Here is a 114,014-nt window from a genome sequence, read left to right as displayed (position 1 = left end):
TGCGAGCGGTGCAGGTGTCGAAACCCGGCGGTGCCTTCGAGCTCGTCGAGCGCGAGTTGCCGGAACCGGCGCCGAACCAGATCCGCGTCCAGGTGGAAGCGTGCGGCATCTGTCACAGCGACGCGCTGGTCAAGATGGGGGCCTATCCGGGTCTCAAGTTGCCGCGCGTTCCCGGCCACGAGATCGCCGGACGCGTCGACAAGGTCGGCGCCAACGTGACGCAGTGGAAGAGGGGCGACCGGGCAGGTGTCGGCTGGCACGGCGGCCACTGCTTCGTCTGCAATGCCTGCCGCAAGGGACTCTTCCTCAACTGCGAGCGGGCGCAGGTAACGGGCATCAGTTTCGATGGCGGTTACGCAGAGTACGTCGTCGTCTCGCACGAAGCCGCCGCGCGGATCCCCGAGAAGCTCGACGCCAAGGACGCCGCTCCCCTGCTCTGCGCTGGCATCACCACCTACAACGCGCTCCGCAACAGCGGCGCGCGTCCGGGGGACACCGTGGCCGTCCAGGGCATCGGCGGCCTCGGACACCTCGCCATCCAGTTCGCCGCGCAAATGGGTTTCCGGACTGTCGCGGTCTCGCGTGGCGCCGACAAGAGGGAGCTCGCGCAGCAGCTCGGCGCGCACGAGTACGTCGACACCGCCGACGGTGCCGCCGCCGCAGGACTGCAAGAGCTTGGAGGAGCGGACCTCGTGCTGGCGACCGCGCCGAACAGCGAGGCCATCGCCGGCACCGTCGAAGGCCTCAAGCCCCGCGGGAAACTGCTCATCGTTGCCGCACCGTTCGAGCCGCTGAAGCTCTCGGCCCTCACGCTGCTCAGCGGCAAGAGCATCGCGGGATGGCCAAGCGGCAGCTCGATCGACTCCGAGGAAACGATGGCATTCAGCGTGCTCACCGGAGTCCGTCCCCGCATCGAGGTCTTCAAGCTGGAGCAGGCGGAGCAGGCGTTCGGGAAGATGATGGAAAACCGCGTCCGCTTCCGCGCGGTGCTGACGCCCTGACGAGGCGGGCTCAGTGGTGCACGTGGCCCACGTCGGGTTCCCGCTCCACGGTGACCCGGATGCGGGCCAGGCCTTTGACCATCGCGCAGGCGTCGATGTCGGGCGCCTCGCATTCCACCTTGCCCGTAAGGAGCAGCCGGACCGGTCCGCCTTTGGAAAGGGGCAGCGGCGCATCGCCCTTGCGGTAGACGAGCATCGCCCGCTCGAGCAGAGGCTGTAGCGGGACCGAGATGGCGAACTTGCCGTCGCCGGAGGCCAGGGTCGCGAATCGCCCCGAAGGCCTGAGCCCGGACTGCGCGAGGACGTCGCGCAGCCAGACCGCGGAGCCGTCGCGTCCCGGTACGACCTTCGAGACGTCGTCGATCTGCACCGGCAGCATTCGCAGGTCCGTCGGATCGATCGAGCGCGGCCCGTCCAGCTCGCCTTCGATGATCAGCATCCCGCAGCGCCTCCTGGCGGCCGCGGAGTATAGAACAGCAAGGCGCTCAGTCGTCGCGGCTGCGCCTCGTCGACGCCGTCTTGCGCCGGTGCGTCCCTCGCGCGACGGTCGTATCCCCAGCGCCTGCGCGCGAAGGGCCCGCGGGCGCGATCGAGTCGCTGCCCTTGCCCTCTGACGCGTCGAACGGCAGGCGGCGCCGAACTGCGATCCACGCGTCGGAGCTCTGGCGTCGCATCGTGGCCCAGACGGCCGAAGTGCGGCGTCGGATCGTGCTCCAGACGCCGCTCTTCATGTGCCGCTCGATCTTCGTCCAGGAATCCAAAAGCGGCTGCCGCCGCGTCGCGACGCCCGCACCGAGGCCGGCGACAATCAAGGCGACGACCGCGCCGATCACGATGCGTCGCGAGGCCCCGTTCCTGATCGGGCGCGGGCGCGACGCGTTTTCCTTCTGCGGCTTTTTGGGGGCGGTTCCGGCGCCCGCTGTGTCACCGCGCCAAGGCACGTCGGAGACGAGAAGGCGCCGGCACGCCGCGCAGAGACCCCGGTCGCCCGGAGTCGGCGTATGCAAAGCACCGCAGCTGGAACACCCAACGACGGAGGATGGTGTGTTCATCCTCCGAATGGTACCCGGAAGGCGGCTGACGATTCTCTGCGAGCGCGTGCGATGCCGCCCCACGGCTGCCCACCGTTGCCGCCGTTTACCGCCGGGCAGCCGACGGATCCGCGCCTCGAGGCTTAGCGCGACCGCGCGCGCGTCCGCGCCGCCTTGCGCGCCGCCGCGCGGCGCCCGGCCGGGCCCTTGGTCCGCACCGCCTTCTTCGCCGCCGCCCGCCGCGACTTCGGGCCGCGCCGCATCGCCGCGCCGTGCGCCTGCCTCGCGAGTGCCGACCGCGATGCCGAGGAACGCGGCTCCCGCTTCAGCGCGCGTCGCACCGCCCGAGACCGCCTTGCGGACGGCCGCCTCCGCCGCCTCCCCTTGGCGACGTCGCGCGCGGCCTTGCGTCGGGTTTGCGGCGATGCCTTCCCCGCTCTCGGCGCCTGGAGCTTCACGCCCGCTCGCCGCGCCTTCGACAGGCCGATGGCGATCGCCTGTTTGGGCGATCGCGCGCCGTGCTTGCCTTCACGGACGTGATGCATCTCCTCGCGGACGAACTCGCCGGCCTGTGTCGACGTCGACTTGCCCTGCGCTGCGTCCTTGTGCGCGCGCTCGATGGTTTCCTTCTCTGGCATGGTGCATCGCCTCCGGCCGCAAGGTACGCACTCGGTCGAGGCGCAGCACGCCATCCGCCGCACAGACGTAAAATTACATGTACGACGGATGCCGGATCTTCCATTTCGCTTTGTTTCTCGCCTGACGCGGGGCCACTTGACCGCTCGCCGCGCGCGGGCGTACCGGTCGCGCGATCCGGGGACATCGGGGGAGGGAACTCATGACACGTACGGGACCGATCTTCGGTTGCGGCGCGATGCTCGCGTTCGCGATTTGCTTCATTCCCGCAGCGCCGGCACAGGCTCGCATCACCAGAATCCAGATCACCGCGGTGGAATCGCCGACCTTCGGCCGCTACTCGTGGCCGGGAGTCGGCCAGTACGAGAAGATCGTCGGTAAGGCGTTTGGCGAAGTCGACCCGACCGGGCCGCTGAACTCCGTCATCGTCGACATCGGCCTCGCGCCGCGAAATATGAAGGGCTACGTGGAGTACTCGTTCGACTTCTACATCCTCAAGCCCATCGATCTGACCAAAGGCGCCCACAAGGTGATGTATGAGCCACCCAATCGTGGTGGCAAGACGTGGACTGGGTTGGGCCGCGTCAGCGGGGGCGTGACAAACGATCCCGGTTCGACGATCACCGACTCGACGGTCCTGGCGAATTCATTCCTGATGCCGCGCGGATATACGATGGTCTGGAGCGGGTGGGATTTTGCGGCCGGCACCAGCACGGCAAACTTCAACACGACGATCACGCTGCCGATCGCGAAGTACCCGGATGGCTCTACCATCACCGGACCGGCGTTCGAGTACATCGTCAGCCCGGGAGCCTCGTATCAGCTGAATTATCCGGCAGCGACCCTCGACAAGAGCCAGGCGACCCTGACCCATCACGTTCACCTCGGCGACGCGCCAGCCGTGGTTCCGAGTTCTGGCTGGACCTACAATGCGGCCGGAACCGCCATCAGCCTCGTCGGATCGAGCTTCCTCGCAAACGACATCTACGAATTTTCGTACACGGCCAAAGACCCGACGGTGAACGGGCTCGGCTTTGCCGCCATCCGCGATTGGAATGCCTGGCTCCGCTACGAGCTGTCGGATGATTCCGGCACCGCCAATCCGTTGGCCGGCGACATCACCCGCATCTACACCGAGATCGTCTCGCAACCCGGCCGCCTGCTCAACGACTTCAGGCACCTCGGGTTCAACCAGGCCGAGAACGGCAAAAAGGTGTTCGACGGCATGATGCAGTGGATCGCCGCGGGAGACGGCATCAACATGAACTACCGGTTCTCCCAGCCGGGCCGCACCGAGCGCAACCGCCAGGATCATCTTTTCGTCGAGGGCGTGTTCCCGTTCGCGAACGTGATGACCCACGACCCCATCAGCGGCAAGACCGACAGCCGATATGCGAAGTGCGAAGCGAGCGGCACCTGCCCCTTCGGCGCCGAGATCTACTCCGCGAATGAATACTGGGTGAAAGCGGCGTCGCTGCTCCATACCGACCCGACCGGCACGGTCGATCTGCCCGATTCGCCGTTCACGAGGAACTACTTCATCTCCAGCCACCAGCATGGCACGGGCAACGGCGCAAGCCGAGGAGCCTGCCAGCAGTCCCAAAACCCGCTCAACTCGGCGCCGGTGCAGCGGGCATTGTTCATCGCGCTTGACGACTGGACCAACGGAATCCTGCCGCCGCCGAGTCGCGTCCCCAGGTTGGACAATGGCACCCTGGTGCCGCCGCTGCCGCAATCGGGCATGGGCTTCCCGGATATTCCGGACCCGTTCACGCAGCTCAATCACACTCCGAATGGGCTCGTCACTTATACCGGCCTGAAGACGACGCGCTACCTGTTTGACTATGGGCCGAATTTCTACCAAACGGGCATCGCCACGATCAACCCGCCCGTGATCGATGTTCGGACTCCGGCTCAGTCCACTTACCAGGACAACCCGGCCAACGGCCCCATCTATCCAAGCTTCATTCCTAAAACGGATGGCGACGGTAACGACATCGCCGGCGTGCGCCTGGTGGACGTCACGGTGCCTCTCGCCACGTATACCGGCTGGGCGCTGCGCGCCGGTGCGCAGGCGAACGACGGCTGCGAGGGTTCCGGGCAGATGATTCCGTTTGCGGCGACCGCCGCGGACCGGGCAACCAACGACCCACGTCAGGCCGTTGGGGGGGAGAGGTACCCGTCCTATGGCAACTACTATCACAAGATCTCTGCCGCACTCGATCGGATGGTCGCCGATCGATTGATGCTCCCGGAAGACGTCAACAGCGAGTTCAATCGACTGATCTCGAACGGCCTCGCAAGGGGCGTCCCCGTGAACAACCCACCCATCGCCAATTGCCAGAACGTCACGGTTGCCACACCGCAGTCCACGTGCTCCGCAACGGCGTCCGTGGACAATGGATCATTCGACCCGGACAAGGATCCCTTCGTAGTCACGCAGACGCCGGCAGGTCCCTATCCGCTCGGCGCTACCGCGGTCAGTCTGAAGGCTACCGACGAATTCGACTCAGCCGCATCTTGCGCGGCAACGGTCACGGTCGTCGACAGGACCCCTCCGGGCATCTCGAAGATGACCGCATCCCCCAACGTCCTCTGGCCGCCGAATCACAAGATGGTCGCGGTTTCCCTCGGGGTGTCCGTCGCGGACGCGTGCGACGCGAATGTGGCCAGCTCATGCCGCATCGTCTCCGTCAGCAGCAACGAAGGCAGCGCGGCCGATTCCCAGATCACCGGCAGGATGACGGCCAGCCTGCGCGCAGAGCGCTCCGGCAAGGGCGACCGCGTGTACAACGTGGCCGTGACCTGCACCGACGCTTCGAACAACAGCTCGACGGGCACCGTCGCCGTCACCGTGCCGCACGACCAGGGGAACTGAGGGCGCTCTCGCAGGTCTCGCCGCAGCATGGCTAGAATCCTCCGATGGTGGATCCGGACACGCTGCGGCAGCTGCGCGAGCAGAGCGGCCTTCGCCTCGACAAGGAGGGCCGCTTCTGGCATCGGGACGGCCTCGTCGAGCACGCGCGCACCTATGCCGTGCTGCATCAGGGCATCCACCGCGCAGCGGACGGCCGCTGGGCGACGCGCATCGGCAAGGACTGGGCCTACCTCGATGTAGAGGACGCGGCGCTCTGGATTCGGCGCATCGAACCCTCAGGGGCGACGTTGCGCGGGCAGCTCGCCTCGGGCCAGTGGGTCCAGATCGATCTGTCGACCTTCGCCGCCGGCGTCGAGGACGTGCTCTACGTGCGCGTCGGCGGCGAGCGTGCGCGGCTGACGCGCGACGCGCAGCTCTCGCTCGCGGATTACCTGCGCGAAGACCGCCACGGTTTCCTGCTCGAGCTCGGCGCGCGGAGATTTCGCATCGGGCGCGATCGCGGCCCCGAGCCGATCCGCCCGCCTAGTCCTCGAGATCCTGCTTAGGGTCGGAGTTTCCAGGCAGGTAGAAGACCTCGTCGAGCACGAGCCCATGGGGCGGCGCTGTCGGGCCCGCCAGCGTCCGGTCGCGACCCTCGAGCAGCGCCGTCAGCGACCCCGCCTCGCGGCGCCCGTGTCCGACCTCCACGAGCGTTCCCACGATGTTGCGCACCATGTGCTTGAGGAACGCCGTCGCTTCCACGACCAGCTCCAGGCGCCGCCCGCTCTGCCGGATCTCCAGCTTGCGAATTTCCCTCACGGTCGTGTGCGCCGGGCAGTCCGCGGCCCGGAGAGCGGAGAAGTCGTGCACGCCGAGCAGCGACGGAGCGGCACGGCGCATCGCTTCGACGTCGAGCGGCCGGCGGATCTCCCATGCGCGGCCCCGCTCGAGCGGCGACCGCACCGCGGTCACCAGGATTGCGTACGCGTAGCGCTTGCCCCGCGCCCAGCGGCGCGCGTCGAAGCCTTCGGGAGCGGACTCGGCCCGCACGCAGGCCATGTCGTCGGGAAGCAGCGCATTGAGCCCGGCCGTCCACGCCTTCAGAGGCAGCTCGCGCGGGACACGCAACGACGCCACCTGTCCGCGCGCATGCACCCCGGCGTCGGTCCTGCCTGCGCCCGTGACGCGCACGGGCTCGCCGCAGAGCCGCGCGAGCCCCTTCTCCAGCTCCTCCTGCACGCTGCGGCCGTTGGGCTGCAGCTGCCAGCCCACGAAGTCGGTGCCGTCGTACTCCAGCGTGAGCTTGAGGAACGTCACTTCGCGTCGTCTTGCACCTTCACCGCGGCGGGTTTGGACGAGGTCTCCGCGAACGCGAAGCGGGCGAGAAGATCGTTCAGGTTCATCGTCTGCAGCCCTCCCGCCTTTCCCCCTGAGGGAAGGAAGAAGATCTGCTTGCCCAGCAGCGCGTCGGCGACGCTCAGCTTGACCAGCGTGCGGCCGCCGGCGCCGCTCATCGCCTGGTTCGTCTTCTCCACGCCCTTCGCCCGCGCCTTCTTCTCCGCGAGGATCGCTTCCGCTTCGCGTTGCGCGCGGAAGTAGTCGGCGTCGGCGTGCAGCTTCACCTGATCGAGGGCGCCGCGGGCGGTGGCGATCTTCTGCGACACCTGCCCCTTCGCCGTCTCCAGATTTCGCAGCGCCTCCTGCAGGGCGGCGTGACCTTCGCTCACCATCCGCTCCGCGGTCTGCTCCGCGAGCTTCTTGTCGTGGATCACCTTCTCGTAGTCGGGATGGAAATGGTGCTCGCCGAGGATGACCCGCTCCACGATCACTCCTTCCGGACCGAGCACCGCCGCCAGCTTCTCCCGCGCTTCCTCCGCCTTCACGAACCGTTTCTCGGAAACGTAGAACTCCTCGCTGGTCATCGCGTTGAGCACGTCGCGCACGATGCTGCGGCAGGCGGGCCGCACCAGGTTTTCCTTCACTTCCTCGGTCGAGCCGCCGACGTGCTCGAGAATCCACGGCGACTTCGCCGGATCGATGCGCCATGCGACGGTCACGTCCACCGCGATGTCGTTGCCGTCGTGGGTCTTGAACTCCACGTCGTCCCGCGAGCCGCGGTCACCCTTTTGCAACGTGCGAACCATCGCCAGGTTCTGCAGCGCGACGTTGTAGACGTTCCAGTCGGTGATGAAGGCCGGGAAGGTGTAGGTGGCGCCGGGCAGGTACGTCTCCTGCTGCACGCCGCCCTTGCCGACGATTCCGATCTTGCGGGTGAGCACGCCCACTTCGGTCGAGTCGGTGCTGTGGAAGGTGCAGCCGGCGGCAAGGAGCAGTAGCGGAGTGGTCTTGCGCGTCAGCATGGTCACTCCTTCACGTCGAAGCGCCGCATCAGCGTCTTCAGATCGAGGGGGTTCATGCCGCCTTCGCCGTCGGAGGGCAGGACGATCAGCCGCGTCCCCTTCAGCGCCTCCGCCATCCGCAGGCCGACCATGTTCTCGCTTCCCACGCCGCGCAGCGCCTGGTTCTCCAGCTCGGTCCCTTGCGCCTCCGCCAGCTTCACCAGCAGGTCGCCGTCGGCGGCCTTCTTCCGCCGGTAGAGGTCCGCATCGGCCTCGAGCTTCTTCACTTCGGCCTCGCCGCGCGCCAATTCGACCTGCACAGAGGCGGCGCCCTCGGCGATGATCTTGTTCTTGGCAGCCGCGGCAGCGGCGGACTTTGCCTCCGCCTCGTTCTTGTAGACGGTTTGATCCTGGATCTTTCGCTGCTCGATGGCCTGCTGGTAGCGCTGGTCGTAGGTGTACCGGCGGATGAGGACCTGCAGCACCTCGATCCCCTTGTCCTTCAGCTCCACCTCCAGCGCGTGCTGCGCGGCCCGCGCCTTCTCCACGCGCTTGTCGCCGCGATAGAAGTCTTCCGCGTCCAGCTCACCCAGGGCGCGGCGCAGGTCCTGCTGGGCGCGCGGGATCACGGCGCTGTCCTCGAAGAGCCGACCCGGTCCGATGGTCTGCATCACCTTGAGGGGATCCGCGATCCGGTACAGGACGGTGAGGTCGGCCTGCACGGTGTAGCCTTCGCTCGTCTGGATGTTCACCCCCGGCGCCACCCGGTGCCCTTCCAGGTCGCCGGCCTCGCCGCGCGAGTTGCTCAGCTCGAGTACCTGCAGCCGCAGCGGGAAGCGGTGCATGGTCTCGCCCACTCCCACGTAGTGGAGCCCGGTGCCGTAGACCGTCGGGTCGATGCCCTTCCCGAGACCGAACTTGATCTGCTTGACGCCCGCCTCGCCCGGCTTCACGTAGGTGGTGCAGGAGTTGTAGCCGACCAGCAGGGCGAGCACCGCCGCCCCGGCGATCCAGAGAACGCGCATCCTCGCGCCGCCGGGGACGGTCACGCGCGGGACGTTCAGGTTGAAGTCCACGTCAGCCCCTCTCTCGCGCCGCGACGGGCGGCGCCTCCGCGAGCTCGGAAGGTATTCCCAGCGCGCGCGTCAGCTCGGACATCGGGCGGTAGGTCTCCAGCGTCTCGCTGGCGCGGTGGAGATCGCCGACCAGCGCCTCGAGCCTTCTCCGCCACCGCCGGCGGTGGAGCCACATCACGGCGTCGGGAAACAAGGGCCCGAGCACCAACAGCAGCGCGGGGAACCACTTGGCCTGGATGGGAATGTACGGCACCTCGACGCAGATGATGCCGAGGATGAATCCGGCGAGAGCGAAGGTGGCGCGCGCGACCAGGTCGCCTCCGCGCCAGATGCCGTAGTCGCGCTTCGCCAGCTCGATCTCGCCGGTGGCCAGTGCCGCGTAGCGAGGAAGAAGGATCTCGTCGAGCGCACGGCGGACGCGCTGCCAGTAGGTCGCGTCGTCGATGCCGATCTCGCGGACCTGCTTCTCCATCAGCTGCAGCTCGCTCTCGGCGTCCTGCCGCAGCGAGGCCTCGATCTGCGGCGACCACTCCCGAATGCCAGGACGGCGCAGCTCGAATTGTTCGAGCAGGAAGCGCCCCACTGCGGCGAGGCGATACTTCTCCGGCACCATGTCGGATCTCTAACACGCACCCCGGGGTACGGTCGCGGAGCGCGGCGTATCCCTTCCCTCGGGCGGAACGGGTCCGTCGCGCCGAAGCACGACCAAAGCCAGCTCCGCGAGGCCGGCGAGCTGCTGCACCGCGGGCCGCGCGCGCGGTGGGATTGGGGTGTTTACATCTCCCTACCCGTTTGACTAAAACGTTGGGCTCGTACTCTGGAGGGGGAAATGCATTCCATTCGTATGCACGTTACCTGCGCGATGGCGGCTGGGTCGCTGCTCCACGGCTGCGCCAGCATGACGGTGATCCACACCGTCCCGGAGGGGGCCAAGGTCTACGCGGACGGCGAGTTCAAGGGACAGACTCCCTACTCCTATTCCGACCAGAAGATCGTCGGCTCAACCACGCACTTGAGGCTGGTAAAGGACGGCTATCAGGAAACCAATGCGGCGCTTCAGCGCAACGAGGAATTCTCCGTCGGAGCGTGCATCGGAGGCGCCCTCGTGCTGGTTCCCTTTCTCTGGATCATGAACTACAAGCCCGAGCATCGTTACGAACTGGTTCTGGCCCAGCAGCAGTCTACGCCGGTTCAGCGGCAGAGCACCGAAGCCCCGCCGCCCGCGCCCAGTCGTGCGGCGGATGCGGGACAGTGATCGGTCGTTTGACTTTGTGCATCGTAGCGGCGGCTTGCGCCGGTCCGCGTGCGCCGAGGGCCGCAAGCGTCATCGACGAATTGGCGCGCGGTCATGGAACGCTGGAGACAGCGGCGCCGGCCGGCAGCGCCGTCGCAGCGTATCGGGCTTTGCTGCGGCCGATCCTCGGCAGCAATTGTCCATGGCTACCTTCGGACAGCGAATTCCTGGTGCGAGGAATGCGCGCGTGCGGCGTGGTCCCGTCGACGTACGCCGCGTTCGCACGCCTGCTCGAGGAGCCGGATATCTCTCGATCGCAGCCGTCTCATGCCATCTACCGCGGTCGGCTCCGCTGGTTTGACAGCGAGCTGCGATGCACGAGGTGATCGCGGCATTGTTCGCGGCGTCGCTCGTCGTCGAGGCCACCGACGGCGCCGCCCGCGATCGGATCGAGAGCCTGATCGCACGCCAAAGGTTCTTCGATGCGCACGTCCACTGCATCGTCGGTCAATCCCTCGCATCGACGCCGGGGGCCCGAATCTGGTACGCGATCCGTGACGCCTACAGTCTTTGGATGCTGGGCGATTCCGACGCTGCGTTCCATGAACTGTCCGCCGCGCCTGATCTACGCGATCGAGAGTTGTTGACGTTCACGGCGGCGTGGCTGCGATTGAAAGGAGGCGATGAAACGGCCTTCCGGCGCTGGATCGAAAGCGCCCATGACGAAGATCTTCGCGGGCGAGCGGCTCTCTATCTCAATCTCGTGAAAGAGCGGGACGGTCCGATCCCGCCCTCGCTGCTGGCGCAGGCTCGAGACCTGCGCGAGCGACCCTCGATATCGCCGGCGTTCGTCGGTGTCTTGAGCGCCGCGCTTCCCGGCGCAGGTCATGCAAGCTTGGGGCTTTGGTCGGATTCAGCAGTCGCGTTCACCCTCAACGCCGTCTCCATTGGCTCTACCGTCGAGCTTGCGCGCGCCGGACTAGTGTGGCCAGCGATCGCCGCGGGCCTCGTGGCATCGTTATTCTATGTGGGCGGCATCGTCAGTTCCGTGTCGCTCGCCAGCGAACGGAACGAAGAGGAGCGGGGGCGCCGGATCGTGCCGATCGAAAGGGTCCTGTTTCCGGAGCTGCCGGGCGCAGGCAGGGAATCGAAATGATCGTCGTGTACGACGCAGACTGCGGGGTTTGCCAGGCGTCGGTCGCGTGGCTGCGGAAGCGCGACCGCAAGGGCGTGTTCCAGTTCGTCGGCAACGACCTCGCCCAGCTGCCGTCCGGGGTCTCGCGCGAAGAGACCGAGCATACGATGATCGTCCTGGACGGCGCGCGGAAGCTGGTGCGCGCCGAAGGGGTCGCGCGCGTGCTTCGCGAGCTCCCGGCGTGGGCGCCGATCGCGGCGCTATTGCGCGCGCCGGGCATCCGCAACCTCGCCGGCTGGTGCTACGACAGATTCGCGCGAAACCGCCACCGCATCTCGGCGGCCCTGGGGATGCGGGCCTGCGCCATACCGGATCGGAAGAGGTAGGCGAGGACGGTCATGGTTCGATCCTCGCCAGTGAGCGGATGGCTTCGCTGATCGACGGAAGCTGCGGAACCGACGCCATTTCCAGATTGTCGGCCAGCCCGATGCCCGGAACGTGCGCTCCGGCCAGCAGGCGCGGCGGAGCGATCAGCTCGTAGAAGAGCTCCTCGACGGTGCGCCGGATCAGGTGCTCGCCGAAGTTGGTGATCTCGGTGTCCTCGTTCACGCACAGGAGGCGTCCGGTGCGGCGCACGGACTCGGCGATGCGGGTCCAGTCGTACGGGTGCAGCGACCGGAGATCGATGACTTCCGCCTCGATGCCCTCGGGGGCGAGTGCTTCGGCCGCCTTCACGCACAAGGGCAGCGTGCGCCCATAGCTGACCACGGTGAGATCGCGGCCAGCCCGGACGGTGCGCCCCTCGCCGAAGGGCACGAAGTGATCCGGGGTATCGGGCCACTGCGGCTTCCACGACGTCCGATCGCCCAGCGGAGCATCGATCAATTTCGAGAGCGCGCGGTCGTCGCCGGGCTCGCCCGGGATCTCCTCCCCCGGCAGCGAGCGCACCCGCATCAGCGCCTTGGGCACGAGGAAGAAACAGGGATTCGGGTCCACGATGCACGACAGCAGCAGCCCGTACGCGTCGAGCGGAGTCGAAGGGATCGCGATTTTGAAGCCAGGAATGTGCGTCGCCGTCGTGTCGAAGGAATGCGAGTGGTAGATGCTGCCGCGGATGCCCGACCCGACGGGCGTCATGATGGTGATCGGGCAGTTCCAGGTTCCGTTCGAGGCCCAGTACTGCATGCCCGCAAGCTTGAGCAGATCGATGGTATTGAACGCGTAGTCGCAGAACTGGATCTCCGCGACGTTGCGGCAGCCGGCGAGCCCGAGGCCGATGCTGGTGCCTACCACCCCACGCTCATCGAGCGGCGTGTTCCACGCCGTCTTCAAGCCCTGCGTCGCAGTGAAGGCGCCGCCGAGCGGAGGGCCGACGTCCTCGCCGAAGATGTCGGTGACGCGATGGCGCTCCTCGCCGACGTGCAGGGCCATCCGGATCGCCTGCACCATGTTGCTCATTCCCCGCCCCCCACCAGGTCGCGCTCGGCGAAGACGTGCTCGTAGATGCTCTTCGGATCCGGCTGCGGCTCCTCCTTGACGCGCTTGTGCGCCGCGAGCAGCTCGGCACTGAACTGAGCGCGCAGCTCGTCGATCTGCTGGCGCTTGAGCAGGCCCCGCTCCTCCAGCCGGCGCTCGAATCCGGTGATGCAGTCGGCCTCGTCGTTCACGCGATTGGCACCCGACGCCGAGCTGTGGCCGTAGAGCCGACTCAGCACCGCCTCCAGGAGGAAGGGCTTGCGCTCCGCCCGCACGTACTCCATCGCGGCGGAGAGCTCGCGGTAGCTCACTTCGGGATCGTTGCCGTCGATGGTCTTGCTCTCGATGCCGAAGGCCTTGCCGCGATCGCTGATCCGCTTCTCGCCGTGCTGGCCCTGGTACTGCGTCGAGATCCCCCACTTGTTGTTGGTGACGACGATCAGCACCGGCAGTGGACTGGCGGGCCGCGACGACCAGATCAGGCAGGTGGAGAAATCGCCCTCGGCGGTGCCGGCGTCCCCGCCGGTCACGATGGTGATGCCGCGCCCGCCGGCGCGCTTGTTGGCGATGGCCGTGCCCGGCGCCATCGAGTACTGGACTTCGATGGGGCTGGAGACAGGGACCACGTTCCATTCCCGGATCGAGTAGTGGCCGACGAAGTTCCGCCCGCCCGAATACGGATCGGTGGAGGTGTTCTTCATCTGGCGCATCGCATCGAGTGGATCGGCGCCCATCGCCAGCAGCGTGGCGGAGTTCCGGTAATGGAAGTGGCAGTAGTCGTACTGCGGGCCCTGCCCTTTGTGGATCAGGAGCCCGAGCGGCACGTTGAACGCCTCTTCGCCGGGTCCGCCGATCCAGAAGTAGCCGTCGCCTTGCTTGTACATCTGGATCAGGCGTTCCTCGAGGACGCGGGCCTTCACCATCAGCGAATGCATCTGGAGCAGGAGCTCTGGCGAGAGCTCCGCCGCGGGGGGCGAGCGGACGGGCCGGAGGCTGGTGCTCACGAGCGGTCTCCTTCGCGCGCGCTTCGTTTAGCGCAACGGGCATCAGAACGCCACGTGCGCCCGGGCTGTGAAGATGTGCACTGGACCGCGGTCGCGGTTGAACGCCGGATTGAAGAGCGGCTGGTAGTTGGCGCCGAGGGAGACCTGCTCGCTGAGGGCCACCCGATGGAAGACCTCGGCCAGGACTTCCGTCCCGTAACGAAGGGCGCCGTCGCCGATGAGAAACCCGTAACCGCCGGAAGCGAGGTATGCGCGATGCGCCGCCGAGAGCGCGGAGAAGACCAGCGCCGCGCCCGCCTCGTCCCGCTCCCTTCTCCACGGGCCGCCCGCGTGGACGGCGCCGATGGCGAACGACCGATCGATCTCGGTGAACGCCCAGGTCTCGTTCTGGCCGTCGTTGAAGCTCGCCCGCGCGAAGGCACCGCGGCCGCCTCCGAAGTCGTAGTTGGCGCTCGCGGCCATGCCCGCTTTGGTTCGCCCGTCGGCGCGGGTTTCGGAGACGTCGACGTGCCGCGCCGTCGCCTGCGCGTAGCTTCCCATGTGCGCCGTATTCATGAAACCGAGAACGCGCACTGCGCCGCGCTCCGAGCGCGCTTCCAGTTGCCCCACCAGGCCCCGCGCCTTGGTAAAGTCGCGCTCGAGCGTCGCTCCGTTGGCGACCTGGGGCTCGAGGAACATCCCGGCTCTCGCCGACCACCACAGATGGGTGTAGTCCAGCGCGATTCCCCAGGTGGCTCCGCGCACGTCGGCCGGGTAGTCGTAAGCAGCGGAGGCCCAGAGTCCCCAGCTCATGAAGCGCATGTGGGGATCGTTCGATACCGGGTTGTTGTCGAAGAGATCCGGCGTGCTGAGCTTGCCGAGCGTCACAGTCACAGGGCCCGCCTTTTGTCGCAGCGACAGCTTTGCGAGGGTCAGGGCGGGCTCCGGGTTCCCGATGCGGTAGACCTCGCCGCTCGGATACGCCGCAACGCCCAGCGTCGAGCTGAGTCCGCGGCCGCCAGCGAGCTCGGGCTGCACGACGATCTCCGCTCCGATCCAGGGATGGATTCTGGCGCCCAAATCCATGACGACCGACAGCGCGGATTCTGCCTCGGGATGAAGGCTGTTCATCCCACTGTACGGCGCATGGAACGACGGGTGCGCCTGCGTGGCCACCGTCGCCTGGAAGAAGAGGGGATTCTCGTCGGCCAGCGCGGGTGAGGCGGCCATCGCCACCGCCATTGCGGCGGCGAGCGCGCGCATCAGGCGCGGCCTGGCTCGGGTTCCGCGATGGGCGGTGGCGGCGCGGACCGCTCTTCTTCCGGTTCTCCCGCGGGTCCGGGATCGGAATCCGCCACGATGGCTCCCGGCGAGGCCTCGCTGACCGGCGGGGGATGAGATGCCGCTTCCTTGGGTGCGCTGATCACGTGCTGGCCGGGCTTCCCCGGACGCAGCGTGTTCGTGGACGCGAGCACCGCCAGCTCGACATAGCGGTCGAGCTGGGTCCAGGCGAGGAAGCGATCCAGCTCCGCCGCCGTTTGATCGCCGAGGTCCTTCGGCAGCGGCTGGTCGGCCCAGGCTTCGGCGTAGGCGTCGTGGAGCTTCTGCACGAATTCGACGGCGCGAGAGGCCTCTTCGAGCACTTCGCGGTCGGCGCGCCACGGGCCTGGAGAGCGGCGCGGTAGGGCGGCGCGCCGGAGGGTGGCGACGTTGCGGCGGTAGCTTTGGGCCGCCTTGGCCAGATTTGGGGCGGCGGCGAGGAGCTTGGCGCGGAGCTCCAGGCGGGGGCTCAGGGGTCCGGGACCTTCGGCTTGCTGAACATCGGGGACGGGAACGGGCGGCGGCGCCTCCGCCTGCGAGTCGGCCCCGAGTAACGTTCCGGCGCCTGCCTCCGCAGGCGCCGGTGCATTCTCCGCAGGCGCCGGTGCTGCTGGTTGCGATTTGCTTTTATCAGCCGCAGCCAGCTGGCCCAGCGCCAAAGGGAGATCGCGAAGGAAGCGCTGCAGGTCGAAACCCTGCCCTCCCTCGTACAGCCGCGAGAGCGAAGCGGTCAGCCGCTCCATCGCGCCCGACCGGAGCTGCTCCATGATGCGGGGAAAATCGAGGAACGCGCGCCGCTGCGTATCCATCTTCTGGTGCAGCCGCTCGGCGAAGGCGAGCGCGGCAACGGCCTGCTCGACGTCTCTCCGGATGGCGTCGCGCAGCGGCGCCCAGCCGCCTCCGCCGCCGCTTCCGGCAATGCCTGCGGGCTTCTGCGGTGGCCCGCCTGGTCCCGGTCCTGGCCCTCTGCCCTTCTTGCGTGCCACGCGCTCCTCCGAGCCGAAGGCTCCTTCAAGCGGAAACTGAAGGCGGATGCAAGGCCCACCTTGAATGGCGGCCCACATTTCGCTAACACGCCCGGCCATGCCACGCCTCCGTCCGTACGCTCCCAGGGATTGGGCCCAGTTCACGGCGCTGGAGCTGGAGACGCAGCTCGACTCCCTCGGCGACTCGACGGAAGAGGAGCGCGCGATCTTCCGGGAGCGGTTCCCCGCGCTCCTCGACGTGAAGATGGGCTTCAGCAGGAACGGCTTTCGCCGTCCCGGCGCACAGCTCTGGGTACTCGAAGGAGACGACGGCCGCTACCTCGGGCACCTCTGGCTGACCGAGCGCGACGACGCCCGCCACGGGACGCCAACACTACAAGTAACGACGCTCGGCGTGGTGCGCGAGGGCCGCGGCCAGAACTACGGAAGGCTACTCATGCAGAAGGCCGAGCAGGAGGCGAAGGAGCGGGGCATCGAGGTGATTGCGCTGGAGGTTGCCGGCAACAACCGGCGGGCGCGCGACCTCTTCAAGGACCTGGGGTACGAGACGGTGCGCCGCACGATGCAGAAGCGACTGCGGGGGCACTGACGAGGGCCGCGCGGATCATCACCGTCGGCCATTCGAACCGATCGCTGCACGAGTTCCTCGCGCTCCTTCACGAGCAGCGCGTCGGCATCGTCGCGGACGTCAGGAAGCTGCGCGGATCGCGGGCGATGCCACAGTTTGGCGAACGACGTCTCGGCGCCGCCCTCGGACGCGCGGGAATCAGGTATGTCGCCGTTCCGGAGCTGGCGGGCCGCCGCGGCAAGGGCCCGGACCCGTCGCCGCGACCTTGCTGGCGCAACCGTGGCTTCCGCAATTATGCAGACCACATGCGTACGGCGGAGTTCCGCGCCGGCATCCGGAAGCTGCTCGGCCTGGCGCGGCGGTCGCGCACCGCGGTGATGTGCGCCGAGGCCGTTCCCTGGCGCTGCCACCGGAGCCTGATCGCCGATTACCTCGTCGTGCAGCAGACGCGGCGCGTCGACGAGCTGGTCGGCGATCGCCTTCGTCCGCACCAACTGACCATCTGCGCGCGCATCGAGCGCGGGAAACTGACATATGACCTCGCCTGACGCGATGGAGATCACCCCCCAGGAGCTGGCGGACAGGATCCGCCGGGGCGACCCTCTTTTTCTCCTCGACGTTCGCCACGACTGGGAGCATCAGCTCGCGCGGCTGTCTGACCATGCGGTGATCCCCCTCCACGAGCTGCCGTCGCGGCTCGAGGAGCTGCAAGCCGACGCGCCGATCGTCTGCTACTGCCACCATGGAGTCCGTTCGCTGAGCGCCGCGGCCATCCTGCGGCAGGCAGGGTACGAGAGCGCCGTCTCGCTGGCCGGCGGAATCGACCTGTGGTCGCGGCTGATCGATCCGTCTGTGCCGCGCTACTGAGATCCGAACAGCCGCAGCGCATTGCCGGCGAGGATCTTCTCCTCGTCTCCCGCGGGAAGGCGCAGCGCGCGGATCGCCCGCAGCTCGCGGTCCCATGAATAGGGGATGTTCGGAAAATCGGTCCCGTAGAGGATGCGGTCGGGGTGGCGGCGGAGGATGGCGAGGTCCGGCTGCCGCTCGAAGTATCCGCCGACGACCATCGTCGTATCGAGATACAGGTTCGGGAAATCGGCGAGCATCTCCTCGAACTGCGCCGTGTGATCGAAGCCGAGGTGCGGGACGATGACGACGGCATCCGGATGCCGCTCCAGAGCGCGGCGCAGCCGGTCCGCGCCGGAAACCGCCCGGGGATCGACACCATAGCCAGCCAGTGCGGGCTCGGGACCGCAATGGATGACCACCGGCTTGCGAAACCGCGCCGAAGCGCGCCACACCGGGTCGAGGCGCGGGTCGTCGGGCGCCACCTTCATGACATGCGAGTGGATCTTCGCGCCGCGGAAGGCGCCGGACAGCGCCTCGTCGAGCAATTGCTCTTCGCCCTCCTCGCCGGGAAAGACGGTGCAACAGGGCAGCACTCGAGGGTGGTGCCGGCGCGCCACTTCCAGCGTGAACTCGTTCAGCGCGCGGGCGAGCCCAGGCTTGTGCACGTAAGGCAGGGCCACCATCCGATCGACTCCGCCGTCGCACAGGACCTGGACGGATTCGTCCACGTCTTCGCGGTAGACGATCCCCCAGGCGTGCGTGTCGAACCAGCGCCGGATCGCCTCCGCGAGGCGGTGTGGATGCAAGTGGACGTGCGCGTCGACGATCATCAGGGTGGCCGGGACGGCGGTCGCATGTCCGCCAAGTTTCGCTTTGTGTGCGGGTGGGATGAAGTCGGTGGGGGTCGGTGTTGTACTACGACCATGGGAACTTCGACGCGCGTTCTGGCGGTGGCCTTCCTCGGGGTGGTGACGGCCTTCATCGGATCGACGGTCCTGGTCCAGCACCAGGCGCGGGAGATCGACGCCGACGCTGTCATGATCTCGCGCGACGCCGCGCCTGGCATCCAGGTGATCAGCGATCTGCGCGCGGAGGTGCGCGAGATGCAGGCGCGCGTCTTTCGCACCGTGAACGGCTTCCCGGCCAGCGACATCGTCGACTCGCGCCGCCGCCTCGATGCATTGTTGGAGCGTGCCGTGGCGCTGCCGACCGACGCGCCCGAGGCGCTCCTCCTCGGCAAGCTGCACAGCGCGGTGCGCGCGTTCGACGAAGCGGCCGAGAGAGCGCTGGAGCAGGCCCGGGGCGGACACCGCGACGTGGCGCAGGAGACGGCGCGCAACGAGGTCTTTCGTCTGGCGGACGCTGCGGGCGCGGCGGCGAACGATCTCGTCCAGTACGACGTGGAAGCCGCGGAGAAGGCGGCGCAGCGAATCGAGGCCGCGCGGCGACGCGGCAACCGGACGGCCTGGCAGCTCGATGCGTTCTGCGCCGCGATCGCCGCGTTCGCGGCGTTCGTCACCATCCGCGCGCTGCGCCAGATCCATCGGATGCAGCAGGCGCACCAGAACCTGACCGAACGCAAGGCCGCGGAGCTGGAGCAGTTTGCCGGCCGCGTCGCCCACGACATCCTCAGCCCCCTCTCGGCGGTGAGCATGGCGATGGGCATCGTCGAGAAGAGTCCGGCCCACTCGGCCGAAGCCCTGGAGCGCGCGCAATCCAGCCTCTCGCGTGTGCGGCGCATCGTCGACGGACTGCTCGAGTTTGCGCGAGCCGGGGCCCGGCCCGAGGCCGCGGCCAAGGCAGACGTGCGCCCGGTGACCGCCGGTCTCTTCGACGAGCTTTCCCCGTTCGCCGTGCAACGCGACGCCGTGCTCCGGTTCGAGGACGTTCCCGAGTGCGCCGTCGCGTGCAGCTCCGGCGTCCTCCTCAGCGTGCTCGGCAACCTGCTGCGCAACGGCCTCAAGTACCTGGGCGACGCGGAGTTGCGCGAGGTCGCTCTTCGCGTCCGCCAGCGGCGCGGCCGGGTCTTGTTCGAGGTCGAGGACACCGGCCCGGGGATCCCGGCGTCGCTCGGAATGACGATCTTCGAGCCCTACATTCGCGGGCCGCACACGGGTGCTCCCGGGATCGGTCTCGGTCTGGCGACCGTGAAACGGCTCGTCGAATCGCACGGCGGATCCCTCGGTGTGCGCGCCGGCCCCCGCGGCGGGGCCCTCTTCTGGTTCGAGCTCGACGAGGCGGCGCCGTCGGAACCGGTGTCCCACGAGACCGGAGCTCTGCTCAGCGCCTGACGTGGTACGCTCGCGCAGTGGCGGAAAGCCTGAAGACACCTCCGCCGCCGGCGCCGGCCGACGCGCGGGATGCGCGCGCGCAGCCGCCAGAAACGGCCGTTCCCCTCCAGCGTGAGGCGCCGAAAGAACGGGCAGGAGGGCTGCCCGCGGTGATCGCTTCCATCCGCCACGCCGCCGGGGAGCCCGGGGCGCTGCGCGGCGCGAAGCTCCTGCGGCAGCTCAACCAGTTCGAGGGCTACGACTGTCCTGGCTGCGCCTGGCCGGACCCGGACGACCGCCGCAGCACCTTCGAGTTCTGCGAGAACGGCGTCAAGGCGATCGCCGAGGAGGGTACGACGGCGCGCGCGACGCCGGAGCTCTTTGCGCGCCACAGCGTGGCGGAGCTTTCCCGACAGAGCGATCACTGGCTCGGCAAGCAAGGGCGGCTCACGCATCCGATGGTGCTGCGTCCGGGAGCGACGCACTATGAGCCGATCGCCTGGGACGACGCGTTCACCCTCGTCGCCACGGAGCTCAACGCGCTCGGCAGCCCGGACGAGGCGGTCTTCTACACGAGCGGGCGCACGAGCAACGAGGCGGCGTTCCTCTACCAGCTCTTCGTCCGCGAGCTCGGCACGAACAACCTGCCCGACTGCTCGAATCTCTGCCACGAGTCGAGCGGGAGCGGACTTGGTGAGACCATCGGGATCGGCAAGGGGACCGTACGCCTCGACGACTTCGCCAAGGCGCAGCTGATCGTCGTCGCCGGTCAGAACCCGGGAACCAACCACCCACGGATGCTCTCCGCCCTCGAGCAAGCCAAGATGGCGGGGGCGAAGATCGTCGCCATCAATCCCCTGCGCGAGGCGGGGTTGCTCTCGTTCAAGCATCCCCAGCACCCGCTGCGGCGGGCGACTCCGCTCACCGACGTCTTCCTTCAGGTGAAGATCAACGGCGACGTCGCCCTGTTGCAAGGAATCGCCAAGTCGCTGGTCGAAGCCGCAGCCGTGGACGAGATCTTCGTGCGCGAGCGGACCGAGAACGTCTTGGCCTTCACCGATCATCTGGAGCGCGTGCAGTGGGCGGAGATCTCCGCCGCCTGCGGCATCTCCGAGCGAGACATCCGCGCCGCCGCGCGCCTCTTCGCACACAGCGAGCGGATCATCTTCTGCTGGGCGATGGGGCTGACGCAGCACGCGAACGCCGTCGACAACGTCCGGGAGATCGTCAACCTCTTGCTGCTCCGCGGCAGCATCGGCAAGCCCGGCACGGGAGTGTGTCCGGTCCGCGGACACAGCAACGTGCAGGGCGACCGGACGATGGGCATCTGGGAGAAGCCGCGCCCCGCCTTCCTCGAGGCGCTGGAGAAGGCGACCGGAATCGTCGCGCCGCGCAAGCACGGCTTCGATACGGTCGAGTCGATCCATGCGCTGCGGGACGGGCGGGCAAAGGCGTTCTTCGCCCTTGGCGGCAACTTCCTCTCTGCGGCGCCGGATACTGAGTATACGGCGACTGCCCTGCGCGGGGCCCGGCTGACGGCACATGTCTCGACGAAGCTGAACCGCGCGCACCTCGTCGCGGGAACGACGGCGCTGATCCTTCCCTGCCTCGGTCGCACCGAGGACGACCGCGGCCGATTCGTCACCACCGAGAACTCGATGGGCGTCGTCCAGATGTCGCGCGGCCGGATGAAACCGGCCAGCAAACACCTCCTCGGCGAACCGGAGATCGTTGCGCGCCTCGCCGAGGCGACCTTGCGCGGGCGCACCAGGGTGCGCTGGGGGTGGCTGGCCGAGGACTACGACCGCGTCCGCGACCTGATCGCGCGGGTCGTCCCCGGCAGCGAGGGCTACAACGCCCGCGTCCGCCGGCCCGGAGGGTTCTACCTTCCGAACGGCCCACGCGAGGGAACCTTCACCACGCCCACGGGCAAGGCGAGGTTCACCGTCCATCCCTTGCCTCGCCATACGCTCCGCGACGGCGAGCTCTTGATGATGACCGTCCGCAGCCACGACCAGTACAACACCACCATCTACGGCCTCGAGGACCGCTACCGCGGCGTGAAGGGCGATCGCCGGGTGGTATTGGTGAACGCGGAGGACCTCCGCGCGCTGGGGCTGAAGGACGGCCAGACCGTCGACATCGAGAGCCGCTTCGAGGGCGAGACGCGGGTGGCGCGGCGGTTCGTCGCGCTCGCCTACGACATCCCGCGCGGGTGCGCCTGCACGTACTTTCCTGAGGCGAATGCGCTGGTTCCAGCCCGCCACGTCGCGCACACCAGCAACACGCCGGCCTCGAAGTCCGTGGTCATTACCTTGCAGGGTGTTTCCCTTGACCCGCAGGGTCCAAGCCTGTAGGTTCCCGCGCCCTCCGGGCAATTTCGCCTGGAAATTGGAACGCCTGCTCGCCTTCCCGCCCGGCCGGCGGAAGGTGGGGGAAACAAAAGGAATTCAAGGATGTCCCAAGGCCCGTTGCACTACGAGACCCGCAAGCCAACGGTGGTGGAGAAGTTCCGGACGCACGAACGAGATACCGGCTCGCCGGAGGTCCAGGTCGCGCTGCTCACCGAGCGCATCCACTACCTCACCGAGCACTTCAAGACGCACAAGAAGGACCATCACTCCCGCCGTGGCCTGCTCAAGCTGGTCGGCCAGCGCCGGCGGCTGCTCGACTACCTCAAATCCAAGGACACGAGCCGGTACCGCAAGCTCATCGACGGTCTCGGAATCCGCAAGTAGGAGAATGTGCGAGGGGCATCGAAAGATGCTTCTCGGCTGTTTTAAGACAAAAGGGTTGTACCCGGGAGCCCCGCCGGACCCTCATCGGAGCAGCGAACGCAGTTTCGCTGCTGCGATCAGGATCCCACGGTTCCCCGGATCCAACCCCGGACAAACGACGTAGAGCGCAGCGCGGGCGGGGCCCGCGCGAAAGGACGTTGCACATGGCAGAAGCGATTTCGGTCTCCGCGAAGGTTGGGAACCAGAGCATCAACCTGGAGACCGGCAGGGTGGCGAAGCAGGCCGATGGCTCGGTGGTGGTTCGCAGCGGCGACAGCATGGTGCTGGTGACCGCGGTTTCCGCGAAGGAGCCCAAGCCGGGCTTCGACTTCTTTCCCCTGACGGTCGACTACCAGGAGCGGCTCTCCGCCGCCGGACGCATCCCCGGGAGCTTCTTCCGGCGCGAGGGCCGGCTGACCGAGCGGGAGACGCTGATCTCGCGGCTCATCGATCGCTCGCTGCGCCCCCTCTTTCCCGAGGGGTACCAGAACGACACGCAGGTGATCGCCACCGTCTTCTCCGCCGACCCTGCCTACGACACCGACGTGCTTGCGCTCACCGGCGCCTCGTTCGCGATGGCGGTGAGCGACATTCCCTTCCCGTTCCAGTTCGCCGGCGTGCGGGTGGGTCGCGTGAACGGCCAGTTCGTGGCCAATCCCAGCGAGGAAGAGCGCAACCAGTCGGACATCGACGTGATCATGGCCGCCAACCGCGAGTCGATCTTCATGGTGGAGGGCGGTGGCAAGGAAGTGGGCGAGAGCGACATGATCGAGGCGCTGCTCTTCGGCCAGCGCGCGATCGAGCCGCTGCTCAAGGCGCAGGAACAGATCGCCGGCTCGGTGAAGGCGGAGAAGCGCGGATTCGACAAGGTCCCGCTGGCCGATGGAGTCGCCGCCCGGGTGCGCGACTGGGCGCTGGAAAAGGTGCGCGGCGCGTACACGCAGCACGACAAGCACGACCGTTACGGGCAGCTGGCGCAGATCAAGAAGGACCTGGTCGCCGAGCTCTGCGCCGAGGGTCAGCCGTTCTTCGGCAAGGAGAAGGACGTCAAGACCGCGCTCGAGGACCTCAAGTACGACCACATGCGGCGGATGATCGCGCACGAGGGCCAGCGCATCGGCGGGCGCGATACCAGGACGGTCCGGAAGATCTCCTGCGAGGTGGGCATCCTTCCCCGCGCGCACGGCTCGGCGCTCTTCACCCGGGGCGAGACGCAGGGCCTGGTCACCACCACCCTGGGCACCTCCGAGGACGAGCAGCGGATGGAGAGTCTCAAGGGCCAGTCCTTCCGCAAGTTCATGCTGCACTACAACTTCCCGCCCTACTCGGTGGGCGAGGTGAACGGCGCGAGATCGGCCACGGGGTGCTGGCGGAGCGCGCGCTGCGCGGGGTGCTGCCGGCGGACGACAAGTTCCCCTACACCATCCGGGTGGTCAGCGACATCCTGGAGTCGAACGGATCGTCCTCGATGGCGACGGTCTGCGGCGGCACCCTCTCCCTGATGGACGCGGGCGTGCCCATCTCCGCGCCGGTGGCCGGCATCGCGATGGGGTTGATCAAGGAGCAGGACCGGATCGCCATCCTCTCCGACATTCTCGGCGACGAGGACCATCTGGGCGACATGGACTTCAAGGTGTGCGGCACCGCGAAGGGCATCACCTCCATCCAGATGGACATCAAGATCACCGGCGTGGACAAGCAGATCCTCACCAGCGCGCTCAACCAGGCGCGCGAGGGCCGCCTGCACATCCTCGCCGAGATGGCCAAGGCCATCGAGAAGCCGCGCGCGGACATCTCCAAGTACGCGCCGAAGATCACCACCATCCGCATCCCGGTCAGTCGCATCAAGGACGTGATCGGGCCGGGAGGCAAGGTGATCAAGGACATCATCGCGCGCACCGGAGCCACCATCGACATCCAGGACGACGGCTCGGTAGCCATCGCCTCGCCCAACAGCGAGGGCGTGGAGCAGGCGATCAAGATGATCCGCGCGCTCACCCAGGAGGCGGAGGTGGGAAAGACCTACCTCGGCACCGTGCGGCGAATCATGGAGTTCGGCGCGTTCGTGGAGATCTTCCCCGGGACCGACGGCCTCGTGCACATCTCCGATCTCGCGAACACGCGGGTGAAGAAGGTGGAGGACGTGCTCAAGGAAGGCGACGAGGTGCTGGTCAAGGTCGTCTCCGTCGATCGGTCCGGGAAGATCCGCCTCTCGCGGAAGGAAGCGCTCGCGGAGCAAGGCGGCGGCGACGGCAAGCACCAGGCGGCGGCGTCGGTTCCGAAAGCATAGGCCGCCAGGAGACCAGCGCCTCGCTGCGAGCGACGCTGTTCCGCTGATCGAGCTCAGGCTCGCCTTCGTCTCCAGGATTGGCTTGCCGCCACGCCCGCGACCAGCACAAAGCCGACCAGCTGGACGGCGGTAGCGGGATGGAGGAGCAGGATCCCGCCGGCAATCAGCACGCCTCGTTCCAGCCAGGCGGTGCGCTGTAGCATCCAGCCCTGCACGCCGCACGCGAGCGCCGCGATGCCGAGGCCGGCGGCGGCAGTGGCGTGGACCACGTTTCCGAAGCCGCCCTTCAGCAGCAAGCCCACTTCGTCGGGGTCCAGGACGAAGGCGAACGGCAGCAGGAATGCCGGCAGGGTGTACTTCCAGGACTGCAGCGTAGTGCGGTACGGATCGCCACCGGTGATTGCCGCCGCGGCGAACGGTGAGAGCGCGGTCGGTGGAGAAACTTCTGAGAGCACCGCGTAATAGAAGATGAACATGTGCGCCGCAAAGTCTGGCACGCCGAGCTTCGTCAGCGCCGGCGCTGCGATCACCGCGCAGATGATGTAGCTCGCGGTGACCGGTACGGCGAGCCCCACTACCCAGACGACCAGCGCGGTGCAGGCGGCCGTGGCCAGGACATTCCCGCCCGCGAGATCGATGACGATCGAGCTGAACTTGAGCCCCAGGCCAGTGAGCGTGACCACGCCGACGATGATCCCGGCGGCGGCACAGGTCGCCGCCACTGCGAGTACACCCACCGAACCTGCCCTCAGGGCCTGGACCATGCGCGTCCGATGCAGCGGAGTGCCCGCCTTGGGAATGAAGCTGAGAGCCGTTTCCCTGCGCAGGAACGAGAGCGCGGCGGCGGCGATGGTCGCCCAGAACACCGCGGTGATTGCGCTGAAGCCGAGCACCATGAAGACCACGACCGCTACCAGCGACGTGAAGTGGAACCCGCGCTCCTTGACCATCCGCCACGCATTCCCTCGCGGCCGCAGCTCGACCTTCTGGATGCCGAGCTTGCGCGCGTCGAGCTCGACCATCAGGAAGAGACCCAGGTAGTAGAGCAAGGTCGGGATGGTGGCCATCCAGACCACTTCCATGTACGAGATCTTCAGGTACTCGGCGATCAGAAAGGCCGCCGCGCCGAGCACCGGAGGGGAGATGATCGCGCCCAGGCCGCCCGCGGCCAGCAGACCTCCCGCCGCGTTCTTGCCGTAGCCCGACTTCGCGAGCATCGGGTACGCGACGGATCCGATCGCAACGGTGGTGGCGACCCCGCTTCCGGATGGCGCACCGAGCAGGAACGACGACAGCACGATCGTGCGACCGGCCGCGGAGCGGCTTCCGCCGGTCACCGCCAGCGAAAAGTCGATGAAGAACTCGCCTGCTCCTGAGAACTGCAGGACGGCGCCGTAGATGGTGAAGAGAATGATGAAGGTCGCCGAGACGTCGATGGCGGTCCCGAAGATCCCCTCCAGCGTCATGTACATGTGGCCAACCAGCCGCTCCACGTCATACCCGCGGTGCGTCCAGGGACGTGGCAGCCAGGGGCCGGCGAACGCGTAAGCGATGAACGCGACGACGACGGCGGTGAGGATCCACCCCGAGGTCCGGCGCGTCGCCTCGAGCACCAGCGCGATCAGTGTCACGCCGAAAAAGAGGTCCCAGCCAGTCGGAGTGACGGCGCGTTCGATGAATGCGTCGAAATCGATCAACAGATAGACGATGACCGCGACGCCGAGGACGGACAGCGCCAGGTCGACCCACTGGACGCGGTCGCGGAACCGCTTCGCCGCGGGGAACAACAGGAAGCAGAGGAAGAGCACGAAGGCGACGTGGATCGCCCGCAGGATCTGCGCCGGGATGATCGCCTGGGCCGCATAGAGGTGGAACAAGGACATCGCGACGGCGATCGTCGTGATTGCGCGGTCGGTCCAGCCCGTGAAGTGGCGCGCCGCGCCCTCTTCCTGCTCGATGAATTCTTCCGCCTTGCGCGGGCGTCATGAGTCGGGGCAGAGACCCATCGCCCGCATGACCAGGCGGTCGCCGTGATCGCCGAACTCCAGGAATGATCGTTCCCGCGCGCCGGCATTCAACCGCTGCGGCGTCCCCATGGCGACCCGGAAGACGATCTGCCCCATCGCCCGCTCGACGGCGTGGCGCTCTCCCGGAGACGTGATCCCCAGGTACTCGCGCACTGCTGCGCTGGGACTGGACACCGATTTCAGGACGATGTGGCAGCGGCCGTCGAGCACGAACTCCTCGATGACCGGCTGGTCGTACATCGAATGCCAGGAGGTGACGGAGAACGGCGTCCGTTCGTGGAGCGCGATGAGCTCCGCCTCATCGCGCGTAGAATTTCCGATCTCCAGGAAGGCGATCGGATGGGTCGGCGCCGGAGCCACGAACGACGCCGCTGCACAAGCGAGGACCAGCCGCCGCGCGCTCCGGCCCATCGCGATCACTTGGGCTTCAGCCCTTTCTCCGCGAAGTATTTCATTGCACCGGGGTGGAAGGGGATCGGCGACGCGCTCTCGTACTGCGTCGAGAGCTTCAGGTTGGCCGCCTCGGAGTGCACCGCGACGAGGTCCGCCTGCTTCTCGAACAGGGTCTTCGCGATGTCATAGGCGAGTTTCTCGTCCATCTTCTCGTGCACGAGCAGGACGTTCCAGACGTCCGCGACGTTGGCGTCCTTGTCCTGCCCCGGGTAGGCCTTCGCGGGGATGACTCCTTTCACGTAGAGCGGTCCGTACTTCTTGATCAGGTTCGGGACTGCCTCGGCGTGATCGAGAAGCTTGATCTTCATCCCGGGAGTGGCGGCCAGGTCGGTGACCGCCGCGGTAGGAACCCCGCCCGACCAGAAGAACGCGTCGATCTTCCGGTCCTTCAGAGCATTCACCGATTCCGCGACCGACAACTTCTCCCGCTTCACGTCTTTCTCGGGATCCATGCCGTAGGCTTCGAGGATGCGCAGCGCGATGGTCTCGGTCCCGCTCCCCGGCGCGCCGGTGGAAATGCGCCGGCCCTTGAGGTCCTGCATCTTCCCGATGCCGGTTCCCTCGAGGGTGACCCATTGGCTCTTGTTCGCGTACAGCACGGCGATGGAGCGAACCGGGACCTTTTCCTTGAACTTGCCCGTTCCCTTGAGGCCGTCGCTCGCCGTGTCCGCGAGGCAAAAGGCGAGGTCCGCTTTTCCAGCACCGATCAGCTTGACGTTGTCCACCGAGGCGCTGGTCACCTCGGCAGTCGCGTCCACGCCGGGCAGGTTCTTGCTGAGCACGCTGGCCAATCCGCCGCCGAGCGGATAGTACACGCCACCGGTCCCGCCGGTGGCGATGGAGAGCCTGACCGACCTCTGCTGGGCGGGCAGCGAAGAGGCGGTGAAGACGAGGGCTGCGGCAATGAGCGGCGCCTTCTTCATGTTCATCCTCGGAGCGGCTGCAGTTGGAGCGTTATGGGCTGACGACGCGGCGCACTGCAAGTCTCCCATGCTTCGATTCGCTTTGCTGCTCTCGCTCGCGGCGTCGTGCGGCGGAACGTCGCCGTGTTCGATCCTGCGGCAAACGCCTGGAGCAAGCTTGCTCCCATGCCGACGCCGCGGCATGGAATCTTCGGCTCCGCGATCGGAAACAACGTCTACCTGCCAGGCGGAGCGACGATTCCCGGCTTCGCAGCGACGAACACGCACGAGGTATTCGCGGTCGAGTAGACAAGATACGATCTCACGTTCGATTTCGGCGAACACGTGACCGGCACGTTCGATGCGCCTGTTTGCGCGGGGGTGGACGCCCTGGATCCCGGAACCGGCACGCTGACATGCCAGTGACGGATGGTCCGCCGTCTGTTAGGAGAATCCGCCCGGAGGTCGCGACATGCGCAGCCAGATCATCGGAAGCGGCTTCGTCACCGGCGAGAACCTGGTCACCAACGACCAGCTCGCCCGGATCATGGACACGTCAGACGCATGGATCCGCGAGCGCAGCGGCGTCGAGACGCGCTACTACGTCGAGCAGGGCACCTCGACCAGCGACCTCGGCCTGGGCGCGGCAAGGAAGGCGCTCGCCGATGCCGGCATCGCCAAGGAAGAGGTGGACTACATCGTTTTCGCCACCATGACGCCGGACCACTACTTTCCGGGGTGCGGCGGCATCCTTCAGGACAAGCTCGGCGTAGCGCACGTCCCCGCGCTCGACATCCGACAGCAATGCACCGGGTTCATCTACGGGCTTCAGGTCGCCGACGTCCTGCTCAAGGCGGGAGAAGCGCGCACGGTGCTGCTCGTCGGTGCGGAAGTCCACTCCGGTTTCATGCCCTGGACCGCGTGGGACTTTCTCTTCGGGCGCGGCGGCCAGCCTCCTTCCGAGGAGGAGAAGGCGGTGATCACGGGCTTCCGCGACCGCACCGTCTTGTTCGGCGACGCAGCCGGTGCGGTGGTGCTGCGGGCCGCGGACGGAGAGCGCGGCCTTCTCGGGTTCCAGCTCCATTCCGACGGCGCCAACTACAAGGACCTGTACGTCCCCGGGATGGGCTTTGCGCACCGGCCGTTCGTGGACGAGGAGCAGGTTCGCGCCTGGCGGCATGTCCCGGAGATGAACGGCCGCGCGGTATTCAAGCTGGCGGTGTCCCGCATGCCCCAGGCGGTCCGCGAGCTTTGCGCAAAGCACCACATGGCGGTAGGTGACATCGACCTGCTCATCGCTCACCAGGCGAACCTCCGGATCAACGAGGCAGTGCAGAAGGCGCTCGGCCTGCCGGATGAACGCGTCTACAACAACATTCAAAAATACGGGAACACGACAGCGGCGACGATCCCGATCGCCCTGGACGAATGTCGGAAGAGCGGACGCATCCGCGAAGGCCAGCTGGTCTGTTTCGTGGGGCTCGGCTCCGGCTTCCACTGGGGCGCCGCGCTGATGCGAGCGTAGGCGGACGGACGACCCGTCGTCTCTTGCTTTAGGTGAGCACCGCGCCCACCGGTACCCGGACGCTCACCTGGGAAAGGGACCGCTATGAACAACTCGCGCAGCCGGCGCTGGTATGCCGTGTCGCTGGGAATTCTCGGTATTGCACTCGTGGTCGTGGGGGTCCACGTCGCACCTGGATGGGCGACCTCGCCGGATCAGATCAAGGTCAACCGGGGCACGAACATCGCGGCGACGGTCTCGCCGGATTTCGCGTCGATCGTCTTCGACCTGCAGGGCGTGCTCTGGTCGTTGCCGATCGCCGGTGGTACGGCCACTCCTCTGACACAGCCGCTGCTCGAGCCGGCGCGGCCGGACTATGCGCGGCGCGGGGGCTTCGTCGCCTTCCAGGCCTACTCCGGCGGCACCTTCCACATCTGGAAGATGGATCCGGACGGCCGCAATGTGCGCCAGCTCACGTCAGGCCACCCCGACGACCGCGATCCGCGCGTCTCGCCCGACGGATCGAGAATCGCGTACTCGTCCGACAACGCGGCCTTCGGCAGCAATTACGTCATCCGCGTGGTGGACGTCGCATCGGGCTCCTCGACCACCGTTGCCTCCGACACGACGTTCGACGCGTTCGAGCCGACGTGGTCGCCGGACGGAACGACCATCGCCTTCGTCAACGGGACTGGCGCCACCGGCACCTCGATCCAGGCGGTGCCCGCGGCCGGCGGCGCACGCACGACGTTGGTGACGGCGCCAGCGCCTCCGCCGGATCCCAGGGCGCAGCGCCTCAACTCTCCCGCTTATTCTCCGGGAGGCGGCAAGCTCGCTTACGTGCAGTTCAGCATCAACGACAACGTCAATCAGAGCCAGCTCTGGGTGAAAGATCTCGCGCCCGGCGGCGCGACGACGCGTGTCGGCACCAGCAACGACGTGTTCCCGTTCTACCCGGTGTGGCTCTCGGAAACGGAGCTTCTCTACACGGCGGACGGAAAGATCGAGATCAGCACCATCGGCGGCGGTACCACCGACGTTCCATTCGAGGCCACCTTCCCGATCATGCGCGATTCCTACACGCGCAAGAAGTTCGACTTCGACTCCGCCGACAAGCGCCAGGTGGTGGGAATCGTCGGCCCGGCGCTGTCTCCCGACGCGAAGCAGGTCGCTTTCGAGGCTCTCAACCAGATCTGGCTGATGGAGATCGGCAAGAAGCCGCGCCCGATCACGGCCGACACCTACTACAAGTGCGATCCCGCCTGGTCGGCCGACGGGACGAAGCTCGCCTACTCGACCGACAAGAGCGGGATCATGAAGGTGTACGTCTATGACGTCCGCACCGGCCGCGGAGACGAGACCCCCGTCACCACGTTCGGTGGCGCCCAGGTCTCCGCCGCCTGGTCGCGGGACGGATCGAAGCTCGCCTTCCAGGATCAGAACGGCGCCACCTTCTATTACGACTTCAATACCAAGGCCGTGCACGCCGTCGGCGCGCCTCCAGCCAACTCGACCACGCTGAACCTGTTCGCGCCGAGCAAGCCGAGCTGGTCGTTCGCCGGCAACACCATCGCCATCGGCGCGCTCAAGCCGTACACGCGCAGGTTCCGCGAAGGGACCAGCCAGATCCTCACCGTCGACGTGGCGACCGGCGCCTTGACCTACAACCCGACGGGCAGCGCGACCGGCGAAGGGCAGTACATGTCGCTGGGCACCCGCGGCGAGGACGGCCCCGTGTATTCGCCCGACGGAACGGCGATGGCGCTGGTCATGGAGAGCAACCTCTGGATCCGCCCGGTGGACCGCGACAGCGGGAAGCCGACCGGGACCGCCACACGGATCAACACCGAGGTGACGGACGCGCCCACCTGGAGCGGCGACTCGCAGCAGCTGCTCTATCTCTCGAACGGCAAGCTGCGCCTGATCGCGCGGAGCGGCGGCAATCCCCGCGACGTGGAGCTCGATCTCACCTGGAAGCCGGACCAGCCCTCCTCGGGACGGACCGTGATCCATGCCGGGCGCCTCTGGGACGGCCGTGGACCCGATGAGCTGACCAACGTGGACCTCATCGTCAAAGGCAATCGCATCGACAGCATCCAGCCTCACCGGGACAGCGTGCACGACACTGCGGGCAACGTCATCGACGCCTCGAAGCAGACCGTCATTCCCGGCCTCTGGGAATCGCACACGCACGAGTACATCGAGGGCAAGTTCTACGGCGACCGCCTGGGCCGGCTGTGGATGACCTACGGCGTCACCACCCTCAACTCCGTCGGTGATCCCGCATACCGTGCGGTCGAGACGCGGGAATCGTTCGCGTCGGGCGACCGCGTGGGGCCGCGCTACTTCGCTACCGGCGAGGCGATCGACGGCGAGCGCGTGTTCTACAACTTCATGCGCCCGACCACGAGCGCCGCGCAGCTGGAGCGGGAGCTGTCGCGCGGCAAGGCGCTGGGCTACGACATGCTGAAGACGTACGTGCGCCTGCAGCATGAGTGGCAGCTTCGCGCGATGCAGGTCGCGCACCAGGACATGGGCGTCTGGGTCGCCTCGCACTACATGCTGCCCGGCCTCGCCTTTGGCATGGACGGACAGACGCACGTCTCCGCCACCACGCGGACGGGCTTCGCATACACGCGCTCGACGGGCGGCATCAGCTACTCCGACATGCGCGATCTCTTCCGGCTCTCCGGGATGTTCGACATCTCCACGACCTTCAGCCCTGTCCTGTATTCGGACGAGCCGACCATGGTGAACGACGTCCGGCTGACGACGTTGAACGTTCCCTGGGACCAGACCCTCCTCGTCGCGAAGAGCAAAGCCGCGACCCTGAATCCGCAGGCCGGCCGCGATGCCCTGCAGAAGGAAGAGGACACGGTCGCGTACATCCAGCAGAACGGCGGCACGATGCTGGCGGGCACCGACTCTCCGCTCGACAACGTCGCCACCGCGCTGCACCTGAACCTGCGCGCACAGGTCCTCCTCGGCCACCTTCCGCCGTGGCGGGCGCTCCAGTCGGCCACCAAGCTGCCGGCGGAGACGTTCAGCGTGTCGAAGGACCTGGGGACCATCGAGCCGGGCAAGCTGGCTGACTTTGTCTTCCTGACCGACGATCCACTCGACGACATCCGGAACGCGACCCACGTGGCGAGCGTGATGAAGAACGGCCGCCTCTACACGGTCAAGGACTTGATGGCTCCGTTCGCCACGCCGGCGGCGACGCAGTCGTCTTTCGGCAGGTTCATCTCGGCGCCGCGGCATCGGTCGGCCGAGCAGTGGTGGCACGACCCGGAGCAGATGATCGAGGACGAGCACAAGTAAGTCTACACGGCGCCGGAGACCGCGGATTGCGCGTATCCGGCGTCGATCATCGCTTTTAGATTTCCGGGGTCGAAGTCGAGCGAGTCGAACGGGAGCGGCTGGGTGGGCTGGAAGAGGCGGATCCGCACCTTCCGGTATTCGCGGCGGAGCTCCGAGAGATCGTTCTTCAGGCCCGCGATGCGCAAGTCGGCGCGGCTCACCTCGCCGTTCATGATGTCGATGGAGCGCAAGAGAAGTTGCGGGATCGCATGCGCGTCCTTCACCTCGAAGGGCGACTTTGCGAACGGGTCCGAGGAGAGAACCACGTCGATGTCGTCGGCGCCCGCGCGGATCGCCTCGCCCAGCGGGGTCACCGTGCGCAGGCCGCCGTCCGTCCACAGATCTCCGCCGATCGAGGCGGGGGTCAGCATCACCGGAAACGCAGACGAGGCGATCACCCACTCCGCCAAATCGGCGGTCTGCTCGTTCGCGACGAACGTTTCACCGGTGCCGAACGACACCGAGACGATGCGGAGGCGGCGACCGGACGCGCGCACTGCCGCCGCATCGAGGCCCGAGCGAATCCACCCGTGGAGCGGTGCGGAGTCATACACCGACGTCTTGAAGAATGACGCGATCTTGCCGAAGGGAAACCACGCCCGGTGCACCTTGTCGGTCGTCACCGTGTCCCAGAGCGCGCGCAGCTTCGCCGCCGCCTCTCGAGGCTTCCCCAGCGGCGTCTGCGCGACATAGGCGGCGTTGATCGCGCCGACGGAAGTCCCGCAGAGGAGATCGTAGTCGACCTGCTCGTCTCCTGCTGCCGCCGCCGGAAAGGACCAGCGCCCGGCGCGGCTTCTCGTCAGGCACCAGCCCGCCGGAAGCGCTTCGCCGAACGGGTCCGGGCCTCCGCGGCGACTTCCTCGCGATTGCGCGGCGGCGAGTTGGTGACGAGCGAATCCACCAGCCGCCGGGCGGCGGCGGTCACTTCCTCGACGGCGCGGTCGAACGCGTCAGCGTTGGCCTTCGAAGGATGATGAAATCCGCTCAGCTTGCGGACGAACTGCACCGACGACGCGTGGATCTCCTCGTCGGTGGCGGGCGGCTTGAAGTTGAAGAGCGTCCGGATGTTTCGGCACATGGGGTCCTCGCGGCTGCGAAGGTAACAGCTTAGACGACGACGCGCTTCCATTTGCCGCGACGGAAGATCGCACCCGCTGCCACTGCGAGCGTCGAGAACGAAACGGCAACTGCGACGAAGGCGCCGCGAGGGCCCATTCCGAGGGCGACGGCGAGCGCCCATGCCAGCGGCAGCTCCCAAAGCCAGAAGACGATCAGGTTGAGCAACGTCGGCGTGGCGGTATCGCCCGCTCCGTTGAACGACTGCGAGAGCACCATTCCGTAGGCATAGAAGGCGAATCCCGCGGCGATGATCCGCAGGCATTGGGTGCCGTACGCCAACACTTGCGGGTCGGAGGTGAAGGCGGAGACGATCGGGCGCGCCGCCACGACGAATCCGAGGCCGATGGCCGAGAGGAATACCAGGTTGTAGAGGCATGCGCGCCAGACGGAGCGCTCGGCGCGGTCGGGGTCTCCCGCTCCGAGTGCCTGGCCGACCATCGTCGCCGCGGCATTGCTCATCCCCCAGGACGGAAGCAATGCGAAGACGATGATCCGGATGCCGATGGTGTATCCCGCGAGCGCCTGCGAGCCGAAGGTGGCGACGATCCGGACCAGGCCGATCCAGCTCGCCATGCCCACGATGGACTGGAACGCTCCCGAGCCGGAGAGCCGCGCGACGGTCCGCATCACCGGCACATCGACGCCCAGATGCCGCCGGCCGACCGCGACGCGGGAGCCCGGTCGCAGCAGCCGGCTGATGGCATAGACGGCTCCGCTTGCCCGCCCGATGGTAGTCGCCACCGCGGCGCCGGTGACGCCCAGCTCGGGGAACGGGCCGAGCCCGAAGATGAAGCAGGGGCCGAGGACGATGTTGATCGCATTCGCAAGCCACAGCACGCGCATCGCGATCGCCGCGTCGCCAGCGCCGCGGAAGACGGCGTTGACGACGAAGAGCACGACGATCGTCGCCTCGCCGCCCAGCATGACGCGCGTGTATCCCGACCCGATCTGCAGCACCGCAGGCGATGCGCCCATCAGCGCGAGCAGGTGTGGGGCCAAGGCTACGCCGAGGCCCCCGAGCAGAACGGCGCCGCCGATGCCGAGGAAGACCGACTGCACAGCGGCGTTCGCGGCTCCTTCGCGGTCTTTCTCGCCGATCCGCCGCGCCACCACGGCCGTGGTCCCGATGCCGAGGCCCATCGCGAGCGCGTAGACGAGCGTGAGCATCGACTCGGTGAGGCCGACGGCCGCGACTGCGTCCGGCCCGAGCCGCCCGACGAAGAAGACGTCGGTGACGGCGAAGACGCTCTCCAGCGCCATCTCCAGCACCATGGGGATGGCGAGGAGGAGGATGGCGCGTCCGATGGGGCCCTTGGTGTAGTCCTGTTCGGAGCCGCGGATCGCCTCGCGGACGTCAGACCAAAGCCCGCCGCGTCGCGGAGCCGCTGGCCCCGCGGCGATCTCGGCAGGTTCGGTCATCCGGGCATTCTAACGCGGGGCCTTCCGGTTTCTTGCCGCCCCGCGGCCGCGATGCGACGCTGCGGAGATGAGCCTGGGGAAAATCCTCGTCCTGCTGCTCGGCCTGGCTGCCGTCGCCTTCGCGGTGCGGACCGCGCTGACCGGGACGGCCGGGCGCGACACCGCGGCGCAGAGCGCTCCGAAGCGCCAGCTGGACAACGTCCGTGAGCGCGCTAAGGACCTGGAGCGCGAGCAGCAGAAGGCGGCGGACGATCTCGCGCGCCGCATCTCGGAGCAGTAGCCGCTGCCGCACCGGAGGTGCGGCTTTGCGGCTCTCGCTTGAGACTGTACAGGTTGCGATCTACCGCGCTTTCTTGTCCTTGACCAGGTTGTCCACCACGGTCGGGTCGGCGAGCGTGGAGATGTCGCCGAGCGAATCGAGCTCGTCGGCCGCGATCTTCCGCAGGATGCGCCGCATGATCTTGCCCGACCGGGTCTTGGGCAGGCCCGGCGCCCAGTGGATCACGTCCGGCTGGGCGAGCGGCCCGATGCACTTGCGCACGTGCTGGACGAGATCCGTCCGCAGCTTCTCGGTGGGCTCGACGCCCTGCTTGAGCGTGACGTAGGCGTAGATCCCCTGCCCCTTGATCTCGTGCGGGAAGCCCACCACCGCGGCCTCGGCGACGTCGTGGTGCGAGACCAGCGCGCTCTCGACCTCCGCCGTGCCCAGCCGGTGTCCGCTGACGTTGATCACGTCGTCGACGCGGCCGGTGATCCAGTAGTAACCGTCTTCGTCGCGGCGGCAGCCGTCGCCGGTGAAGTAGCGGCCCGGGAAGGTGGTGAAGTACGTCTTGCGGAACCGATCCGGATCGCCGAAGACGCCGCGCATGATGCCGGGCCACGGACGCGACAGGCAGAGGTTGCCGGTGCAAGGCCCTTCGAGCACCTTGCCTTGATCGTCCACCACCGTCGGCTCGACGCCGAAGAAGGGAAGCGTCGCCGACCCCGGCTTCTGCGCGATGGCGCCCGGCAACGGCGTGATCAGGATCCCGCCCGTCTCCGTCTGCCACCAGGTGTCGACGATGGGGCAACGCGCGTCGCCGACGACCTTGTAGTACCAGAGCCATACCTCGGGATTGATCGGCTCGCCGACCGTGCCCAGCAGGCGCAGGCTCTTCCGGCTGCGCGCCTTCACCGGCGCCTCCCCCTCGCGCGCGATGGCGCGGATGGCGGTCGGCGCCGTGTAGATAATGGTCACCTTGTACTTGTCGACGACGTCCCAGAACCGGCCCCAGTCCGGATACTGCGGGACGCCTTCGAACATCAGGCTGGTGGCCCCGTTCGCGAGCGGTCCGTAGACGACGTAAGTGTGGCCGGTGACCCAGCCGCAGTCGGCGGTGCACCAGAAGATGTCCTCCTCGCGCAGGTCGAACACCAGCTCGTGCGTCAGTGCTGCGTACACCATGTATCCGCCGGTGGTGTGCATCACTCCCTTCGGCTTCCCGGTGGAACCGCTGGTGTAGAGGATGAACAGCGGGTCCTCGGCGTCCATCTGCTCGGGCTCGCATTCTGCGGGCACGTCGCGCACCACGTCGTGCCACCAGCGGTCGCGGCCGCTCGTGAACGGCACTTCCTTGCCGGTGCGCTTGAGGACGACCACGGTCTTCACGCCGGGGCATTCCTTGAGGGACTCGTCGGTTGTTTGCTTCAGGGGAACGATGCGTCCGCCGCGGTAGCCGCCATCGGCGGTGATGACGATCTCGCTGCCGCAGTCCTGGATGCGGTTCTTCAGCGACTCCGCGGAGAATCCGCCGAAAACCACGCTGTGGATGGCGCCGATCCGGGCGCAGGCGAGCATGGCGATGGGCAGCTCGGGCACCATCGGCAGGTAGATGGTGACGCGATCACCCTTCTTGACGCCCAGCTTTTTCAGCGCGTTGGCGAACTTGCAGGTCTCCTTGTAGACGTCCGAATAGCTGAGTGACCGCGATTCGCTGGGCGAGTCGCCTTCCCAGACCAGGGCCGGCTTGTCGCGGCGCGGGCCTTGGATGTGGCGGTCGAGGCAGTTCACGGACGCGTTGAGCTTGCCGCCAATGAACCACTCGATCTTCGCGGTGTGGAAGTCGAACTTCGACGTCGTCTTCCACTTCCGGAACCAGGTGATCCGCTCCGCCTGCTCGTTCCAGAACCCGTCCGGATCCGAGATCGACCGGTCGTAGAGCGCGCGGTACTTCTCGATGCTGCCGATGCGCGCTTTCTTCGCAAACTGCTCCGGGACCTTGATGAGCCGCTCGCCGTTGTCAGCCATGTCGACGCCTCCTGCTGCTCCCCAGGGGGCGTGTACTTTAGCGGGCTCGATGGAAAGGAGCCAGACCGGACGGCGCCGCGTGATAAATCACGCCCCATGGGCCTGCGAATCGACGTCACGCGGACCACGCCGGCGCGGGGAGAACCCCTTCCGCTCCCCTCGTACGCGACCGACGGATCCGCCGGCCTGGACCTGCGCGCCGATGCCGCCATCACGCTCGCGCCCGGGGAGCGCGCCCTGGTTCCGACCGGCCTTGCGATCGCCATCCCGGAGGGATTCGAAGGCCAAATCCGGCCGCGCTCCGGCCTGGCGCTGCGCGAGGGCATCACCTGCCTGAACAGCCCCGGCACCATCGACAGCGACTACCGCGGCGAGCTCGGCGTGATCCTCGCCAATCTCGGACAGAAGCCCGTCACGATCCAGCGCGGCGATCGCATCGCTCAGCTCGCCGTCGCGCGCGTGGAGCGCGCGGAGCTGGTCGAAGGCAAGACACTGCCGCAGAGCCGCCGCGGCGAAGGCGGATTCGGGCACACGGGCCATCGGTGAACCGCGCGCCGGGGCCCCGCGGCCAATTCCTGCTCGGAAACCTCCCGCGGGCGCGGCGCAATCCCATCGCCTTCTTCATGGACTCCTTCCGCGACTACGGCGAGGTGGTGCGCTTCCGCTTCGGTCCGGTGGTCGGCCACCTCGTCAGCTCGTCCGAAGGCGCCAACCACGTCCTGGTCGAGAACAACAAGAACTACGGCAAGCAGACGCGCGGATACCGCAATCTCCGCTACGTGCTCGGCAACGGTCTGCTCACCAGCGAGGGTGAAACCTGGAAACGGCAACGGCGCATCGCGCAGCCAGCGTTCCACCGCCAGCGCATCGCGGGATTCGCGGCCACGATGGTGCGCGCCGCGGACGACGCCACGGCCAAGCTGGAGTCGCGCCGCGGCGAAAACATGGACGTACACCACGAGATGATGCGCCTGACACTGCGCATCGTCGGCGAGACGCTGCTCGCGTACGATCCGACGGACGCGGCCGACGAGGTGGGTGCTGCGCTCGGCTTCCTGCTCAGGCTCGCCAACGAGCGGACCCGTCGCGTGTTCGACCTGCCCCCCGTCGTTCCGACCCGCGAGAACCGGAGGTTCCGCCGCGCCCTGACGACGCTCGACACGGTGGTGGTGCGGATGATCGCCGAGCGGCGGAAGAGCACCACGGACCGCGCCGATCTGCTCTCGATGCTGATCCGGGCGCGCGATGCCGAAACCGGCGAGTCGATGGACGACCGCCAGCTTCGCGACGAGGCGATGACGATCCTTCTCGCCGGCCACGAGACCACCGCCAACGCGTTGACCTTCACCTGGCTGCTGCTCTCCCGCTATCCGGCCGCCCTTCGCGAGCTCCGGGCCGAGCTGGCGCAGGTGCTCGGTGGGCGGAATCCGACCGCGGATGACCTGCCGAAGCTCGCGCAGACGCGGCGGATCCTGCAGGAGGCGATGCGCCTCTATCCCCCGGCGTGGATCATCGGCAGGTCCGCGAAGGGTCCGGACCAGATCGGCGGGTACGAGATCCCGGCACGATCGATCGTCTTCGTCAGTCCGTACGTGGTGCACCGCCATCCGGAGCTCTGGAGCGATCCGGAGGGGTTCGATCCGCAGCGCTTTGCGCGGGAGCCTCCGCGGGGCGCGTACCTTCCGTTCGGCGCCGGCCCTCGCATGTGCATCGGAAACGGATTCGCCAGCATGGAGGCGGAGCTCGTGCTGGCGACGATGGCGCAGCGGGTCCGCTTCGAGCTCGTGCCCGGAGCGGACGTCGAGCTGGACCCGAGCATCACGCTCCGGCCGCGGAACGGCGTGAGAATGAGGATACGATGATTGCGCTAACTGCAACAGGCGCTAAGCCGCCTTCGGCGGCCGCGCCTGAGCCGCCTGCGGGGCCGCGCCTACTTCGCCCGCATCCCGCGGCGCAGGCTCTTCTTGCGGCGCGCGCGCTTGCGCTTCAGTGCCTGCCTCTTCACCTTGCTGCGGTTCTTGATCGACTTTTTCGTGCGCGGCATCCCGGGGTCTGTAGCACAGCTCGCGCCGGTTGAAAGCGGCAGAAGCGCTTCCGTCGCCCTTGCAAGCAGGCGATCGCTCTTGGTACATGCGTTCAGTGCGCCTGTGCGTCCTCGCCAGCGGCAGCGGAGGCAATTCCCTCTGGGTGGACGCTGCCGGAACGCGCATCCTCATCGACGCTGGCCTTCCGCTGCGCGAGACCGCGCGCAGGTGCAAAGGCGCTGGGCTCGACGTTCGCGACCTGACCGACGTGTTCCTCACCCACGAGCACGCCGACCACTCGCACGCGGCGGGGATCCTCGCGCGCCGGCTCGGCGTCCGGGTCCACGCGACGCGGGGCACCATGCGTTCGCTGCGCGACCCGCCTCCGGAGGAGCTGCGCTTCGCCGTCCGGGCCGGCGTCGCGGTCCGGCTCCCCGGCCTGACGGTCACTCCCGTCGCTCTTCCTCACGATGCATGGGAGCCGGTGGCGTACGTCGTCGACGACGGCGCGACGCGCGCAGCCATCGCCACCGATCTCGGCTCGGTCACTGCCCGCATCGTTCGAGCGCTTCGCGACCTCGACGCGTTGGTCCTGGAGATGAACCACGATGTGCAGATGCTCCTCGAGGGTCCGTATCCGTGGTCGCTGAAGCAGCGCATCCGCGGCGACCGCGGTCACCTCTCCAACGAGCAGGGCGCGCATCTGCTCGAGAACATCCTCCATGGCGGCCTCCGCCATCTGGTGCTGGCGCACCTGTCCGAGCACAACAACAGCGAAAAGCACGCGCGCAAGGCCGCCGAGCGGGTCCTCGCGAACTACGGCAGCCATGCCAGGCTCTGCATCGGCTCGCAGGCCCGTGCGCTCGATCCCGTGCTGCTCGAGCCCTCGTGCGCGGTCCCGCTGCGCAAGGCCCGCCAACTGGCGCTGTTCGGGTGAGTGCTGTAGAGAGCGCCCGATGATCCCGCGCTACAGCCGGCCGGAGATGGTCGCGCTCTGGACGCCCGAACGTCGCTACCAGACCTGGCTGCAGGTGGAGCTCGCCGCCGGCCGCGCGATGGCGGACGCCGGCGTGGTCCCACGCGAAGCCATCGAGGAATGCGCCCGCAAAGGCGGCGCCTTCACCGCCGCCGACGCCGCCCGCATCGACGAGATCGAGAAGACCACTCGCCATGACGTGATCGCATTCCTCACCTTCATGGAGGAGCGCATCGGTCCCGCGGCGCGGCACCTGCACTTCGGAATGACCTCTTCGGACGTGCTGGACACGTCGCTCGCGCTGTTGCTCCGGGATGCGGCGGATCTCCTCGTCGCCGGCGTCGAGAAAGCGCGCGAGGCGGTGGTAAAGCGCGCCATCGAGCACAAGCGCACGCCCTGCATCGGCCGGTCGCACGGGATTCACGCCGAACCCACGACCTTCGGTTGGAAGCTGATCGTCTGGGCCGACGAGCTGGCTCGCGCCAAGGCCCGGCTGCACCGCGCGCGGGAGATCATCGCCGTCGGCAAGCTGTCCGGAGCGGTGGGGACCTTCGCGCACCTCTCCCCGGCCATCGAGGAGAAGGCCATGGCGGCGCTCGGGCTGCGCGCTGCGCCGGCATCCACGCAGATCGTCCAGCGCGACCGGCACGCCGAGTACTTCACCGCTCTCGCCCTCGCAGGGGCCTCGATCGAGAAGTTCGCGGTGGAGATCCGCCACCTGCAGCGGACCGAGGTCCGGGAAGCCGAGGAAGTGTTCGGCAAGGGCCAGAAGGGCTCTTCGGCGATGCCGCACAAGCGCAACCCGATCCTCTCGGAGAACCTGACCGGCCTGGCCCGCGTGCTTCGCGGCTACGCCCTCTCCGCCCTGGAAGACGTTCCCCTCTGGCACGAGCGCGACATCAGCCACTCCAGCGTCGAGCGCGTGATCGGTCCGGACGCGACGGTCACGCTCGATTTCATGCTCCACCGGTTCGCCGGGCTGATCGAGGGATTGCGCGTCTTTCCCGAGCGGATGCGCGAAAACCTCGAGCTCACCCGGGGGTTGGTGTTCTCGCAGCCGGTCCTCCTCAAGCTGATCGCCAAGGGCATGGAGCGGCAGGCGGCGTACGTGGTCGTGCAGCGCAACGCGATGAAGGTCTGGGACGAGAACCGCGATTTCCGCTCGCTGCTCGCCGAGGACCCCGAGGTGAAGAAGCTCCTCAAGCCGAAGGAGCTGGCGGAGTGCTTCGATCTCGACCGCGGGCTGCGCCACGTCGACGCGGTGTTCGAGCGCGTGCTCGGGAAGTGATAGTTTCCATCCCATGGAGCGCATCTGCGTCTTCGCCGGGTCGAACGACGGCGCTCGCGAGTCGTACCTGATCGCTGCGCGCGAGCTGGGCGCGGAAATCGCGCGCCGCGGGCACGCGATGGTCTACGGGGGAGCCGCCTGCGGTCTGATGGGCGCGTGCGCCGACGCCGCCCTCGCCGGCGGAGCCGAAGTGGTGGGCGTCCTGCCGCGGGCGCTGACCAGCCGGGAGGTCGCGCATACCGGGCTCACCGAGATGCGCATCGTGGGATCGCTCCACGAGCGCAAGGCGGTGATGTCCGCTCTTTCCGACGCCGTCGTCGCCCTCCCCGGTGGTTGCGGCACCATGGACGAGCTGTTCGAGGCCATCACCTGGGGGCAGCTCGGCCTGCACGAGAAGCCCATCGGTCTCCTCGACGTCGACGGCTACTTCGCGCCGCTCGTCGCCTTCATCGAGCACATGAACTCGGAAGGCTTCGTGCGGCCTCCGTTGCGCCTCGTCCGCGCCCGGACGGCGCGGGAGCTACTCCATCAGCTGCTGGCCGCGCCGCCGGCCACGGTCAGCCCGCCGGGGCCGCATCCGCGGCCATAGCTTTCAGACCGTACCTGTCGTGAGAGGGAGTCGCAGCTCGAGCCGCGCGCCTCCGCCCTCCGCGTTCTGCGCCCGCGCCGCTCCACCGTGTGCTTCCGCCACCCGCCGCGCGAGCGCGAGTCCGAGGCCGAAGCCGGCGGCAAGGCCCGGTGCGCCTTCGCCGCGGAAGAAGGGCTCGAACACGCGCGGCAAGTCGTTCGCAGGAATGCCCGGGCCGTGATCGCGCACGCTGATGATGGCCTCCTGCCCTTCGCGCCTCGCCGTCACGTCCACCGGGCTGCCGTTGGCATACTTCCGCGCGTTGTCGAGCAGGTTGTCGAGCGCCCGCGAGAGCAGCGCTTCGTCCGCTTCGACCACCAGCGCGGGTTCGACGCGCACGTCGATGGGCAGGTTCGGATCCAGCGCCGCCGCGCGCACCCGCGCCTTCTCGACCAGCGTGGCGACGTCGGTGCGCACCTTCCGCAGCGGCAAGGCCGCCAGATCGAGCCGCGACGCCGTCAGGATGTCGGCGACCAACTGGTCGAGCTCGTCCACCTCCTCGCCGATCGCCGATAGCCGCCTGCGGACACCCTCCCCCGGCGCATCGATGAGCTCGAGCGCCACCTTGATCCGCGCCAGCGGCGTGCGCAGCTCGTGTGAGACGTTCGCGAGCAGCTCCTTCTCCGCTCTCCGCGCCGCCTGGATCCGGTCGGCCATCTCGTCGAAGCTGCGCGCCAGGCGGCCCACCTCGTCCTGGAGATCGCCGAGCCCGCTCCTGCGGGAGAGATCGCCGCGGCCATAGGCCTCGACGACGGAGGTGAGCTTTTCCAGCGGCCGCGTGATCGATTTCGAGAGCGGATAGACCAGGGCGAGGGAAACGGCGAGGGCGCCGAGCAAAAGGAGCGCGGCGCGGATCGCCGCCCTCCGCACGGCCCCCTCCGGCAGCGGCAGGCGCACCATCAGCACTGCTCCTCCGCGTGCGGGGGCGGCGACGATGCCGCGCCCCGTCGAGATTGCGCCCTGCCGCGCCCGTTCCAGCACATCGGCGTCGGGCAGCGCGATCGGGTTGCCCGCGGTGGAGATCACCTCGCCGCCCGGACCGAGGACGGTCGCATCCATTCCGAGCTCTTCGTTGATGAGCGCGACTGCCCGCTGCAGGCCGACCGGATCGGCGGGCGGCGGAAGCATCCGTCCGAGATGAGCGGCGAACCTCGGGCCGCCGCGATGCAGCGCCAGAAAGGGCCGCCCGGTCAGAAACCCGATGGCGGCGAACACCAGGCCCACCGCGAGCAGGACGCCCAGAAACGCGAGATAGAGGCGCAGGTACAGGCGCCGCGGGTGCACTCAGGACTCCCGGGCCAGCAGATACCCCGCCCCGCGCACCGTCTTCACGTATCGCGGATGGCGCGGATCCGTCTCGATCTTCTGCCGCAGCCGCGAGACGTGCACATCGATGCTCCGATCGAAGGCGTCGTCGGCGTGATCGCCCTTCATCTCCTCCAGCAGTTGATCGCGGGTGAGCACGCGGCCGGAGTTGCGCGCCAGCGCGCAGAGCAGCTCGTATTCGTGCGCGGTGAGCAACTGTCGCTTGCCGTCGACGCTCACTTCGCGGGCGGAGAAATCGATCACCAGCCCGCCCGAGTGGAACCGCGGCGCATCGCCGGGCTCGGCCCGCCGCAGCACTGCCCGGATGCGCGCCAGCAGCTCCCGCGGGTTGAACGGCTTCGCCAGGTAGTCGTCCGCTCCCAGCTCCAGCCCCACGATCTTGTCCGCATCGTCTCCGCGCGCCGTCACCATGATGATAGGCGTGTTCGAGCGCTCGCGGACCTTCCGCGCCAGCGTGAGCCCATCCATCCCTGGCAGCATCAGGTCGAGCAGCAGGATGTCGAAGCGGCTCGCGCCCAGGTGCTGGAGCGCCTGCCCCGAGTCGCCGGCAATGATCGCCTCGACGCCGTGCTGGCCGAGAAATTCGACCAGCAGGGCGGCGAGCTTGCGATCGTCTTCGATGAGAAGCGCCTTGACCATCACTGTCCGGGGCCGCCGAACCCTCCCTGATTCTGCTGGTGCTTCTGGTGCATCTGCTGCGCCTTCGTCGCCAGCTTGCTCAGCTGATCCGTCGTCAGGACGTCGTGGACCTTCTTGATCTCCGGGATGATCACGTCCGCCAGCTTCTGCATCTGCGCCACGTGGTCGTTGGCCAGCGCGTGGAGCTCGGGTTCGCTCAGCGTGGGGCTCGTCAGGATTGCAACGATGTTCTGATGCGAGCCGCGCCGCGCCTGCGCGTTGGACTGCAACGCGCCGAGGATGACGTCGCGCGACTGCTCGATCACCGTCCGCTGCTGCGGAGTCGCCTGGATGAAGTCCTCCGCTTCGGCGATCCGCTGCGTGATCATCTGCTTCATCATGAACCGGCCGCCTCGGCCGTGCGCCCACGCGGCTCCCGCCGCGATCAAGAGCGCCAATGCTCCCACTCCAATGAGAATCTTTTTCACCATCGTATTCCTCCTTGGAGATGGAGTACGAAGCGCCCTTTGCGGGGCCGTTGCGGCAGTGTTTCGCTCTGTTGCAGAACCCCTTCTTACAGATACTTGCCGGCGCGCAAGGCCTTCTCGATGCGCGCGCGGGTATCGCCGACCACCAGTTTCGGCGGCTCTCCGGTGAGCGTCTTCGCCAGGTCTACGTACCTGCCGGCGAGCTGCACCCGCACCTCGTCGGGAATCTGCGGCAGCGGGCCCTCGCCCTGGTAGTTGCGCTCGCGGATCAGCCACTGCCGGAAGAACTCCTTGTCGAGCATCTTCTGGTCCTCGCCGCGGCGAAAGCGCTCCTCGCTGCCGTCGGCGATCCAGTAGCGGCTCGAGTCCGCGGTGTGGATCTCGTCGATGACCCACAGCTTGCCCTGGGCATCGACGCCGAACTCGTACTTGGTGTCCACCAGGATCAGACCGCGCTGTTTCGCCCACGCCTGGCCCGCCGCGAACAGATCCAGAGCGATGCGGGCCATCTGGTCCCACTGCTTCTGCGAAATCGTTCCACGGCCGACCAGCTCTTTCGGCGAGATCGGCTCGTCGTGTTTGCCCACCTCCTCCTTGGTGCTGGGCGTCAGGATGGCCCGCTCGAACTTCTGGTCCTTGCGCATCTCGCGCGGCAGCTCGATGCCGTATGCCTTCGCGCCCTTTCCCGCCTGGTAGTCGCGCCAGAGCGACCCGGTGAGGTAGCCGCGCACGACCATCTCCGCCGCCAGCGGCTTCAGCCGCCGCACTACGAGCACGCTGGGATCCGGCACGTCGAGGAGGTGGTTGGGCGCGATGTCCTTCGTCTTCTCGAACCAGAACGCGGTCAGGCGGTTGAGGATCTCGCCCTTGAACGGGATGGTGGTGAGGACCCGGTCGAAAGCGCTGAGCCGGTCGGTAGTGATCATCACGATCCGATCGCCCTTCGAATAGTTGTCGCGCACCTTGCCCCGGTAGAGCTCGCCCAGCAGCGGGAAATCGGCCTCGCGCAGCGTGTAAGGAAGCTGGGCGCTCAGGGTCTCGTCCATTGCGGGTCCTCCGGAACGGCGCAAGATAGCGCATGTGCACTTGCGATTCGTCCTCAACCGGCCGCGCAGCTCGCAGAACATCGGCGCCGCGGCGCGGGCGCTGGCCAATACCGGCGCCGGAGCGCTTTGGGTCGTCGAACCGCTCGGCTTCGACCGCGGGCAAGCGGCGAAGCTCGCAGCGGGAGCGGACGCGGTCCTCGAGCGGATGCGGGTCGTCCGTACGCTCGACGAGGCGCTGGCCGACTGCCTGGACGTCGTGATGACGACGGGCCGCACCGTGCCGGGCGCTCTGGCTCCGGATCAGACTGCGGCCCGGCTGCTGTCGTGTCCGGGGACCTGCGCGCTGGTATTCGGCGACGAGGTGCGCGGCCTGACGAATCGCGACCTGCAGCGAGCTGCCGCCGTCGCAACCATCCCCACGGCACAGAAGTCGTCGCTGAATCTGGCGCAGGCGGTGCTGGTGTTCGGTTGGGAGATTCTGAGAGCGCGCGGCACTGCCTCGCCGCCGATTCCACCGGAGGAGCCGCTGGCTCCAGAGCGCCTTCTCTCCCTCCTGCGCGAGAGGGCGCGCGCGCTTTTGCTGGCGTCGGACTTTCTCAACCCGCAGCAGCCCGATCTCGTGCTCGACGAGCTGCTCTCCCTGGCGCGGCGCGCGCGACCGACGCAGCGCGAGGTGGAGCTGCTGCTCGCGGCGGTCGCGCAGCTGCAGCGGACGCGGCGGGACTAGGCCGGCGCCGCGGGCGGAGCCGGCGGTGCCACAGGCGCAGCGGCGGCGGCGGCCTCGCCGGTCTTGTTCTTCTGGTGCTCCGCGCAGAGCCCATGGGCGACCACTTTCTTGTGGCAACCCTCCTTGCTGCACGTCTTGTAGCGCGCCTTTGGAAGCTCGCCGTTCTTCCACTTGTCGTAGTGGAAGAAACAGTAGCCCTTCGCCTGGTACGCGCGCTTGCATCCCTCGATGCCGCACTTCAGGCCTTCCTTGCCCTTCGCCTGCGGGGCCTTGGCCTTCGCCTCCGGGGCCTTGCTCTTGCGGCGGTCGGTCTTCGTCTCTGCCATCTGGCGAATGCTCCTGAACGAAAGGGTGCGGGGTTCTACCCGGTCTGCCGCGCGTTGACAATGGCACGGACGCTGCACACCCCGCCGGGAGGCGCAGAAAGCGCCTGCCCGATTGGTGGAGGCGGCAATGGAAACGGCGGGTCCGGTCGGGTTGGTGGTCGTCGGCCTCGGCGGAGTGGGAACGTCTCTTCTCACCGGAATCCTCGCCGCGCGTGCCCACCTGGTACATCCGTTCGGCAGCCTCGTGGAGGCAGGCGGCACCGGACGGTCTCCTGGCAGCGGCCTCGTGCCGCTGCGCGACCGGGCACCCTTCGCCGAGCTTGGCGACCTGGTGCTCGGCGCGTTCGAGATCCGCGAGGACGATGCGTACCGCGCCGCGTTGCGCGCGGGGCTCGTCAACCGTTCGCTGGTCGACGAGCTGCGCCCGGAGCTGCGGAAGATCCAGGGCATGCTCGGCGGCCGCGAAACGCCCACGCGGCGTCATCTCGCCGATGCCCTCGCGGAAGATCTGCGCGGCTTCCTCGCGCATCATCGCTGCTCGCGCGGCGTCGTCATCTGCACCGTTCCCGGCTTGGGCGTTCCGCCGGCGAAGCCTGCCTTCACCGCCGCCGAGGTGCGCCTCGCGCTGGAGGAGAGCGCTGATTCGGTGACACCGGGGGTCGTCTATGCCGCAGCCGCCGCGGAGGCAGGCTGCTCCTTCGTCGCGGCAGGTCGTGACGCCGCGCTCTGCGCGCCGGGGATCTCCGCCCTCTTCGAGGAGCGGTCGCTGCCCCTCGCCGGTGCCGGAATCGTCGGTCCGGAAGACGTGCTCCGCGAAACCCTCGCCGAGGTGCTCGCGCTGGAAGGCATCCAGCTCACCGGCAGCGCCTCGTTGTCCACCCGCGCGGAGGAGCGCGGCGCGCGGCTCTGGGGCGGACCCGATCGCACTTCGGAAATGGGCCTCGGATGCGCCTGGGCAGGAGGCGCCTTCGAGCTTTCGCTGGAGCTGCGAGGACAGCTCGCGCTGTATCTGGCCGCGCGGGCGTTGGACGCGGCGCTGCTCGTCGATCTCGCGGCGCGGGCGCGCAGGGCAGGCGCGCAGGAATGGATGGGAGCGCTGTTCGTAGCGCCCTTGGGAACGGCCTCGCCGCACGAGGCGCCGCCTCTCTCGCTGTCGAAGCGCCGCGAGCGCCTTCTCGCCGAGCTTCCAGCGCTGGCGCGCAGCGCCGGCCGTGAGGCAGCATAGCGAGCTTGCTCTGGATTTTCCCTGCCGGAAGAACGCGAATTCCCATCCGGGACCGCTTTTTTCTGCCCCTGTCCGCGAACGCACGGCGGCGCGGGCCTTCCGTGCAGGCATGCTGCTTGCTCCACGTCCGGATGTCGGCGGCGAGGGGACCAACCCGCTTTCGCGCGGGGGTGCGAAAGCGCTCGAGGGGGTCGGCGTCGCGGGGGGCGTGGCGCTGACGTCTGTGGGGCGCGGGCGGCTGGGGGGCAGCCCGCGCCTCACTCTTTCCCAGACGGTACTGTCTAAAAGCTACAGCCGCAGAGCCGCGCCTTCGGCACGGCAGCGGCTGGCCGCGCCTTTCGCCGGGCAGCGGCTGGCGGCTTGACTCAACCGATCCACTCAAGATACGCTACTCGCGATCCATCCCGGAGGCGCCTTGGCGGACGGTGAGCACGACGCAACGGGCCAACCGGCGGCAGCGGATTTGCTGCGCGCCGCGTTGGAAAAGATCGTCTTCTTCGAGTGGCGGATCTCCGAGCTGGCGGGCGATCTCGCCGCGGCGCATAGCCGCTGTGCCAACGCCGAAAAGGGCCGCGCGGAGGCCGAAGAAGAAGCGCGCGCGGCGGGAGGCGTCGCCAAAGCCGCGCGGCTGCAGAGCGCGGAGCTCGAGGCCGAACGCGCCCGTCTCTCCGCGTTGCTCGCACGCCCCGCACACCATGCCGTCGACGCGGGCGCGATCGAGATCGAGCGGCGGCGCGCGGTCACGCTCGCGGCCGAGCTGGAGCAGGCGCGCGCGGAGCTTTCGCGATCGCGGGCCGAGCGGGAACGCTGGGTCGCAGAGATGATCGCGCAGGCGCGCTCGAGCGACGACGATCCGGCGCTGGCGCAGTTCATCAGTGAGCTGCGCGGTGAAGTGATCGCGCTGCGCGACTACCAGAAGAAGTGCGAGGCGCTGCTCGCTGAGGCCGGCATCGCTCCGCCGGCATTGGAGGGCGCGCGACCCTCACCGCTGCCGGAGCCGAGGCGCACGGCAGAGCCGGTGCGGGAAGCGCGGCGGATGTGGGCGGAGGGACGGCTCGCCACCCCTCCTCCTCTGCCGCCGCCTCTTCCGGCGCCCACCACGCATTTCGCCACGCCAAAGCCGACGAGCGTCTCCGCCGCCGCGCAGGCGCTCGCCGATCAGTGCCTGCGAAGCCTCGCCAGCCCCGATCCCGGACGACGCGAACAGGCAGCGCGTCATCTCGTCGCCGCCCCGATCGCCGCGGCCGCGCCGGCCATCGCCTCCGCGCTGGCGGTGGAGACGGACGCGAAGACGCGTGCGCACCTGGCGAAGGCGCTCGCCGCCTGCGGCGGAGAAGGCGCTGCCGAGATGGTCGCGCAACTGCAGGCTGCATCCGAGCCTGCCCTCGTGCGACTTGCCGCGCTGGACGCGCTGGCGGCCATCCCGGCGCGAGCCCGGGTAGCGCTCGAAAACGCGGCAAGCGACGCGACGCCCGCCGTGCGCCGCCGCGCCGCGGCGCTGGCGGTCGCGCTGGGCGTCGAGGATCTGGCGGGCAGGCTCGCGGCGGACGAAGATGCCACCGTCCGCGGAGCCGCCGCGGCAGCCCGGACGGAAGCGCCTTCGCCTCCGCCGGAGCAGGCGCCCGCGCCGGAGGCGGGGACGCCGGCGCAGCCGCGCGATCCGGTGCGGGCGGCGCTGAGGCGGCTCGTGCTGGAAGGAGGGTCTCGTTGATGGAGCAGATCCGCTACTCGGGCCGCCGGCTGGCCGAAGTATTGGGGCTCTCCGTGCGCGAGCTGGCCGAGGCCGAGGACCGTGGCGCCGTCCATTCCACCGTCCCACCGGGCGGGCCCACCCAGAAGGTGTCCTACTCGATGCAGGATCTGGCCGCCGCTCGCGCGGCGCTCAACCGCGTCCCGCCGCGAAGGACCTTGCGCCGCCAGCTCTTCCTCAATTTCAAGGGAGGCACCGGCAAGACTTCCGTCTCCACCAGCTACGCGTTCCGGCTGGCGGAGATGGGCCACCGCGTCCTGGTGATCGATCTCGACTCGCAGGGCCACGCCAGCAAGTGCCTGGGGATCTGCGGCGAGGAGGCGGACAGGACGCTGTTCGACGCCATCATCAAGAAGGAGCCGGTGGAGACCGTGATCCTGAAAACCGGCATGCCAGGCCTCGACCTCGTGCCCTCGAATCTCACGATGAGCACCATCGACCTCTCGCTGATGCCGCTGGCGGCGCGCGAGTTCCGGCTGCGCAACGTCCTCAAGGAAGTGGAAGGAAGGTACGACTACGCGGTCCTCGACGCCCCACCGTCGTTCGGGCTGCTCAACCTGAACGCGCTGATGGCTGCGCACGACCTGTTCGTGCCCGTGCTCCCCGACTTCCTCTCCTTCCACGGCCTCAAGCTCCTCTTCGAGACGGTGCAGGGGCTGGAAGAGGACCTCCAGCACGTGCTCGACCACATCTTCATCGTGATCAACGCGTACAACGCGACGTACAAGATCGCCAAGGAAGCTCGGGAGGCGCTGGAGAAGCACTATCCGGAGTTCCTGCTCAAGCAGGTGATCCGGCAGTGCACCAAGTTCGCGCAGGCCTCGAGCGAAGGCATTCCCATCTTCGCCTACGACGCGGAGAGCAAGGGCGCCCAGGACATCCAGGCGGTCCTCGACGAGGTGCAGGCGCGCGTCGGCGCGCCGGTGCGCCTCAAGGCGGTGGAGAGCGCATGAAGCGCAGCTTCGAGGAGAACGTCCCCAAGGTCCGCCCCAGGGTCCGCCTCGGGCACGCCTTCGATGAACAGATGGCGGAAGCCGAGCAAATGGCGGAAGCCCAGCAGGTGGCAGCGGCCGAAGTTGCGGAATCCGGCATCGCTCCCGATCCGGCGGGCCAGCTCCCGCTCGCGCCAATCGCTGCGGTCACGGAACCGCTCGCGCAGCCGGTCCAGACCGTCAAGGTCGAGTCGGCACCCGCGAAGCGCGCCGCGCGCCGGACGATCGCGCCCACCATCGCCGAGGTCACCGGGCTCGCTCACGCGCTCACCACGGACCTGGCCAAGGCGGCCGAATTCAACGCGCGCCTGAAGTCCGATCTCGATGCCGCCCTCACCGCCCTGCGGACGGCGGCCGACGAATCCCGCGATCAGCGCGCCGATTGCCTTCGTCTCGTCGCCGATCTGGAATCGCGCGCCGCCGAGATTCGCGCGCTGCGTGGCGACCTCGATCTCCTCGAGGCGGAGCGCGACGGCGCCCTTGCCCAGGTCGCGCGCCTCACCCGCGAGCTGCGCGAGGAGAAATCCCGCTCCGCCGCGTCCGCCGAAGAGGCGCAGAAGTCGCGCGCGGAGACCGCGCAGGTTCGCGAGGCACTGCAGCGGCTCGCGGCGGAACTGCGCGACCGCGTCCTGGAGCGCGACGAGACCCGGAAGGAGCTGCTCGGCGCGCGAGCCGACCGCGACCGCCTCGCCGAGGAATTGTTCGCCGCGCACGCCGATGCCGAAGCGGCTGCGCAAAGCCGCAATGCGCTCGAGGAGATCCACCGGGCGCTCGCCGAAGCCCGCGCGCGCATGACTGGAATTCGTTAGCGAATTCCTGACGATGGGTTCGATTTCGTCGCGACCGCCGATTCCAGTGTGGGTGTAGGGGCTTGTCTCCCCGCTGGCGACCGTGTTAATTCGCGCAGCGATCCGGTTCCCGACACCTCGTTCGTGCACCGGTCCGGCATCTAAGCTCGCACATCGGACGGGAACACTGGCGGGCGCTTCGCGGCGCCCGCTTATTTTTTAGCTTGAGACGCACAGGTCAGGGAAGGGCTCCCCAGATGAGAATCCGCGGATTCGTATAGAAGTACGGCCGCTCGTCCTCGAGCTGCGGGATCAGCATCTGCCGGTAGCGCGCGAGGAAGCGTTCCCAGTCCGCCGGCGCGAGCCGCTTCTGGTATTCGGTCAACAGCGCCCCCCGGACCCACTCCACGACTTCGTCGCGGGACTCGAGCAGGTGCACGTAGACCGCCACCCGGACGTGCTGCCGCACGTAGCCCAGCCGGTGCAGCCAGCCCGCGTAGCGAACCGGCTCCATCAGGGGAGCGCGACGCTCGTATCCGTCCAGCAGCCGCCGGAACTCCGGAGCACGGGCCATCTCGTACGCCGTCACGTGCGTGATCTGGTCGTCCGTCATCGGCATCTGCACGGCGAGCTGACCGCCCGGGGCCAGCGCAAGGGTGAGCCGCCGCAAAAGGCCGGGATGATCCGGTACCCAGTGCAGCGCGGCGTTGCTGAAGATCAGATCGACCTTGGGCTGCGCCTCGAACCCGGCGATGTCGCGCAGCTCGAACCGGATGCCGGACAGCTGCGGCGCCTTTGCCAGCATGGCCGCCGAGGAGTCGATGCCGATGGTCTCCCGCGCCTGAAGCTTCTGGTGCAGTTGCGCCGTCAGCTCACCCGTGCCGCAACCCAGATCCGCGACGCGCATTCCCGGGCGGGCCTCGACGAGCGCGGCGAGGTCCCAGAACGGCTGCGTGCGCTCGGCGCGGAAACGCTCGTACTGGACCGGACTCCAGGCGTCGGCCACCGGGGCAGCCTACTCCAGCCGCGCGCGAATCGCAGGAGCGGCGATCTCCCCGGTTTCCTCCAGCACCGTCGCGCCGTCCCGCAATCGCTCGTGGAGCAGTTGCAGCTCCGCCGCGCTCCCGGGGGCGTCCAGGAGCGTGAGCGCGAATCCGGCGCGCTCGAGATTGGCGACCTCCTCGTGCAGCCGCGCCAGCGCGCGCTCCCGCACGCGGCGGACGCGCTGGAGGTGCTCGAGCTGCGAGGAGAGCGCGTCGGCGGCGCGCAGGTAGCTCTGCTTCGCCGGGCCATCGCCCGAAGATTCCGCCCGCTGCGCCAGATCGGAGATGCGCTGGCGCAGATGTTCCTCTGTCTCCGGGGCCGACGCGCGCGAAACCTCGGCAGCCCGCGCGGCCAGATCGAGCGCCGCGGCGGTGAGCGAGTCGATGGGAGCCCGGACCTCCGCGCCCGCTCCCTCCGGAACGGCGCGAGATGCATTCCGGCGCGCGATCACGGCGCGCTCGGCGAGCGCCCGCAACTCAGGGGCCAGCGAGAGCCGGAGCGCCGCGAATCGTTCCTCGATGGCGTCGCCGCCGAGGCGGACGTGGAGAGGCGCGGCGGCGAGGGCCGTCCACAGGCCAAGCGCGCCACCGCACAGGGCTCCCGCGACCCAGGTGGGACCGATCGTCGCCAGGGCGGCCGACAGATGCGGCAGCGTCGCGGCGCCCGTCACGACGGCGCAAGCGGAGAGGCCCGCGGCAAGCGCGACGGCGAAGGGTGAAAGGGGTGCCGCCCCGCGCTCCGCGGCAACGTCGCGGCGGACAATCGTGAGCAGGAGGCCGAGCATCGCGCCACAAGCGGCCGGCGACCCCGCGAGCGGAGCGACCTGCCAGCAGATGGCCACCGCCGCACAGCAGCCCGCCGCCGCCGCCCAGCGGCCCAGGCAGGCCTTTTCCGGCCGCAGCAGCAGGAGTATCGCCAAGGCGCTTCCTGTCGCGGCCATCGCGAGCGATCCCGCAACTCCGCCCGCGGCGCCGCCGATGGCGAACGAAGCTGCGGCGCGCTCGAACAGCCGTGAATCCTCGAAGCGGACATCCATGACGCTCACCAGCCCGCCACCGGCGCGCGAACGACGTCGAAGAGATTTTCCTTGATTCTCTTGCTGGCGGCGTCGCCGGGCGCGTCGATGTTGGAGACGCCGATCTGGTACTCGCTGGAGAGCTGCCTGAATGCCGGCGCGCTTGCGGGCACGGTCTGCGCGGTGTCCTTCGCGATCCGGCTCATGGCCTCGATGCGCGCCCTCGCTTCCGCGCGCCGGCCGTCTTCCTGCAAGCGGGCGGCCTGACCGGCAAGCTCCGCCATTTCCGCGCGCGCGCCCGAGACCGCGGCGGCGGTCGGCGCCAGCGCCAGCAGCGACGCGTCGGAAGTGAACGTCGCCTGCGCCATCGTCCGTGCCCCCCGCTGGACACCGCGGACGTCCTCGAAGGCCAGCTCGATGGCGGCGATGTCCGCGAGGCCCCGGCCCGCCGGGATGGCGAGCTTGATCAGCACCCGGCGCTCTTCGCCGGCGGCGAAGTCGGGCAGGCGCACCCAGCCGTCAGCTTCCGGCTCGTACCCGAATACGCGCTCGAGCGACGCGCCATGCAGCCCGGCGATGCGCACGCGCACGCCGCGCGCCACCAGGGAAGCCGCACGGCTCAGCTCGTCGCGAAAGGCGCCGGCCAGCATCTGCGGCGAGTCGATGTAGCGGGCGCGCCCGCCGGCCTGCGCTGCCAGGGCGGACATGAGATCCTCGTCGTAATCGTCGCCGATGCCGAAGGTGGAGAGCGTCGCGGGGGCGAAGTCGCGCCGCGCGAGCGCGAGCAGGCCGGCGCGATCGGCGATACCTGCGTTGGCCTGTCCGTCGGAAGCGAGGAATACCTTGTCGGCGCGTCCCTGGGCGCGACCCCGCGCGAGCTGGGGCGCCGCGGCGTCGAAGGCCATTGACATGTTGGTCCCGCCGACGGCCTCGACCCCCTCGATCGCCGCGAGGGCCCTGGCGCGCGCCTCGGCGGAGACCGGAGTCGAGGCGACGAGCACCGTGGGGTCGCTCGAGAACTCCACGATGGCGAGGCGGTCCTCGGGACCGAGGGCCTGTACCAGCGATCGCGCGGCATCGCGGGCGCGCTCGATCTTGACGCCCCGCATCGATCCGGACCGATCGAGGATCAACACGGCGTTGACGGGCATCCGCCGGCGGGCCGAGGGATCGGCGGCCGAGGACAGATCGACCTGGAGATATGCGGTGGTGCTTCGATTCTCGGGGAGATAGAGCCGCTCGAGCGCTGCCTGCATCCGCAGCGCTCCGTCGGAAGCGACCGACGCAGGCGGCGGCGAGGGCTTCTGCTCGACGGGTCGACCCGGTCGGACGAGCGCCGCCACCGTAGCGGCGGCAAGGGATGCAAAGGCGAGGGCGAAGAGTACGAACGTGCGGCGCATGGGGCACCTCCGCCTGGTGGGAACGCGCCAGCCCGCCGCCGGATCTGAACCTAGGAAGGCCGGGATTCCACGTGCTCTTCGAGGAATGCAATGGCCCGCCGCTCCGCGTAGAACCCCGGTTTCCAGATCGGCCCTTCGACGAACCCCAGATGGCCGCCCCGAGCGGACAGCTCCACCTCGACGGAGCGGGTCGTCGTCCGAGGCACGCATCGGGCCGGAATGAACGGATCGTCCTCGGCGGAGATGAGCAGGAGCGGGACTCGCACGCGCTCGACGTAATTGGCGCTGGAGCTCTGCGCGTAATAGTCCTCGGCGCCGGCAAAGCCGTGGAGCCGCGCCGTCAGCGCGTCGTCGAACTCGAACAGCGTCCGTGCGCGGCGGACGCGCTCCTCGTCCGCGGCACCCGGAAACTTGCGGAGCTTTTGCAGCGACTTGCGCTTCAGCGAGTGAAGGAATCGCGTCCGGTAGAGCCAGGTCCAGAACCCGGGACCGTCGAGGGTCCGCGCGCAGAGCGCGAGATCGAACGGTACGCTGAGCGCCACCGCCGCTCTGATCTCGCGCGGCGCGGAATCGCCGAGTTCACCCAGCCACTTCACGAGGACGTTGCCGCCCAGGGAAAAGCCGGCGAGCACGATGCGGTCGGACTCGTCCTGCGCGCGGCGGACCAGCTCCGACAGGTCGCCCGTCTCTCCGGAGTGATACGAGCGGACGAGCCGGTTCATGTCGCCGGAGCAGCCGCGAAAGTTGAGCGCGAGCGCGCGCCAGCCGCGCATGCGCGCCTGCGCCAGGAGACCGCGGACGTAATGCGCCGAGCTGGAGCCTTCGAGCCCGTGCAGCGCGACCAGCAACGGCGCGTCGCGCGGCCCCGCCATCCGGTCCACGTCGACGAAGTCGCCGTCCGAGAGCTCCCAGCGCTCGCGGCTCACCGGAACGTGCGGGCCAGGCCGGAAGAGCGGTCCGAAGATCGTCATCAGATTGGGGCCGAAGAGCCACCGCGCCGGCTCGTACATCAGAGCTCCGCGAGGAAGCGCGCAATTCGGGCCGCGACGAACCGGCTGCTCTCCACCATCGGAAGGTGGCCGCAATGCGGGATCGTCTCCACCGTCCCGTTCCGGAGGTGCGTCCGGAAGTATTCGACGCTGGAGGCGGGCAGGATGCGGTCCCCTTCGCCCCAGAGGATGAGGACGGGGCTTTGGACGTCGCCGAGCACGTCGAGGCCGATCCCGGGAATGTCCGCGCCCATCTCGGAGACGAACTGCTGCACCGGCGGAGAGGCCCAATGTCGGCCGAGGTCGCGGGCAAAGAGCCAGCCGAGCCGCGAGGGCCGCTGATAGAGGCGACGGTTCATCTCCAGGGCGGCGGCGACGCTGCCGCCGCGAAACGCCGTCACGACGGCTTCGCGATCGGGGCCCGCCAGAGGCGCGCCCGCCGGGTTCAAGCCCACGACGCCCGCCGTTCGATCCGGGAGGATCGCGGCAGCGAACAGGCTCAAGGCACCTCCCAGGGAGCTCCCGACGAGCACCGCCGGCTCTTCCAACTCGAGGAGCGCGGCTCCGACGCCCTGGGCGCACTCGAGTATCGTCGCCGGCGCCTGGCCCCGGCCGAGGGGCGAGCGTCCGTGGCCGGGCAGATCGAGGACGACGACCCGGCGCGACGCGCGGGCAACCGCGCGCACGATGGGCAGAAAGCCGGCCGCGTTGCCGCCCATGCCGTGCACCAACAGGACCGGCGGAGCGCGACCCGCTCCGCGCCGGTCGTAAAGGTGGAGGTTGCGCTCCCCCGCGCGGATCAGGCGAGAGCGAAAGCCCCAGGCGCGGTAGGCGCCGTGGGCGGCGAGCCAGAGCGCGCCAAGGGGAAGAAGCATCGACGGATGATAAGCTCGACGGATGCTGCGCGTCCTGATCTCGATAGCGATCGCGCTGCCGCTCTACGAGCTCCTGCGCTACCGCATCCTGCGGCGGGTGCGTGAATCCCAGCGGCGCAAGGCGCGCAGCTACGCGGAGGAGCACGGGGTCCGCGTGGACCTCTTCAAGTTCGGCGGCAAGCAGCTGGTGCGCGAGGAGCTGCTCAACGACCGCGCGATCCTGAGGGCGATGGAAGCGGCGGCCGACGCCGGCGAGCGGCCGACGGAGGTGCGGCAGCGCGTCGAGGAGTACATCGACGAGATTGTCCCGGCGTTCTCGCTCGCAGCCTACTTCCAGCTCGGCATGCGGCTCGCGCGCGCCGCCATCGGCGCCGTCTACCGGCCGGTAATCGTGAGACCGCCCCCGCCGCTGCCGCACGACGCCACTGCCGTGTTCCTCATCAACCACCGCAGCAACTTCGACTACGTCGTCGTCGGCTGGGCGCTCGCGCGCCGGGTGGCCATCAGCTACGCGGTGGGCGAGTGGGCCCGGGTGTTTCCGCTCGACGCGCTGTTCAGGGCGTTCGGGGGCTTCTTCGTTCGCCGCGGATTTCCCGACCCGCTCTACCACACGGTGTTGCGCAGGTACCTGCAGCTGATCACCCGGCGTGGGGTCACGCAGGGGATCTTTCCGGAAGGAGGACTGACGCGCGACGGCGCGCTGCGCGCGCCCAAAGTGGGCCTCCTCGACGCGCTGATCCAGCTCACCGACGAGTCGGAGCTGTACTTCGTTCCGGTGGGCATCAACTACGACCGCGTCCTCGAGGACGAAGCGCTGCTTGCCGAGCTGCGCGGTCGGGAGCATCCGCCGACGCGCGCCGAAAAGGTGGCGGGCGCGCTGCGACTCCTGTGGATCGTTCCCTGGCGCGTCGCCGTGAACGCCGTCCGTGTCGCCGCGGGAAGGCTGCAGCGGCACGGGTACGTCGCGCTCGCGTTCGGCGATCCCATCCGGTTCCGCGACCTGCCCCAATCGCGCGGGGTGTCGCGGCTGACGGACGAGCAGCGGCGTGCGAGAGCGAAGGAGATCGCCGCGGTGGTCATGGATCGGATCGCCCGACTCATCCCGGCGACGCCGGTGTCGCTCGTTGCCCGTGCCGCCCTGGACCTCGGCTGCGACGCGGCCGCAGGCGATCTCGTCGACCGCGTGCGCGAGGTGCGCTCCCGCCTCGAAGAGGGCGGCGTCCCGCTCGCCTTGGGGCGCGAGTTCGACCCGCAACGGGCGGCGCGCGCGGCGTTACGCGAGGATCTTCCGCGCACCCGGGAGCTGGCGCGGTTCGAAGGCGACCTGCTCGCGGCCGAGGAAGTCGAGGAGATCGTCCGGTTGGGGCTCGAGCGGCTCGTCCAGCGTCGCGTACTCGAGCAGGCGGGCGGCCGCGTGTGTTGCGGGGCGCATCGACAGGCGCGCGATCTGCTCGCGTACTACGCCCGCTCGCTCGCCGCGCTGGAGCAGCCCTCCGTCCGGCCGGTGGAGGCACGGCTCGGTATGCCGACCTAGGTTTGTGTCATGGGCGACATGGTCGCCAGCGACGAGCCGCGACGCCTCGCCGACTTCCTCCGCGAGCACCGCGACGAGATCCTGGCGCACTGGGAGCAGGAGGTGCGCAAGGTGGGCGCAGCGCGCCATCTGGACCGCCCGATGCTCGTCGATCACCTCCCTGAATTCATCGAGGAGCTCGCGGACTATGTCGGCGAGCTTCGAACCGGCCACGAGGTCACTCCGCCCGAGGACCAGCCGCAGATCCACGCCCTGGAGCGGCTCGAAGTCGGGTACGACCTGGCCGAGGTCGTCAACGAGTACGCGATCCTGCGGCGTTGCATCACCGAGCTGGCGTCCCGGACGCACACCCCGGCACTGCGCTCTGCAGAACTGCCCCGCCTCCACGAGGCGATCGATCAGGCCATCGCCACCTCGGTCGTCCGGTATACGGTGGCGCGCGAACGGACGCTTCGCGCACTCGATCGCATCTCCAGCGCGGCGCTGGTCCACCACGACGTCGAATCGCTGCTGCCGAGACTGCTCGACGCCTTCCTGGAAACGACCGCGTCGGCGGACACCATCGCACTGACGCTCCGCGAAGACAGCACCATACGCGTCCGGGCTGCATTGGGATATCCCGAGCCGGGTCCTGTCGGTCGCGAGACGCCACCCGACGGTTTTACGATGCGCGTGGTGCGAGAGGCCGCTCCGGTAATGCTCCGCGATGCCTGTTCGGATCCTGCGATCGCCAGGTCGCCGGTCTGCGCGCCGGGGACGTTGGCGCTCTACGGCGTGCCGCTGACGATGGGTGCGGATGTCCTCGGCGTGGCGGTGATGGGCTCGCGCTCCTCGCACGAATTCTCCCAGGAGGACCAGTCGCTGTTCCGCACCATGGCGAACCGGGTGGCTGCGCTCATCGCGCAGGCCCGCCTCGACGCGGAGGTGACCAGGCGCGCCGCCGAGCTGGAAGCGGTGCTCGCGGCCATTCCGGAAGCCATCTACGTCGGCGACGCCACCAGGATCAAACACGCCAACGCGGCCGCGCTGGAGATGTTCGGGTACCGGCGCCTGGAGGATCTCAACAAGGACGTCGCCACGCTGGTGGAACAAATCCCGACCCGCTACCTCGACGGCACACCGGTCCCCGCCGACGAGCTCGTCTACATCAAGGCGCTGCAAGGCGAGCGCGCCGTCCGCGAGGTGCTGGTGCGGCATCCCGCCACCGGCGAGGACGTCGCGCTTCGCTCGAGCGCGGCCCCGGTCCGCCTGGGCGACCGGGTCGTCGGCGCGGTCGCGGTGAACATCGACATCACCGCGCGGCTGGCGGAAGAGGCGGAGCTGCGGGCGGCGCTGGACTTCCGCGATCGGATCCTCGGTGTCCTCAGCCACGACGTGCGCAACCCCCTCGGCGTGGTGCTCACCTCCGCGGGACTCCTCGAGCGGCAGCTCGCCGCCGCCGGAAGCGACAAGCAGCTCACCGTGGTCAAGCGCATGATCGACAACGCGCGCGCCATCGAGCGGATGGTCCGGGACCTCGTCGACTACACCCGCACGCGGCATGGCCGCGGGCTCCCCATCTTCGCCGTCGAGGCCGATCTGCTCCAGCTCTGCCAGCAGGTGATCGACGGCATGCAGGTGCTCCATCCCGATCGCGCGCTCCAGCTTTCCTCGGACGGGGACACGGTGACCACCGTCGATCCCGATCGGGCCACGCAGGTGATCGCCAACCTCGTCGGAAACGCCATCCTCTACAGCCCGGCCGGCTCGCCGGTGCGCGTGACCTTGCGGAACGAGGAGGATGCGGTGGTCCTCGAGGTCAACAACCAGGGCGCGCCCCTTCCGCCGGAAACGCTGCCGGGGATCTTCGAGGCCTTCCACCGCGGCGCCGCCGACGGGGGCGGTCGCAACGCCGGCCTCGGGCTCGGACTCTACATCGCCAGCCAGATCGCGGAGGCGCACGGCGGATCGATCGCCGTCCGCTCCACCGCGGAGGAAGGAACGACGTTCATCGTCCGCTGGCCTCGCGCGGGCCGCTGACCTAGCTTCGTCGGACCGTGTATGCCGCGCTGGCAATCTTCGGGGCGGTCCTCTCCACGCTGATCGTGCCGCTGCCGGAGGAGCTGGCGTTGCTCGGCGCCGGCTGGTGGGCGCATGCCGGGGCGCTGCCGCTGTGGGGCGCCTGGCTCGCCGCGTGGCTCGCGATCGTCGCCGGCGACACCGCCTCGTACATGATCGGGCGATCGTTCTTGCCGCGTCTGTTGCGAACGCGATTCGGGAGACGGATCGTCGCGCCGGATCTGCGCAAATGGGGCGAGGACCTGGTTCGCCGGCACGGGTTTCGCGCCATCCTCCTCGGGCGCTTCCTGGTGGCACTGCGAGGGCCTGTCTACCTGGCCATCGGCGGCAGCAAATATCCGATGCTGCGCTTCGAGCTGATCAACGGTTGCGTGGGCCTGATCGAGGTCGCGGCGCTGGTCGGGCTCGGATACGAGTTTGGCCGTTCGGCGAAGCTCGCCCACGAGGTCCGCTTCCTGGAGATTGCGGTGGCGGCGATCATGGCCGCGATCCTGATCGTGCCGCCGATCGTCAAGTGGAGGCTGGTGCGCAGGCACCGGCGCGCAGCGAACGCTTGAGCGTCGCCCCGGTTGCGCGCGGCGGCCCCGATTCAGAGTGTACAGAGATGCGCATCTGGCCTGGCAGGTCATATCCCCTGGGCGCCTCGTACGACGGCGCGGGCACCAATTTCGCGCTGTTCTCGGAGGTGGCCTCCAAAGTCGAGCTCTGCCTCTTCGACGAGAACGGCAACGAGCAGCGGTTCGCGCTCCCCGAGCGCACCGGTTACGTCTGGCACGGGTATCTCGTCGGGGTCGAGCCCGGCCACCGTTATGGGTATCGCGTCCACGGTCCCTGGGAGCCGGAGAAGGGGCTACGCTGCAATGCAGCCAAGCTCCTGCTCGATCCCTATGCCCGCGCCATCGAGGGCCACCCGAAGTGGGACGAGGCCATCTATCCGTACAAGCTGAACGAGGACGACCTGGCGGCGAGTGGCGCGGACAGCGCCCCGTTCATGCCGCGCTGCGTAGTCACGAACCCGTACTTCGACTGGAGCGACGACCGGGCTCCCCGCCATCCCTGGCACGACACGGTGGTCTACGAGGTCCACGTCAAGGGATTCACCCAGCGGCACCCGGAGATCTCCGAGGATCAGCGGGGCAAATATGCCGGGATGTCCTCTCCGGCGGCCATCGAGCATCTGCAGATGCTCGGGGTCACCGCCGTCGAGCTCTTGCCCATCCACCAGTTCGTCCATTCCCAGCATCTGCTCGACAAGGGGCTCCGCAACTACTGGGGGTACGATTCCATCGGGTTCTTCGCCCCGCACAACGAGTACTCCAGCCGCGGCCAGCGCGGCGGGCAGGTCCAGGAGTTCAAGGCGATGGTCAAGGCGCTGCATCGCGCCGGCATCGAGGTGTTCCTCGACGTCGTCTACAACCACACCTCCGAAGGCAACCAGATGGGGCCGATGCTTTCGTTCAAGGGCATCGACAACTCCGCGTACTACCGCACGACGGCGGACAATCCCCGGTACTACATGGACTACACGGGCACCGGGAACTCGCTGAACATGCGGCAGCCATACACGCTGCAGCTGCTGATGGACTCGCTGCGGTACTGGATCCAGGAGATGCACGTGGACGGCTTCCGCTTCGACCTCGCGTCCGCGCTCGCGCGCGAGCTGCACGAGGTCGATCGGCTGAGCGCGTTCTTCGATCTCATCCAGCAGGATCCGGTGGTCTCGCGCGTGAAGCTGATCGCGGAACCCTGGGACGTCGGCGAAGGCGGCTACCAGGTGGGCAACTTCCCGGCGCAGTGGTCGGAATGGAACGGGAAGTTCCGCGACACGGTGCGCGACTACTGGCGCGGCCAGGACTCGCTCCTGGGCGAGTTCGCGCAGCGGTTCACCGGATCGTCCGATCTCTACGCCTCGACCGGCCGCAGGCCCTACGCCTCGATCAACTTCGTCACCGCCCACGACGGCTTCACGATGCGCGACCTGGTCTCCTACAACGAGAAGCACAACGAGGCGAACAAGGAGGACAACAAGGACGGAGCGAACGACAACCGCTCCTGGAACTGCGGCGCAGAGGGCGATACCCAGGACGAGGGCGTCCTGCAGCTGCGCGCCCGCCAGCAGCGCAACCTGCTCAGCAGCGTCCTCTTGTCCCAGGGCGTCCCGATGATCGTCGCCGGCGACGAAATGGGCCGCACGCAGCGGGGCAACAACAACGGCTACTGCCAGGACACCGAGCTGTCCTGGATCGACTGGGAGCACGTCGACGAGGATCTGCTCGACTTCGTCAGCGGCCTGATCAAGCTGCGCATGCAGCACCCCATCTTCCGCCGGCGCGGCTGGTTCCAGGGCCGCGAGCTCAGGGGAACCGACGTCAAGGACCTGGCCTGGTTCACGCCCGATGCGAAAGAGATGTCCGACGAGGACTGGCAAGCGGGCTTCGCCAAATCGCTGGGCGTCTTCCTCAACGGCGCCGCGATCGCCCGGCCCGGAGAGCACGGCGAGCGGGTGAAGGACGACAGCTTCTACGTGATCTTCAACGCGCACTACGAGCCGCTGCAGTTCGCCGTGCCGCCGGAGCAGTTCGCGGCAAGGTGGATCCGGGTGCTCGACACCTCTACCGAGAACGCCCCCGAGCTGCGTCGGCTGCGGCGGGCGGAGAAGCTCGAGCCCGGGGCGAAGATCGACGTGCAGGCGCGGAGCCTGGTCGTGCTGAGGAGCGCGAAGTAGGCGCAGGGTAGAGCGCATCTCATAACCCCTCCCGTCGCCGCGGACGCGTTTGCATGAGCGAACGCTCAGCCGATCCGCGGCGCCGAGCTGGGTCCGGGGTTATGAGATGCGCTCTAGCCGAGCAGGACTACTGGCCTTCGCGGTCCGATGCAGCGGCAGGTGGGCGGGTGGATGGCGGTCCTCGCGTCCTCCCACTCATGCTGCGCGCCGCGGAGGAGGCGGCGGACGGCCGTGTGCGTCGCGAGATCTCCCCCGTTCCATTCCACGCCCGCCTCGCCCTGACTCGCCCAGGCCACCCGGCCGTACGCCTCCAGTTGCACGCCGCCGGGACCCGCTTCGGGCAACGCCACGCGGATCCGCTGACCTGCCGATCCTGCGTCGGCCGGCATCGCGGCAAGCCTCGTTCCCCGCTCGCTCACGTCGCGGAGGCGGCAGAGCAAAGCGGGCAGGCCGTCGGGCTCGGCGAGCACGAGCTGGTCGCTGGCGATGCGTGGCTCGGATCGCGACGGCTGCTGGTTCAGCTTCTCCAGACAGCGCTGCGCCCCCGAGAGCTCCAGCCAGAGCCCACCGCCGGTGGAACGCGCCCAGACCCAGCCCCTGAGCAGGGCGACCTGGCTGGTGGAAGCGAAATCGATCTCGAGGGCCGCAAGCGTGCCCTTGGGCGCGACGGCGCCAGGGAAGAAGAAGTACCCAGCCCCATCCACGAGGTGGACGTGTTCCCGCAAACGGCGCGGGCTGTCGATCCGGTAACGCAGCCGCAACGCCATCCCTCCACCTCCCCACGCAGCGCGTGAGCAAGCATCCCGCCAATCCAGAATGTCGAAAATCGCGTGGCGCCGGAAGGAATTGCCGTCCGCCAGGAGACGGACGGAGAAGGCGGATGGCCCACCTGCGCGCGCGATTTCTCCGTTTCGCACCCGCGTTTCCGCGCCGGGGACACCGCGTTCCCCAGTTCGCCGTAGAATGGAGCGATGGCAGACCTGGCAGAGCTCCAGAAGAAGCAGGCGGATGCCGCGAGCTTCGCCATGCGCATGGTGGAGGAGAAGGATCCTGAGCTGCTGAAGCAGATGGCGGAGCGCCTTCGGGAAAGCTGCGTCGAGCTGGCGAACATGGCCAAGGCGCTGGAGGCAGCGATGACGCCGGCGGGCGCGTCGGGACCGGAGACGCGCGTCGCCCTCACGCCCGAGCAGCGCAAGCGGGTGGCGGAACAGACCGGCGTGGGCGTCGAAGTGGTGACGCTGCGCGATACCGTGGCCCGTCCCTGGTCGAAGCAGATGGCATCCGTCGAGCCGCGCGAGATCGAAGCGATGGCCGCCCGGCAGGCCGCGGCGTCGCGGCTGAAATCGGAGACGCGCGAGCGGGTGGAAAAGATCGTGCGGGAGCTGGAGAAGCTCGACGTGCCCGAGCTGGCGGAGACCATCGCCGCGCTGCGCCGCGACCCGACGCTCGGGCCGTGATAATCTTTGTGCGGGGGAAGTAATGCCCGGTCTGAGCCCGATCAAGATCCTCGGGAACGTCAAGTTCATGTCGAACAACCTGAAGCTGCCCACGCAGAAGGCGTCGGGCGGGGCCAAGGGCTGGGCGGAGAAGTTCTTCAAAGATCGCGATCAGGAGCCCGGCGAGATGACCGCCGTGCCGCAGACCATCCCGCCGTGGTTCCAGCCGCAGAAGCCCGGCTACAAGTATTACCAGCAGACCTGCGACAAGATCGGCCAGGACTTCAAGGATTTCCACGACGCGATGATCGACGCCGTGCAGTTCGCCCACCAGATGTGGAAGCTGCAGGCGAAGTTCCAGAACCTCCAGATCATGGCAGTCTGCGCCATCGGATCCCCGGGCTGTCTGGACGGGCCGGAGCTGGAGAGCCAGATCAAGAACGCGCCGTCGTGCGCGTCGTTCACCGGCAACAAGGCGAAGCACCGCGACGCGGTGGCGAAGGGCATCTCGAAAGCGTTCAAGAACTGGCAGGACCAGGTCACGGTGCCGGGCCTTCCCTGGTACCCGGCGTTCGCCGCGTTTCCGGGCCCGATGGCGCCGCCGATGCCCAACGTCCCCATGCCGCTGATCTGCTGCATCTCCTCCAAGATGACCGACATCATCCTGCCGGACACCATGACGAAGGAGATGGACGACGCGCTCGACGGCGGGCTCAAGGAAAAGGATCCGGAGAAGCACTACCACGCGCTGCACGACGCCATCGCCACCGTGCTCTCGATCGCTTTCCTCATGTGGCTGCCGTCGCAGCAAGTGATGCTGGTCCTGGGCAAGGGGCCGATCCCCACGTTCGCGCCGCCGTTCGTGCCGGTGGGACCGGTGATGGGCGGGGACAACATCGCGATCCCCGGACATCTGATGGCCTGAGAGGCGCCGGTCGTGCGGATCGCGGTGATCGGCGGCGGAATCGCGGGTCTTGCCGCGGCGCACGAGCTGCTCCGCCGGGGAGCCGATCCGGTCGTCTTCGAGGCCGATGCGCGCCCGGGCGGCAAAGTCGGAAGTTTTTCGGAGCGCGGATACCTCACCGAGGACGGACCGAACTTCCTCGGGCGTCCGCTCGACGCGTTGCTCGAGGCGAGCGGGTTGCGCGCCGAAGTGGTCGAGCCGCGGCCTCCGACCACCCGCTGGATCCACCTGGACGGCCGAGTCCTTCGGGCGCCGAGCCTCGCGCTCCTCGCGCAGATTGGCGTGGGGCGCGTGCTGCTCGAGCCGCTGTTCGCAAGGCCGCTGCGGGAGGACGTTCCGCTCTCGGTCTTCCTCGAGCGCCGGTTGGGGAAGCGAGCCGGCGGCATCGCCGCTTCGGTCCTGAGTGCGGGCGTCTACGCTGGGGATCCCGCCCGCCTCTCGGCCCGCGACGCGTTTCCTTCGCTCGGCGCGATGGCCGAGAAGGGATCCCTCTTGCTGCACGCGATCCGCCGGCCCAAGGGACCGCGCGCTGGAATCTGGACGCTTCGCGGTGGCCTGGGAACGCTGCCCGAGGCGCTTGCGAAGTCGCTGGGCTTGCGCATCCGGCTCGGAACGCGCGCCCGTCAGCTCGCGCCGTCCGAGGACGGCTGGTCGGTCCAGGGCGAGCGATTCGACGGCGTGGTCCTCGCCGTCCCCGCTGCCGCGGCCGCGGAGCTGACGAGAGGATTCGCTCCCCGCTTCGCGGACCTGGCCGGGCAGTTCCAGAGTGCCCCTGTCGCCGTCGTCCACGTCGGATTGCGGCAGGAAACGCTGCCCCGCGGATTCGGATTGATCGATAGCGAGGGAACCTTGCACAGCGTCGGCATGCTGCTGCCGGGCAGCATGCTCCCCGGCCGCGCCCCGGAAGGTCGCGCGCTCGTCACCGCCATCTGCGGCGGCGCCAGGCATCCCGAGCGCGCCGCGCTCGACGATCGCGAGCTCGTCGCCGGCGTGGTGCGCGATCTGCGCTCGACCTGGGGAGTCAGTGACGCGCCGGACTACGTGCGGATCGTCCGCTGGCCCGAAGCGATCCCGCAATATGCGCCGGGTCACCGCGACCGAGTGCGAGAGGCGCGCGATCTGCTCGTTCGATGCCGCCGCCTCGAGCTGGCCGGCGCCGCCTGGGATGGCGTGGGCGTCCCTGACGTGGCGCGATCGGGCGCGGCCGCCGCGGCGCGCCTGATTCCCTGAGTCAAATACCGAGCAGCACGACGGCCACGCCGACGGCCGCGATCACGCCCCCGGCGGCGCCGTCTCCATAGTGCTCCAGCCAGTGCCAGCTCAGCGTCGCGGCGCCTGCGCGCGAGAAGAGCACCAGCGGAAGCATGGCTGCGAGCGTCGCCAGCTCGTACGTCAGGACGACGGCGATCGCCGGCCAGACGCCGAGCGGCGCCGCGGCGAAGAGGATGGGCATCACGGCGACGCAAGGGTCGGCGGAGAAGAGCAGAAAGAGGGTCCAGGCGGTCAGCCGCGACGGATCGTCCACGGCGACGTGCGAGTGGGCATGCAGCTTCTCGCGCATCGCCTTGCGCAACCCCCAGATCCCGTACGCGAGCCCGAAGCCGATCAGGAGCAGGCCCGCCACCGACTCCAGCCGCTGGCCCCAGATCTGGAGCGCGCCGAGCCCGAGAACGACGGCGAGCGCGCCCAGCGCGGCGGACACGGTCACGTGGCCCAGGCCACAAGCGAGCGTGATGCGCGCCGTCTTTCCCGCAGACCAGCGCCGCGCCCGGGCCAACGCCGCAAAAGGGACCCAGTGGTCAGGGGCAAGCGAATGCAGCGCTCCCACCGAAGCCGCGGCCAATGCCAGCGCCCAGAATTCCAGCTTCACCGTTCCGCCTCCGCCGCTCACTCTACAGGATCTGCGTCGCGCGGTTCGGTCGTCCTTCGGCGAAGCGCGAAGGCCGCAGCGCCTCCACGTCGAGCGAACGCGACTGGCCGTGCACGATGATCTCGGCCAGCAGCTGCCCGAGCGCCGGCGAGTGCATGACGCCGTGCCCGGAGGAGCCGTTGCAGAGGTACAGGTTGTCGCATTCCGGCGCGCGGCCGAGCAGCGCGTGCTGGTCGGGCGACATCTCGTACAGACCCGCCCAGGACCGGGTAGGGTCCACGGGGATTCCGGCAAGCGGTGGCACCCGCTCCGCGGCCTTTTCCCGCACCTGCTCGAGCCAGTCTTGCTCGACGGCGGTCGATTCCGGGTCGCGCGGGTCGCCCGGCGTCGGCCACACCAAGAGGACGCGGCCGTCGCGCGCGCGGACGTGGAATGCATCCTCCACCCACACCGTCATCGGCATCGCAGCGGGCAGGACTTCGGTATCGACTGTCGATCCAACCTGCCGGCGCAGCGGCGCTACCGGAACGTCGACACCCGCCAGCCGCGCGACCGGCCCCGCCCAGGGTCCAGCGGCGTCGACGACGGCGCCGGCGGGGATCTCCGACCCGTCGGCGAGCTGGACCGCCTCGATTCGCGAGCCCCGCCGGCGCAGTCCGGTGACGCGGGCGCTCGTTCGCACCTGCGCTCCGCGCAAGTAGCCGCGGAGGATGTCGAGGGGCCGGATGTATCCATCGGTCGGGCAAAACGCCGCGCCGGCGAGACCGTCGAGGCGGATGTATGGGTTCACCTCGCGGATCTGGCGGAGATCCAGCATGGAGGCTTCCACGAGCCCGGCCGCGAGCTGCACATCCTGCGCGCCGCGGAGGATGTCGAGCTGGGCTTCGGTGCGCGCGAGCCAGAGATATCCCCGCGGGTCATAGCCCGGATCGACGCCCGTGTCGTCGATGAACCGGCGCAGCTTCTCGCGCGAGAGCAACGACAGTCGCACGTTGATGTCGGTGCCGTACTGCGCGCGAAAGCCGCCCGTCGCGCGCCCGGTGCTGCCCTTCCCTGGCTCGGGCTCGCGCTCCAGCAGCAGCGTGCGGACGCCGAGCCGCGACAGGTGCCATGCGACGCTGGCGCCGATCACGCCCGCGCCCACGACCACGACGTCCGGCATGCGCGAACTCTATACCCGATGCTCGTACTTGCGCAGCGACGGCACCAGCGACGCGGCCGCCAGAGCGGCGAGGATGCAGAGCGCCCCTCCCGACCACACCGAAAAGCGGACCCCGGCGAGCTTCGCCACGACGCCGGCTTCGACCTCTCCGAGCTGCGGACCTCCAATGAAGAACATCATGTTGACGGAAGTCATCCGGCCCCGCAGCTCGTCGGGTGTGAGCATTTGACGGAGCGTTTGCCGCATCACCATGCTGATCGTATCCGCGGCGCCGGAGACCGCGAGGGCGAAGAGGGAGAGCGGAAACCAGGCTGAAACGCCGAACACGGCGATGGCCGCCCCGTAGATGGCGACGGCGAGGAGCAGCGCGCGGCCCTGCCGGCGGACGGTGGGAATCACCGAGAGAAGGAGACCGGCCACGGCAGCGCCGACGGGTTGCGCCGCGAAGAGCAGCCCGAGGCCGCGCGGGCCGACGCGCAGGAGCTGATCGGCGAAGATCGGCAGCAGGAGCAGCGACCCGGCGAGGAACGTGGCCGCGAAGTCGAGCAGCATCGTGGCCAGGATCAGCGGCGTCCGCCGCAGGAATCGCAGCCCTTCCAGCACCGCGCCCGCGCGAAGGCCGGCGATGCCGGTCGACGGCGCGCGGTGCTCCATCGCGAGCAGCGCGACGATCACGGCGACGAAGGAGACGACGTCGAGCGCGTAGATCGGCAGCACCCCCTTCCAGGCGAGCATCGCGCCACCCAGCGCCGGCCCGGCAATGGCGGCAATCTCGTAGACCGTCGTGTAAAGGCTGAGCGCGTTGGGAAGCTCCTGCGCCCCCACCAGCCGCGGCAGGAGCGACTGCCGCGCGGGCGCGTCGAATGCCGAAGCCACGCCGCCCAGCGCAGCCAGGCCGTAGATGATCGCCGGCGTCACCGCGTGTGCGGCTGTGGCGGCGAAGAGTCCGACGGAGGCCAGCATCATCCCGACCTGGCTGGCGAGCATCAGCTTGCGGCGATCGAGGGCATCCGCCGCCACGCCGCCGCCGAGAGCGAGCAAGAGGATCGGGGTGACGCGGAAGGCCCCAAGCAGGCCGAGCGAGAGCGGTGAATTGGTGAGCAGGTAGAGCTGCCAGACCATTGCCACCTGCTGCATCTGCGAGCCCGTCAGGGAGACCGCCTGGCCGGCGAGGAGGAGACGGAAATCGCGCGAGCGGAGAGCCGAGAAACGCACCCCTCCTTCCTACCAGACGACCGGACGCCCGTTTGCGACTGCGGTCCGCGCGCCGCACATTTCGGTGTGGCCCTGCATGGCAAGGTGAAGAACGCCTTGGACGAGGCCCGCATCCTGGTCCTGGGAGCGCAGGTGCTGCTCGGCTTCCAGTATCGGGCGTTCTTCGAGAAGGGCTACGAGAAGCTCGGCCCCGCCGAGCGAGCGCTGGAGCTGGGCGCCTTGCTCGCACTGCTCTTCACGCTCGGGGCGCTCTTCCTGCCGCCGGCGCGGCACCGGATCGTGGAGCGCGGACGCGATACCGCGCGCTTCCATCACTTCACCATGACGGTGATGCGCGTCGTGCTCCTGCCGTTCGCGGTCGGTCTGAGCTTCGATCTGGCCATCGCCGGAAACCGCATTGCCGGGCCGTGGGCCGGAGCCGCGTCCGGCGCCATCGCATTCGTCGCTGCCCTCGCGCTCTGGTACGGCCATTTCTTCCGGACCGATCGCCAGGAGGAAGAGGAACCGGAGGACGCCGTGGAAGACACGCCGCTCGAGCACCGGATTGTCGAGGTGCTCACAGAAACCCGCATTCTCTTGCCGGGCGTGCAGGCGCTGCTCGGATTCCAGCTCGCGATGGTGCTGATGGAGACATTCCCGCAGCTCTCGCGGGGAGTGCAGCTGGTCCATCTCGGGAGCCTCGGATTCGTGGCGCTCGCGACGATCGTGCTGATGTCGCCGCCCGCCTATCACCGCATCGTCGAGCGCGGGCGGGACACGGAGCGGTTCCACGCCTTCGCCTCGAGGATGCTGCTGCTCGCCCTTGCGCTGCTCGGGCCCGGCTTCGCGGGAGATCTGTACGTCGTGTTGCGCCGGGCGAAGTACGACGGCGCGGCGCTGCCGGTCTCCTTGCTGACTCTACTCACCTTCTATTCGGCGTGGTTCGGCGCGATGCTGATCTTGCGGCGGCGCCGGAGCGGAGCGCTGCGCAGCCGGTCTGCCTGAACGCGCTTTCGCGAGCGCTGCACTACAATGACGCGCGATGGAGGTCGCCCTCTTCGTCCCTTGCTACGTCGACCAGCTCTACCCGCGCGTCGGCCTTGCCACGGCGGAGCTGCTCGAGCGGTATGGCGTCACGGTGAGGTTCCCCGAGGGGCAGACGTGCTGCGGCCAGCCGATGGCGAATTCCGGGTTCTTCGACGACGCGCGCCCGCTCGCCCGGAAGATGCTGGACGTGTTCGCCCCGTACGAGCACGTGGTGTGCCCATCCGGAAGCTGCACCAGCATGGTGCGGAACCACTTCGAAACGCTGCTGCCCGGAGATCCCGGCGTCGCCCGGTTGCGCGCGAAGACGCGCGAGCTGTGCGAGTTCCTCCACGACGTTCTCCAGGTCAAGCCACGCGGCCGCTTCCCACACAAGGTGGGGCTGCACGAGAGCTGCCATGGTCTGCGCGAGCTGCGTCTGGGCAGCGGCAGCGAGCGCCTCGTTCCGCCGTTCTCCAAGACCGTCGCGCTGCTCGAGGGAATCGAGGGCCTGCGGCTCACCGAGCTGGCCCGCGCCGACGAGTGCTGCGGATTCGGCGGGACGTTCGCCGTGACCGAGGAGGCGGTTTCCTGCGCGATGGGACGCGACCGCATCGCCGATCACGAGCGCGCCGGATCCGAGGTGATCGCCGGCGGCGATGTCTCCTGCCTGATGCACCTGGACGGGCTCATCCGCCGGGACGGCAAGAAGTTGCGCGTCCTCCACCTCGCGGAGTTGCTCGAGGAGGCAACGCGATGACCGAGCACGCCGCGCGCGCAGCCGAGTTCGTCAAGGACGACGCCCGCCTGCACTGGCACGATCAGGCCGTCTGGTTCGTGCGCAACAAGCGCGACATTGCCCGCAGCTTCGTCCCGGAGTGGGAAGAGCTGCGCAGCCTGGGGTCGCAGATCAAGGCGCACACCCTCTCGAAGCTGCCCGAATACCTGGAACAGTTCGAGCGGAATGCCGTCGCCGCGGGGGCGACGGTCCACTGGGCGCGCGATGCCGACGAGCACAACCGGATCGTGCACGGGATCCTGCGCGAGAGCGGCGTCACGCGCCTGGTGAAGAGCAAGTCCATGCTCACCGAGGAATGCCATCTCAACGAGTATCTCGAGGAGCACGGCGTCGAGGTGGTGGACACCGACCTGGGCGAGCGCATCGTCCAGTTCCGCCGCGAACCGCCTTCGCACATCGTGATGCCGGCCATCCATCTCAAGAAGGAAGAGATCGGCGAGCTCTTTCACGAGAAGATCGGAACCCCGCAAGGCCTCGCCGATCCCAAGCAGCTGACGGAAGCAGCGCGCGGCCATCTGCGCGGGAAGTTCCTCGCCGCGCAGGCGGGCCTCACCGGCGTGAACTTTGCCATCGCCTCGACGGGCGGCGTAGTGGTCTGCACCAACGAGGGGAACGCGGATCTCGGGACTTCGCTGCCCCCCATCCACATCGCCTGCATGGGACTCGAGAAGATCGTCCCTTCGCCGCGAGAGCTGGCCGTTTTCCTGCGGCTGCTCGCCCGCAGCGCCACGGGTCAGCCGATCACCACGTACACGTCGCACTTCCACGGCCCGCGGCCCGGCGCCCGCATGCACATCGTGATCGTCGACCACGGGCGCAGCCGGATCCTGGCGCGCGACGAGTATCGCAACGCGCTCAAGTGCATCCGCTGCGCCGCCTGCATGAACACCTGCCCGGTCTATCGCCGCAGCGGTGGCCACAGCTATGGCGTGACGGTCGCCGGTCCGATCGGGTCCATCCTCGCGCCTCATGTCGATGCCAAGAAGCACGCCGCGCTGCCGTTCGCGTCCTCCCTGTGCGGGTCGTGCAGCGACGTCTGCCCGGTGCGCATCGACCTGCATCACCAGCTGCTGGCCTGGCGCGGCGAGCTGGCAGCGCAAGGCCTCGTCCCCCTTCACAAGCGCGTCGTCTCGAAGATCGGCGGCTGGGTCCTGGCGCGCACCTGGGCATATCGGGTGTTCGGGAAGCTCCTGCGTCTCTTCGCGCCGTACGTCCCGAATCCCTGGACGAGGCAGCGCGAGCTGCCACCGATGCCGCGCGAGAGTTTCCGCGCGCAATGGAGCAAGCGTGTCCGCGCGAGATGAGATACTGCAGGCGGTGCGCGCCGCAGCGCCCGCGGAGACTCCGCTGCCGGATGTCGGCCGGATCGCTGCCATCCGCTATCCCGACCTGCGCGAACGGTTCGCGAAGAGCGTCGTGGAAGTGGGCGGACGCTGCGTGTTCGTCGGCGGCCCGCTCGAGGCCGCTTTGATGGAAGTGCCCGAGTATGCTTCTGCGCGCAAGGTCGTCTCGTTGATCCCGGGCGTGGCGAAGGCGAACGTCGATCTCGCGTCCGTGTCGGATCCACATGACCTGCACGACGTCGACTTCTGCGTGATCCCGGCGGCACTGGGCGTCGCCGAAAACGGCGCCTGCTGGATCGTCGATCACGGCGGAGCCAACCGCGCGGCGGCCTTCCTCACGCAGCACCTGGCCGTGGTCGTCCGCGCTGACACGCTCGTGCACAACCTTCACGAGGCGTACCAGCAGATCACGATCCCGTCGCCGGGCTTCTCGATGTGGCTCTCCGGTCCTTCGAAGACCGCCGACATCGAGCAGGCGCTTGTGATCGGCGCGCACGGTGCTCGGTCCTGCACGGTCCTCGTCACGACGTAGTGCCGGCAATCATCCGGCCGGAGGCTCGCTCCCTTTACCTTCTCACCGCGCCATGGTTGGCTTGCACCCCGTTCCGGAGGTCAGACATGATCGAGGTGACCGCGCAAGGGTCGGACGTCGTCTTCTCCAAGCCCGCGCTCGCCTTCGTCGAGGAGTTACACCGCGCGTTCGAGTCCCGCCGGCAGGAGCTGTTGCAGAAACGCGCCGAGCGGTACCGCAAGCTCTCCTCCGGCGCATCGTTCGAGTTCCTCCCGGAGACGGCCAAGGTGCGCAGCGGCGACTGGAAGGTCGCTTCAACGCCCAAGGATCTGCAGAAGCGCCACGTCGAGATCACCGGTCCGGTCGAGCGCAAGATGATGATCAATGCGTTCAACTCCGGAGCGGACGTGTTCATGGCCGACTTCGAGGACGCGCTCTCGCCCACCTGGAGCAACATCGTCCAGGGTCACCTGAATCTGATGGACGCCGTCCGCCGGAAGCTCGCCTTCACCTCGCCCGAAGGCAAGGCCTACAAGCTCAACGAGAAGATCGCGACCTTGCTCGTGCGGCCGCGTGGCTGGCACCTCCCGGAAAAGCATCTGCGGGTGGACGGCAAGGCCATCGCCGGCGCCTTCGCCGACTTCGGCTTCTTCTTCTTTCACAATGCGCGGGAAACGCTCGACCGCGGGACCGGGCCGTACTTCTACCTGCCGAAGATGGAATCGCACCTGGAGGCGCGACTCTGGAACGACGTGTTCGTGCTGGCGCAGGAGAAGCTGGGCATTCCGCGCGGCAGCGTGCGGGCGACCGTCCTGGTCGAGACGCTGCCCGCTGCGTTCGAGATGGACGAGGTCCTCTACGAGCTGCGCGACCATTCGTCGGGGCTCAACGCCGGACGGTGGGACTACATCTTCTCGCTGATCAAGAAGCTGCGGACGCGCACGGATCTGATCCTCCCCGATCGGCAGCAGGTGACGATGACGGTACCGTTCATGCGCGCATATACGGAGCTGCTGGTGAAGACCTGCCACCGCCGCGGCGCGCACGCGATGGGCGGGATGGCGCCGTTCATCCCCAGCCGGAAGAATCCCGAGATCAACGAGAAGGCGCTGGCCCAGACGCGCGCGGACAAGGAGCGCGAGATCGCCGACGGCTTCGACGGAACGTGGGTGGCCCATCCGGACCTGGTGCCCGTTGCGAAGGAAGTGTTCGACCGCAAGTTGGGCAAGCCCAACCAGAAGGAGCGCCTGCGCGAGGAAGTGCACGTCGAGGCGCGCGAGCTGCAGGACACGCGCGTTCCCGGCGGGACCATCACCGAGAACGGCGTCCGCAACAACATCTCCGTGGGGGTGCAGTACCTCGCGTCCTGGCTCTCCGGCAACGGCGCGGCGGCCATCTTCAACCTGATGGAGGATGCCGCCACGGCGGAGATCTCTCGCGCCCAGCTCTGGCAGTGGGTGCAGAACGGGGCCAAGCTCGCCGACGGGCGAAAGATCGATCGGTCCTTGTACGAGAAGTTCCGCGACGAGGAGATCGGGAAGCTGCAGGGCGTCTCGCAGGTGCAGCCGGCGCGGAAGATCCTCGACCAGCTGGTGCTGGGCGAGTTCGTCGAGTTCCTCACCCTGCCGGCCTACGAGCTGCTCGAATGAAACAGGAGACTCCCGGCGCGACCCAGGCGGAACACAAGCAGCAAGCGCCGCCGCTGCCGGCCGATCTCGTCCGCCGCTTTGCGGCGGTGGTGGGTGAAGGCTACGCGATCTGCAAGCCCGAGCAGCTTCACACCTACGAGTCCGACGGGCTCGCGAGCTTCCGCGTCACGCCCGGGATCGTGGTGCTGCCGGAGAGCACGGAAGAGGTGGTCGGGTGCGTGAAGATCGCGCACGAGGCCGGTCTGCCCATCGTCGCGCGCGGTTCGGGGACGGGGCTCTCGGGAGGAGCGCTGCCGGTTCCGGGGTGCGTGCTGATGGGCCTCTCGCGGATGCGGAAGATCCTCGAGGTCGACTACGACAACGCGTTCATGCGGGTGCAGCCCGGCGTGATCAACCTCGACGTCTCCAGGCACATCGGACCGCAGGGCTGGTACTACGCGCCCGATCCCTCGTCGCAGAGCGTCTGCAGCATCGGCGGGAACGTGGCGGAGAATTCTGGCGGCGCGCACTGCCTGAAGTACGGGTTCACCGTCAACCACGTCCTCGGGCTGCGGATGGTGCTGCAGGACGGAAGCGTCGTCGACCTCGGCGGAGCGGTGCTCGACCGGCCGGAATACGACCTCACCGGCGTGGTGGTGGGCAGCGAAGGCCTGCTCGGCATCGTCACCGAGGTCGTGCTGCGGATCCTGCGCAAGCCGGAGGCGACGCGGACGTTCTTTGCCACCTTCCCCTCCACCACCGAGGCGGGGAACGCGGTGAGCGCGATCATCGCCTCCGGCATCGTGCCTGCGGCCATCGAGATGATGGATACGCTGGCCATCGTCGCCGCCAAGGCGGCCACCGGAGTGGACTGGCCCGAGGTGGCCGCGGCGCTCCTGATGGACGTGGACGGGGTGGCCGACGAATGCGAGCACACCTCCGCGAACGCCATCGAGCTGGCACGGAAGGCCGGAGCGCTGGAGATCCGGGTTCCCAAGGATACTGCGGAGCGCGAGCTGATGTGGAAGGGCCGCAAGAGCGCGTTCGCGGCGGTGGGCAGGATCGCGCGAAACTACCTGGTCCAGGACGGGGTGATTCCGCGCAGCGAGATCGCCGTGGTGCTCCAGGAAATCGCCGCTCTGGGCCAGCGGTACGGGCTGCAGGTGGCGAACGTATTTCACGCCGGCGACGGTAACCTGCACCCCCTGGTGCTCTTCGACGGACGGGATCCGGAGGAGGAGAGGAAGGCGGAGGAGATGTCGGGCGAGATCCTCCGCACCTGCCTGCGCCACGGCGGATCGATCACCGGGGAGCACGGCGTCGGCGCGGACAAGGCGCCGTACATGGCGGAGATGTTCACGGCGCAGGACCTGGAGACCATGCAGCTCGTCCGCTGCGCCTTCGATCCCGCTCAGCGCTTCAATCCCGGCAAGATGTTCCCCTCGCCGCGGCTGTGCGGCGACAGGCCGGGGCTGTACCGGCCGCACCCTAGCGAGCTGTCGGGAGAAGCGTGGCGCGCGTGACGCCAGGGTCGATCGACGAGGTCGAGGCGCTGCTCGCGCAGGGCGCCGGCAGCGTGTTGTTCGTCGGCGGGGGGACGGCAATGCCGCCGGGACCGCCTGTGGAGACGGAGATCTCGACGGCGCGGCTCGACCGGGTGGTGGAGTACACGCCCGCGGACCAGGTGGTCACCGTCGAGTGCGGCGTCACGCTGGCGCAGTTGCAGGGCGAGCTGGCGAAGAACGGCCAGCGGCTTGCGCTCGATCCGCCGCAGCCGGAGAAGGCCACGCTCGGGGGGATCGTCGCCGCCAATTCCTTCGGTCCGCTGCGGACGCGGTACGGATCGGTGCGGGATCTGATCATCGGCGTCTCGGTGGTGCGGGCGGACGGGACGCGCGCGAAGGGCGGCGGCAAGGTGGTGAAGACGGTGGCGGGCTTCGACCTGCCGAAGCTCATGTGCGGGTCGTACGGGACGCTGGCGTTCATCGCCACCGCGACTTTCCGCGTCCACCCGGTGCCGGAGAGCACGGTGACGCTGCGGGCGCGCGGCGGCAATCCGGTGGAGGTCGTCCGCCGGGTGCGGGCGCTGCAGCTCGAGCCGACGGCGATGATCGCTCTGGGCGAAGGCACCGGCTGGGACGTCTACCTCCGGTTCGAGGGATTCGCGGCCGGGGTGCGCGCGCAGCGGGGGAAGCTGCCCGAGCTCGAGGAGGTCGACTGGCCGGGAACGGCGGAAGGCGCCGTCCGGATCCGCTTCGGGGCGCTGCCAACGCATGCGGCGCAGGTGGCGCGAGCGCTCGGGCCGCTGCGGGCCCGGATCGAGTGGCTGCCGATGGCGGGGCTGGGGTTTGCCACCTGCGCGGCCGTCGATCGGGGCGCGCTGGAGGCGGCGCGACGCGAGCTGACGGCAATTGGGGGGTGGCTCACCGTGCCCGGGGACTGGGGACCGGCACCCGCGTCGATCGCGCTGCAGCGGTCGGTGAAGAAGCAGTTCGATCCTCGTGGCGTGCTGGCGCCGGAAAGGTTCGTCGTATGACCGCCGTGACCGCGCCGCAGCGGGAGCTGATCGACGACTGCGTCCATTGCGGGTTCTGCTTGCCCCACTGCCCGACGTACCAGAACTGGGGCGAGGAGATGGATTCGCCGCGCGGCCGCATCGACTTGATGCGGGGGCTGCGCACGGGCCAGATGCAGATGACGCCGACGGTGGCGGCGCACTTCGACCGCTGCCTCGGGTGCATGGCGTGCGTGACCGCCTGCCCATCGGGCGTGCGGTACGACGTGCTGATCGAGGAGACGCGGGCGTACGTCGAGCGGAAGTATCGGCGGGGATTCTGGGACCGGCTGCACCGGTCGATGATCTTCCAGATCTTTCCCTATCCTGGCCGGCTGCGGGCGATGGCGGCGTTCCTGCTGCTCTACGTCTGGACGGGGATCCGCTGGCTGGTGCGCCACAGCGGGTTGCTGAAGCTGTTTCCGCCACGGATGCGGCAGCTCGAGGCGCTGCAGCCGGCGGTGACGCTGCGCAACGTGTTCGTGCGCTTGCCGGAGCGGGTGCCGGCGGTCGGGGAGAAGCGGTTCACGGTCGCCATGGTCGCGGGATGCGTGCAGCGGATCTTCAATCCGGGGGTGAACGATGCGACTCTCCGGGTGCTCTCGGCCGAGGGATGCGAGGTGGTCGTGCCTCGTGGGCAGGGGTGCTGCGGGGCGCTTTCCATGCATGCGGGGCGGGAGGAGGAATCGCTGCGCTTCGCGCGCGACCTCATCGACCGGTTCTCGCGCGAGCCCGCCGACGTGATCCTGATCAATGCGGCCGGCTGCGGATCGCATCTGAAGGATTACGCACGGCTGTTTCCGCGCGATGAGCGGGCGAAGGAATTTGCGGCGAAGGTGCGCGACGTCAACGAGTTCCTGGCGGCACTGTCGCCGCGGGCGCCGCGCCGGCCGCTGCCGTTGCGCATCGCGATGCACGACGCCTGCCACCTCGCGCACGCGCAGCGGATCAAGGCGCAGCCCCGGGCGCTGCTCGGCGCCATCCCCGGGGTCACGCTGGTGGAGGTGCCGGACAGCGAGCAGTGCTGCGGGAGCGCCGGCGTGTACAACCTCGTCCAGCCGGAGAGCGCCGACCAGATCGGCGAGCGCAAGGTGGACAACGTGGTTTCGACGAAGGCCGACCTGCTGGCCAGCGCGAATCCGGGCTGTACGCTGCAGATCCAGAAGATCCTCCGGCAGCGCGGCAAGCACCTGCCGGCGGCTCACCCGGTGGAGATTCTGGACGCCTCGATCAGCGGAACGCCACTTCCGTCGTGACCGCGATCTGCGGGTGGATGGAGCGGTAGATCGGACAGCTCTGGGCGTAGAAACCGTGCACCCGCTGGGCGGTGTCGCGCTGATCCGGCGGGCACTCCAGCGAGAACTTCACGTGGATGCGCCGGATGACCAGCGTGCTGCCCTCCAGCTCCACCTCTCCTTCGGCTTCCGCGATCAGCTTCCCGGCGGACGCGGGGATCTGGCGCGCTTCCAGCGCGCCTCCGTAGGTCCCCGTGAGTCAACCCGCCGCCGCGGCAACCAGATAGTCCAGGGTGGTGGCATGCGGCTCGTAGGTACCCGGCTTCGCGCCGTAGTGGGCCGCCACCGCGCCATGCGTGCTGAACTTCACCGGCGCGGACTCCTCCGGCAGCCACGCCTGCCGCAATGATCCCTTGATCCGCTCGACCCGCACCTTCGATCGGTACGCGACTTCACCCATGCGACCTCCCGCGGACTGTGCCATACTCCCTCCGATGCGTGAGGTCGAGCCAAAGGACGCCGTCCAGGTCGAGTCCCGCGAGCGGGTGCACATCCGCACCCGCGAAAGCCCCGCGACCCTCGCCGCCTGGCGGGTCTCGTTGCGGTCGCCGGCCGGCGCCATCGTGCTCGCGGAGTCCGGCGGCAAATCCTGGTTCCGCGGCGAGGGGGATCTGCTGGGCGTCCCGCAAGAGAGGCTCGCCGAGCTGTGGAAGGCCGCACTCTCCAGCGAGTCCGAGCCCGAGCTTCCGCAGTATGGCTGACCGGCCCGACTCCCGACCAGCCGTCGCCCACTCCTGACGCTCCGTCGTCGACTCTGGACGATCCCCGATGACGCTGTCGCTTGACATTCAACCTACCGGTTGAATAATGTCGCCCGGCATGCCTGGCCTGGACCATGTGTTCGCCGCTCTCTCCGATCCCACCCGGCGGGCCATCGTGGCCAGGCTCGCCCGGGGGCCTTCCCGGGTGACCGACATGGCGGGACGGTTCCCCATGTCGCTGAACGCAGTGTCGAAGCATCTGAAGGTCCTGGAGCGAGCCGGCCTCTTGCGGCGCCGCCGCGACGGCCGCGAGCACCATCTGGAGCTGCGGGCGGCACCTCTGCGCGAGATCGCGCGCTGGACCTCCCGGTACGAACGGTTCTGGAACGAGAAGCTGGATGCCCTCGAGGCATTCCTGAAAGAGGAGGACGACTGAGATGCCAAAGACCGTCACCACCACCCGCCAGCTGAAGGCCCCTCCCGACCGCGTCTACCGGGCCTGGACCGACCCCGCCGACGTCAAGCGCTGGTTCAAGCCTACACGCCTGATCATGAATCCACAGGTGGACGGCCTCTGGCACTCCGAAGTCGAATGGGAAGGCAAGCGGTGGCCTCACTACGGCCGATTCACCCGCCTGGAGCGCCCGCGGCTGTTCGAGCAGACCTGGATGTCCGAGGCAACCCACGGCATCGAGACCGTCGTTCGCCTCGAGCTCGATCCGAAGGACGGCGGCACCCAGGTCACGCTGACCCACTCCGGCCTTCCGGATGACGAGGCGGAAAACCACCGCAAGGGATGGGAAGAAATCCTCACCACGCTGGACGATCTGCGCTGATCAGATCCAGGCCTCTTCAACTCGCCCCGGGGCGAGTTCGGCGATGACGTGCCTCAACTCGCCCCGGGGCGAGTTGGGGGCGGCTCCTTCCCATTGCGCGCCTGTTCCATGAACTCGCGCCCGTACATCTGGTCAGCAGCGTGCTGGTTGTGTGCCCAGCAGAGCAGGCGGATTCCGGCGATTGTGTGCACCGGCATCCGCGCAAACCCCTCGACGTGATCGAAGGTCAGCGCGGCAGTCGCCGAGCACCTGCGACCATTCTCTTCCACGAACGCGCAACGACCTCCGTCGCGTTCATAGACGGCGCGCTTGATGGCATCCGGAATATGGCGCGAGGCAGCCTCTGGGATCACCGACGCCTCCGCCGTTTGCGTTGCGCCGCCCGTCTGTGTTGTGTCGTCCGTCTGCGGAGTCTCCTCCGTTTGCGTCTTCACCGGTTTCGTCGTCTCCGCTTCTTCGGTCGACTCCGACCGAGCCTTGCGGCCCACCGCGAAACGTTCCTTCTTCACCTCCGCGACGAGCAGGTTGAGCGCCCTTTCGAGGATGGTCGACACGTCTCCATCAGGCACGCGATGGCGGAGGAGATCCTGCGCTTCCTGCAGCCGGTCGCGAAGCTCGCGAGTGCCCGTGAACTGAAACCTGAATGTTTCGCCACTGAGCGGCGCAATGAGCGGTCGGTGCCGGTCCCGCGCGGGCGCAGTTGGCCCGGTGTTCTGATCGGGTGAGTGCGACGCGGGTCTTGGTTCGTCCGGAAGCGGCGGTGGGTCGGCGTTGCCCCAGAACGCGCGAGACATTGGCATCGGAGGCGATTTGACCACTGGATTCTCCGGCAGCCTGTGGATCGACGTCGGGACCGGCGGCAGCGGCCACAGGCGCGCCACCATTTCCTCGATCTCCCGCTTCGACTTGCCGGCCGCCTGCGCCAGGAGCACCTCGTGGTTCTCGGTAGTGAGGTGCGGCGCGAGCAGCCGCAGCCCGGCGAGATGCACCCGTCCCGATCTGACCGCTTTGATCACTGCGGGCAGCCGCCGTCCGATCCGGGCGACGGTAATCCGATTGTACGCGGCGCATTCGGAGAAACCGAGCTCGTCGAGGCAGAAGGCGAACATGGAGGGATGAGCGCAGTCCAGATACAGCTTCCGGTCGTCGATTTCTCCGAGGTGCGCCAGGAGATCGGCCTCGACGCCATGTGATTTGCGGACAAGCTCCCGCGTCGCGGAGAGGAGATCGGAGCTGTCCAGAGACTCGAGCGACTCGAGAGAAGGCTTCGTGTCTGTCATGCGCGTATTGGTAACAAAGCCCCCTGACATGCCCTGCGCAAGGATGACGTCGTTACTCGACGGTGCCGATCACGCCACACGGCTGCGGATCTCCATCGCGATACGATGAGGTGATGAGGTGATGAGTTGATGAGGTGGATGAGGTGTCGAATGGGAGGTCGTGCGACAGATCGCCCATGCTGTGGAACGGTTGTCGAATAGTCAACTCGCCCCGGGGCGAGTTCCGCCCCAGTGGGCTAGAGGCCGACCGCTACAGTCCGGCCAATCCCGGTTCCATCCGTGCGTACCCCTGCTCTGTCGCCCAGAGGTCCATCGACAGCGACACCAGCTCGTCGATCTCCGGAACCCGGCGGGCGTCGAGGCTCAGGTCGATTGATTTGACGTACGTCTTGCAGCTCTCGCACGCCTCGACCCGCACGCCGGTATGCGGCGGAGCGGTGAAGGACGGGAGCTTGTCGGGGTCCTCCTCGCCGCACGACGGGCAGCGGATGCGGCCTACCTGCCAGGTAAAGGCGCACAGCGCGCAGTGGAGCATCCGCAGCGACCCCTCACCGGTCCCGGGCCCCGGCGGAATGCGCCGCGAAGCAATCCAGGCCTCGCTCCCGCAGAACACACAGGTGCCCAGCACCCTCCGGTCGGGAGACTGTCCAGTCTCGCGCAGCATCCGCGCGTAGGGCTGGAGCGCTGCGCGGGCGAGGTAATCGAACTCCCCTGTCTCCCAGTACGCCCGGATGCGGCCGTCGAACGTGCCGCCGTCCGCAAGCATCTTCCGCGCATCCGCCCCCAGCTCGGGCGGCCCGCTGCGCGCGCAGTATTCGAGCACCGGCCGCGCCGCCGCTGCGACGGTGCCCAACTCCGGCGCCCGCAGCGATCCCTGCGCCTTCAGAAGGCCGGCGGCGAATCGCAGCAGCTCGGCCGAGCCCGGATGCTCCTGCGCGAGCTGCAGCGCCCGCTGCTCAGGGTCGCTCACCCGTCACGTCCCGGTACCATCGCGGGTGATGCAGCCTCGCCCACGGCCGGCTGACGGTTCCCCGGGTCATCGACCGGAACGTCCCCGGCTCCGCCGCCGTGCCGAGATAGATGTGCCCGACGATGGCCGCGAAGAACCCGATGAAGCAGACGTCGTGCAGCAGGATGGAGATCGAGCGCAGCGTCTGGTTGAAGTAGGTCGGCCACCAGAGCACGATGCCCGTCAGCAAGATCACCAACCCCGTCACGGCGACCATCCAGAAGAAGAACTTCTGTCCGGCATTGTATTTGCCGACGTCGGGATCCTCCGCCTGAGAGAACCGGAGGTACTGGATCACGTTGAATTTGCGGTCGTGCTTGTCGAACACCATGTCCCGCATCCAGAGGACGAACATCACAGCCGTGGCGGCCGCGAACGCCACTCCCAGCCAGGCGTGCAGCCAGCGGCAGACGGAAAGCCCGCCGAACAGGTGGGCCATCCAGCCGAAGACCGGGGACCAGATCGGCATCCCGCTGAGCAGCGCGCCGAAGAAGAACACCGCGACCACCCAGTGGATCACCCGGGAAGAGAGACGATGACGGACGATCTCGTCTCCGACGAGCACGTCCTCCCGCGCCCGGGCGACGTCCATCACCGTCGGTCCGGTCACATGCGACGCCCCGGGAATGCGCAGCTCGCTCATACCTGGTCTCCCTCGGTCTCCCGCGCCGTGTCCTGGGGCTTCTTCGGACCGAAGGCCATGAAATGGCCGATGGCGCCGAACACCGCCGCCGCCATGGCGATGAACCCGATGGGATGCAGCACGCGCTTCCAGACGCTGACGGTGGTCGGCACCGTCGGGTCCTTCGGAAGCCCGTACCACTCCGGGTGGTCGCCGTGCTTCAGGACGGTGATGACGCCGGTGCCGCCGACGCCCTGCGGATCGTAGTACGACGCCGTCGCGTACCCGTTCGACTTCAGCTGGTCCACGCGGTGCTTCGCCACTTCCACCAGCGAAGCCTTGTCGCCGAACTGCAGGCATCCGGTGGGGCACGCCTTGATGCACGCCGGCTCCAACCCGACCGATACGCGATCCACGCAGAGCGTGCACTTCGCCATCTTGTTGGTGCCCTGCGCGTAGCGAGGCACATCGAACGGACACCCGGTCTCGCAGAGCCCGCAGCCGATGCAGCGCTCCGGATCCACGTCGACGATTCCGTTGACGTACTGGATGATGGCGCCGGGCGCTGGACAGGCCTCGAGGCAGCCCGGCTCGTCGCAGTGCATGCACTGGTCCTTGCGCATCAGCCAGGACAGGCCGTCCGCCTTCGTTTCGATCTCCCGGAACTGGATCAGGTTCCAGTAGTTGGCCGCCAGCGTCGGCAGCGTCTGGTACGTCCCGGTCTGCTCCGTGCGCGCCAGCGGCAGGTCGTTCCATTCCTGGCACGCGACCTCGCACGCCTTGCAGCCGATGCAGATGGTCGTGTCGATGTACTTGGCCACCGTCGGCATCTTGCGCAGCCCGGTGCCTCCGCCCCGGAGGGTGGCGGAGGAGCGACGAATCTCGAGTCCCTGGAGAGCCATTAGGCCACCCCCTCCACCTTCTCGAGCTTGACGAGGAAGGTCTTGTACTCAGGCGTCCAGGTGTTCGGGTCCATCGCCGATGGCGTGAGGAAGTTCGCCAGCGGCCCGATGTGGTTGGGATCGCCCGCGTATCCCCAATGCAGCGGGAAGCCGATGTGCCAGACGCGCTTGCCGTCGACGTTGAGCTGGTGGATGCGGCGCGTGACCATCGCCACACCCTCGATGGAGCCGCGCGCCGAGGTTACGCGTGCCAGCGAGCCGTTCTTGATCCCCTTCTCCTTCGCCAGCTCCTCCGGGATCTCGATGAAAAACCCCGGCTGCAGCTGGTTGAGGATGTTCGTGTGGTGCGTCCAATAGTGGTAATGCTCGGTGAGCCGGTACGTGGTGCAGACGACCGGGAACTCGTCGCGCCCGCCGTAGACGTCCTTGTTCGAGCTGAATTTCTTCGTCGCCGGGTTGGACGTCACCTTCGGGTGCAGCGGGTTGTCGATGGGCGCCTCGACCGCCTCGTAGTGCTCGGCGAAAGGCCCGTCGTTGAGCACCGGCGAGTACAGCCGCCCGACACCCTCCGGATTCATGATGAAGGCGCCGAACTGGCCCGGCGGCGAATCCGGCTTGATGTCCGGAACGTCGCCCACCCACTTCTCGCCGTTCCAAACGATGCCCGGCCGCGAAGGATCCCACGGCTTCCCGTTCGCGTCCGCCGAGGCGCGGTTGTACATGATGCGCCGGTTCGCCGGCCAACTGAAGCCCCACTCGTGGAACATGCCGAGCCCCATCGGGTCGGCATTGTTGCGCCGCTGCGCCAGATTGCCCGCGCTGGTGTAGACGCCAGCGTGCAGCCAGTTCCCACCCATGGTGCTGCCGTCGTCCATGTACTGGGCGAACCCGTCGAGCTGATCGCCCTTCTTCTTGACGATCTTCGTCGGATCCTTCGGGTCCTTGATGTCCTCGACGGCCTTGCCGTTGATCTCCTTGAGCGCTTCGGCCAGGTCCGGCGCGTACGGATTTGTGTAGCTCCAGTCGAGGTTGAGCACCGGTTCCGGATTCGCTCCGCCCTCCTTCTGATACAGGGCGCGGACCGCGAGGAGGATGCGCCCGAGCACTTCCTGGTCGGTCTTCGCCTGTCCGGGCGGATCGATCGCCTTCCACTTCCACTGCATCCAGCGGGCCGAGTTGGTGAACGTGCCGTCCTTCTCCGCGAAACCCGAGCAGGGCAGCTGGAAGACCTCGGTCTGGATCTGCGACGTTTCCGGACCGCCGTACTTCTTCGGCGCCTTCCAGAACGTGGCGGTCTCGATCTCGTAGTTCTCGCCGACGACCATCCACTTCAGCTTGGCGAGCGCATTGATCATCTTCGAGCTGTTGGGCCCGATCCCGACCGGATTCATGCCGAACGTGATGAATCCTTCAGGCCCTGGCTCCGTGCCGCCGGCGCGCTGGGAGTTGCCGCGGTACATGTCGTCGAAGATGTACATCCACGAGTAGTTGCCATCGACCTTCGGCAGCCACTCGAAGCCCCAGTCGTTGTCCTTGGTCGCCTTGGCCCCATAGGTGGCCTTGAGCAGCGAGACCATGAACTTGGGATAGTTCTGCCAGTAGTTCATCGACGGCCACGCTTGCTTGTTCAGCGTGGTGGGGGGACCCTTCTCGAGATACTCCGCGAGCGTCTGCGTGGCCCCCGTCGGCGTTTTTAGATAACCCGGCAGGATCTCGAAGGTGCCCGCCATGTCCGTCGCGCCCTGGATGTTGGAATGCCCGCGCAGCGCGTTCACTCCGCCTCCCGGACGCCCGACGTTGCCGAGGACGAGCTGCAGCGTGGCGGCGGCCCGGATGATCTGCACGCCGGTGGAGTGCTGCGTCCATCCCAGCGCGTACATGATGGTGCCCGCGCGCGCCGCGTTGCCCGTCGAGGTGACCACGTCCGCCACCTTGAGGAACTGATCCTTCGGCGTACCGCAGATCCTCTCTACCATCTCGGGCGTGTACCGCTCGACGTGCTTCTTCAAAAGCTGGAAGACGCACCGGGGGTTCTTCATCTCCTTGTCGACCATGTATGCGCTGGTCTTCGGATCCGGCTCGTACTGCCAGGCGTTCTTGTCGTACTCGCCTTTCGACCCGTCGAAGCCGCTGAAAAGGCCGTCCTTGAAGTCGTACTTCTCGTTGATGACGTACGGACCGTTGGTGTGGATCCGGACGTACTCCTCGTGGAAGCGGCCGGTGTTCAGCGCGTGCCGGATGAGGCCGTTGAGGAACGCAATGTCGGTGCCCGGCCGGATCGGCGCGTAGATATCCGATACCGCCGACGTGCGCGTGTACCGCGGATCCACCGAGACCAGCTTCGCATTGCGGTTCTTCTTGGCCTCGATCGCCCACTTGAACCCGCACGGGTGATTCTCCGCGGCGTTCGACCCCATGATCAGGATGACATCGGCGTTCTTGATGTCGACCCAGCCATTGGTCATCGCCCCGCGGCCAAACGTGGCGGCCAAACTGGCCACCGTGGGACCGTGTCAAACTCTTGCTTGGGAGTCCCGGTAGGGAATCCCGATGGCGGTGATGAACTTCCACTGCAGCCAGTTGAACTCGTTGGTATCCGTGCAGCCGCCGATCATCCCGATGCCGGGCGTCCGGTTCACCACCTGGCCCTTCGCGTTCTTGGCCACGAATGTGCGGTCGCGCGTCGCCTTGATGTGGCGGGCGATCTGCGCGATCGCGTCGTCCCAGGAGATCTCCTCCCACTTGTCGGAGCCGGGACGGCGCACCTTGGGGACGGTCAGCCGATTCGGATTGTTGATGTCGTCGCGCAGCGTCGCGCCTTTGGGACAGAGGGTGCCGCGATTGATCGGGTGGTCCGGGTCGCCCTCGACGTGCACCACCGCCGGCTTCACGTTCTTCGCCTTGTCCCCCAGCGTGTGGATGATCACGCCGCAGGAAACCGCGCAGTACGGGCAGGTGCTTCTCGTCTCCGTAGTCCGGGCGATCTTCAACTCGCGCATCTCCGCGCGCGCATTCCTGAGATCGAACCCGAGTGCGACCGCTCCGCCAACCGTTGCTGCCGAACCCTTCAAAAAGGTCCTGCGCCTCACGGGGAGCTCCTTGTTGTAAGAAAGCGGCGAAAGCCTGCCGTCGTACCGGACCGGTTGTCAATATGCCGCCGAGCAAAATACCGGCTGGAGCGTAGTCGCTAAGCCGCCTTCGGCGGCCGCGACTAGGGTCTTATCGAAAGGTTGGGTCTTCAACCTTTCACCCTTTCACCGCCCCGACCGTGAAGCCGGCGATGAAGCGGTCGACGAACAGGTTGTAGAGGAAGGCGATGGGCACGCTGGCGATGAAGCAGGCGCCCATCAGGGAGCCCCAGAAGTAGACGTCCCCACGGACGAGGAATGAGGGGACGCCGACGCTGACGGTGAAGTTGCGGCCGCTATTGATGAAGGTGAGCCCGTAGACGAACTCTTGCATGACCAGCGTGAAGCTGAAGATCACCACGGTCAGCAGGCCGGCCACCGACATCGGCAGAATCACGCGCACGAAAGCGCCGAGGCGGCTCATTCCGTCGACCATCGCCGCTTCCTCGATGTCCTTGGGAATTGCCTTGAAGAACCCCATCATCAGCCATGTGCAGAAGGGGATGGTGAAGCTCGGGTAGGTCAGCACCAGCGCCCAGAGGTTGTCCTGCAGGTGCAGCGTGCTGACCACTTTCGCCAGCGGAATGAAGAGGATGGTCGGCGGCACCAGGTAGGTGAGGAAGATCCCGATCCCGAGCTGCTCCCCGAAGGTCCCGCTGAGCCGGGCCAGGGCGTATCCGGCGGGCACTGCCAAGAGCAGCGTGATGATCACGACCAGCACGCCGACGAACGCCGTGTTCCCGATCCAGCGGACGAACAGCGTCTCCTCGAAGAGGACCTTCAGGTTCTCGAGCGTCGGCCCCTGCGGATACCCGAATGGGAAGCTGTTCGGGTTCAAGAGATCGTTGGTCTTCTTGAAGGTGGTGATCAGCATCCAGGCGAAAGGAAACGCCGCGAACATGCTGAACAGGACGAGCAGCCCCCGGTGGGCGACCTTCGCGCCCTTGTCCCGCGCGCTCATATGACCTCCGCCCGGCGCGCGAGTCGCAGGAGCAGGATGGCGGCCGCGGCGAGCACGGGAAAGAGGAAGAGCGCGATCGCAGACGCTCCGGCGAGGTCGCCTCCGTCGATGCCCTTGAAGAACGCCAGCGACGCGAGCACCTGCGTCATGTCGTAAGGACCGCCGCGGGTGAGCACCCAGACGACGATCATGTCGGTGAAGGCGAAGACGAATCCGAAGAGCACCGCCACCAGCAGGATCGGGAGGACCAGCGGAATCGTGATCTGGAACATCGTGCGGAAGAACCCCGCGCCGTCGATGCTCGCCGCATCGTGGATGTCTTGCGGGATCGAGCTGAGGCCGCCCAGGTTGATGACGGTGGCGAGCGGCAGCGTCCGCCAGACCTGGACGCCAATGATGGAAGCCATTGCGAGCGACGGTTGCCCCAGCCAGACCGGGCAGGAGGTCATCCCCGGCTCCGGGCCGCAGACGTGGACCCAGTGGTACAGGCCGTAATTGATGACGCTGTAGATGGAGTCGAGGATCCACAACCAGCCGATGCTGCCGAGCGAGACCGGCGCCACCCAGGGCAGGAGTATCAGCAGGCGGACGACCCACTTTCCCTTGAAGTCCTTCTGCAGCGCGACCGCCAGAGTGGTGGCGAGGATCACCACGATCACCTGCGAGACCACCGCGAAGAGGAACGTGTTCCGGAGCGCCCGCCGGAACGACGGGTCGTCGAGCGCAGAGCGGAAGTTCTCCAGCCCGACGAAGTTCCCGGCGGCGGAACTGACGGTCACGTCGCTGACGGCGAACCAGAGCGAGAGGATGAAGGGAACGCCGATGACCGCGCCGATGTAGATCAGCGCCGGGGCAATGAGGATGCGCGCCAGCGCATTCGGGCTGTCGGCGGTCCTCACAGCGGCCTCGGCGCGATCCGCAGCCCGCTTTCCTTGTCGAAGAACTTCAAATCACGTTCCTTGACCGAGAACTCGTACGCCTGTCCTTCGGTGATGGGGAGGTGGACGGTGAAGGGAAGATTGATGATCATCTTCACTTCGGGCGCGAGGTCGCGCAAAGACCCGTACAGCAGCCGGTCCGCGCCCAGGTTTTCCACGCGGTCCACTCGAAACCAGACGTGCACCAGGGGCTCCTGCGTCGAGTACGCGGCCTTGGGCAGCATCTGCTCGGGGCGGAACCCGACCAACGCCCCGTTGCGCTCGAAGAAGTTCATCGGCGGCGAGCCGAGGAACCCCGCGACGAAGGTGTCGGCGGGGTCGTTGTACACCTCCTGCGGCGGCCCCAGCTGGCGCACCTTGCCCTTGTTCATCACCGCGATGCGGTGCCCGAGGCCCATCGCCTCGACCTGATCATGGGTGACGTAGATGGTCGTGGTTCCCAGGCGACGCTGGAAGTGCTGCAGCTCGTCGCGGGCGCTGGTGCGCAGCTTCGCGTCCAGGTTGGAGAGCGGCTCGTCGAGCAGGAACACCGACGGCTCGCGCACCATCGCCCGCGCGAGCGCCACCCGCTGCCGCTCGCCGCCGGAGAGCTGACGCGGCTTCCGGTGGAGAAGGCGCTCGATCCCGAACATCGACGCCGCCTTCTGCACCCGGCCCTCGATCTGCTCCTTGGGCGTATCGGCGGCCTTGAGCGGAAAGGCGATGTTCTTCGCCACCGTGAGGTGCGGATAGAGCGCGTAGCTCTGGAAGACCATGGCGATCTTCCGCTCGCGCGGGGGAAGGTCGTTGACCACCGTGCCGCCGATGACGATGTCGCCGCTGGTCTGCTGCTCCAGCCCGGCGATCATCCGCAACAGCGTGGTCTTGCCGCAGCCGCTCGGACCGAGGAGGACGAGGAACTCGCCCTCCCGGGTGATCAGATCGACGCCATCGACGGCGGTGGTGTGATCGGCGAAGACCTTCTTGATCTGCTTCGTCTCGACGATTGCCATGAAGGACGGCTTTTATAGAAGCTTCCGCTCCTTCCACTTCTGCCAGATCTTGCGGCACTTCGCGTCCGCTTCCTTGACCGCGTCCTCCGGAGACATCGCGCCGGTGGAGGCCTGGCCGAACATCGTGTTGAGCACCCAGGTCGAGTAGATCTCGTCGATGGCGGCGTTCGCGTAGCCGGGGAACCCGACGTTGGTGGCCCATTGCTGCGCGTCGGCGAGGACGCTGTACTTTCCCGCCGGCTTGCCCTTCTTGTCGTTGGCCAGCGTCTCCTTGAGATCTGGCACCTGCTTGGGGAAGCAGGGGAAGTTGTAGTACTCGCTCGCGTCGTAGGCCCTGTGGAAATTCCCGATCAGGTCGACGAGGAACTTCTTCGCCCCCTCGATGTTCTCGGCGAATTTCCAGACGACGAAGTTCGACATCACGTGCTCGAGGCCCATGCGCCGCGCCGGACCCTGCGCCGCTTTCGCCAGTCCGATGCGATCGGCGATCGGCGAACCATCCACCATCATGTTCTTGTTCTCGCCCTCGCGGGTGACGGAGATGGCGTTGAGCACCACCGACGACTTGCCGGCGAGCATGGCGCGGTTGTTCGAGGAAGCGTCCCAGGAGAGCACTTCCGGCGTCATCGTCTCCTGATAGAGCGCCTTGACGAACTTCACCGCCTCCACCGTCTGCTTGGAGTTGAGGACGATGTTGCCCTGCTCGTCCTGCTCGCCGCCGCCGAAGGCGTAGAGAACGGCGCGCATCGCCATGGCGGTGTCGATCTCGGCCGCCTGGCCGATGCCGACCGGGACGCCGGTCTTGTCCTTGATCATCTTTCCGTACTTGCGGATGTTGTCCCAGCTGTCGACGTTGCCGCCGACTTGCTGGAACAGATCGATGCGGTAGTTGATCGGGTCGGGAACGAACATGTCCGAGAACCCGAAGTACTTCTTCGTCTTCGGGTTGTACGTGCTCTTGATCGCCAGGTCGATCGGCTTTCCGTACTTCTTCTCGCACTCCTGGTAGATCTCCCCGTGGTCGATCACGTCCTCTTCGTAGGCCGGCCGCGGCCAGAGGAACATGAAGAGGTCGTGGCCCTTCTTGGCCGACACCTCGGCGGCCGCGGTGGGGTTGATGGCGGGGATGCCGACGTTGTCGACGATCACCTCGGTGTCGTTCTTCTCGCCCCACTCCTTCACGTACTGGCCGTTGAACCACTTGTCGTAGCCGGGGACGAAGTGGTTCCACTGCAGGATGCGCAGTGTCTTCTTCGCCGCGAAAGTCTTCTTCGGCAAGGCGAGCGCGGCCGCGCCTGCGCCTGCCACCTGGATCAGTTTACGCCGGGAGATGGTCATCGACGTCCGCTCCTTCAGCTTGGGGGAAGCGAACCAGTCCGAACGCGCTGCGGGGGCGGACCAAAGCACACGCGCACCGAGATGGCAACAGCCCCGGCCCGCAGGGCGGGTCCGGGGCGGTTTCGCCTGACGATCTGTTGTCTACCTGCTAACCGGATTCTCCGGCGTCCTCCCCTGCGCCGTCGGCCCACGGAGCTGATCCGCCATCTGCGCGTGCTGCTGCAGCTTCGGCATCAAGGTGTCGATCAGGTTGCAGACGTCCTGGTCGGTGCAGTTCTGCCGCCAGTTCTGCGCCATCGAGATCACCCGCTTGTGCTCCATCGACATCCGGTTGGTGAAGGCGCGATCGAATTCCTGCCCCTTCATGCTGGAGAAGCGCTGATTCGCCTGCTCCATCTTCTGCTGCATCTCGGGGTTCTTCGCCGTGTCGGTGAGGGTGAAGTTCTTCTTCTGCGCCAGGTCCTTCACCTTCTTGTCGGCGTCCTGGTGATCCGTCTGCAGCGTCTTCGCGTAGGACTTGATCTTGTCTGAGCCGTTCTGCTCCGCCATCTTCGCCATCTCGATCTCGTGCAGGTTCGACATGTGCAGCTTCTGCAGGATCTGCTGCGGCGTCGCGTTCTTCATCATGTCGTGGTCCATGCCGGACATCTGGTCCTTGTCCGTCATGGCGGTGGTCTGGCCGGCCGCGACGTCCTTGTTCTGCGGACTGCGCGGGCTGCCCTGCTCCGCCTGATTGACCTGCGGGTTGGTGGTGGAGCTCGGGACGTCGGAGGTTTGCTTGTCCTTCGCCTTCGTCGAGTGCGGGTTGTCGGGATTGTCGACCGGCTGCTGCTGCGCCCAGGCGGCGCCGGCCGCGAGCAGCGCGGAAAGACAGAGGGAACGGATGAAAGCGGTCATATGCATTTTCTCCCCTTGGGTAAGTCAGCCGGAAAGCTGGCGACGCAGCGCCCGGATCGCACCTTTCCAGCGCTCCCGTACTTGCACGGCGGGCAGCCTTTCGACTAAGTAGCCGCGTGCCCGAACCTGAGGTCATCCTCGAGACCCGCGGGCTGTCCAAGGAGTTTCGCGGGTTCATCGCCGTCAAGCGCGTCGACCTGCGGGTAGTTCGCGGAACCATCCACGCGCTGATCGGCCCCAACGGCGCGGGCAAGACGACCTGCTTCAACCTGCTGACCCGGTTCCTGCCTGCGACGAACGGCACCATCAACTACAAGGGACGCGACATCACGGCCGCTGCTCCCGCGGACGTCGCGCGCATGGGACTGGTGCGCTCCTTCCAGATCAGCGCGGTGTTTCCCTATCTCACGGCCCTGGAGAACGTCCGCATCGCGCTGCAGCGCAAGCGCGGCGGGTCCTTCGATTTCTGGCAGAGCGACCGCGTGCTCCGCCAGTTCGACGCCCGCGCCGAGGAGCTGTTGTCGGCCGGAGCTGCCCTACGGGCGCAAGCGGGCGCTGGAGATCGCCACCACATTGGCGCTCGATCCCGAAATGCTGCTGCTCGACGAGCCGACCGCCGGCATGGGCCACGAGGACGTGGATCGCATCGCGGCGCTCATCCAGCGGGTCGCCAAGGACCGTACGGTCCTGATGGTGGAGCACAACCTGGGCGTGGTCGCGAGTCTCTCCCAGCGCATCACCGTTCTCGCCCGCGGCGAGGTGCTCGCCGAAGGCGACTACGAGTCCGTCTCCAAGAATCCGGCCGTTGTCGCCGCATATCTGGGCACCGAGCATGCCTGACGCGCTGCTCTCCGTCACCAAGCTGCAGGCGTGGTACGGCGAGTCCCACGTGCTGCACGGCGTCGACCTCGAGGTGCGCAAGGGCGAGCTGGTGACTCTGGTCGGGCGCAACGGAGCGGGCAAAACGACGACCATGAAGTCGATCATGGGGATCGTCCCCCGCCGGACCGGCTCGGTGAAGATCGAGGGAGCGGAGACCATCGACCTGCCGCCCTACCGGATCGCGCGGCATGGGATCGCCTTCTGCCCGGAGGAGCGCGGCATCTTCGCCAGCCTCGACGTCGAGGAAAATCTCATGCTGCCGCCGAAGATCCGCGACGGCGGCCTGACCCGCGACCAGGTCTTCGAGCTGTTCCCCAACCTTCGCGAAAGGCTCCGCAGCCAGGGGACGCGGCTCTCGGGGGGCGAGCAGCAGATGCTCGCCATCGGCCGCATCCTCCGCACCGGCGCGAGGCTCCTCCTCCTCGACGAGCCGACCGAGGGCCTGGCGCCTGTGATTGTCCAGCAGATCGGTAACGTGATCCGGAAGCTGAAGGCGGACGGATTCACCATCCTGCTCGTCGAGCAGAACCTTCGCTTCGCCGGTACGGTCGCCGATCGTCACTACGTCATGGAGCGCGGGAAGATCGTCGACGAGATTCCGAACGCCGCGCTGCGGGACAGCATGGACCGGGTACAGCAGTATCTCGGAGTTTGACCCTCAAGGAGCTCCAACCATGAACGCACGCATCGCAATGCTGTTGGTCCTCGCGCTGCCCCTGGCCGCGCGCGCCGAGTTCACCGGGAAGGTGATCAAGATCGGCGTCCTCAACGATCAGTCGGGCCTGTACGCCGATCTCGCCGGACAGGGCTCGGTGACCGCGGCGAAGATGGCGGCGGAAGAGATGGGCGGAAAGATCGGCGACGCCAACATCGAAGTGATCTTCGCCGACCACCAGAACAAGCCGGACGTCGGCTCGAACATCGCGCGCCAGTGGATCGACGTGGACGGCGTGGACGTGATCGTCGACGTCCCCACCTCGTCCGTCGCGCTAGCCGTCGCGCAGGTGGTGAAGGACAAGAACAAGGTCTTCCTCGCCTCCGGGCCCGCCACCAGCGACCTGACGGGCAAGGCGTGCACGCCGAACACCGTGCACTGGACCTACGACACGTATGCCCTCGCCCACACCACCGGGACCGCGGAGGTGCAGTCCGGCGGGGATACCTGGTTCTTCCTCACCGCCGACTACGCCTTCGGCCAGGCGCTGGAGCGGGACACGACCGCCGTAGTCACGGCGGCGGGCGGCAAGGTGGTCGGCGGCGTCAAGCACCCGCTCAACACCACCGACTTCTCCTCGTTCCTGCTGCAGGCGCAGTCGTCGAAGGCCAAGGTGATCGGCCTCGCCAACGCCGGCGGCGATACCATCAACTCCATCAAGGCGGCGTCCGAATTCGGCATCGTGAAAGGCGGCCAGCGACTCGCGGGCCTGCTGGTCTTCGTCACTGACGTGCACGCGCTCGGGCTGCAGACCGCGCAGGGGCTCTTGCTTTCGGAGAGCTTCTACTGGGACCGCGACGACAAGACGCGCGCCTGGTCGAAGAAGTGGGCAGACCGGATGGGCGGGAAGATGCCGTCGATGGTGCAGGCGGGAGTGTATGCGTCGGTGCTTCATTACCTGAAGGCACTGAAGGCGTTGAAGAGCGATGCGGATGGGAAGAAAGTGGTCGAGCAGATGAAGAAGTTGCCGACGGACGATCCGGCGTTCGGCAAGGGCACGATTCGCGCCGACGGGCGGAAGATGCACCCCATGTACCTGTACGAGGTGAAGAAGCCGTCGGAGTCGAAGGGCGCTTGGGATTACTACAAGCTGAAGAAGGAAGTGCCGGCGGAGCAGGCGTTCCGGCCGCTGAATGCGGGGGAGTGCTCGCTGGTCAGCGCCAGCGGCAAGGCCAGCGCCGCGGCCGCCGGTGCAGCCAGCGGCGCAGTCGATGCCGGCGCAGTCGATGCCGGCGCAGTCGATGCCGGCGCAGCCGATGCCGGCGCAGCCAGCCGCGCAGTCGATGCCGGCGTGAAGTGATCGATGGTCGCGGTCCCCGTCCAGGCCCTGTTCGGGCAGCTGCTGATCGGGCTGATCAACGGCTCGTTCTACGCGCTGCTCTCGCTGGGCCTGGCGATCATCTTCGGCCTTCTGAACGTGATCAATTTCTGCCACGGCGCCCTCTACATGCTGGGGGCGTTCGTGGCCTGGGGACTTCTGGAAAAGGCCGGTATCGGGTACTGGCCGGCGCTGATCCTCGCGCCGCTCGCGGTGGGAATGCTCGGCGTCGTCATCGAACGGACGATGCTCCGGCGGATCGCCAGGCTCGATCCGCTTTACGGGCTTCTCCTTACCTTTGGGATTGCGCTGATCCTCCAGGGCGTCTTCAGCAACTGGTTCGGTTCCAGCGGGATGCCGTACGAGATGCCGCGGCAGCTCCAGGGAGGGCAGGCCCTCGGGTTCATGTTCCTGCCGAACTACCGCGTCTGGGTGATCGGCGTCTCGCTGATTCTCTGCGTCGGGACCTGGGCGATCACCGAGGGGACGAGGCTCGGCTCCTGGCTCCGCGCGGCGACCGAGAACGCGGCGCTGGTCAGTGCCTTCGGCATCAACGTTCCGCGGATGATCACCATCACGTACGCCCTCGGCGTGGCGCTTGCCGCGTTCGCCGGCGTACTGGCCGCGCCGATCTACCGGGTGAGCCCGCTGATGGGGTCCGACCTGATCATCGTCGTGTTCGCGGTGGTGGTGATCGGCGGAATGGGCTCCATCCTCGGCTCAATCGTCACCGGCTTCACCCTCGGCATCCTCGAGGGCCTGACCAAGGTCTTCTATCCGGAGGCGTCGAACACCGTCATCTTCGTGGTCATGGCCGTCGTGCTGCTGGTGCGGCCGGCGGGCCTGTTCGGGAAGCAGGCATGACGGAAGCGGTCGTCCAGCGCATCGAGACCCGCGCCGTCTCCCAGCGGATCCCCATCGCCATCCTGGTGGCGGCGGTGATCGCGGCGCCGTGGGTCGTCTATCCGTTCTTCGCGATGAAGGTCCTCTGCTTTGCGCTCTTCGCCTGCGCCTTCAACCTGCTCATCGGATACGTCGGCCTGCTTTCCTTCGGCCACGCGCTGTTCTTCGGCGGCGCGAGCTACGCCAGCGCCCACGCGGCGCTGGCCTGGGGATGGCCTCCCGAGCTGGCCATCCTCTTCTCGGTGGTGGTGGGCGCCGCGCTGGGGCTCGTCGTCGGCCTCATCGCCATCCGGCGGCAGGGGATCTACTTCTCCATGATCACGCTCGCGCTGGCGCAGATGTTCTACTTCTACTGCCTGCGAGCGGAGTTCACCGGCGGCGAGAACGGCATCCAGGGCGTCCCGCGCGGCCACCTCGAGAACAAGTACTTCATGTACTACTTCGTGGCGGCGATCTTCGTCGCCGGCTTTGCGCTGATCTACCGGATCATCCATTCGCCCTTCGGGCAGGTGCTGAAGGCCGTCCGCGAGAACGAGCCGCGGGCGATCTCCCTCGGCTACAAGACCGACCAGTACAAGGTGATCGCCTTCGTGCTCTCCGCGGCCCTGGCAGCGCTGGCCGGAGGGACCAAGGCCATCGTCTTCCAGCTCGCCTCGCTCACCGACGTGCATTGGGGGATGAGCGGCGAAGTGATCCTGATGACGCTGATCGGCGGGATGGGGACCATCTTCGGCCCCATAGCCGGGGCAGTGATCTTCATGGCGCTGGAGAACTATCTGGCGCAGCTCGGGTCCTGGGTGACGGTGACCGAGGGCGCGATCTTCGTCATTTGCGTGCTGGCGTTCCGGCGCGGCATCTTCGGAGAGCTGTCGCGCGTGCTCAAGAGGCCCTTATGAGACTGGAAGGCAAGGTCGCCATCGTCACCGGCGCGGCGAGCGGGTTGGGCCGCGCCATCGCCGAACGGTTCCTCAAGGAGGGCGCCCGCGTCGCCATCGCCGACGTGAAGGGCGCGGAGCAGACGGCGGAAGCGCTGGGTGCCAACGCCATGGGCGTCTCCATGGACGTCACCAACGAAAAACAGGTCGACGAGGGCATCGCGCAGGTCGCCGCAAGGTTCTCCGGAGTCGACGTGCTCGTCTCCAACGCCGGCGTGCAGCACATTTCCGCGCTCGTAGACCTGCAGCTTTCCGACTGGCGTCGGATGCTGGCCATCCATCTCGACGGGGCGTTCCTCACCACACGCGCCTGCATGCGCCGGATGCGCGATCAGCGCCGCGGCGGCGCGATCATCTATATGGGGTCCGTCCACTCCAAAGAGGCATCCCCGCTGAAGGCGCCCTACATCGCGGCGAAGCACGGAATCATCGGGCTGTGCAAGTCCGTCGCCAAGGAGGGCGCCGCGTTCGGGATCCGCGCGAACACGATCTGCCCGGGCTTCGTTCGCACCCCGCTGGTTGAAAAGCAAATCCCTGAACAAGCAAAGGAATTAGGCATCACCGAACAGGAAGTGATCAAAAACGTGATGCTCAAGACGACGGTCGACGGCGAGTTCACGACGTTGGCGGACGTCGCCGAGGTGGCGCTCTTCTTCGCCGCCTTCCCCTCGAACGCCCTGACGGGCCAGTCCGTGATCGTCAGCCACGGCTGGCACATGGAGTAGCCGCTCGCGTCAGAGGACTGTGCGCGCCGGGTATTTGCAAAAACGCGGTCGTTTTTCGTAGAGTGGCGCCGCAGCTCGCAGCTTTCCTCACGTAGCGCCCGCCTCACGTAGCGCCCCGCCTCTTCGTTGAGCAGCCGAAACCGACGGAAAGGATCGCCGATGAAGGCCACCCTGAAAGCTGTTCTTGCAACTTCTCTCCTGCTCGCGCCGGCCGCGTTCGCGACCAAAGTTCCGATTCCGATCGAAGGCGCGACCCTCAACATCAGCGTGCAGGTCCAGACCCAGGCGCTCATCAATGAAAACGGCGCTCCGAGCGGGAAAGATCCTAGCTACGACATCTACGTGCGCCGCACTCGCCTTCTGGCGAACGGCGATATCAATCAGAACTTCAGCTATTTGATTCAGGTCGACAACGCGAACTTCGGCAAGTTCGGCAACTTCACTGGCCGCGCCATCGTCCAGGATGCGTGGATCGGCTGGGCACCGACAGGGATCACCGGCGGCAACGTCCTCTACATCGACGCCGGCTTGCTGCTGATCCCCATCTCGCATCACCTGCTCGAGAGCACGACGAACTTCATCACCGCCGACGTGCACACCGACGAATTCCGCTTCCCGGGCAACGGCTTCCCCGCTTTGCGCGACACCGGCGTGCAGGTGCGCGGATGGTGGCTGGACAAGAAGATCGGGTTCCGGGGCGGGGTCTACGAGGGATATGCACCGGTCCTGCAGGCGGCGCCTCCTCTTGGCGCCGGCGCAGCGGGTCAGTGCTCGGCGACAGGAGCCGGATGCATCACTCCGAAGCGGTATCCGCAGTTCGCGGGTTTCATCAACTTCGACATCATCGGTTCGGAAGAAGGCGGCTGGTTGTACGGCGCGTACAAGTGGGCGAAAGACCCCGTTCTCAGTGTCGGTTTTTCGGGCATCTATCAGGCGCAGGCCATCCGGAACACGGGAATCAGCGCAACTGGCGACATCGTCAACCAGCGTCTGGCTTCGGCCGACGTGTACCTGAACTTCCCGCAGAGCGAGGCGGCGGAGCTCGTCGTCGAGGCCGTGGGCTACCTGAACGGGAACGGGAGCGGCAATACGAATACGGGCACCGGCTTCTTCGTCGACGCCGGATACCGTTTCGGCTTCATCGCGCCATACGCGTCGTTCAGCTACTTCCAGACATCGACCGACTGCAACGGGATGACACTCACCACCGCGCAGCGAAATACCTGCAACGCGAGCGTGGACCTCGGTAACAGCCGCAACTTCAAGGCGGGCCTGAACTTCTTCTTCAACAAGAACCTGAATCACCTGAACCTCGAGTTCCAGTCGAACCACGGCGTGTCCGGCTATGGCCCGCAAAGCATCACCGCAGGGAACGCGGGTTACGTCCCAAGCGGGATCACCAACAGCCTGCGGGTGTCCGCGCAGAAGTCGTTCCTGGCGCACTGGGCGGTGCTCTTCTAGGCGCTGCCGCGCGAAGGCGCGGCTTTGCGCCTACGCTTTGGACTCTGCCGATTGAACGGGCCGCGGGCACATCGCTCGCGGCCCTTTTTTCGTGCGAAGCTGACGGGCAATGCGCCGCGGCATCTTTCGCCGTTCGAGGCCTGGTTGGTGGATCGCGCTCGGCGCCGCCATGGTGGCCGCGGTTTGCGCCCCTCGGGTCTGGCGATCCCGATTCGTGACGCAGCGCCGGGCAGCGCGCGAGCTCGGTCAGGCGCGCCTGTCCGTGGCGTCGCGCGATTTCGACCGCGCGCGCGTCCGGTTCCGCGCCGCGCTGCGGCTGGAACCGTTTCAGGCCACCGCCCGGCACGAGCTTGCGGACATGGAGCTCGGCCTCGGCAACTGGGAGCTTGCGTTCCTCGAGCTGGAATCGCAGACGGCGGCGCACCCCGAAGACGCCCGCGCCTTCACCCGCCTCGCGGAGCTGATGCTCAGGGCCGGAATGCTCGAGGCGCCGGAAGCGGCGCTGGACCGCGCGGTCAGTCTCGCGCCGAATCGCGCCGACGCGCGGTCGCTCCGTGCGGACATCCGCTTCCGTCTCGGAAGATATTCGGGGGCCCTCGCCGATGCGCAGGCCGCGGTGGCCACCGCGCCCAAGGATTCCACCTCCTGGCGGCTGCTCATCCGCACCACCGCCCGATCCCGCGGAATGGACGCAGCCACCGAAGCTGCCCGACGGGCCACGGAGAGCATCGGAAACGATGCGGGGTTTCTGCAGGCGGTGACCGACCGCGGGCCGGAACCCGCGCCGCCGCGGCGGCTCCGCGCTGACGCGCAGATCGATTTCGGGACGGTCGGCGCGTGGATGCGAGAGCACTGGCCGGGCCGGCTGGCGCAGCAGCGGGAGGCGTTGGAACAGCAGCTCGCGCAGCGAAACTGGGCCGAGGCGGAACGCGTCGTGGAATCTGCCCGTCGTGCATGGCCGGACACGGAGTTTCCTCCCTTCCTGGCGGGGATTCTCGCCCTGGCGCGCGACGACGACGTCGGGGCCGAGAAGCAGCTCTCGGAAGCTCTCGCGATGGCGCCGCGGTTCCCCACCTTCCTCGCCGCTCTCGCCAGGACGTGGGCTCGCAAGAGCGGCGCGTCAGGAGCGGGTGAACGCCTCATGCAGCTGGCGGAAGCCGATGCAGGGCTGGCGTCCGCGCGGTACATGGCGGCGCGCGCGTACATCGAAGCGCGCGACCCCGTCCGCGCGGAGGCCGCCCTGACCAGAGGGCTCGAGCTCCAGCGGGATTCGCCCGTGCCCTACCAGCACCTGGCCGACTACTACTTCGGCGTCGATCGGGCTGCGGACGCGTTGGCCATCTGTCAACGAGGAATAGAGAAGTTTCCGGAGGCCGTAGATCTGGAATTGATGCTTGCGCAGATCAGCGCTGCCGTCCGCAGGCCCGATGAAGCGATCGGAGCGTACGACGCTGCCCTTTCCGGGAGGCCGGACCTGGATCTAGCCCGGTACAAACTCGGCGTGTTGCTTGCGTCGGGGGAGAGCACCGGCAATTGGCGACCGAAATTGCTCGAGGTCGCTCGCGAGCTCGCCGGCGACAGGCCGTCGGATCCCCTGCTGCTGGATGCCCTCGGCTGGATCCTCTTTCGCGCCAACAACCAGCTCCCGCGCGGACGCGAGCTCCTCGAAGCGGCGGTCAAAGGCGCCCCGGAAGAGCCGAGCCCGCATTTCCATCTCGCGGTCGTCTACACGCAGCAGCGCAAGACGGATGCGGCGGAGCGGGAGCTGAAGGCGGCGCTCGGCTCCGAGCGTCCGTTTCCGGAGCGGCTGGACGCCCTGCGTCTGATGCGGGAGAACAGTACTTTGGCCACCCCGAAGCGCTGAGCGCCGATGCAGAGCCCGAAGGACAATCCGTCGTGAAGACCCGCTCGCTCATCGCGATCGCGGCGGCGGCGGTCGCGGCGATCGGCGCCGTCGTAGCGCTCAAGCGGCCTCGCCCGCGGTTCGACATGCCGGCAACGCTCGCCGCCCTCGCCGACCGCGAAGGCGTCTGGGACAACCAGTGGAACCGGCACGACGAGAAGATCGCGGATCTCGCGACAGCGCTCAAGACCGAGGGCGATCCTCCCAAGCGCTTCGAGCTCAAGCGCGAGATGGCCCGGCAATACCTCTACGCGGACAAACCGGAAGGGGCCCTGACCGTCCTCGAGCAGTTGCGGAACGAGATCGAACCGTCATGGCCGGCGGCCGCCGTGGAAGCGGTGAAAGCCGACCTCGCGTTCGCATACTTCCGGCTGGGCGAAGTGCAGAATTGCTCTTCGGATCACAACCCCGACTCGTGTCTCTTTCCCATCCGCGACAGGGGCGTCCACCGGTACCGGCTCGGCGCATCGGAAGCGGCGAGGCTCTACACCGAGCTGCTTTCGGACGCGCACACGGATCCCGAGAACGCCCTCTCCTATCGCTGGCTGCTGAACATCAGCTACATGACCCTGGGTCAATACCCGGAAAAGGTCCCCGCGAAGTGGCTGATTCCGCCCGGGACGTTCAACTCCGACGCAGACGTCGGTCGCTTCCGCGACGTCGCCGCCGAGAAAGGCGTGAAGGAGTTCGGGCAAGCCGGAGGCGTGATCCTCGAAGACTTCGACAACGACGGCCACCTCGATCTGATGATCTCGCACATGGGAGTGCGCGATCAGATGCAGTACTTCCACAACAACGGCGACGGTACGTTCACGCGGATGACCGAGCAGGCCGGCCTCAAGGGCATCGTCGGCGGCCTGAACATGCTGCAGGCCGACTACGACAACGACGGATGCATCGACGTCCTGGTGCTGCGCGGCGCATGGCTGCACGACCATGGCCGGTTCCCCAATTCGCTGCTGCACAACAACTGCGACGGCACCTTCACCGACGTCACCGCAAAGGCCGGCGTGCTCAGCGCGATGCCGACGCAGGCGGCGGCGTGGGCGGACGTCAACAATGACGGCTATCTCGATCTCTTCATCGGGAACGAAGTGGACCGGCAGAAGGTGCAATGGCCCGCGGAAACGAAGAACTTCGAGCTGTTCCTCAACAACCGCGACGGGACCTTCACCGACGTCGGGCCGGCGTCGGGGATCGAGCTCGAAGGCATGGTCAAGGCGGCGGCGTTCGGCGACTACGACAACGATGGATGGCCGGATCTCTACGTCTCCATACTGGGGCGACCGAATCGCCTCTTCCGCAATCTGGGAGGGAGTCGCGGAGGAGTGCCGAAGTTCGCCGACGTGACCGCAAAGGCGGGCGTCGCCGAGCCGATCACCAGCTTCACCTGCTGGTTCTTCGATTATGACAACGACGGTTGGCCGGACATCTTCGTTTCCGGATACCTGGCCACGCTGCCGAACATCGTCCGGGAGGTGCTCGGCGACAAAGCGCACGCTCAGGGAGAGCGCCCGCGGCTCTACCACAACAACCATGACGGGACGTTCACCGACGTTTCGCGCGAGGCGCGGCTCGACCAGCTGCTGTTGACCATGGGCGCGAACTACGGCGACCTCGACAACGACGGCTACCTGGATCTCTACCTGGGCACGGGGGCGCCGCCGCTGATCACGCTGGTGCCGAACCGGATGTTCCGCAATGCCTCTGGCCGCTACTTCGAGGACGTCACCACTTCGGGCGGTTTCGGCAGCCTGCAGAAGGGGCATGGAGTCGCGTTCGGGGACATCGACCACAGCGGCAACCAGGACGTGGTCGAGGAGATGGGCGGGGCCTTCACGTCCGACAAGTTCTGGACTGCCATCTACAAGAATCCAGGACACGGCAACCACTGGGTGAAGCTGCGGCTGACCGGCGTCCAGGCGAATCGGTTCGCGGTGGGAGCGCGGATCCGGGCCGTCGTCGAAGACGCCGGCAAGCGGCGTGAGATCTTCTACACGGTCGGCAGCGGCGGCAGCTTCGGCGCGCAGAGCCTGCGTCCCCATATCGGGCTGGGGCGCGCGACGGTCATCGAGCTGCTGGAGATCCGCTGGCCCGGCAGCGGCCTCGTGCAGCAATTCCAGGGACTCGCCGTGGACTCGACGTACGACATCCGCGAAGGCCAGCAGCCGGTGAAGGTGCCCGAGCCGCCGCTCAGGGCTTCGCGATAGCCGCCGTGGCGTTCGCGTCAGGCAACCGGACCAGCGTGTAGCGCGCGGAACCGAAGCTGCCTTCCGCGGCGGAAGAGTCGCCGTCCGGCCAGGTCACCTTGATCGACGCCACTGCGGGCCAGTCGCCGAGGCCGAAGAAGGCGACGGGGGCGTCGTACGACGCATAGCCGCCGCTTCCCTTCACCTCGCGCACCTGCCGGCGGCCGTCGGGCGAGCGGATCTCGACGCGGGCGCCGATGGCGTACCGGTTCTGCGAGCGGCGGTCGTCGAGGGCGACCTGGAATCCCGGCCGTTTGGCGCCGTTGTTGCGCCAGACCACCGGCGTGAGCTGGAAGGGATGCGTGATGATGTCGAGCGCCCCGTTCACGTTCAGATCCACGTAGACCGAAGACCCGGTGGGAACGTGGTCCTCGAGGCCGAAGGCCTTCGTCTCGTCCTTGAAGGTCTTTCCCTGCTGGTTCCTGTAGAACGTCGCCGAAGCGCTTCCGGGCCGCAGGCGCGAGCCTTGGACGACGTAGAGATCCTGCCAGGTGTCGTTGTCGAGATCCGCGAACCGCGCGTTCCAGCTCCAGCCTCCGAATTCCGCGTGCCATTCGCCGGTGACGTCGCGGAACCCGTTTCCTGAGGGCGCGTAGAGCAGATTGGTGTGCTTCACCGAGGGCAGCTCGTCCGCATAGATCACGTCCGACTGCTCGTGATCCATCTCGCTGCGCGCGATGGTGCCGCAGACGTCGTGCAGCGTGGTGAAGTCCGCGGGGATCTTCTCGCACTGCTCCAGCACCTTCGCCTTGTCGCCGCCGAGGGCCGGCAGCCGCACGAGCACATTGAACCAGTGGTGCGCGGTGACCACGCAGTCGCGCTGCTGCAGCGGGTCGGCCAGCTGCAGGCAGGGCTCGATGTCGTTGTGGTTGCGGGCATCGATGGAGGCGAGCTGGAAGCGCGCGGAGGCATCGCACCGCGAGCGCTCCGCGATATCGGGATAGACGTCGCAGCTGCCCACCGGAGCCGCCAGCGCCTTCGCCATCTGGCTGACCGTCCCCATGGCGATCTGCGCGATGTACAGCTCGTCGCGGCCGTCGTTGTCCAGGTCGGCGGTATCCGCGGACATGGTGGTGGTCGTCGAGCGCGGGATCGGGCTCTGGGCCGCCTTGATGGGACGGAGCGTCCCGCGATCGTTCAAATAGATGCGGTCGGGCTCGTCGAAGTCGTTGCCGACGAACAGGTCCGGCCACCCGTCGCCGTTCAGATCGGTGAAGAGAAGCGTGAGCGTATCGCCTTCCGGACCGGCGAGCGCCTCCGGCTCGAAGCGGCCCTCGCCGCGGTTGTGCCAGAGGCGGTTCACCGCCGGCGCGGGATAGAAGAAGCGCGGCTGCGAGGTGCTGGCGCCGGTGACGATGTCCAGACGGCCCTTGCGGTCGACGTCGGCGAAGGCCACCGCGGTGACGGCCGTCTCGTCGAATCGCGGAAGCTCGACGTGCGCCGCGCCGGAGAACGACCCGCCGCGGTTGTAGAGGATGTGGCAGCCGTGCTTCCAGGTGCAGAAGAAGAGATCCAGGGCGCGGTCGCCGTCGAGATCGACGAGGGCGACGACGGAGACGATCCATTCCTTCATCGGCGGAAAATCGATCTGCTGCAGGGCGAACCGGCCGCCGACATTGGCGTAGAGCTGGACGCCGAAGTGGGTGCCGACCACCACGTCGGGCCACCCGTCGCCGTTCACGTCGCCCGCGGCCAGGCCGCCGAGGTGCATCGGGCCGGGCTCCATCAGCTGATAGGGGCGCGGCAGCGGAAGGCGCTCGAATCCCAGATCCGCCCCTTCGATGCGCGTGAAGGGCTTGCCGCCCGCTTTCGCTCCGCGCGGCAAGAACGGCGCGCTCCAGAGCTCGACGGAGCGGTCGCCGCCCACACGCCTCGGTTGCGGCAGCGCCGGCGCCAGCCCGCGCAGCTCCGCGCTCGTCCGGCCCGTGGGCAGGATCAGCGGCGCGGGCTTCGGCGCGGGAACGCGGTCGAGAAATGCGGCGGCGGCAGCGATGGTGCGCAGGTCGTGCCAGCGGTTGAAGAGGGCGGCGCCAGATCCGGCCGCGATGCCGAGGACGAGGACCGCCACGCCCGCGAGCGCGGCGATCCTCCAGGAGAGCGTCGTCCCGATCAGGCTCGCCGGGTAGACGCTGTAGATCCCCAGCGTGACGAGCAGCGTGGCGACCACGTACATGGGGACGCCGGCGTTCCAGAGCACCGCGCAGACGACGACGTCGAAGGCGATGGGGATGGGCAGCAACGTCCCGAACGCGGCGACGATGAGAATGACCGTCGCGTTCGCGAAGAGGCCGTCCACCTGCGCGATCTCGGCGACTCGCGTCCAAGGCAAAAGCTCGACGAGAGCGGCGCCGAAGAGCCCCGCGAGGATCATGAGGGGTAGCGAGATGAGGATGACGGTGAGGAGGTTTTTTGCGTACCGGATCACCACCCAGGGAACGGCGTGGAACACGGTCCTGGGCGCGTCGCCGGCGGGAGTCAGCAGCGACTGCGACAGGCGGGCGAACCCCGATTGGAACCACTGGAAGACGCGGAGGCCGGGAACGCGCGCGGGCTCCTCGACGGGCTTGCGCCATCCCGGCAGGTCCGCCTTGCGCGACAGATACGGAACGACCACCAGCACCATCACCAGCGCGGTGGCGACCTTGAGCGCCGCCAAGTACCAGGGAAAGAGCGTCAGCAGCATCCCCAGCACGATCACGTTGAAGCTGGGTGACGCGAACATGGCCGCGAGCGCCACCTCGACGCGGCTGCCGCCTTTGAGCATCGCCTGGCCGATGGGCGCGGCGCAGTTGACGCAGACGCCGAGCGGCGCGCCAACCAGCATTCCCTGCACCGCGCCAGCCAGCTTGCCGCCCCGCGGTCGCGGCAGGAGCGGGATCAATGTCAACAGGCCGGCGGCCAGCAGCAGGCCGAACGTCATCCCCTGCTTGTTGGTGACGCCCCACTCGGCCGCGACCCAGAGGATGCGCTTGAACTTCTCGTCCGCGCGGGGCTCGGGAAAGTGGCCCTCGAACCCGAGCGGGGTGGAGAGCGCTTCATCCGGATCCGCGCCGGCCTTGCTCTGCAGGGATGGATAGCGCGACCCGAGCCAGAAGATGGCGCACATCGTCGCGATGATCGCGAAGGTGAGAACGATGCGCGCATCGAGGCGGCGGACGCGAGAAGCTGCGGGCGCGACGGTCATCGATGAGCCCCCGGCGGTGCGCGCGGAACGGATCCCGATGAGGTACCGCCGGGTTCAGAGGAGAGTCAACTCCGTGAGGCCCGCGCCCTGCGTCGTCGCAGGATCTCCATCACGGCAAGGACCAGCATGCCGCCGAGCGAGCCGTCCGCGCTCGCGCATCCGCTGCCGCTCGTGGCCCTCGCGTTGGCATCGAGCTTGACCACCATGAACCCGTTGTCCTGGCTCGTCGTCCAGAGGTCGCCAGTGGTCATCCCCCGGTCCTTGGGGAAGCTCGGCTTCGAGGAGGCCCAGTCGATCGGCCGGTCGAAGTTCGCCGCCTGGCCACTTGCGTACTGCGATCCCGGCAGCACTTTGGTGCCCTGGGCTGGTGGCTTGTAGTAGCCGATCTCGCGGATGGCCTTCACGTTGCTGATGTCGAAGATCCGCAGGCCCGCGGCGAAGCAGTTGCACGCCAGCGTCTTCGCGTCGTCGGGGTCGTCTACGGCGCAGTAATGGCATGAGTAACCGAACGTCTGCGTCGGTCCGCTGGTCATCTTCAGGGCGAGGCTCTGCTGACAGGACGCCACGTCCGCCACGTCCATCTGGACGCTGGCAGCGAGCTTCGGGTTCTTCGGGTCGCTGATGTCGAGGATATGCGGATAGCCCTGCCCAGCCTTGCCGGCCACACAGGATCCGCCGATGGACGCCACTCCGGCCTCGTCGGTGAAGACGACGTACGGCTTTCCCGCGATCGTCACCGGCAGCGCGTTCTGCGCGACGATGCTGCCGTCGTCCCAGTAAAACTGGCCGATGACCCGGATCTCCGGATTGGTCTTACGCGACTGGACGTCGCTGACGTCGAAGATGATCAGCCCGTTCTTCCCCGGTCCGAATCCGCCAATGGCGGTGACGTACGCGGTATTGCCGTCCTTGCTGAATTCGAGGTCGTGGTAGACGGGATTGAGCCCAGCAGGAGGCGTATAGGCGAGAAGCTGCTGCGGTTTGGTGGCGTCCGTCACGTCGACGGCAACGAGCGCCGCCTGGGTCTGCGCGATCGTCGTGATGTAGTAGGTCTTGCCGTCCGGGGCCCACTGGCCGGTATGGCCGAGGCTCGCCGGGATGTTCACGGACGCTTTCAGCACCGGGTGGCGGCAGTCTCCCGACACGTCGTAGACGTCGAAGCCTGGACCTGGGGAGCCGTACGTCCCCTGATCGCCAGCGAGCAGCTGGCGGGTTGCGTTGATTTTCAAGGATTCCCAGGGATCGAGCATCGCGGGTTTGTCCAGCCAGTCGGTCGCTACTGGATGGGCTGGGTCGGTCACGTCGACGACGACCGTTCCCGGGTGCGCCAGGTTGGAGCCTTTGCGCTGATCGAAGTAGGCGCAGTTCTTCCACGCGGTGAGCTGCCAGCTCGCGCCTTCGCCCTGGTACTGCCCGACCAGATCGACGTTGCAGTTGAACCCGACCTTGTTCTTGCCGCTGGTCACCTCCGCGACCGTCGTTTCACCCTGCAGACCGCTCTCCGCCTTGTCGGTCTTCCGGCAATGTGCAAGTGGGACCCCGGCGTTGGCCGCGAGGAGCGGGAACAGCAGGGCGGTACAGAAACGGGCGACGTTTGCGTTGTTCATGGAGGATGCCCTCGATGCGAGACGCTGCGGGGGACCAGTTGCGACGACGCTACCGATTCGCAAACGACGATCGCCAACCGGCCGGCCCCGCCGTGTTACCGACTCGACACCTTGGTGCGACGTTCGGCCCGCCGCCACAAAATTACAGCAAAGGCCAGTAGCGCTGGCAGATCCGCGCCCGCACTCGCGCAGTGCGAACCTCCGCCACTTCCTGATCCACCGCCGGGATTCTGACCTGCGTCTGCTCCCGATCCGATCCCAAGCACTCCCTGGATCCGCTCCCAATGCGCCTCGCAGTTTGTCTGTACCGGCGCGCAGGTGAGCGGGCCGAGAAGCTGCGTGAAGCTCATCATGGGATGGAACGTGATGCCGTTGTCGTCGCTCGTCGCAAGGCTATAGCCGTCGACGATCATGTCCGCGCAGGCGTAGATCCGGGTGGCCCCACGGCGCTGTCCGAGACATCGGAAATGCGGCCCGTCGCGCGTGGCGAAGCCGCTCGTGCCCGCCGCCTGGACGTAAAGCTTGCCGTCCCTCGTCCCGGCGTAGAGCGCGCCATCTCCGGCACGGAGGAACGCGGAGAACTGCCCATTGATCGTCAGAATCGGCGACTGGGTAAAGCTCTGCCCGCCGTTCGTGGTCACCGAGATCGAGTCCGATGGCCCGCTGAGGAGCCGCAGGTAGACGGTCTTCTCGTCGGCGGGATCGATCGCAAGGATTCGCGGCTGGGTCTGCCGCGAGACCTCGAGCGGCGTGGGTGTCCAGCTCCCGGCGGCGCCCGAGTTGGTGCTGGCGAGGAACGTCGCCGCACCTGAGGTCGAGACGGAAGTTGCGTAGACGACGCCTCTCTTCGAGCGCGCAATCTCGATGCCCGTCAGGAGATCCGCGGTGTCGTACAGATGGGGCGCATCGAACGTAATCCCGCCGTCGTGCGAGGCCACGATGTAGCTGCCGGTGCCGCTCGACAGCGTCACGATCGCGAGCACGAACGTGGCGTCGTTCGGATCGGGAAAGAAGTCCGTGACGATCTGGCCGCCTACCGACCCCGTCGAGATCGGCCAGGTGCAGGCGACGTCGCTCGAACGCGTCAGGTTGACGGAGTTCGCGAGGATCGCGCCCGCGGCAGTGACCTGGTAGAACCCGACGTTGGCTGAGGCGAGGGCCGCGTTCGATCCGGCAACGACCCACGGCTCGCAGCTATACCGCCAGGTCGCGCCGTCATCCTCCGAGACGAGCAGGCCGAAGTTAGCGCCCAACAGGATGCGATGCTGAGCGTCAGGCGGGAAGTGGATGCTGAACTCGTCGGGGAACGCTCCGTTCGCGCGCGCCGCACCTGCAGCGAGGATCGCGACGGCGGCGAGGACCCGCAGATCGAGCCGCTCAGTCAGGGGACACACTTCGAGCGCGTGGGAGCCGGGAACCTGTCCGCGGCGACGTTGATGTTGGTGTTGGTCGCGCACTTCACCGTCTGCCCCGTATTGCGATCCAGATACGTCGCCGTAGCCGTCGCAGGCGTCCACTCCAGAGCAGCGCCCACGGTAAGGTTCTTGAGCGTGTTCCGCACCGAAGGATCGAGGTCGCCGCTCCTGATCAGATCGTCGACCACCTCGAGCCCCACCGGCTCGAAGTGCACCTGCAGGGTGACCCGGTCGGGCAGCGGGATCGGAGTGCCGTCCTTGGGGAAGTAGCGGTACTTGTGCGTCTGGTAGAAGTCCGGCGAAGTGATGTCGAACGTAGGCTTTGCGGGAAGCCCGTTCGTCTCGAAGCTCGCCGCCTCCCAGAACATGTGCACTTCCTTGCCGCTGTCGTCGAACATGCAGTCGCGCAGCAGCCAGCGGTCAGGATCGCTCGCCGCCGAGGTCGACGGCGTTCCCGCCGGCACCACGCCCGTCTGGTAGATCTCCGTCGAGGCCTGATACGCGTGCAACTCGACCCAGGCGCGACGGTCCTGCTCCGATCCGCTCGGGAACGAGTGGCCCGCGGCGACGTTGTCGATGATCAGGCTGACCTGGCCGGTGTTCCCGAACTGCTGCACGCAGATGGCTGTCTGCAGTGACGTATCGAGAAGCCCCTGCACCTGCGCGTGTTGCCTTTCGGTATCAGGGAATGGCGTGAGAGCGACGTCGATCGCAGGCATCGTGTGCGCGTGCGAGCGGCGCAGCGGCGCCCCCGGTACCTGCGCCACCGGCTTCTCCACAACGCTCTGCGGCATATGACACTGGCCGCACGTCGATCCCGCGGTCGGCTGGACGAAGGCGGAGGCCTTCCATTCGCTGAAGGTGCGCTCGATGGCGGCGCCGTGGCCATTGACGATGTCGTGGCACGCGCCGCACATAGTCCCCGATTCCGCCCGGTTGCGATCAAGGTGGGGGGAGTACGCTGCACCGTGCGGGCGCCCGCTCGCGACCGGATCGCCGAATGACCCGCGCATCACGCCGTCGCTGGCGAGCTGGAGTGGGTTGTCGTGCGTGCCGGTCACGTTCTCCACGGAGTGGCAGAAGAAGCAGGTGATGCCCTTCAGGTGCGCCGGCAACTGATCGAGGTTGAGCCCGTCTTTGGTGGCGCCTTCGCGGACGGCCATGGGAGCGTGGCAGTTGACGCAGAACGTGCCGAGCTGACCGTTGGTCTCGCGCTGGCCGCGCGCGTTCATCGCCCGCATCACCGGATCATTGGAGGAGTAGGCGTGCATGCTCCCCGCCCAGTCCGTGAACTGCTCCTGGTGGCAGCCGGCGCACGCCTGCGGATCGAGCAGCTGCGCGCGAGTGAGCGTGCCTTCCTGCGAGCCACTGTGGCACGCGGAGAAGCCGGCGGCGGTCCCGATCGCGAGCGCGAGTGTGGATGCGCGACGCATGCTTCCCTCTGCTATCCCGGAACGCAGAACGTGAAGACGGCGCTATCGGTCGACGCTTGGGAAGTGAACGTGATCTGCCAGACGCCGGGCATGAAGAAGTACAAGTTGGTGACCGTGTAGTCCCCGCCACCGTTGTTGGCGACGGATGGAATGACCGCGGGCCCGTGACCGTGGTCGGGCATGAATGGCTTCGCGGCCAGCGTCAGGCTCGGGAGTGCGGTCCCATTCGCGTCGGTGACGTGGATGTTCCAGGTGTCCGTACCTCGCGCGGGGGGCGCCGGCGAAGATTGCGCGAGCGTGAACTTCATCGTCTTCGCCTGCGACTGGACCGAGACGTTCGGGGCGTAGACGAGCACGCGCGGATCATTCTGACAGTTGACCACGTCGCCAGCGTCGCCGCTGCCCGAACTCGAGCCGCCGCATGCCGCGACGCAAAGAGCGAGAGCGATGGGCCCGGGTACCGAGCGGATTGGAGCGTCAAGCTGCATGGTTCGCTCCTTTCAATTGTTCGGCGCGCCGCAGACGAGCCAGCCGACCAGTACGCTGCGCTCCTGCGCGGCCGGCTGCGGCGCGCCTGACGGAGGCATCCTGCACGAATAGACCTGCGTCAAGACCGCCTGGCGTTGCGAGAACACGCCCGAATACGTCGTCAGGTCGCGGACAGCCTCCTTGCCGCCGGGGGGGCGAGGGGCAGGTCGTGCTGAGGTTCGGACAGTCCACTAACTCCGACCCGCCACAGGCCGCAAGCAGCACCGCCGCCGATAAGATCGCTCTCCATCTCACGCATCCGCCATTCGTCATGGAACGCCGATGAAGAAGGCAGCGTGCCCGTGAGGCGAGTCCGCGGGCTCGTCGGAACAATTGTCGTGCAGGTGGAACCGTACGGTCCACTGCCCTGGGGCATCGAACTGCACCGGACCCACGACATACGTCCCACCACTTTGCTCCGTCGTCTTCTGGTTCGTGTTCGGCGCCGGATGCGTATTGTTCAGATAAACCTCGGCGAGGACGTTTGCACCCGTCGCTGCTGCGCCCGTCTCCTTGACCGTCGGCGTCACGGTGAAGTTCACGTTGGTGTTCCGCCGCACGGGCGTAGCCGTGAACTTGAGGTGGTATTTGCAGTCGTCGTCGTCGGCCTCGGCGTTGTACATCGTCTCCCCGTAATTGAGCGGTCCGGCATCGGCGCCGGCCGTCTGGCACGAAGACGCGATGTGCTGCACGCGGACGCCGCCGTCGGACTCTCTGCAGTGCACGTCCGCCGCCCCGGAAACCGGTCCTCCGGTCGGACCTTCGCTGCCGCTGCACGCGATGACGGCCGCTGCCGCGCATAGAAAGACCAGCTTCATGTTCTGTCCTCCGAATGAGAAATGCCAACCCTGCGATGCAGAGCAAGTACCCGCCCGCACTGCCCGCAGTGCGACCTGCGCGCAGGTGGAATCGAGCATCAAGTCGCGCCGCGTCACTGCAACACCATCGCAACATCGCGCGTACTGAATCAGGAGTCGTGTAGTCGACGGATCTTGCGGCCGGGCCCGGAAGGTCCTCGACCTCCGTCGGAAGCGGACGGACACGATCGCACTGCCGCTGCATCGGATGCGTTGTCGGTTGACTGATCGCCCGGCGCACTGCATGTGGATGAACCGTGCAAGGACGCGCCGCGTGGGTGACCGCTCTGCTGCTCGCCGCGGCAGAGCCGAAGATCAGCGATGCCGAAGTGCTTTTCATCGCTCATGGAAGTCTGGGCATGCGCATCGAAGGGAAGACGGCCGACCTTTCGACGGCCCGCACCGGCGACACTCTCGAGTTCATCGTCCACCTCGAGACGCTGCAGACGGGCATCGAGCTGCGCGACCGCCACATGCGGGACGACGTGTTCGAAGTGCAGCGCTTTCCAGTCGCGCGGTTACGCGTGTCGCACCCGCCGCTTCCCGGGGCGACGACATCGGGGACCGCGCTCGGCGAGCTGACGGTGCACGGGCAAACACGTCCGGTCAACGTCGCGTTCAAACTGAAACCGCGCAGCGGATACGATGTGACCGCATCGTTCCAAATGAACCTGCGCGACTACGGCATGACGGCTCCCACGTACCTGGGCATTTCGGTGAAGCCCGAGATCGATGTCTCGGCCGATTTCCATCTGGATGCGCCGTGAGGTGCGCG

At 67.7% G+C, this 114,014-nt stretch carries 104 protein-coding genes and 3 pseudogenes (1 of these 107 only partly in view); 56 read left to right on the top strand and 51 right to left on the bottom strand.

Features of this window, described 5'->3' with window-relative positions; all coding sequences use genetic code 11:
- Positions 1–1,001 carry the 3' portion of a zinc-binding dehydrogenase gene (locus E6J58_09315; protein TMB38427.1) on the top strand. 13 nt of this gene lie to the left of the window's left edge, so the window shows 1,001 of its 1,014 coding nt (coding positions 14–1,014); the start codon falls outside the window, past its left edge; its stop codon occupies positions 999–1,001.
- 10 nt (positions 1,002–1,011) lie between these two features.
- Here E6J58_09315 and E6J58_09310 read toward each other — a convergent pair whose 3' ends face one another.
- The 3 genes from E6J58_09310 to E6J58_09300 form a co-directional block, all read right to left on the bottom strand.
- On the bottom strand, positions 1,012–1,440 hold the full coding sequence (locus E6J58_09310; protein TMB38426.1) for a hypothetical protein: 429 nt from the start codon (positions 1,438–1,440) through the stop codon (positions 1,012–1,014).
- Between the two features lie 46 nt (positions 1,441–1,486).
- Positions 1,487–1,834 carry a hypothetical protein gene (locus E6J58_09305; GenBank protein TMB38425.1) on the bottom strand — a complete coding sequence of 116 codons (348 nt, stop codon included), beginning with the start codon at positions 1,832–1,834 and terminating at the stop codon, positions 1,487–1,489.
- A gap of 341 nt (positions 1,835–2,175) precedes the next feature.
- Positions 2,176–2,670, bottom strand: coding sequence for a DNA-binding protein (locus E6J58_09300; GenBank protein TMB38424.1), 495 nt, complete (start codon positions 2,668–2,670; stop codon positions 2,176–2,178).
- A gap of 200 nt (positions 2,671–2,870) precedes the next feature.
- Between E6J58_09300 and E6J58_09295 the strand changes: the two are divergent.
- Positions 2,871–4,928 (top strand): annotated as a pseudogene (locus E6J58_09295) (hypothetical protein).
- A 662-nt stretch (positions 4,929–5,590) separates the two neighbouring features.
- The gene (locus tag E6J58_09290; GenBank protein TMB38423.1) at positions 5,591–6,091 is read left to right on the top strand and encodes a hypothetical protein; all 501 of its coding nucleotides are present in this window, start codon (positions 5,591–5,593) and stop codon (positions 6,089–6,091) included.
- Here the strand turns inward: E6J58_09290 and truA are convergent.
- The 4 genes from truA to E6J58_09270 are packed head-to-tail and all read right to left on the bottom strand — an operon-like array spanning position 6,069 to position 9,553.
- On the bottom strand, positions 6,069–6,842 hold the full coding sequence (gene truA / locus E6J58_09285; GenBank protein TMB38422.1) for a tRNA pseudouridine(38-40) synthase TruA: 774 nt from the start codon (positions 6,840–6,842) through the stop codon (positions 6,069–6,071). The two genes, E6J58_09290 and truA, sit on opposite strands and share 23 nt — an antisense overlap.
- A complete protein-coding gene (locus E6J58_09280; GenBank protein ID TMB38421.1) occupies positions 6,839–7,885 on the bottom strand; it encodes a prohibitin family protein in 1,047 nt (348 codons plus the stop codon). Before E6J58_09280 ends, truA begins: the two co-directional genes overlap by 4 nt.
- A gap of 2 nt (positions 7,886–7,887) precedes the next feature.
- Complete coding sequence (locus E6J58_09275; GenBank protein TMB38420.1) at positions 7,888–8,940, bottom strand: SPFH domain-containing protein; 1,053 nt, start codon at positions 8,938–8,940, stop codon at positions 7,888–7,890.
- Between the two features lies 1 nt (position 8,941).
- Entirely contained in the window at positions 8,942–9,553 is a 612-nt protein-coding gene (locus E6J58_09270) for a hypothetical protein (protein TMB38419.1), read from the bottom strand.
- A gap of 216 nt (positions 9,554–9,769) precedes the next feature.
- On the opposite strand from E6J58_09270, the gene E6J58_09265 reads away from it, so the two are divergent.
- The 3 genes from E6J58_09265 (at position 9,770) to E6J58_09255 (ending at position 11,695) form a co-directional block, all read left to right on the top strand.
- Complete coding sequence (locus E6J58_09265; protein TMB38418.1) at positions 9,770–10,195, top strand: PEGA domain-containing protein; 426 nt, start codon at positions 9,770–9,772, stop codon at positions 10,193–10,195.
- Positions 10,196–10,547: 352 nt separating this feature from the next.
- Complete coding sequence (locus E6J58_09260) at positions 10,548–11,330, top strand: hypothetical protein (protein ID TMB38417.1); 783 nt, start codon at positions 10,548–10,550, stop codon at positions 11,328–11,330.
- Positions 11,327–11,695 carry a DUF393 domain-containing protein gene (locus E6J58_09255; protein ID TMB38416.1) on the top strand — a complete coding sequence of 123 codons (369 nt, stop codon included), beginning with the start codon at positions 11,327–11,329 and terminating at the stop codon, positions 11,693–11,695. The genes E6J58_09260 and E6J58_09255 overlap by 4 nt, the downstream gene beginning before the upstream one ends.
- Positions 11,696–11,705: 10 nt before the next feature.
- On the opposite strand, the gene E6J58_09250 is transcribed toward E6J58_09255, so the two are convergent.
- The 4 genes from E6J58_09250 to E6J58_09235 all read right to left on the bottom strand — a co-directional run bounded on the left by E6J58_09250 (position 11,706) and on the right by E6J58_09235 (position 16,074).
- A complete protein-coding gene (locus E6J58_09250) occupies positions 11,706–12,767 on the bottom strand; it encodes an alpha-ketoacid dehydrogenase subunit beta (GenBank protein TMB38415.1) in 1,062 nt (353 codons plus the stop codon).
- A complete protein-coding gene (locus tag E6J58_09245) occupies positions 12,764–13,720 on the bottom strand; it encodes a thiamine pyrophosphate-dependent dehydrogenase E1 component subunit alpha (protein TMB38482.1) in 957 nt (318 codons plus the stop codon). The genes E6J58_09250 and E6J58_09245 overlap by 4 nt, the downstream gene beginning before the upstream one ends.
- A 111-nt stretch (positions 13,721–13,831) precedes the next feature.
- Positions 13,832–15,031 (bottom strand): carbohydrate porin, encoded by a 1,200-nt coding sequence (locus E6J58_09240; GenBank protein ID TMB38414.1) that lies wholly within the window; start codon positions 15,029–15,031, stop codon positions 13,832–13,834.
- Entirely contained in the window at positions 15,031–16,074 is a 1,044-nt protein-coding gene (locus tag E6J58_09235; protein ID TMB38413.1) for a hypothetical protein, read from the bottom strand. Before E6J58_09235 ends, E6J58_09240 begins: the two co-directional genes overlap by 1 nt.
- Before the next feature lie 64 nt (positions 16,075–16,138).
- Here E6J58_09235 and E6J58_09230 point away from each other — a divergent pair, with 64 nt between their 5' ends.
- Genes E6J58_09230 through E6J58_09220 form a run of 3 tightly spaced genes read left to right on the top strand, consistent with a single transcriptional unit; the run spans position 16,139 to position 17,509 of the window.
- Positions 16,139–16,663, top strand: a complete 525-nt coding sequence (locus tag E6J58_09230; protein ID TMB38412.1) for a GNAT family N-acetyltransferase — start codon at positions 16,139–16,141, stop codon at positions 16,661–16,663.
- Positions 16,660–17,190 (top strand): DUF488 domain-containing protein, encoded by a 531-nt coding sequence (locus E6J58_09225; GenBank protein TMB38481.1) that lies wholly within the window; start codon positions 16,660–16,662, stop codon positions 17,188–17,190. Before E6J58_09230 ends, E6J58_09225 begins: the two co-directional genes overlap by 4 nt.
- Before the next feature lie 4 nt (positions 17,191–17,194).
- Positions 17,195–17,509 (top strand): hypothetical protein, encoded by a 315-nt coding sequence (locus E6J58_09220; protein ID TMB38480.1) that lies wholly within the window; start codon positions 17,195–17,197, stop codon positions 17,507–17,509.
- On the opposite strand, the gene E6J58_09215 is transcribed toward E6J58_09220, so the two are convergent.
- Positions 17,503–18,321 (bottom strand): amidohydrolase, encoded by an 819-nt coding sequence (locus E6J58_09215; protein TMB38411.1) that lies wholly within the window; start codon positions 18,319–18,321, stop codon positions 17,503–17,505. The two genes, E6J58_09220 and E6J58_09215, sit on opposite strands and share 7 nt — an antisense overlap.
- On the opposite strand from E6J58_09215, the gene E6J58_09210 reads away from it, so the two are divergent.
- The 4 genes and pseudogenes from E6J58_09210 to pnp all read left to right on the top strand — a co-directional run bounded on the left by E6J58_09210 (position 18,292) and on the right by pnp (position 24,828).
- Entirely contained in the window at positions 18,292–19,782 is a 1,491-nt protein-coding gene (locus tag E6J58_09210; protein ID TMB38410.1) for a hypothetical protein, read from the top strand. The two genes, E6J58_09215 and E6J58_09210, sit on opposite strands and share 30 nt — an antisense overlap.
- A 17-nt stretch (positions 19,783–19,799) precedes the next feature.
- Entirely contained in the window at positions 19,800–22,118 is a 2,319-nt protein-coding gene (locus tag E6J58_09205) for an FdhF/YdeP family oxidoreductase (protein TMB38409.1), read from the top strand.
- A gap of 99 nt (positions 22,119–22,217) precedes the next feature.
- A complete protein-coding gene (rpsO, locus tag E6J58_09200; protein TMB38408.1) occupies positions 22,218–22,499 on the top strand; it encodes a 30S ribosomal protein S15 in 282 nt (93 codons plus the stop codon).
- Between the two features lie 203 nt (positions 22,500–22,702).
- Positions 22,703–24,828: pseudogene (pnp, locus tag E6J58_09195) on the top strand (polyribonucleotide nucleotidyltransferase).
- A 53-nt stretch (positions 24,829–24,881) separates the two neighbouring features.
- On the opposite strand, the gene E6J58_09190 reads toward pnp, so the two are convergent.
- From E6J58_09190 to E6J58_09180, 3 genes are read right to left on the bottom strand one after another with little or no spacing between them, the layout of a single operon-like run.
- The gene (locus tag E6J58_09190; protein ID TMB38407.1) at positions 24,882–26,786 is read right to left on the bottom strand and encodes a TRAP transporter fused permease subunit; all 1,905 of its coding nucleotides are present in this window, start codon (positions 26,784–26,786) and stop codon (positions 24,882–24,884) included.
- 24 nt (positions 26,787–26,810) lie between these two features.
- On the bottom strand, positions 26,811–27,275 hold the full coding sequence (locus E6J58_09185; protein TMB38406.1) for a hypothetical protein: 465 nt from the start codon (positions 27,273–27,275) through the stop codon (positions 26,811–26,813).
- Positions 27,272–28,231, bottom strand: a complete 960-nt coding sequence (locus tag E6J58_09180; GenBank protein TMB38405.1) for a TAXI family TRAP transporter solute-binding subunit — start codon at positions 28,229–28,231, stop codon at positions 27,272–27,274. The genes E6J58_09185 and E6J58_09180 overlap by 4 nt, the downstream gene beginning before the upstream one ends.
- A 105-nt stretch (positions 28,232–28,336) precedes the next feature.
- Between E6J58_09180 and E6J58_09175 the strand changes: the two genes are divergently transcribed.
- The 3 genes from E6J58_09175 (at position 28,337) to E6J58_09165 (ending at position 33,035) form a co-directional block, all read left to right on the top strand.
- Positions 28,337–28,519, top strand: coding sequence for a hypothetical protein (locus E6J58_09175; GenBank protein TMB38404.1), 183 nt, complete (start codon positions 28,337–28,339; stop codon positions 28,517–28,519).
- A 163-nt stretch (positions 28,520–28,682) separates the two neighbouring features.
- Positions 28,683–29,735 (top strand): ketoacyl-ACP synthase III, encoded by a 1,053-nt coding sequence (locus E6J58_09170; GenBank protein ID TMB38403.1) that lies wholly within the window; start codon positions 28,683–28,685, stop codon positions 29,733–29,735.
- 84 nt (positions 29,736–29,819) lie between these two features.
- Positions 29,820–33,035 carry an amidohydrolase gene (locus tag E6J58_09165; GenBank protein TMB38402.1) on the top strand — a complete coding sequence of 1,072 codons (3,216 nt, stop codon included), beginning with the start codon at positions 29,820–29,822 and terminating at the stop codon, positions 33,033–33,035.
- Between the two features lie 2 nt (positions 33,036–33,037).
- Here E6J58_09165 and E6J58_09160 read toward each other — a convergent pair whose 3' ends face one another.
- The 3 genes from E6J58_09160 to E6J58_09150 are packed head-to-tail and all read right to left on the bottom strand — an operon-like array spanning position 33,038 to position 35,612.
- Positions 33,038–33,877 (bottom strand): hypothetical protein, encoded by an 840-nt coding sequence (locus tag E6J58_09160; GenBank protein TMB38401.1) that lies wholly within the window; start codon positions 33,875–33,877, stop codon positions 33,038–33,040.
- Positions 33,874–34,152 carry a DUF2277 domain-containing protein gene (locus tag E6J58_09155; protein TMB38400.1) on the bottom strand — a complete coding sequence of 93 codons (279 nt, stop codon included), beginning with the start codon at positions 34,150–34,152 and terminating at the stop codon, positions 33,874–33,876. Before E6J58_09155 ends, E6J58_09160 begins: the two co-directional genes overlap by 4 nt.
- 29 nt (positions 34,153–34,181) lie before the next feature.
- Positions 34,182–35,612 carry an MATE family efflux transporter gene (locus E6J58_09150; protein ID TMB38399.1) on the bottom strand — a complete coding sequence of 477 codons (1,431 nt, stop codon included), beginning with the start codon at positions 35,610–35,612 and terminating at the stop codon, positions 34,182–34,184.
- Positions 35,613–35,679: 67 nt separating this feature from the next.
- Between E6J58_09150 and E6J58_09145 the strand changes: the two genes are divergently transcribed.
- Positions 35,680–35,892: a hypothetical protein gene (locus E6J58_09145; GenBank protein TMB38398.1), complete on the top strand. Its 213-nt coding sequence runs from the start codon at positions 35,680–35,682 to the stop codon at positions 35,890–35,892.
- Positions 35,893–35,952: 60 nt separating this feature from the next.
- Here the strand turns inward: E6J58_09145 and acs are convergent, their stop codons facing one another.
- Positions 35,953–37,899, bottom strand: a complete 1,947-nt coding sequence (gene acs / locus E6J58_09140) for an acetate--CoA ligase (protein TMB38397.1) — start codon at positions 37,897–37,899, stop codon at positions 35,953–35,955.
- A gap of 96 nt (positions 37,900–37,995) precedes the next feature.
- Between acs and E6J58_09135 the strand changes: the two genes are divergently transcribed.
- The 5 genes from E6J58_09135 to E6J58_09115 all read left to right on the top strand — a co-directional run bounded on the left by E6J58_09135 (position 37,996) and on the right by E6J58_09115 (position 42,776).
- On the top strand, positions 37,996–38,445 hold the full coding sequence (locus E6J58_09135) for a dUTP diphosphatase (GenBank protein TMB38396.1): 450 nt from the start codon (positions 37,996–37,998) through the stop codon (positions 38,443–38,445).
- Positions 38,442–39,761 carry a cytochrome P450 gene (locus E6J58_09130; protein TMB38395.1) on the top strand — a complete coding sequence of 440 codons (1,320 nt, stop codon included), beginning with the start codon at positions 38,442–38,444 and terminating at the stop codon, positions 39,759–39,761. Before E6J58_09135 ends, E6J58_09130 begins: the two co-directional genes overlap by 4 nt.
- A gap of 268 nt (positions 39,762–40,029) precedes the next feature.
- Positions 40,030–40,860 (top strand): MBL fold metallo-hydrolase, encoded by an 831-nt coding sequence (locus E6J58_09125; protein ID TMB38394.1) that lies wholly within the window; start codon positions 40,030–40,032, stop codon positions 40,858–40,860.
- 19 nt (positions 40,861–40,879) lie between these two features.
- Positions 40,880–42,187, top strand: a complete 1,308-nt coding sequence (locus tag E6J58_09120; protein ID TMB38393.1) for an adenylosuccinate lyase — start codon at positions 40,880–40,882, stop codon at positions 42,185–42,187.
- A gap of 13 nt (positions 42,188–42,200) precedes the next feature.
- Positions 42,201–42,776 (top strand): TIGR00730 family Rossman fold protein, encoded by a 576-nt coding sequence (locus tag E6J58_09115; protein TMB38392.1) that lies wholly within the window; start codon positions 42,201–42,203, stop codon positions 42,774–42,776.
- 3 nt (positions 42,777–42,779) lie between these two features.
- Here E6J58_09115 and E6J58_09110 read toward each other — a convergent pair whose 3' ends face one another.
- From E6J58_09110 to E6J58_09095, 4 genes are all read right to left on the bottom strand, one after another.
- On the bottom strand, positions 42,780–44,099 hold the full coding sequence (locus tag E6J58_09110) for a HAMP domain-containing histidine kinase (GenBank protein TMB38391.1): 1,320 nt from the start codon (positions 44,097–44,099) through the stop codon (positions 42,780–42,782).
- On the bottom strand, positions 44,100–44,780 hold the full coding sequence (locus tag E6J58_09105; GenBank protein TMB38390.1) for a response regulator transcription factor: 681 nt from the start codon (positions 44,778–44,780) through the stop codon (positions 44,100–44,102). It abuts the gene before it with no gap.
- Positions 44,780–45,250 (bottom strand): hypothetical protein, encoded by a 471-nt coding sequence (locus E6J58_09100; GenBank protein TMB38389.1) that lies wholly within the window; start codon positions 45,248–45,250, stop codon positions 44,780–44,782. The genes E6J58_09105 and E6J58_09100 overlap by 1 nt, the downstream gene beginning before the upstream one ends.
- 83 nt (positions 45,251–45,333) lie before the next feature.
- Positions 45,334–46,293 carry a phosphoribosylaminoimidazolesuccinocarboxamide synthase gene (locus E6J58_09095; protein TMB38388.1) on the bottom strand — a complete coding sequence of 320 codons (960 nt, stop codon included), beginning with the start codon at positions 46,291–46,293 and terminating at the stop codon, positions 45,334–45,336.
- Here E6J58_09095 and E6J58_09090 point away from each other — a divergent pair.
- Positions 46,292–47,020 carry an RNA methyltransferase gene (locus tag E6J58_09090; GenBank protein TMB38387.1) on the top strand — a complete coding sequence of 243 codons (729 nt, stop codon included), beginning with the start codon at positions 46,292–46,294 and terminating at the stop codon, positions 47,018–47,020. The two genes, E6J58_09095 and E6J58_09090, sit on opposite strands and share 2 nt — an antisense overlap.
- Here the strand turns inward: E6J58_09090 and E6J58_09085 are convergent.
- Positions 47,017–47,346 (bottom strand): hypothetical protein, encoded by a 330-nt coding sequence (locus tag E6J58_09085; GenBank protein TMB38386.1) that lies wholly within the window; start codon positions 47,344–47,346, stop codon positions 47,017–47,019. The genes E6J58_09090 and E6J58_09085 overlap by 4 nt on opposite strands.
- Positions 47,347–47,473: 127 nt before the next feature.
- On the opposite strand from E6J58_09085, the gene E6J58_09080 reads away from it, so the two are divergent.
- From E6J58_09080 to E6J58_09065, 4 genes are all read left to right on the top strand, one after another.
- On the top strand, positions 47,474–48,571 hold the full coding sequence (locus E6J58_09080) for a hypothetical protein (GenBank protein ID TMB38385.1): 1,098 nt from the start codon (positions 47,474–47,476) through the stop codon (positions 48,569–48,571).
- A gap of 415 nt (positions 48,572–48,986) precedes the next feature.
- A complete protein-coding gene (locus E6J58_09075) occupies positions 48,987–50,282 on the top strand; it encodes a hypothetical protein (GenBank protein TMB38384.1) in 1,296 nt (431 codons plus the stop codon).
- Positions 50,282–51,274 carry a ParA family protein gene (locus E6J58_09070; protein ID TMB38383.1) on the top strand — a complete coding sequence of 331 codons (993 nt, stop codon included), beginning with the start codon at positions 50,282–50,284 and terminating at the stop codon, positions 51,272–51,274. The genes E6J58_09075 and E6J58_09070 overlap by 1 nt, the downstream gene beginning before the upstream one ends.
- Positions 51,271–52,122, top strand: a complete 852-nt coding sequence (locus E6J58_09065; GenBank protein TMB38382.1) for a hypothetical protein — start codon at positions 51,271–51,273, stop codon at positions 52,120–52,122. Before E6J58_09070 ends, E6J58_09065 begins: the two co-directional genes overlap by 4 nt.
- A gap of 217 nt (positions 52,123–52,339) precedes the next feature.
- On the opposite strand, the gene E6J58_09060 is transcribed toward E6J58_09065, so the two are convergent.
- The 5 genes from E6J58_09060 to E6J58_09040 are packed head-to-tail and all read right to left on the bottom strand — an operon-like array spanning position 52,340 to position 57,424.
- Positions 52,340–53,107: a methyltransferase domain-containing protein gene (locus E6J58_09060; GenBank protein TMB38381.1), complete on the bottom strand. Its 768-nt coding sequence runs from the start codon at positions 53,105–53,107 to the stop codon at positions 52,340–52,342.
- Positions 53,108–53,116: 9 nt separating this feature from the next.
- Positions 53,117–54,190, bottom strand: coding sequence for a hypothetical protein (locus E6J58_09055; protein ID TMB38380.1), 1,074 nt, complete (start codon positions 54,188–54,190; stop codon positions 53,117–53,119).
- On the bottom strand, positions 54,187–55,560 hold the full coding sequence (locus E6J58_09050; protein TMB38379.1) for a VWA domain-containing protein: 1,374 nt from the start codon (positions 55,558–55,560) through the stop codon (positions 54,187–54,189). The genes E6J58_09055 and E6J58_09050 overlap by 4 nt, the downstream gene beginning before the upstream one ends.
- 50 nt (positions 55,561–55,610) lie before the next feature.
- The gene (locus E6J58_09045) at positions 55,611–56,570 is read right to left on the bottom strand and encodes an alpha/beta fold hydrolase (protein TMB38378.1); all 960 of its coding nucleotides are present in this window, start codon (positions 56,568–56,570) and stop codon (positions 55,611–55,613) included.
- Positions 56,570–57,424: an alpha/beta fold hydrolase gene (locus E6J58_09040; protein ID TMB38377.1), complete on the bottom strand. Its 855-nt coding sequence runs from the start codon at positions 57,422–57,424 to the stop codon at positions 56,570–56,572. Before E6J58_09040 ends, E6J58_09045 begins: the two co-directional genes overlap by 1 nt.
- Before the next feature lie 22 nt (positions 57,425–57,446).
- Here E6J58_09040 and E6J58_09035 point away from each other — a divergent pair, with 22 nt between their 5' ends.
- From E6J58_09035 to glgX, 4 genes are read left to right on the top strand one after another with little or no spacing between them, the layout of a single operon-like run.
- Positions 57,447–58,958, top strand: coding sequence for a hypothetical protein (locus E6J58_09035; protein ID TMB38376.1), 1,512 nt, complete (start codon positions 57,447–57,449; stop codon positions 58,956–58,958).
- A gap of 9 nt (positions 58,959–58,967) precedes the next feature.
- Positions 58,968–60,977: a PAS domain-containing protein gene (locus E6J58_09030; protein TMB38375.1), complete on the top strand. Its 2,010-nt coding sequence runs from the start codon at positions 58,968–58,970 to the stop codon at positions 60,975–60,977.
- Between the two features lie 17 nt (positions 60,978–60,994).
- Positions 60,995–61,573: a DedA family protein gene (locus E6J58_09025; protein ID TMB38374.1), complete on the top strand. Its 579-nt coding sequence runs from the start codon at positions 60,995–60,997 to the stop codon at positions 61,571–61,573.
- A 47-nt stretch (positions 61,574–61,620) separates the two neighbouring features.
- Positions 61,621–63,741, top strand: coding sequence for a glycogen debranching protein GlgX (glgX, locus tag E6J58_09020; GenBank protein TMB38373.1), 2,121 nt, complete (start codon positions 61,621–61,623; stop codon positions 63,739–63,741).
- A gap of 113 nt (positions 63,742–63,854) precedes the next feature.
- Here glgX and E6J58_09015 read toward each other — a convergent pair whose 3' ends face one another.
- Complete coding sequence (locus E6J58_09015) at positions 63,855–64,508, bottom strand: PilZ domain-containing protein (GenBank protein TMB38372.1); 654 nt, start codon at positions 64,506–64,508, stop codon at positions 63,855–63,857.
- 204 nt (positions 64,509–64,712) lie between these two features.
- Here E6J58_09015 and E6J58_09010 point away from each other — a divergent pair, with 204 nt between their 5' ends.
- Genes E6J58_09010 through hemG form a run of 3 tightly spaced genes read left to right on the top strand, consistent with a single transcriptional unit; the run spans position 64,713 to position 67,371 of the window.
- Positions 64,713–65,198 (top strand): hypothetical protein, encoded by a 486-nt coding sequence (locus E6J58_09010; GenBank protein ID TMB38371.1) that lies wholly within the window; start codon positions 64,713–64,715, stop codon positions 65,196–65,198.
- Between the two features lie 22 nt (positions 65,199–65,220).
- Entirely contained in the window at positions 65,221–66,102 is an 882-nt protein-coding gene (locus tag E6J58_09005) for a hypothetical protein (GenBank protein TMB38370.1), read from the top strand.
- A 12-nt stretch (positions 66,103–66,114) separates the two neighbouring features.
- On the top strand, positions 66,115–67,371 hold the full coding sequence (gene hemG, locus E6J58_09000) for a protoporphyrinogen oxidase (protein ID TMB38369.1): 1,257 nt from the start codon (positions 66,115–66,117) through the stop codon (positions 67,369–67,371).
- 1 nt (position 67,372) lies between these two features.
- Here the strand turns inward: hemG and E6J58_08995 are convergent, their stop codons facing one another.
- Genes E6J58_08995 through E6J58_08985 form a run of 3 tightly spaced genes read right to left on the bottom strand, consistent with a single transcriptional unit; the run spans position 67,373 to position 70,388 of the window.
- Positions 67,373–68,011, bottom strand: a complete 639-nt coding sequence (locus tag E6J58_08995; GenBank protein ID TMB38368.1) for a hypothetical protein — start codon at positions 68,009–68,011, stop codon at positions 67,373–67,375.
- Between the two features lie 22 nt (positions 68,012–68,033).
- Positions 68,034–69,173: an FAD-binding oxidoreductase gene (locus E6J58_08990; GenBank protein ID TMB38367.1), complete on the bottom strand. Its 1,140-nt coding sequence runs from the start codon at positions 69,171–69,173 to the stop codon at positions 68,034–68,036.
- A 9-nt stretch (positions 69,174–69,182) separates the two neighbouring features.
- Complete coding sequence (locus tag E6J58_08985; GenBank protein ID TMB38366.1) at positions 69,183–70,388, bottom strand: MFS transporter; 1,206 nt, start codon at positions 70,386–70,388, stop codon at positions 69,183–69,185.
- 84 nt (positions 70,389–70,472) lie between these two features.
- On the opposite strand from E6J58_08985, the gene E6J58_08980 reads away from it, so the two are divergent.
- The 8 genes from E6J58_08980 to E6J58_08945 all read left to right on the top strand — a co-directional run bounded on the left by E6J58_08980 (position 70,473) and on the right by E6J58_08945 (position 79,481).
- Positions 70,473–71,372 (top strand): hypothetical protein, encoded by a 900-nt coding sequence (locus E6J58_08980; GenBank protein ID TMB38365.1) that lies wholly within the window; start codon positions 70,473–70,475, stop codon positions 71,370–71,372.
- Positions 71,373–71,409: 37 nt separating this feature from the next.
- On the top strand, positions 71,410–72,150 hold the full coding sequence (locus E6J58_08975) for a (Fe-S)-binding protein (GenBank protein ID TMB38364.1): 741 nt from the start codon (positions 71,410–71,412) through the stop codon (positions 72,148–72,150).
- Positions 72,147–73,493, top strand: a complete 1,347-nt coding sequence (locus tag E6J58_08970; protein ID TMB38363.1) for a lactate utilization protein — start codon at positions 72,147–72,149, stop codon at positions 73,491–73,493. The genes E6J58_08975 and E6J58_08970 overlap by 4 nt, the downstream gene beginning before the upstream one ends.
- Positions 73,477–74,064: a hypothetical protein gene (locus E6J58_08965; GenBank protein ID TMB38362.1), complete on the top strand. Its 588-nt coding sequence runs from the start codon at positions 73,477–73,479 to the stop codon at positions 74,062–74,064. Before E6J58_08970 ends, E6J58_08965 begins: the two co-directional genes overlap by 17 nt.
- 86 nt (positions 74,065–74,150) lie before the next feature.
- Complete coding sequence (locus tag E6J58_08960; GenBank protein ID TMB38361.1) at positions 74,151–75,692, top strand: malate synthase A; 1,542 nt, start codon at positions 74,151–74,153, stop codon at positions 75,690–75,692.
- On the top strand, positions 75,689–77,194 hold the full coding sequence (locus E6J58_08955; protein TMB38360.1) for an FAD-binding protein: 1,506 nt from the start codon (positions 75,689–75,691) through the stop codon (positions 77,192–77,194). Before E6J58_08960 ends, E6J58_08955 begins: the two co-directional genes overlap by 4 nt.
- Complete coding sequence (locus E6J58_08950; protein TMB38359.1) at positions 77,182–78,207, top strand: FAD-binding oxidoreductase; 1,026 nt, start codon at positions 77,182–77,184, stop codon at positions 78,205–78,207. Before E6J58_08955 ends, E6J58_08950 begins: the two co-directional genes overlap by 13 nt.
- Positions 78,204–79,481, top strand: a complete 1,278-nt coding sequence (locus E6J58_08945) for a 4Fe-4S dicluster domain-containing protein (protein ID TMB38358.1) — start codon at positions 78,204–78,206, stop codon at positions 79,479–79,481. Before E6J58_08950 ends, E6J58_08945 begins: the two co-directional genes overlap by 4 nt.
- Here the strand turns inward: E6J58_08945 and E6J58_08940 are convergent.
- Both E6J58_08940 and E6J58_08935 read right to left on the bottom strand, forming a co-directional pair.
- Positions 79,456–79,695 (bottom strand): OsmC family protein, encoded by a 240-nt coding sequence (locus tag E6J58_08940; GenBank protein ID TMB38357.1) that lies wholly within the window; start codon positions 79,693–79,695, stop codon positions 79,456–79,458. The two genes, E6J58_08945 and E6J58_08940, sit on opposite strands and share 26 nt — an antisense overlap.
- Before the next feature lie 24 nt (positions 79,696–79,719).
- On the bottom strand, positions 79,720–79,920 hold the full coding sequence (locus E6J58_08935) for a hypothetical protein (protein ID TMB38356.1): 201 nt from the start codon (positions 79,918–79,920) through the stop codon (positions 79,720–79,722).
- A gap of 34 nt (positions 79,921–79,954) precedes the next feature.
- On the opposite strand from E6J58_08935, the gene E6J58_08930 reads away from it, so the two are divergent.
- The 3 genes from E6J58_08930 (at position 79,955) to E6J58_08920 (ending at position 81,057) form a co-directional block, all read left to right on the top strand.
- Positions 79,955–80,221: a hypothetical protein gene (locus E6J58_08930; protein TMB38355.1), complete on the top strand. Its 267-nt coding sequence runs from the start codon at positions 79,955–79,957 to the stop codon at positions 80,219–80,221.
- A 103-nt stretch (positions 80,222–80,324) separates the two neighbouring features.
- On the top strand, positions 80,325–80,657 hold the full coding sequence (locus E6J58_08925; protein ID TMB38354.1) for a winged helix-turn-helix transcriptional regulator: 333 nt from the start codon (positions 80,325–80,327) through the stop codon (positions 80,655–80,657).
- A gap of 1 nt (position 80,658) precedes the next feature.
- Positions 80,659–81,057: an SRPBCC domain-containing protein gene (locus E6J58_08920; protein ID TMB38353.1), complete on the top strand. Its 399-nt coding sequence runs from the start codon at positions 80,659–80,661 to the stop codon at positions 81,055–81,057.
- A 53-nt stretch (positions 81,058–81,110) separates the two neighbouring features.
- Here E6J58_08920 and E6J58_08915 read toward each other — a convergent pair whose 3' ends face one another.
- The 10 genes from E6J58_08915 to E6J58_08870 form a co-directional block, all read right to left on the bottom strand.
- Positions 81,111–82,337 carry a hypothetical protein gene (locus tag E6J58_08915; protein TMB38352.1) on the bottom strand — a complete coding sequence of 409 codons (1,227 nt, stop codon included), beginning with the start codon at positions 82,335–82,337 and terminating at the stop codon, positions 81,111–81,113.
- Positions 82,338–82,587: 250 nt separating this feature from the next.
- The gene (gene fdhE, locus E6J58_08910) at positions 82,588–83,307 is read right to left on the bottom strand and encodes a formate dehydrogenase accessory protein FdhE (protein TMB38351.1); all 720 of its coding nucleotides are present in this window, start codon (positions 83,305–83,307) and stop codon (positions 82,588–82,590) included.
- On the bottom strand, positions 83,294–83,989 hold the full coding sequence (locus tag E6J58_08905) for a formate dehydrogenase subunit gamma (GenBank protein ID TMB38350.1): 696 nt from the start codon (positions 83,987–83,989) through the stop codon (positions 83,294–83,296). Before E6J58_08905 ends, fdhE begins: the two co-directional genes overlap by 14 nt.
- On the bottom strand, positions 83,986–84,870 hold the full coding sequence (gene fdxH / locus E6J58_08900; GenBank protein TMB38349.1) for a formate dehydrogenase subunit beta: 885 nt from the start codon (positions 84,868–84,870) through the stop codon (positions 83,986–83,988). Before fdxH ends, E6J58_08905 begins: the two co-directional genes overlap by 4 nt.
- A complete protein-coding gene (fdnG, locus tag E6J58_08895; protein TMB38348.1) occupies positions 84,870–87,959 on the bottom strand; it encodes a formate dehydrogenase-N subunit alpha in 3,090 nt (1,029 codons plus the stop codon). The genes fdxH and fdnG overlap by 1 nt, the downstream gene beginning before the upstream one ends.
- Before the next feature lie 157 nt (positions 87,960–88,116).
- Positions 88,117–88,959 (bottom strand): carbohydrate ABC transporter permease, encoded by an 843-nt coding sequence (locus E6J58_08890; protein TMB38347.1) that lies wholly within the window; start codon positions 88,957–88,959, stop codon positions 88,117–88,119.
- Positions 88,956–89,858, bottom strand: a complete 903-nt coding sequence (locus E6J58_08885) for a sugar ABC transporter permease (GenBank protein ID TMB38346.1) — start codon at positions 89,856–89,858, stop codon at positions 88,956–88,958. Before E6J58_08885 ends, E6J58_08890 begins: the two co-directional genes overlap by 4 nt.
- The gene (locus E6J58_08880) at positions 89,855–90,889 is read right to left on the bottom strand and encodes an ATP-binding cassette domain-containing protein (GenBank protein TMB38345.1); all 1,035 of its coding nucleotides are present in this window, start codon (positions 90,887–90,889) and stop codon (positions 89,855–89,857) included. Before E6J58_08880 ends, E6J58_08885 begins: the two co-directional genes overlap by 4 nt.
- A 12-nt stretch (positions 90,890–90,901) precedes the next feature.
- Positions 90,902–92,227, bottom strand: coding sequence for an extracellular solute-binding protein (locus tag E6J58_08875; protein TMB38344.1), 1,326 nt, complete (start codon positions 92,225–92,227; stop codon positions 90,902–90,904).
- A 141-nt stretch (positions 92,228–92,368) separates the two neighbouring features.
- Positions 92,369–93,130, bottom strand: coding sequence for a DUF4142 domain-containing protein (locus E6J58_08870; protein TMB38343.1), 762 nt, complete (start codon positions 93,128–93,130; stop codon positions 92,369–92,371).
- A 110-nt stretch (positions 93,131–93,240) separates the two neighbouring features.
- Between E6J58_08870 and E6J58_08865 the strand changes: the two are divergent.
- The 9 genes and pseudogenes from E6J58_08865 (at position 93,241) to E6J58_08825 (ending at position 104,176) form a co-directional block, all read left to right on the top strand.
- Positions 93,241–93,964: pseudogene (locus tag E6J58_08865) on the top strand (ABC transporter ATP-binding protein).
- Positions 93,957–94,661: an ABC transporter ATP-binding protein gene (locus tag E6J58_08860; protein ID TMB38342.1), complete on the top strand. Its 705-nt coding sequence runs from the start codon at positions 93,957–93,959 to the stop codon at positions 94,659–94,661. Before E6J58_08865 ends, E6J58_08860 begins: the two are co-directional and overlap by 8 nt.
- A 19-nt stretch (positions 94,662–94,680) precedes the next feature.
- Entirely contained in the window at positions 94,681–96,021 is a 1,341-nt protein-coding gene (locus E6J58_08855; GenBank protein TMB38341.1) for an ABC transporter substrate-binding protein, read from the top strand.
- A gap of 3 nt (positions 96,022–96,024) precedes the next feature.
- A complete protein-coding gene (locus tag E6J58_08850) occupies positions 96,025–96,903 on the top strand; it encodes a branched-chain amino acid ABC transporter permease (protein ID TMB38340.1) in 879 nt (292 codons plus the stop codon).
- Entirely contained in the window at positions 96,900–97,838 is a 939-nt protein-coding gene (locus E6J58_08845) for a branched-chain amino acid ABC transporter permease (protein ID TMB38339.1), read from the top strand. Before E6J58_08850 ends, E6J58_08845 begins: the two co-directional genes overlap by 4 nt.
- The gene (locus E6J58_08840; GenBank protein ID TMB38338.1) at positions 97,835–98,602 is read left to right on the top strand and encodes a 3-hydroxybutyrate dehydrogenase; all 768 of its coding nucleotides are present in this window, start codon (positions 97,835–97,837) and stop codon (positions 98,600–98,602) included. Before E6J58_08845 ends, E6J58_08840 begins: the two co-directional genes overlap by 4 nt.
- Positions 98,603–98,761: 159 nt before the next feature.
- Positions 98,762–100,063, top strand: coding sequence for a hypothetical protein (locus E6J58_08835; protein TMB38337.1), 1,302 nt, complete (start codon positions 98,762–98,764; stop codon positions 100,061–100,063).
- A gap of 109 nt (positions 100,064–100,172) precedes the next feature.
- Entirely contained in the window at positions 100,173–101,927 is a 1,755-nt protein-coding gene (locus E6J58_08830) for a tetratricopeptide repeat protein (GenBank protein TMB38336.1), read from the top strand.
- 32 nt (positions 101,928–101,959) lie between these two features.
- Positions 101,960–104,176: a CRTAC1 family protein gene (locus E6J58_08825; GenBank protein TMB38335.1), complete on the top strand. Its 2,217-nt coding sequence runs from the start codon at positions 101,960–101,962 to the stop codon at positions 104,174–104,176.
- On the opposite strand, the gene E6J58_08820 is transcribed toward E6J58_08825, so the two are convergent.
- The 6 genes from E6J58_08820 to E6J58_08795 form a co-directional block, all read right to left on the bottom strand.
- A complete protein-coding gene (locus E6J58_08820) occupies positions 104,160–107,399 on the bottom strand; it encodes a hypothetical protein (GenBank protein TMB38334.1) in 3,240 nt (1,079 codons plus the stop codon). The genes E6J58_08825 and E6J58_08820 overlap by 17 nt on opposite strands.
- 65 nt (positions 107,400–107,464) lie before the next feature.
- Complete coding sequence (locus E6J58_08815) at positions 107,465–109,006, bottom strand: hypothetical protein (GenBank protein TMB38333.1); 1,542 nt, start codon at positions 109,004–109,006, stop codon at positions 107,465–107,467.
- Positions 109,007–109,101: 95 nt separating this feature from the next.
- Positions 109,102–110,400 carry a hypothetical protein gene (locus E6J58_08810; GenBank protein TMB38332.1) on the bottom strand — a complete coding sequence of 433 codons (1,299 nt, stop codon included), beginning with the start codon at positions 110,398–110,400 and terminating at the stop codon, positions 109,102–109,104.
- The gene (locus E6J58_08805) at positions 110,388–111,854 is read right to left on the bottom strand and encodes a hypothetical protein (protein TMB38331.1); all 1,467 of its coding nucleotides are present in this window, start codon (positions 111,852–111,854) and stop codon (positions 110,388–110,390) included. The genes E6J58_08810 and E6J58_08805 overlap by 13 nt, the downstream gene beginning before the upstream one ends.
- Before the next feature lie 11 nt (positions 111,855–111,865).
- On the bottom strand, positions 111,866–112,342 hold the full coding sequence (locus E6J58_08800) for a FixH family protein (protein ID TMB38330.1): 477 nt from the start codon (positions 112,340–112,342) through the stop codon (positions 111,866–111,868).
- 309 nt (positions 112,343–112,651) lie between these two features.
- Positions 112,652–113,200, bottom strand: coding sequence for a hypothetical protein (locus E6J58_08795; GenBank protein TMB38329.1), 549 nt, complete (start codon positions 113,198–113,200; stop codon positions 112,652–112,654).
- Between the two features lie 14 nt (positions 113,201–113,214).
- Between E6J58_08795 and E6J58_08790 the strand changes: the two genes are divergently transcribed.
- Both E6J58_08790 and E6J58_08785 read left to right on the top strand, forming a co-directional pair.
- Positions 113,215–113,364, top strand: coding sequence for a DUF2890 domain-containing protein (locus tag E6J58_08790; protein TMB38328.1), 150 nt, complete (start codon positions 113,215–113,217; stop codon positions 113,362–113,364).
- 132 nt (positions 113,365–113,496) lie between these two features.
- Positions 113,497–114,006: a YceI family protein gene (locus tag E6J58_08785; protein TMB38327.1), complete on the top strand. Its 510-nt coding sequence runs from the start codon at positions 113,497–113,499 to the stop codon at positions 114,004–114,006.
- The last annotated feature ends 8 nt before the right edge of the window (positions 114,007–114,014 follow it).

Source organism: Deltaproteobacteria bacterium (genome assembly GCA_005879535.1).
Classification (GTDB): domain Bacteria; phylum Myxococcota; class Myxococcia; order Myxococcales; family 40CM-4-68-19; genus 40CM-4-68-19.
Note: the sequence above shows the minus strand (reverse complement) of the source record. Positions and strands in the feature narration are given on the sequence as shown.

Excerpts from the sequence above, each read along its gene's own strand:
- E6J58_09310 (TMB38426.1), bottom strand. The coding sequence starts at position 1,440 with ATGCTGATCATCGAAGGCGAGCTGGACGGGCCGCGCTCGATCGATCCG.
- E6J58_09300 (TMB38424.1), bottom strand. The coding sequence starts at position 2,670 with ATGCCAGAGAAGGAAACCATCGAGCGCGCGCACAAGGACGCAGCGCAG.
- E6J58_09290 (TMB38423.1), top strand. The coding sequence starts at position 5,591 with ATGGTGGATCCGGACACGCTGCGGCAGCTGCGCGAGCAGAGCGGCCTT.
- E6J58_09280 (TMB38421.1), bottom strand. The coding sequence starts at position 7,885 with ATGCTGACGCGCAAGACCACTCCGCTACTGCTCCTTGCCGCCGGCTGC.
- E6J58_09270 (TMB38419.1), bottom strand. The coding sequence starts at position 9,553 with ATGGTGCCGGAGAAGTATCGCCTCGCCGCAGTGGGGCGCTTCCTGCTC.
- E6J58_09265 (TMB38418.1), top strand. The coding sequence starts at position 9,770 with ATGCATTCCATTCGTATGCACGTTACCTGCGCGATGGCGGCTGGGTCG.
- E6J58_09260 (TMB38417.1), top strand. The coding sequence starts at position 10,548 with ATGCACGAGGTGATCGCGGCATTGTTCGCGGCGTCGCTCGTCGTCGAG.
- E6J58_09255 (TMB38416.1), top strand. The coding sequence starts at position 11,327 with ATGATCGTCGTGTACGACGCAGACTGCGGGGTTTGCCAGGCGTCGGTC.
- E6J58_09250 (TMB38415.1), bottom strand. The coding sequence starts at position 12,767 with ATGAGCAACATGGTGCAGGCGATCCGGATGGCCCTGCACGTCGGCGAG.
- E6J58_09245 (TMB38482.1), bottom strand. The coding sequence starts at position 13,720 with ATGCATTCGCTGATGGTGAAGGCCCGCGTCCTCGAGGAACGCCTGATC.
- E6J58_09240 (TMB38414.1), bottom strand. The coding sequence starts at position 15,031 with ATGCGCGCGCTCGCCGCCGCAATGGCGGTGGCGATGGCCGCCTCACCC.
- E6J58_09230 (TMB38412.1), top strand. The coding sequence starts at position 16,139 with ATGGCGGCCCACATTTCGCTAACACGCCCGGCCATGCCACGCCTCCGT.
- E6J58_09220 (TMB38480.1), top strand. The coding sequence starts at position 17,195 with ATGGAGATCACCCCCCAGGAGCTGGCGGACAGGATCCGCCGGGGCGAC.
- E6J58_09210 (TMB38410.1), top strand. The coding sequence starts at position 18,292 with ATGCAAGTGGACGTGCGCGTCGACGATCATCAGGGTGGCCGGGACGGC.
- E6J58_09215 (TMB38411.1), bottom strand. The coding sequence starts at position 18,321 with ATGATCGTCGACGCGCACGTCCACTTGCATCCACACCGCCTCGCGGAG.
- rpsO (TMB38408.1), top strand. The coding sequence starts at position 22,218 with ATGTCCCAAGGCCCGTTGCACTACGAGACCCGCAAGCCAACGGTGGTG.
- E6J58_09180 (TMB38405.1), bottom strand. The coding sequence starts at position 28,231 with ATGAAGAAGGCGCCGCTCATTGCCGCAGCCCTCGTCTTCACCGCCTCT.
- E6J58_09170 (TMB38403.1), top strand. The coding sequence starts at position 28,683 with ATGCGCAGCCAGATCATCGGAAGCGGCTTCGTCACCGGCGAGAACCTG.
- E6J58_09165 (TMB38402.1), top strand. The coding sequence starts at position 29,820 with ATGAACAACTCGCGCAGCCGGCGCTGGTATGCCGTGTCGCTGGGAATT.
- E6J58_09155 (TMB38400.1), bottom strand. The coding sequence starts at position 34,152 with ATGTGCCGAAACATCCGGACGCTCTTCAACTTCAAGCCGCCCGCCACC.
- E6J58_09150 (TMB38399.1), bottom strand. The coding sequence starts at position 35,612 with ATGACCGAACCTGCCGAGATCGCCGCGGGGCCAGCGGCTCCGCGACGC.
- E6J58_09145 (TMB38398.1), top strand. The coding sequence starts at position 35,680 with ATGAGCCTGGGGAAAATCCTCGTCCTGCTGCTCGGCCTGGCTGCCGTC.
- acs (TMB38397.1), bottom strand. The coding sequence starts at position 37,899 with ATGGCTGACAACGGCGAGCGGCTCATCAAGGTCCCGGAGCAGTTTGCG.
- E6J58_09135 (TMB38396.1), top strand. The coding sequence starts at position 37,996 with ATGGGCCTGCGAATCGACGTCACGCGGACCACGCCGGCGCGGGGAGAA.
- E6J58_09125 (TMB38394.1), top strand. The coding sequence starts at position 40,030 with ATGCGTTCAGTGCGCCTGTGCGTCCTCGCCAGCGGCAGCGGAGGCAAT.
- E6J58_09120 (TMB38393.1), top strand. The coding sequence starts at position 40,880 with ATGATCCCGCGCTACAGCCGGCCGGAGATGGTCGCGCTCTGGACGCCC.
- E6J58_09115 (TMB38392.1), top strand. The coding sequence starts at position 42,201 with ATGGAGCGCATCTGCGTCTTCGCCGGGTCGAACGACGGCGCTCGCGAG.
- E6J58_09105 (TMB38390.1), bottom strand. The coding sequence starts at position 44,780 with ATGGTCAAGGCGCTTCTCATCGAAGACGATCGCAAGCTCGCCGCCCTG.
- E6J58_09100 (TMB38389.1), bottom strand. The coding sequence starts at position 45,250 with ATGGTGAAAAAGATTCTCATTGGAGTGGGAGCATTGGCGCTCTTGATC.
- E6J58_09095 (TMB38388.1), bottom strand. The coding sequence starts at position 46,293 with ATGGACGAGACCCTGAGCGCCCAGCTTCCTTACACGCTGCGCGAGGCC.
- E6J58_09085 (TMB38386.1), bottom strand. The coding sequence starts at position 47,346 with ATGGCAGAGACGAAGACCGACCGCCGCAAGAGCAAGGCCCCGGAGGCG.
- E6J58_09080 (TMB38385.1), top strand. The coding sequence starts at position 47,474 with ATGGAAACGGCGGGTCCGGTCGGGTTGGTGGTCGTCGGCCTCGGCGGA.
- E6J58_09070 (TMB38383.1), top strand. The coding sequence starts at position 50,282 with ATGGAGCAGATCCGCTACTCGGGCCGCCGGCTGGCCGAAGTATTGGGG.
- E6J58_09065 (TMB38382.1), top strand. The coding sequence starts at position 51,271 with ATGAAGCGCAGCTTCGAGGAGAACGTCCCCAAGGTCCGCCCCAGGGTC.
- E6J58_09050 (TMB38379.1), bottom strand. The coding sequence starts at position 55,560 with ATGCGCCGCACGTTCGTACTCTTCGCCCTCGCCTTTGCATCCCTTGCC.
- E6J58_09045 (TMB38378.1), bottom strand. The coding sequence starts at position 56,570 with ATGTACGAGCCGGCGCGGTGGCTCTTCGGCCCCAATCTGATGACGATC.
- E6J58_09040 (TMB38377.1), bottom strand. The coding sequence starts at position 57,424 with ATGCTTCTTCCCCTTGGCGCGCTCTGGCTCGCCGCCCACGGCGCCTAC.
- E6J58_09035 (TMB38376.1), top strand. The coding sequence starts at position 57,447 with ATGCTGCGCGTCCTGATCTCGATAGCGATCGCGCTGCCGCTCTACGAG.
- E6J58_09030 (TMB38375.1), top strand. The coding sequence starts at position 58,968 with ATGGGCGACATGGTCGCCAGCGACGAGCCGCGACGCCTCGCCGACTTC.
- glgX (TMB38373.1), top strand. The coding sequence starts at position 61,621 with ATGCGCATCTGGCCTGGCAGGTCATATCCCCTGGGCGCCTCGTACGAC.
- E6J58_09015 (TMB38372.1), bottom strand. The coding sequence starts at position 64,508 with ATGGCGTTGCGGCTGCGTTACCGGATCGACAGCCCGCGCCGTTTGCGG.
- E6J58_09010 (TMB38371.1), top strand. The coding sequence starts at position 64,713 with ATGGCAGACCTGGCAGAGCTCCAGAAGAAGCAGGCGGATGCCGCGAGC.
- E6J58_09005 (TMB38370.1), top strand. The coding sequence starts at position 65,221 with ATGCCCGGTCTGAGCCCGATCAAGATCCTCGGGAACGTCAAGTTCATG.
- E6J58_08990 (TMB38367.1), bottom strand. The coding sequence starts at position 69,173 with ATGCCGGACGTCGTGGTCGTGGGCGCGGGCGTGATCGGCGCCAGCGTC.
- E6J58_08975 (TMB38364.1), top strand. The coding sequence starts at position 71,410 with ATGGAGGTCGCCCTCTTCGTCCCTTGCTACGTCGACCAGCTCTACCCG.
- E6J58_08970 (TMB38363.1), top strand. The coding sequence starts at position 72,147 with ATGACCGAGCACGCCGCGCGCGCAGCCGAGTTCGTCAAGGACGACGCC.
- E6J58_08960 (TMB38361.1), top strand. The coding sequence starts at position 74,151 with ATGATCGAGGTGACCGCGCAAGGGTCGGACGTCGTCTTCTCCAAGCCC.
- E6J58_08955 (TMB38360.1), top strand. The coding sequence starts at position 75,689 with ATGAAACAGGAGACTCCCGGCGCGACCCAGGCGGAACACAAGCAGCAA.
- E6J58_08945 (TMB38358.1), top strand. The coding sequence starts at position 78,204 with ATGACCGCCGTGACCGCGCCGCAGCGGGAGCTGATCGACGACTGCGTC.
- E6J58_08935 (TMB38356.1), bottom strand. The coding sequence starts at position 79,920 with ATGGGTGAAGTCGCGTACCGATCGAAGGTGCGGGTCGAGCGGATCAAG.
- E6J58_08930 (TMB38355.1), top strand. The coding sequence starts at position 79,955 with ATGCGTGAGGTCGAGCCAAAGGACGCCGTCCAGGTCGAGTCCCGCGAG.
- E6J58_08920 (TMB38353.1), top strand. The coding sequence starts at position 80,659 with ATGCCAAAGACCGTCACCACCACCCGCCAGCTGAAGGCCCCTCCCGAC.
- E6J58_08915 (TMB38352.1), bottom strand. The coding sequence starts at position 82,337 with ATGACAGACACGAAGCCTTCTCTCGAGTCGCTCGAGTCTCTGGACAGC.
- E6J58_08905 (TMB38350.1), bottom strand. The coding sequence starts at position 83,989 with ATGAGCGAGCTGCGCATTCCCGGGGCGTCGCATGTGACCGGACCGACG.
- fdxH (TMB38349.1), bottom strand. The coding sequence starts at position 84,870 with ATGGCTCTCCAGGGACTCGAGATTCGTCGCTCCTCCGCCACCCTCCGG.
- E6J58_08890 (TMB38347.1), bottom strand. The coding sequence starts at position 88,959 with ATGAGCGCGCGGGACAAGGGCGCGAAGGTCGCCCACCGGGGGCTGCTC.
- E6J58_08880 (TMB38345.1), bottom strand. The coding sequence starts at position 90,889 with ATGGCAATCGTCGAGACGAAGCAGATCAAGAAGGTCTTCGCCGATCAC.
- E6J58_08875 (TMB38344.1), bottom strand. The coding sequence starts at position 92,227 with ATGACCATCTCCCGGCGTAAACTGATCCAGGTGGCAGGCGCAGGCGCG.
- E6J58_08870 (TMB38343.1), bottom strand. The coding sequence starts at position 93,130 with ATGCATATGACCGCTTTCATCCGTTCCCTCTGTCTTTCCGCGCTGCTC.
- E6J58_08860 (TMB38342.1), top strand. The coding sequence starts at position 93,957 with ATGCCTGACGCGCTGCTCTCCGTCACCAAGCTGCAGGCGTGGTACGGC.
- E6J58_08855 (TMB38341.1), top strand. The coding sequence starts at position 94,681 with ATGAACGCACGCATCGCAATGCTGTTGGTCCTCGCGCTGCCCCTGGCC.
- E6J58_08850 (TMB38340.1), top strand. The coding sequence starts at position 96,025 with ATGGTCGCGGTCCCCGTCCAGGCCCTGTTCGGGCAGCTGCTGATCGGG.
- E6J58_08845 (TMB38339.1), top strand. The coding sequence starts at position 96,900 with ATGACGGAAGCGGTCGTCCAGCGCATCGAGACCCGCGCCGTCTCCCAG.
- E6J58_08840 (TMB38338.1), top strand. The coding sequence starts at position 97,835 with ATGAGACTGGAAGGCAAGGTCGCCATCGTCACCGGCGCGGCGAGCGGG.
- E6J58_08835 (TMB38337.1), top strand. The coding sequence starts at position 98,762 with ATGAAGGCCACCCTGAAAGCTGTTCTTGCAACTTCTCTCCTGCTCGCG.
- E6J58_08830 (TMB38336.1), top strand. The coding sequence starts at position 100,173 with ATGCGCCGCGGCATCTTTCGCCGTTCGAGGCCTGGTTGGTGGATCGCG.
- E6J58_08820 (TMB38334.1), bottom strand. The coding sequence starts at position 107,399 with ATGACCGTCGCGCCCGCAGCTTCTCGCGTCCGCCGCCTCGATGCGCGC.
- E6J58_08815 (TMB38333.1), bottom strand. The coding sequence starts at position 109,006 with ATGAACAACGCAAACGTCGCCCGTTTCTGTACCGCCCTGCTGTTCCCG.
- E6J58_08805 (TMB38331.1), bottom strand. The coding sequence starts at position 111,854 with ATGCGTCGCGCATCCACACTCGCGCTCGCGATCGGGACCGCCGCCGGC.
- E6J58_08800 (TMB38330.1), bottom strand. The coding sequence starts at position 112,342 with ATGCAGCTTGACGCTCCAATCCGCTCGGTACCCGGGCCCATCGCTCTC.
- E6J58_08795 (TMB38329.1), bottom strand. The coding sequence starts at position 113,200 with ATGAAGCTGGTCTTTCTATGCGCGGCAGCGGCCGTCATCGCGTGCAGC.
- E6J58_08790 (TMB38328.1), top strand. The coding sequence starts at position 113,215 with ATGAGAAATGCCAACCCTGCGATGCAGAGCAAGTACCCGCCCGCACTG.